Source organism: Bacillus sp. GW823-FHT06A11 (assembly GCF_058795355.1).
Genome location: NZ_JBXAHS010000003.1, coordinates 641,833 through 757,175, shown reverse-complemented (window position 1 = coordinate 757,175; position 115,343 = coordinate 641,833). Strand labels below are relative to the sequence as shown.

99 protein-coding genes, 5 pseudogenes and 1 riboswitch (2 of these 105 only partly in view) are annotated in these 115,343 nt (G+C 34.4%); of the genes and pseudogenes, 76 read left to right on the top strand and 28 right to left on the bottom strand.

Annotated features, from left to right (window positions below; all coding sequences use genetic code 11):
* On the bottom strand, positions 1 to 988 hold the 5' portion of the coding sequence (locus AC1Q8L_RS18030) for an MFS transporter (protein WP_016512572.1). Its footprint begins 272 nt before the window's first position; the window shows 988 of its 1,260 coding nt (coding positions 1-988); it begins with the start codon at positions 986 to 988; the stop codon falls past the left edge of the window.
* Between the two features lie 69 nt (positions 989 to 1,057).
* Positions 1,058 to 1,681: an ArsR/SmtB family transcription factor gene (locus AC1Q8L_RS18025; RefSeq protein ID WP_025118647.1), complete on the bottom strand. Its 624-nt coding sequence runs from the start codon at positions 1,679 to 1,681 to the stop codon at positions 1,058 to 1,060.
* Positions 1,682 to 1,866: 185 nt separating this feature from the next.
* Here AC1Q8L_RS18025 and AC1Q8L_RS18020 point away from each other — a divergent pair, with 185 nt between their 5' ends.
* Together AC1Q8L_RS18020 and AC1Q8L_RS18015 are read left to right on the top strand one after the other, a co-directional pair.
* A complete protein-coding gene (locus tag AC1Q8L_RS18020) occupies positions 1,867 to 2,931 on the top strand; it encodes an ABC transporter permease (protein WP_000477773.1) in 1,065 nt (354 codons plus the stop codon).
* Complete coding sequence (locus tag AC1Q8L_RS18015; RefSeq protein ID WP_000202606.1) at positions 2,931 to 3,602, top strand: ABC transporter ATP-binding protein; 672 nt, start codon at positions 2,931 to 2,933, stop codon at positions 3,600 to 3,602. The genes AC1Q8L_RS18020 and AC1Q8L_RS18015 overlap by 1 nt, the downstream gene beginning before the upstream one ends.
* A 49-nt stretch (positions 3,603 to 3,651) precedes the next feature.
* On the opposite strand, the gene AC1Q8L_RS18010 is transcribed toward AC1Q8L_RS18015, so the two are convergent.
* Entirely contained in the window at positions 3,652 to 4,764 is a 1,113-nt protein-coding gene (locus AC1Q8L_RS18010; protein ID WP_065229084.1) for an LPXTG cell wall anchor domain-containing protein, read from the bottom strand.
* Positions 4,765 to 4,914: 150 nt separating this feature from the next.
* The gene (locus AC1Q8L_RS18005; protein ID WP_000826974.1) at positions 4,915 to 5,496 is read right to left on the bottom strand and encodes an AAA family ATPase; all 582 of its coding nucleotides are present in this window, start codon (positions 5,494 to 5,496) and stop codon (positions 4,915 to 4,917) included.
* Between the two features lie 215 nt (positions 5,497 to 5,711).
* Between AC1Q8L_RS18005 and AC1Q8L_RS18000 the strand changes: the two genes are divergently transcribed.
* The 7 genes and pseudogenes from AC1Q8L_RS18000 to AC1Q8L_RS17970 all read left to right on the top strand — a co-directional run bounded on the left by AC1Q8L_RS18000 (position 5,712) and on the right by AC1Q8L_RS17970 (position 13,872).
* Positions 5,712 to 6,632, top strand: a complete 921-nt coding sequence (locus tag AC1Q8L_RS18000; protein ID WP_098311824.1) for a class I SAM-dependent methyltransferase — start codon at positions 5,712 to 5,714, stop codon at positions 6,630 to 6,632.
* A 143-nt stretch (positions 6,633 to 6,775) separates the two neighbouring features.
* Positions 6,776 to 6,991 (top strand): annotated as a pseudogene (locus tag AC1Q8L_RS17995) (RtcB family protein); the annotation flags it as partial.
* A gap of 285 nt (positions 6,992 to 7,276) precedes the next feature.
* Positions 7,277 to 8,236, top strand: a complete 960-nt coding sequence (locus AC1Q8L_RS17990) for an RtcB family protein (protein ID WP_000454386.1) — start codon at positions 7,277 to 7,279, stop codon at positions 8,234 to 8,236.
* Between the two features lie 327 nt (positions 8,237 to 8,563).
* Positions 8,564 to 9,796 (top strand): DUF4073 domain-containing protein, encoded by a 1,233-nt coding sequence (locus AC1Q8L_RS17985; RefSeq protein ID WP_000754285.1) that lies wholly within the window; start codon positions 8,564 to 8,566, stop codon positions 9,794 to 9,796.
* Between the two features lie 356 nt (positions 9,797 to 10,152).
* Positions 10,153 to 11,148, top strand: coding sequence for a D-cysteate sulfo-lyase (gene cuyA, locus AC1Q8L_RS17980; RefSeq protein ID WP_001046575.1), 996 nt, complete (start codon positions 10,153 to 10,155; stop codon positions 11,146 to 11,148).
* 220 nt (positions 11,149 to 11,368) lie between these two features.
* Entirely contained in the window at positions 11,369 to 11,791 is a 423-nt protein-coding gene (locus tag AC1Q8L_RS17975) for a YhfM domain-containing protein (protein ID WP_001178454.1), read from the top strand.
* A 290-nt stretch (positions 11,792 to 12,081) separates the two neighbouring features.
* Positions 12,082 to 13,872 carry a S9 family peptidase gene (locus AC1Q8L_RS17970; RefSeq protein ID WP_000614108.1) on the top strand — a complete coding sequence of 597 codons (1,791 nt, stop codon included), beginning with the start codon at positions 12,082 to 12,084 and terminating at the stop codon, positions 13,870 to 13,872.
* Between the two features lie 380 nt (positions 13,873 to 14,252).
* Here AC1Q8L_RS17970 and AC1Q8L_RS17965 read toward each other — a convergent pair whose 3' ends face one another.
* Positions 14,253 to 14,846: a hypothetical protein gene (locus AC1Q8L_RS17965; RefSeq protein ID WP_000554433.1), complete on the bottom strand. Its 594-nt coding sequence runs from the start codon at positions 14,844 to 14,846 to the stop codon at positions 14,253 to 14,255.
* 396 nt (positions 14,847 to 15,242) lie between these two features.
* On the opposite strand from AC1Q8L_RS17965, the gene AC1Q8L_RS17960 reads away from it, so the two are divergent.
* Positions 15,243 to 16,721 (top strand): DHA2 family efflux MFS transporter permease subunit, encoded by a 1,479-nt coding sequence (locus AC1Q8L_RS17960; protein WP_000005101.1) that lies wholly within the window; start codon positions 15,243 to 15,245, stop codon positions 16,719 to 16,721.
* Between the two features lie 733 nt (positions 16,722 to 17,454).
* Positions 17,455 to 20,652 carry a bifunctional P-450/NADPH--P450 reductase gene (cypD, locus tag AC1Q8L_RS17955; protein ID WP_000412761.1) on the top strand — a complete coding sequence of 1,066 codons (3,198 nt, stop codon included), beginning with the start codon at positions 17,455 to 17,457 and terminating at the stop codon, positions 20,650 to 20,652.
* Between the two features lie 211 nt (positions 20,653 to 20,863).
* On the opposite strand, the gene AC1Q8L_RS17950 is transcribed toward cypD, so the two are convergent.
* Positions 20,864 to 22,975, bottom strand: a complete 2,112-nt coding sequence (locus AC1Q8L_RS17950) for a TerD family protein (RefSeq protein ID WP_000798028.1) — start codon at positions 22,973 to 22,975, stop codon at positions 20,864 to 20,866.
* Positions 22,976 to 23,648: 673 nt separating this feature from the next.
* Between AC1Q8L_RS17950 and AC1Q8L_RS17945 the strand changes: the two are divergent.
* The 3 genes and pseudogenes from AC1Q8L_RS17945 to AC1Q8L_RS17935 all read left to right on the top strand — a co-directional run.
* A pseudogene (locus AC1Q8L_RS17945) lies at positions 23,649 to 24,076 on the top strand (DUF5412 domain-containing protein).
* Positions 24,077 to 24,382: 306 nt separating this feature from the next.
* Positions 24,383 to 25,333 carry a class A beta-lactamase gene (gene bla / locus AC1Q8L_RS17940; protein WP_098311825.1) on the top strand — a complete coding sequence of 317 codons (951 nt, stop codon included), beginning with the start codon at positions 24,383 to 24,385 and terminating at the stop codon, positions 25,331 to 25,333.
* 45 nt (positions 25,334 to 25,378) lie between these two features.
* A pseudogene (locus tag AC1Q8L_RS17935) lies at positions 25,379 to 25,768 on the top strand (ABC transporter permease); the annotation flags it as partial.
* A gap of 163 nt (positions 25,769 to 25,931) precedes the next feature.
* Here AC1Q8L_RS17935 and AC1Q8L_RS17930 read toward each other — a convergent pair.
* The 3 genes from AC1Q8L_RS17930 to AC1Q8L_RS17920 all read right to left on the bottom strand — a co-directional run bounded on the left by AC1Q8L_RS17930 (position 25,932) and on the right by AC1Q8L_RS17920 (position 29,952).
* Positions 25,932 to 27,719, bottom strand: a complete 1,788-nt coding sequence (locus tag AC1Q8L_RS17930; protein ID WP_000886414.1) for a helix-turn-helix transcriptional regulator — start codon at positions 27,717 to 27,719, stop codon at positions 25,932 to 25,934.
* A 114-nt stretch (positions 27,720 to 27,833) separates the two neighbouring features.
* A complete protein-coding gene (locus AC1Q8L_RS17925) occupies positions 27,834 to 28,412 on the bottom strand; it encodes a sensor domain-containing protein (RefSeq protein WP_000842195.1) in 579 nt (192 codons plus the stop codon).
* A 202-nt stretch (positions 28,413 to 28,614) separates the two neighbouring features.
* Entirely contained in the window at positions 28,615 to 29,952 is a 1,338-nt protein-coding gene (locus AC1Q8L_RS17920) for an erythromycin esterase family protein (protein ID WP_098311826.1), read from the bottom strand.
* Between the two features lie 359 nt (positions 29,953 to 30,311).
* On the opposite strand from AC1Q8L_RS17920, the gene AC1Q8L_RS17915 reads away from it, so the two are divergent.
* From AC1Q8L_RS17915 to AC1Q8L_RS17905, 3 genes are all read left to right on the top strand, one after another.
* The gene (locus AC1Q8L_RS17915) at positions 30,312 to 31,190 is read left to right on the top strand and encodes a CPBP family intramembrane glutamic endopeptidase (RefSeq protein WP_098311827.1); all 879 of its coding nucleotides are present in this window, start codon (positions 30,312 to 30,314) and stop codon (positions 31,188 to 31,190) included.
* Positions 31,191 to 31,826: 636 nt separating this feature from the next.
* The gene (locus AC1Q8L_RS17910; protein WP_141553542.1) at positions 31,827 to 33,272 is read left to right on the top strand and encodes a L,D-transpeptidase family protein; all 1,446 of its coding nucleotides are present in this window, start codon (positions 31,827 to 31,829) and stop codon (positions 33,270 to 33,272) included.
* Positions 33,273 to 33,618: 346 nt separating this feature from the next.
* Complete coding sequence (locus tag AC1Q8L_RS17905; RefSeq protein ID WP_001104104.1) at positions 33,619 to 33,834, top strand: hypothetical protein; 216 nt, start codon at positions 33,619 to 33,621, stop codon at positions 33,832 to 33,834.
* A gap of 191 nt (positions 33,835 to 34,025) precedes the next feature.
* Here the strand turns inward: AC1Q8L_RS17905 and AC1Q8L_RS17900 are convergent, their stop codons facing one another.
* Positions 34,026 to 35,399, bottom strand: coding sequence for a sensor histidine kinase (locus tag AC1Q8L_RS17900; protein WP_098311829.1), 1,374 nt, complete (start codon positions 35,397 to 35,399; stop codon positions 34,026 to 34,028).
* Positions 35,396 to 36,070, bottom strand: coding sequence for a response regulator transcription factor (locus AC1Q8L_RS17895; RefSeq protein ID WP_001264534.1), 675 nt, complete (start codon positions 36,068 to 36,070; stop codon positions 35,396 to 35,398). Before AC1Q8L_RS17895 ends, AC1Q8L_RS17900 begins: the two co-directional genes overlap by 4 nt.
* A gap of 267 nt (positions 36,071 to 36,337) precedes the next feature.
* On the opposite strand from AC1Q8L_RS17895, the gene AC1Q8L_RS17890 reads away from it, so the two are divergent.
* From AC1Q8L_RS17890 to AC1Q8L_RS17840, 11 genes are all read left to right on the top strand, one after another.
* Positions 36,338 to 36,808, top strand: coding sequence for a hypothetical protein (locus AC1Q8L_RS17890; protein ID WP_000521298.1), 471 nt, complete (start codon positions 36,338 to 36,340; stop codon positions 36,806 to 36,808).
* Between the two features lie 20 nt (positions 36,809 to 36,828).
* Positions 36,829 to 37,152, top strand: a complete 324-nt coding sequence (locus AC1Q8L_RS17885; protein ID WP_000912137.1) for a PepSY domain-containing protein — start codon at positions 36,829 to 36,831, stop codon at positions 37,150 to 37,152.
* Between the two features lie 241 nt (positions 37,153 to 37,393).
* Positions 37,394 to 37,555, top strand: coding sequence for a hypothetical protein (locus AC1Q8L_RS17880; protein ID WP_000441010.1), 162 nt, complete (start codon positions 37,394 to 37,396; stop codon positions 37,553 to 37,555).
* A 322-nt stretch (positions 37,556 to 37,877) separates the two neighbouring features.
* Positions 37,878 to 38,276: a DUF1259 domain-containing protein gene (locus AC1Q8L_RS17875; protein ID WP_000589730.1), complete on the top strand. Its 399-nt coding sequence runs from the start codon at positions 37,878 to 37,880 to the stop codon at positions 38,274 to 38,276.
* A gap of 475 nt (positions 38,277 to 38,751) precedes the next feature.
* Positions 38,752 to 39,171 carry a MarR family winged helix-turn-helix transcriptional regulator gene (locus AC1Q8L_RS17870; protein WP_001048563.1) on the top strand — a complete coding sequence of 140 codons (420 nt, stop codon included), beginning with the start codon at positions 38,752 to 38,754 and terminating at the stop codon, positions 39,169 to 39,171.
* Positions 39,172 to 39,498: 327 nt separating this feature from the next.
* Positions 39,499 to 39,849, top strand: a complete 351-nt coding sequence (locus AC1Q8L_RS17865) for a DoxX family protein (RefSeq protein WP_033657524.1) — start codon at positions 39,499 to 39,501, stop codon at positions 39,847 to 39,849.
* 196 nt (positions 39,850 to 40,045) lie between these two features.
* Positions 40,046 to 40,351: a monooxygenase gene (locus AC1Q8L_RS17860; RefSeq protein ID WP_000323776.1), complete on the top strand. Its 306-nt coding sequence runs from the start codon at positions 40,046 to 40,048 to the stop codon at positions 40,349 to 40,351.
* 375 nt (positions 40,352 to 40,726) lie between these two features.
* Positions 40,727 to 41,893 carry a serine hydrolase domain-containing protein gene (locus AC1Q8L_RS17855; RefSeq protein WP_025118565.1) on the top strand — a complete coding sequence of 389 codons (1,167 nt, stop codon included), beginning with the start codon at positions 40,727 to 40,729 and terminating at the stop codon, positions 41,891 to 41,893.
* 93 nt (positions 41,894 to 41,986) lie between these two features.
* The gene (locus AC1Q8L_RS17850) at positions 41,987 to 44,071 is read left to right on the top strand and encodes a serine hydrolase domain-containing protein (protein WP_016512596.1); all 2,085 of its coding nucleotides are present in this window, start codon (positions 41,987 to 41,989) and stop codon (positions 44,069 to 44,071) included.
* 551 nt (positions 44,072 to 44,622) lie between these two features.
* On the top strand, positions 44,623 to 45,057 hold the full coding sequence (locus AC1Q8L_RS17845; RefSeq protein WP_002094078.1) for a hypothetical protein: 435 nt from the start codon (positions 44,623 to 44,625) through the stop codon (positions 45,055 to 45,057).
* Between the two features lie 237 nt (positions 45,058 to 45,294).
* Positions 45,295 to 46,035: a YrrS family protein gene (locus tag AC1Q8L_RS17840; protein ID WP_025118563.1), complete on the top strand. Its 741-nt coding sequence runs from the start codon at positions 45,295 to 45,297 to the stop codon at positions 46,033 to 46,035.
* A gap of 1,207 nt (positions 46,036 to 47,242) precedes the next feature.
* Here AC1Q8L_RS17840 and AC1Q8L_RS17835 read toward each other — a convergent pair.
* The gene (locus AC1Q8L_RS17835) at positions 47,243 to 47,374 is read right to left on the bottom strand and encodes a hypothetical protein (RefSeq protein WP_000416932.1); all 132 of its coding nucleotides are present in this window, start codon (positions 47,372 to 47,374) and stop codon (positions 47,243 to 47,245) included.
* Between the two features lie 99 nt (positions 47,375 to 47,473).
* Here AC1Q8L_RS17835 and AC1Q8L_RS17830 point away from each other — a divergent pair.
* A pseudogene (locus AC1Q8L_RS17830) lies at positions 47,474 to 47,661 on the top strand (hypothetical protein).
* Positions 47,662 to 47,910: 249 nt separating this feature from the next.
* Here AC1Q8L_RS17830 and AC1Q8L_RS17825 read toward each other — a convergent pair.
* Positions 47,911 to 48,303: a VOC family protein gene (locus AC1Q8L_RS17825; RefSeq protein WP_001145271.1), complete on the bottom strand. Its 393-nt coding sequence runs from the start codon at positions 48,301 to 48,303 to the stop codon at positions 47,911 to 47,913.
* 111 nt (positions 48,304 to 48,414) lie between these two features.
* Here AC1Q8L_RS17825 and AC1Q8L_RS17820 point away from each other — a divergent pair, with 111 nt between their 5' ends.
* Positions 48,415 to 50,724: an AAA domain-containing protein gene (locus AC1Q8L_RS17820; RefSeq protein ID WP_002094077.1), complete on the top strand. Its 2,310-nt coding sequence runs from the start codon at positions 48,415 to 48,417 to the stop codon at positions 50,722 to 50,724.
* Positions 50,725 to 50,800: 76 nt separating this feature from the next.
* A riboswitch (SAM riboswitch) is annotated at positions 50,801 to 50,902 on the top strand.
* 88 nt (positions 50,903 to 50,990) lie between these two features.
* Positions 50,991 to 52,196 (top strand): M20 family metallopeptidase, encoded by a 1,206-nt coding sequence (locus AC1Q8L_RS17815; protein WP_000501366.1) that lies wholly within the window; start codon positions 50,991 to 50,993, stop codon positions 52,194 to 52,196.
* 166 nt (positions 52,197 to 52,362) lie between these two features.
* On the opposite strand, the gene AC1Q8L_RS17810 is transcribed toward AC1Q8L_RS17815, so the two are convergent.
* Complete coding sequence (locus AC1Q8L_RS17810; protein ID WP_001181724.1) at positions 52,363 to 52,803, bottom strand: Lrp/AsnC family transcriptional regulator; 441 nt, start codon at positions 52,801 to 52,803, stop codon at positions 52,363 to 52,365.
* 167 nt (positions 52,804 to 52,970) lie between these two features.
* Here AC1Q8L_RS17810 and AC1Q8L_RS17805 point away from each other — a divergent pair, with 167 nt between their 5' ends.
* From AC1Q8L_RS17805 to AC1Q8L_RS17795, 3 genes are all read left to right on the top strand, one after another.
* Positions 52,971 to 53,735 (top strand): SDR family oxidoreductase, encoded by a 765-nt coding sequence (locus tag AC1Q8L_RS17805; RefSeq protein ID WP_000792677.1) that lies wholly within the window; start codon positions 52,971 to 52,973, stop codon positions 53,733 to 53,735.
* A gap of 375 nt (positions 53,736 to 54,110) precedes the next feature.
* Positions 54,111 to 54,677, top strand: coding sequence for a TetR/AcrR family transcriptional regulator (locus AC1Q8L_RS17800; RefSeq protein WP_001072309.1), 567 nt, complete (start codon positions 54,111 to 54,113; stop codon positions 54,675 to 54,677).
* A gap of 58 nt (positions 54,678 to 54,735) precedes the next feature.
* On the top strand, positions 54,736 to 56,592 hold the full coding sequence (locus AC1Q8L_RS17795; RefSeq protein WP_001261168.1) for an alpha/beta fold hydrolase: 1,857 nt from the start codon (positions 54,736 to 54,738) through the stop codon (positions 56,590 to 56,592).
* A 337-nt stretch (positions 56,593 to 56,929) separates the two neighbouring features.
* Here AC1Q8L_RS17795 and AC1Q8L_RS17790 read toward each other — a convergent pair whose 3' ends face one another.
* Positions 56,930 to 57,316, bottom strand: coding sequence for a type 1 periplasmic-binding domain-containing protein (locus tag AC1Q8L_RS17790; protein ID WP_000135751.1), 387 nt, complete (start codon positions 57,314 to 57,316; stop codon positions 56,930 to 56,932).
* Between the two features lie 423 nt (positions 57,317 to 57,739).
* Between AC1Q8L_RS17790 and AC1Q8L_RS17785 the strand changes: the two genes are divergently transcribed.
* Positions 57,740 to 58,177, top strand: coding sequence for a YkvA family protein (locus AC1Q8L_RS17785; RefSeq protein WP_001075128.1), 438 nt, complete (start codon positions 57,740 to 57,742; stop codon positions 58,175 to 58,177).
* Positions 58,138 to 58,302 (top strand): annotated as a pseudogene (locus tag AC1Q8L_RS17780) (IS4 family transposase); the annotation flags it as partial. The gene AC1Q8L_RS17785 and the pseudogene AC1Q8L_RS17780, both read left to right, overlap by 40 nt.
* An 88-nt stretch (positions 58,303 to 58,390) precedes the next feature.
* Here the strand turns inward: AC1Q8L_RS17780 and AC1Q8L_RS17775 are convergent.
* Complete coding sequence (locus AC1Q8L_RS17775) at positions 58,391 to 58,936, bottom strand: dihydrofolate reductase family protein (RefSeq protein WP_097842523.1); 546 nt, start codon at positions 58,934 to 58,936, stop codon at positions 58,391 to 58,393.
* Positions 58,937 to 59,283: 347 nt separating this feature from the next.
* Here AC1Q8L_RS17775 and AC1Q8L_RS17770 point away from each other — a divergent pair, with 347 nt between their 5' ends.
* The 8 genes from AC1Q8L_RS17770 to menA all read left to right on the top strand — a co-directional run bounded on the left by AC1Q8L_RS17770 (position 59,284) and on the right by menA (position 65,482).
* On the top strand, positions 59,284 to 59,793 hold the full coding sequence (locus tag AC1Q8L_RS17770) for a DinB family protein (RefSeq protein ID WP_098311831.1): 510 nt from the start codon (positions 59,284 to 59,286) through the stop codon (positions 59,791 to 59,793).
* 532 nt (positions 59,794 to 60,325) lie between these two features.
* Entirely contained in the window at positions 60,326 to 60,631 is a 306-nt protein-coding gene (arsR, locus tag AC1Q8L_RS17765) for an arsenical resistance operon transcriptional regulator ArsR (RefSeq protein WP_002062841.1), read from the top strand.
* 60 nt (positions 60,632 to 60,691) lie between these two features.
* Positions 60,692 to 61,129, top strand: a complete 438-nt coding sequence (locus AC1Q8L_RS17760) for an ArsI/CadI family heavy metal resistance metalloenzyme (RefSeq protein WP_016111607.1) — start codon at positions 60,692 to 60,694, stop codon at positions 61,127 to 61,129.
* Between the two features lie 18 nt (positions 61,130 to 61,147).
* Entirely contained in the window at positions 61,148 to 62,188 is a 1,041-nt protein-coding gene (gene arsB, locus AC1Q8L_RS17755; RefSeq protein WP_098311832.1) for an ACR3 family arsenite efflux transporter, read from the top strand.
* Positions 62,189 to 62,214: 26 nt separating this feature from the next.
* Entirely contained in the window at positions 62,215 to 62,619 is a 405-nt protein-coding gene (arsC, locus tag AC1Q8L_RS17750) for an arsenate reductase (thioredoxin) (RefSeq protein ID WP_098311833.1), read from the top strand.
* Between the two features lie 171 nt (positions 62,620 to 62,790).
* Positions 62,791 to 63,621 (top strand): GNAT family N-acetyltransferase, encoded by an 831-nt coding sequence (locus AC1Q8L_RS17745; RefSeq protein ID WP_098311834.1) that lies wholly within the window; start codon positions 62,791 to 62,793, stop codon positions 63,619 to 63,621.
* 91 nt (positions 63,622 to 63,712) lie between these two features.
* Positions 63,713 to 64,312, top strand: a complete 600-nt coding sequence (locus AC1Q8L_RS17740; protein ID WP_098311835.1) for a DJ-1/PfpI family protein — start codon at positions 63,713 to 63,715, stop codon at positions 64,310 to 64,312.
* A 258-nt stretch (positions 64,313 to 64,570) separates the two neighbouring features.
* Complete coding sequence (menA, locus tag AC1Q8L_RS17735; RefSeq protein WP_000536367.1) at positions 64,571 to 65,482, top strand: 1,4-dihydroxy-2-naphthoate polyprenyltransferase; 912 nt, start codon at positions 64,571 to 64,573, stop codon at positions 65,480 to 65,482.
* Between the two features lie 79 nt (positions 65,483 to 65,561).
* Here menA and satA read toward each other — a convergent pair whose 3' ends face one another.
* Positions 65,562 to 66,119, bottom strand: a complete 558-nt coding sequence (gene satA, locus AC1Q8L_RS17730; RefSeq protein WP_001054993.1) for a streptothricin N-acetyltransferase SatA — start codon at positions 66,117 to 66,119, stop codon at positions 65,562 to 65,564.
* 395 nt (positions 66,120 to 66,514) lie between these two features.
* On the opposite strand from satA, the gene AC1Q8L_RS17725 reads away from it, so the two are divergent.
* The 3 genes from AC1Q8L_RS17725 (at position 66,515) to AC1Q8L_RS17715 (ending at position 69,392) form a co-directional block, all read left to right on the top strand.
* Positions 66,515 to 67,357: a polysaccharide deacetylase family protein gene (locus AC1Q8L_RS17725; protein ID WP_000665175.1), complete on the top strand. Its 843-nt coding sequence runs from the start codon at positions 66,515 to 66,517 to the stop codon at positions 67,355 to 67,357.
* Positions 67,358 to 67,551: 194 nt separating this feature from the next.
* Positions 67,552 to 68,136 (top strand): TetR/AcrR family transcriptional regulator, encoded by a 585-nt coding sequence (locus tag AC1Q8L_RS17720; RefSeq protein ID WP_001004644.1) that lies wholly within the window; start codon positions 67,552 to 67,554, stop codon positions 68,134 to 68,136.
* Between the two features lie 62 nt (positions 68,137 to 68,198).
* Positions 68,199 to 69,392, top strand: a complete 1,194-nt coding sequence (locus tag AC1Q8L_RS17715; protein WP_492339474.1) for a YhgE/Pip domain-containing protein — start codon at positions 68,199 to 68,201, stop codon at positions 69,390 to 69,392.
* Positions 69,393 to 69,559: 167 nt separating this feature from the next.
* Here the strand turns inward: AC1Q8L_RS17715 and AC1Q8L_RS17710 are convergent, their stop codons facing one another.
* Positions 69,560 to 70,108: a TetR/AcrR family transcriptional regulator gene (locus AC1Q8L_RS17710; RefSeq protein ID WP_000107858.1), complete on the bottom strand. Its 549-nt coding sequence runs from the start codon at positions 70,106 to 70,108 to the stop codon at positions 69,560 to 69,562.
* 173 nt (positions 70,109 to 70,281) lie between these two features.
* Between AC1Q8L_RS17710 and AC1Q8L_RS17705 the strand changes: the two genes are divergently transcribed.
* The 12 genes from AC1Q8L_RS17705 (at position 70,282) to AC1Q8L_RS17650 (ending at position 85,987) form a co-directional block, all read left to right on the top strand.
* On the top strand, positions 70,282 to 71,736 hold the full coding sequence (locus AC1Q8L_RS17705) for a DHA2 family efflux MFS transporter permease subunit (protein WP_000410730.1): 1,455 nt from the start codon (positions 70,282 to 70,284) through the stop codon (positions 71,734 to 71,736).
* A gap of 465 nt (positions 71,737 to 72,201) precedes the next feature.
* A complete protein-coding gene (locus AC1Q8L_RS17700) occupies positions 72,202 to 72,564 on the top strand; it encodes a Na-translocating system protein MpsC family protein (RefSeq protein ID WP_000842544.1) in 363 nt (120 codons plus the stop codon).
* Between the two features lie 627 nt (positions 72,565 to 73,191).
* Positions 73,192 to 74,724: an NADH dehydrogenase subunit 5 gene (locus AC1Q8L_RS17695; protein WP_000908944.1), complete on the top strand. Its 1,533-nt coding sequence runs from the start codon at positions 73,192 to 73,194 to the stop codon at positions 74,722 to 74,724.
* Positions 74,724 to 77,330: a DUF2309 domain-containing protein gene (locus AC1Q8L_RS17690; protein WP_000026961.1), complete on the top strand. Its 2,607-nt coding sequence runs from the start codon at positions 74,724 to 74,726 to the stop codon at positions 77,328 to 77,330. The genes AC1Q8L_RS17695 and AC1Q8L_RS17690 overlap by 1 nt, the downstream gene beginning before the upstream one ends.
* A 63-nt stretch (positions 77,331 to 77,393) precedes the next feature.
* Positions 77,394 to 77,915: a carbonic anhydrase gene (locus AC1Q8L_RS17685; RefSeq protein WP_001086247.1), complete on the top strand. Its 522-nt coding sequence runs from the start codon at positions 77,394 to 77,396 to the stop codon at positions 77,913 to 77,915.
* Between the two features lie 325 nt (positions 77,916 to 78,240).
* Positions 78,241 to 79,266: an alpha/beta hydrolase gene (locus tag AC1Q8L_RS17680; RefSeq protein ID WP_001220681.1), complete on the top strand. Its 1,026-nt coding sequence runs from the start codon at positions 78,241 to 78,243 to the stop codon at positions 79,264 to 79,266.
* Between the two features lie 174 nt (positions 79,267 to 79,440).
* Positions 79,441 to 80,658, top strand: coding sequence for an NAD(P)/FAD-dependent oxidoreductase (locus AC1Q8L_RS17675; protein ID WP_000365649.1), 1,218 nt, complete (start codon positions 79,441 to 79,443; stop codon positions 80,656 to 80,658).
* 225 nt (positions 80,659 to 80,883) lie between these two features.
* The gene (locus AC1Q8L_RS17670; protein WP_098311836.1) at positions 80,884 to 82,407 is read left to right on the top strand and encodes an MDR family MFS transporter; all 1,524 of its coding nucleotides are present in this window, start codon (positions 80,884 to 80,886) and stop codon (positions 82,405 to 82,407) included.
* A gap of 76 nt (positions 82,408 to 82,483) precedes the next feature.
* A complete protein-coding gene (locus AC1Q8L_RS17665) occupies positions 82,484 to 83,065 on the top strand; it encodes a PadR family transcriptional regulator (RefSeq protein ID WP_001093176.1) in 582 nt (193 codons plus the stop codon).
* Between the two features lie 110 nt (positions 83,066 to 83,175).
* Positions 83,176 to 84,606: a cryptochrome/photolyase family protein gene (locus tag AC1Q8L_RS17660; RefSeq protein WP_071714143.1), complete on the top strand. Its 1,431-nt coding sequence runs from the start codon at positions 83,176 to 83,178 to the stop codon at positions 84,604 to 84,606.
* Positions 84,607 to 84,717: 111 nt separating this feature from the next.
* Positions 84,718 to 85,173, top strand: a complete 456-nt coding sequence (locus tag AC1Q8L_RS17655) for a TspO/MBR family protein (protein WP_000749743.1) — start codon at positions 84,718 to 84,720, stop codon at positions 85,171 to 85,173.
* Between the two features lie 103 nt (positions 85,174 to 85,276).
* A complete protein-coding gene (locus AC1Q8L_RS17650) occupies positions 85,277 to 85,987 on the top strand; it encodes an alpha/beta hydrolase (RefSeq protein WP_000758821.1) in 711 nt (236 codons plus the stop codon).
* An 87-nt stretch (positions 85,988 to 86,074) separates the two neighbouring features.
* Here the strand turns inward: AC1Q8L_RS17650 and AC1Q8L_RS17645 are convergent, their stop codons facing one another.
* Complete coding sequence (locus AC1Q8L_RS17645; protein WP_098311837.1) at positions 86,075 to 86,440, bottom strand: YxeA family protein; 366 nt, start codon at positions 86,438 to 86,440, stop codon at positions 86,075 to 86,077.
* Positions 86,441 to 87,013: 573 nt separating this feature from the next.
* Between AC1Q8L_RS17645 and AC1Q8L_RS17640 the strand changes: the two genes are divergently transcribed.
* The 7 genes from AC1Q8L_RS17640 (at position 87,014) to AC1Q8L_RS17610 (ending at position 94,092) form a co-directional block, all read left to right on the top strand.
* A complete protein-coding gene (locus AC1Q8L_RS17640) occupies positions 87,014 to 88,552 on the top strand; it encodes an alpha/beta hydrolase (RefSeq protein WP_000516847.1) in 1,539 nt (512 codons plus the stop codon).
* 334 nt (positions 88,553 to 88,886) lie between these two features.
* Entirely contained in the window at positions 88,887 to 89,273 is a 387-nt protein-coding gene (locus AC1Q8L_RS17635; protein WP_000557322.1) for a YflT domain-containing protein, read from the top strand.
* Between the two features lie 85 nt (positions 89,274 to 89,358).
* Entirely contained in the window at positions 89,359 to 89,760 is a 402-nt protein-coding gene (locus tag AC1Q8L_RS17630) for a hypothetical protein (protein WP_000683216.1), read from the top strand.
* Positions 89,761 to 89,795: 35 nt separating this feature from the next.
* A complete protein-coding gene (locus AC1Q8L_RS17625) occupies positions 89,796 to 90,821 on the top strand; it encodes a ParM/StbA family protein (protein ID WP_098311838.1) in 1,026 nt (341 codons plus the stop codon).
* Positions 90,822 to 91,126: 305 nt separating this feature from the next.
* Positions 91,127 to 92,077, top strand: a complete 951-nt coding sequence (locus AC1Q8L_RS17620; protein ID WP_000388935.1) for a magnesium transporter CorA family protein — start codon at positions 91,127 to 91,129, stop codon at positions 92,075 to 92,077.
* Positions 92,078 to 92,550: 473 nt separating this feature from the next.
* Positions 92,551 to 92,994 (top strand): MarR family winged helix-turn-helix transcriptional regulator, encoded by a 444-nt coding sequence (locus AC1Q8L_RS17615; protein ID WP_000111430.1) that lies wholly within the window; start codon positions 92,551 to 92,553, stop codon positions 92,992 to 92,994.
* Positions 92,995 to 93,213: 219 nt separating this feature from the next.
* Complete coding sequence (locus AC1Q8L_RS17610) at positions 93,214 to 94,092, top strand: LysR family transcriptional regulator (RefSeq protein WP_061660758.1); 879 nt, start codon at positions 93,214 to 93,216, stop codon at positions 94,090 to 94,092.
* A 304-nt stretch (positions 94,093 to 94,396) separates the two neighbouring features.
* Here the strand turns inward: AC1Q8L_RS17610 and AC1Q8L_RS17605 are convergent, their stop codons facing one another.
* The 4 genes from AC1Q8L_RS17605 to ycaC form a co-directional block, all read right to left on the bottom strand.
* Positions 94,397 to 96,232 carry an amidohydrolase gene (locus AC1Q8L_RS17605; RefSeq protein ID WP_001052853.1) on the bottom strand — a complete coding sequence of 612 codons (1,836 nt, stop codon included), beginning with the start codon at positions 96,230 to 96,232 and terminating at the stop codon, positions 94,397 to 94,399.
* A 13-nt stretch (positions 96,233 to 96,245) separates the two neighbouring features.
* Entirely contained in the window at positions 96,246 to 96,839 is a 594-nt protein-coding gene (locus AC1Q8L_RS17600) for an antibiotic biosynthesis monooxygenase (protein WP_000806852.1), read from the bottom strand.
* The gene (locus AC1Q8L_RS17595; protein WP_086387781.1) at positions 96,836 to 97,480 is read right to left on the bottom strand and encodes a hydrolase; all 645 of its coding nucleotides are present in this window, start codon (positions 97,478 to 97,480) and stop codon (positions 96,836 to 96,838) included. Before AC1Q8L_RS17595 ends, AC1Q8L_RS17600 begins: the two co-directional genes overlap by 4 nt.
* A gap of 199 nt (positions 97,481 to 97,679) precedes the next feature.
* A complete protein-coding gene (gene ycaC, locus AC1Q8L_RS17590; protein ID WP_000131214.1) occupies positions 97,680 to 98,324 on the bottom strand; it encodes an isochorismate family cysteine hydrolase YcaC in 645 nt (214 codons plus the stop codon).
* Between the two features lie 502 nt (positions 98,325 to 98,826).
* On the opposite strand from ycaC, the gene AC1Q8L_RS17585 reads away from it, so the two are divergent.
* The 6 genes from AC1Q8L_RS17585 (at position 98,827) to AC1Q8L_RS17560 (ending at position 107,737) form a co-directional block, all read left to right on the top strand.
* Positions 98,827 to 99,663: a bromoperoxidase gene (locus tag AC1Q8L_RS17585; protein WP_001074328.1), complete on the top strand. Its 837-nt coding sequence runs from the start codon at positions 98,827 to 98,829 to the stop codon at positions 99,661 to 99,663.
* 607 nt (positions 99,664 to 100,270) lie between these two features.
* On the top strand, positions 100,271 to 101,860 hold the full coding sequence (locus tag AC1Q8L_RS17580) for a bifunctional metallophosphatase/5'-nucleotidase (protein WP_016512618.1): 1,590 nt from the start codon (positions 100,271 to 100,273) through the stop codon (positions 101,858 to 101,860).
* A 521-nt stretch (positions 101,861 to 102,381) separates the two neighbouring features.
* Entirely contained in the window at positions 102,382 to 103,713 is a 1,332-nt protein-coding gene (locus AC1Q8L_RS17575) for an erythromycin esterase family protein (RefSeq protein WP_025118610.1), read from the top strand.
* Positions 103,714 to 104,216: 503 nt separating this feature from the next.
* Entirely contained in the window at positions 104,217 to 105,374 is a 1,158-nt protein-coding gene (locus tag AC1Q8L_RS17570) for a serine hydrolase domain-containing protein (RefSeq protein ID WP_000857812.1), read from the top strand.
* A 759-nt stretch (positions 105,375 to 106,133) separates the two neighbouring features.
* On the top strand, positions 106,134 to 107,399 hold the full coding sequence (locus AC1Q8L_RS17565; RefSeq protein ID WP_000272621.1) for a Y-family DNA polymerase: 1,266 nt from the start codon (positions 106,134 to 106,136) through the stop codon (positions 107,397 to 107,399).
* A complete protein-coding gene (locus tag AC1Q8L_RS17560) occupies positions 107,396 to 107,737 on the top strand; it encodes a YolD-like family protein (protein WP_000786249.1) in 342 nt (113 codons plus the stop codon). Before AC1Q8L_RS17565 ends, AC1Q8L_RS17560 begins: the two co-directional genes overlap by 4 nt.
* A 78-nt stretch (positions 107,738 to 107,815) precedes the next feature.
* Here the strand turns inward: AC1Q8L_RS17560 and AC1Q8L_RS17555 are convergent, their stop codons facing one another.
* The gene (locus tag AC1Q8L_RS17555) at positions 107,816 to 108,949 is read right to left on the bottom strand and encodes a zinc-dependent alcohol dehydrogenase (protein WP_000649083.1); all 1,134 of its coding nucleotides are present in this window, start codon (positions 108,947 to 108,949) and stop codon (positions 107,816 to 107,818) included.
* 245 nt (positions 108,950 to 109,194) lie between these two features.
* Here AC1Q8L_RS17555 and sasP point away from each other — a divergent pair, with 245 nt between their 5' ends.
* Together sasP and AC1Q8L_RS17545 are read left to right on the top strand one after the other, a co-directional pair.
* A complete protein-coding gene (gene sasP / locus AC1Q8L_RS17550) occupies positions 109,195 to 109,407 on the top strand; it encodes a small acid-soluble spore protein, SasP family (RefSeq protein ID WP_000002841.1) in 213 nt (70 codons plus the stop codon).
* Between the two features lie 294 nt (positions 109,408 to 109,701).
* Positions 109,702 to 110,217, top strand: coding sequence for a DUF3231 family protein (locus AC1Q8L_RS17545; protein WP_000512135.1), 516 nt, complete (start codon positions 109,702 to 109,704; stop codon positions 110,215 to 110,217).
* A gap of 35 nt (positions 110,218 to 110,252) precedes the next feature.
* Here the strand turns inward: AC1Q8L_RS17545 and AC1Q8L_RS17540 are convergent, their stop codons facing one another.
* The 4 genes from AC1Q8L_RS17540 to AC1Q8L_RS17525 all read right to left on the bottom strand — a co-directional run bounded on the left by AC1Q8L_RS17540 (position 110,253) and on the right by AC1Q8L_RS17525 (position 113,877).
* The gene (locus tag AC1Q8L_RS17540) at positions 110,253 to 110,729 is read right to left on the bottom strand and encodes a YndM family protein (RefSeq protein ID WP_025118607.1); all 477 of its coding nucleotides are present in this window, start codon (positions 110,727 to 110,729) and stop codon (positions 110,253 to 110,255) included.
* 311 nt (positions 110,730 to 111,040) lie between these two features.
* Positions 111,041 to 111,898, bottom strand: coding sequence for an MBL fold metallo-hydrolase (locus AC1Q8L_RS17535; protein WP_098311840.1), 858 nt, complete (start codon positions 111,896 to 111,898; stop codon positions 111,041 to 111,043).
* 685 nt (positions 111,899 to 112,583) lie between these two features.
* Positions 112,584 to 113,333, bottom strand: coding sequence for a glucose 1-dehydrogenase (locus tag AC1Q8L_RS17530; RefSeq protein WP_025118605.1), 750 nt, complete (start codon positions 113,331 to 113,333; stop codon positions 112,584 to 112,586).
* 106 nt (positions 113,334 to 113,439) lie between these two features.
* Positions 113,440 to 113,877 carry an Lrp/AsnC family transcriptional regulator gene (locus AC1Q8L_RS17525; protein WP_000372089.1) on the bottom strand — a complete coding sequence of 146 codons (438 nt, stop codon included), beginning with the start codon at positions 113,875 to 113,877 and terminating at the stop codon, positions 113,440 to 113,442.
* Between the two features lie 142 nt (positions 113,878 to 114,019).
* Here AC1Q8L_RS17525 and AC1Q8L_RS17520 point away from each other — a divergent pair, with 142 nt between their 5' ends.
* Together AC1Q8L_RS17520 and AC1Q8L_RS17515 are read left to right on the top strand one after the other, a co-directional pair.
* Entirely contained in the window at positions 114,020 to 114,601 is a 582-nt protein-coding gene (locus AC1Q8L_RS17520; RefSeq protein ID WP_000722336.1) for a DJ-1/PfpI family protein, read from the top strand.
* A gap of 137 nt (positions 114,602 to 114,738) precedes the next feature.
* Positions 114,739 to 115,343, top strand: the 5' portion of a protein-coding gene (locus tag AC1Q8L_RS17515; protein WP_000587495.1) for a LysE family translocator. The gene runs 40 nt beyond the window's last position; 605 of the gene's 645 nt are visible here — the first part of the coding sequence; its start codon is at positions 114,739 to 114,741; the stop codon falls past the right edge of the window.

Sequence of the window (115,343 nt, the reverse complement as noted above, 5' to 3'; positions counted from 1 at the left end):
CAATTTGACCAATTGTCACAAATAATATGTTGGTCGCACCAATTGGTATCCAAGCTAAGCCGAATAAAAAAATGGATAACCATTGAAATGGTACAATCGTAGAGAGAAACCAAAAGAAAGCGCCAGTTGCGAAGCTAATAATGGAGACACGGCCAACATTATGTTTACCAACCCATGAACTGAATAGTGCTCCAATTAAACAACCGGCTGATATAGCGGCTAAAAAGAACCCATATAATCTCACACCACCTAAAGAATCAGCGAAAGAAGGGAGTATGGCCATCGTCATACCGATTGAAAAATTAGCGACAACGGAACCGATTAAGAAGACGCCCATTAAGGAACGAAAGACGATTGAAAACCCTTCTTTTAAATCAGTGAAATATTGCTTAGTTGAAAGTACTGTGTTTGCTTCGGTTTGTTTTGGCATTTTCAATGAAACGAACAAAAGGGCAGTAATCGCAAATGTAAAAGAGTCGATCACATATAAAGTAATTGCGCCAAATAGTGCTACTAATATTCCGGAAAGAGTCGTGCAAATTAAATCAATGCCTTGGTATGCAAATGAGAAAAGTGAATTTCCTTTTAATAATTGTGTTTTATGCAGTAGAAGTGGTAAAGCTTTTGACTGTGCGGGATAGGCGAATTGTTCGATAAAGGCTAAGATGGGCATGATGATGAGTAGTAGTTGGACTGTTAATAGGTCGAAGTAGTGTGTAATAGGAATGATTAAAATAAGAATGCATTGCAAAACTTGTGTGATGACGAGGGTGTTTTTAATGGACCATCTATCAACGAATGGACCAGTAAGAAATTGTAATGCAGAAGGTAATAACGTAAGGGAACCAGCCAATCCAGAATAAAAAGGATTACCACTTAATTTGTATACGAGCCACATCGCGGCTACATAATACAAACTATCTCCTATGTTGGTGAAAATTCTTCCTAAAAATAATAAGAGGAAATTCCGGTTTTTTAATATGTCCACTTTATCTACTCCTTTATAATAAATTTATTCAGTAAAATAAATTTGACCGTTTATGTAAAAAAAATCGTATTACGATTTTTCTTCTTTTTTAATAAATTGCTGCATTGTTCTCTCAGCGATTTGAAGTGCAGTAGTAGAAATATAATAAGGTTTACTATTCGGATCTTTATCTGCACCTTTTGTAATTTCGTTTAATTCAGCCATCAATTGATGAAACTTTTTCACCCACACTTGAAATTGTTCTGGCGTAGCATCAAATTCCCAGCAGGATGAAACGTAATTCCACTTAGCTGGATCTTCACTTGCATTTCGTAATGTAAAAGCTTCTTCTGGTGCAGCGAGAATTTGGCTTTTCGTTCTTTCTATCATTTGTAAAAAGATTTGGCGACCTGATTCGCTTAATATTTCTAAATGAGGTAATAGATCTGTAGCAGGGGTGAAGCCTTTAGCGACAGATTGATAAAACTTTTGAATAATCCCATTCTTTTCTTCTGTATAAACGATCTCTATAAGACCATTCTTTTCTAATTCTTTTAAATGATAATGAATTTTCGCCCTTGAAATGCCGAATTTCTCAGATAGTAATTGTCCAGTATAAGGACGTTCGCATAGACGTATCATCATTTCGGCACGTAGTGGATCGCTTAATGCTTTTAGTTGGCTATAAGTAGTTAGTGTTAATACGGACTTCAACATGATCAACTCCTTGAATTAAATTACTCGGTCAATATTATTTGACTGAATTGTATCAAGGATTCTATTTATTTTCAATACTTTCAGAAAAATTCTTTTTTTACTCTGTAATCTTCTGTTCATATTCCGTTCATATTTCTTTTTTATGATTAGTGCATAGAAAGAAAGAGGAAGGAGCGAGCGAAATGTTTTTAGCTCTGCGTGAATTGAAACAATCAAAATTAAGATACGGATTAATCGGACTCATTATGGTGTTACTATCATTTTTAGTCCTTGTTATTTCAGGATTAGCAAATGGATTATCATATGATAATGCTTCATCGATTCAAAATATGGAGGCAAATAAGTTCGTTTTAGCAGATGATGCGGAAAATAAATTACTTCGTTCACAAATTAAGAAAGACGATGTAGATAATGTAGTAAGTCAAGTAGGCGAGAAAGAGGCAGTTCCGTTTCGTGTGAAAGTTTCAACATATGAAAAGAAAGATAGTTCGAAAAAGGTTGATATCGCTATTTTTTCAAGTGAACGCGATTCATTTTTAGAACCGAACATTGTAAAAGGTGAGAAATTAGGTACAGCAAATAATGAAATGGTTGCTGATGAATCAATTAAAGAAAAAGGAATCGATATTGGGGATACAATTATCGATCCTGTTTCAAAGAAAGAATTTACAATCGTCGGATTTACGAAAGATCAAATGTTTAGCCATACACCAGTCGTTTATGTAAATGAAGACGTATGGGGATCTATTTCACAACCAAACCAAAAAGATTATAGTGCAATTGCACTTAACACAGATAAAGAAATTAAAAATGCTCACGTTATCGATAAAAAAGAAGTACTGCAAAGTATTCCAGGATTTAAAGAAGAGCAAGGAACTTTAACGATGATCATTGCGTTCTTACTTGTGATCGCTGCGTTATTAATCGGTGTATTCTTCTATGTTATTACACTACAAAAAACACAGCAATTAGGTGTATTAAAAGCAATTGGTACGAAGAACTCGTATTTAGCAAATAGTTTAGTCGTACAGGCGTTATTCTTATCAGTCGTTGCGATGGTAATTAGTATCGTTCTTGTACAAGGATTAGAACAAATTTTACCAGCGGGTATGCCGTTCTTATTAACAACACCGATGATTGCACAATACGCAGCAATCTTTATCGTAATTAGTATTTTAGGAACACTTATTTCGTTATACCAAGTATTAAAAGTTGATGCATTAGAAGCAATTGGAGGCGGGATGTAATGACTTCATTATTGAAATTAGACAAAGTAAGTAAAGTGTACGGAGAAGGGAATACGGAAGTAACAGCCCTTCATCCGATGTCGCTTGATGTGAAAGCTGGAGAGTTTATCGGAATCGTCGGTCCTTCTGGATCAGGGAAAAGTACATTATTATCAATCGCGGGTGCACTATTATCACCGTCAAAAGGGGATATTTACATTCGTGAGCAAAATATTACGAAGCTATCAGAAAAGGAAATGACAGACATTCGTTTGAAAAAAATCGGCTTCATTTTCCAGTTCGCAAATCTTGTTCCATATTTAAATGTGAAAGAACAATTGCTTTACATTGCAAAGCTAAAAAAAGAAAGTAAACAAGAATCAGAAAAGCGTGCGGATCATTTATTAGCGGCATTTGGATTAGGAGAAAGAAAAAATCATTATCCAAATCAACTATCTGGTGGGGAAAAACAAAGGGTAGCAATTGCTCGTGCGTTCATGAACAACCCAGATTTAATATTAGCGGATGAGCCAACGGCAAGCTTAGACTCAAAACGCGCACGTGAAGTTGTTGAAATGATGAAACGTGAAGTGAAAGAGAGCCAAAAAGCAGCAATTATGATTACACATGATGAAAGAATGCTTGATGTATGTGATCGTATATTGACGCTTCGAGATGGACAGTTAATATAAAAAAAGGAAAACCGTACCTGTATGTGCGGTTTTCCTTTTTTTAATGGATTTATTTAGAGAATAACGTTTTAATTTTATTACGAGTAAGTAATAAAATCCCGCCTAATACAGATAGCATTCCTAGAGCCATATTGTTTGATTGCTCGCTACCAGCGTTAGGAAGTTCTTTAGCGTTATTGTTTTTAGTACCATTATCTGTTTGCGTTTGTTTAGACTGTGATACTTCATTAATCTTGTTATCAACATTTTGCTTCGTTGTATGTAACTCAGCTAATTTGTCGTCAATTTTTTTCTCAGTATGCTTAAAGTCGTTGATTTTAATATCTAAGTCTTGTTTTTTCTTTGTTAAATCGTCTGAAACAGTTTGTTTCGATTGTTTAATTTCGTTAATTTTATTTAGTAAATCTTCTCTAGCCTTTTGTAATTCAGCTAGTTTGTTTTTTACATCTTGTTTAGCTAGTTCTAAGTTAGCGGAAAGACTGTCTAAATTGCCTTTAATTTTCTTAAGTTCCTCTAACGTGTTACCAGTATTCGGCTTGTTTTCTTTTAGTTCAGCGAGTTTGTCTTCAGCAGTTTGTTTCGCTTTCTTTAACTCAGCTAATTTTTCATCTACTTGTTTTTTAACTTCCTTAAGTTCATTAACCTTTTGATCAATGTTCTCTTTATGTTGCTTCATTTCATTCACTTTTTCATCGACAGTTTGTTTATGTTCTTTAATCTCATTAACTTTGTTATCGATATTTTGCTTATGCTCTTTTACTTCAGCAACTTTATCTTCTACTTGTTTTTTATGCTCTTTAATTTCAGCGATTTTATCTTCGGCGATTTGTTTGTCTTGCTGAAGTTTTGCATCTAACTCTTGTTTATGTTGTTTAATCTCGTTAATTTTTTCATCAGCAACTTGTTTACGTTCATGTAGTTCATTCACCTTAGTATCAACATTTTCCTTAACTTTGTTAAGTTCATTTAATGTTTGATCCACATTTTCTTTGTGTTGCTGTAATTTCGCATCTAACTCTTGTTTATGTTGCTTAATTTCAGCTAATCGATCTCCCGTACTTTGCTGAGGAGTAGCATCATTTACTTCTGCATGAGCAGAGTTTGCGCCAGCAATCATTGCTAAAGCTAGTGTAGACGCAGCGATTGTTTGTTTTGTTTTCATATTTTTGTACCTCTTTTCTTTCATATGCATGAGCTGTTTTGTGTAAAAATGAGCATATAGAAGTAGATTCTTCCATCATTATATACCATCTGCGCCGTCTAGAGGAAGTATTTGCATAATAATCTATGATTATGTAATTTTTATAGTCTCTTATTTTGGAGTAGGGGAGAACTCTTTAGCAAGATGGACAATTTTTAATATAGTAGAGTTTACATCCTTACTGTTACGAATAACAAACAAATAATCAGCTTCATTTTCTATAGGATCTACTACGTCTTCATGTAGTGATTTAACTTGTTGGCGGTGGAGGACTTCTTTGAAACTGGAATAGTTTCCCCTAAAAATATTTGTACTTCGTTTACTAAGGCCTACTCTTTCATAAAGTACATCATCTGGAATGGCAAAATGAACGAGTATGCGTATATATTCATTTTGTGGAAATACTTCGTTTAGTAAATAGAATCTTCCGTTTTTACTGCGATTGGAGTTACAAATAATAAGGTGTAAATTTGTATGTTCTTTCGCATAATCAACAATGAATTTTGAAAGACCGTGCTTTAGTATATTTGAACCTTCTGTCGGCTGTAATTTTTCATAATGTGTGTTAATAAATTCAGCTTGGTTGTCCTGGTCCATAATAAAAGAATTAGGTAACTCTTTTTCTAGCTCTTTTGCAAATGTAGTTTTTCCACTGTGTGTTTTCCCTACTGTAATGATGACTAATCTTTTCATGACGCCCTCCATTTGTGTTGTTATAAACTGGAATATTCGGTGTAGATCGAAGTCTTCCTGCTAGAGATTACACAAATTGTTGGAGCGTTAGTAGGTTGAAAACTTGACAAAAAAACTTATTTATGCTATAATTTACCAATATAAAAATAAGGTGTATAATAGGGTTCTCCTGGCCAGGGGAACCCTATTTTTGTTGTGAAAATGAAGGAGAGTGTATGTGCGTGAAACAAGGTGAAGCAAGTGTAACGTCGTTAGTATCAGCTTTCGGAAGGGCGTATCATAGTGAATTTGATAATCCTAAAATCTTTGATGATTATGTAGCTAAAGATTTCATTTCACAAAAAGAACGTAACAATATTGAAACGAACATGGTTCAAGGGATTCACTTTTTCAATAAAGACATTGCAGAGCAGTTTCAAGACAATCCAAAAGAAATATTAAAATGGATTACGCAAGTTCAGTTATCACCAACACCTTTAGCACGTGCTGCATATTGTGAAAGAGTATTACTACATGAAATTACATTAGGAGCGAAACAATACGTCATACTCGGTGCAGGCTTAGATACGTTCAGTTTTAGACACCGAGAATTAGAAAATAAAATAGAAATATTTGAAGTGGATCATCCTTCTACGCAGGCGTTTAAGAAGGAAAGAATAAAAGAAGTAGAAATTGAAGTTCCAAATAACCTTCATTTTGTTTCAATGGATTTTACGAAAGGATTTTCCTATGAACAGTTACGCAATGAAGGATTTGAAAATAAAAAGACTTTCTTTAGCCTTTTAGGTGTTACGTACTATTTAACGAAAGAGGAACTTGCTAGTTTATTAGAATGTTTATTCGAGATGGTTCCGGCAGGTAGTTCTATCGTTTTTGATTATCCCGATGAAAACTTATTTACGGAAAAGGGACTGTCCAATCGAGTTGAAAATATGGTGAAAATGGCTGAGGTAGGCGGAGAACCGATGAAATCATGTTATTCTTATACTGAAATGGAAGCACTGTTAGAGAAGGCGGGCTTACTCATTTATGAGCATTTATTACCAGAGGATATTGATGTATTATATTTTGAAGGACGAAACGATTATTTAGAAGCTTTTGAGACAGTACATTATGTACATGCGGTGAAAAGGTAGGAAATTAGTAGGCATGGGGAGGAATCTCTATGTCTTTTTTTATAAAAAAGGAAATGAGCTGTAGTGGTGGAAAATATAATTATAAATATATAATATCTATAAATTAATGTTTTGTAGAAACTAAAGGAAAGGGGAAATAGAAGATGTTGAAATTACAAGGGAAATACAATGAAGCAAAAGTGTTTACTACGAATGTAGAAAAAACTGCAGCAGGTCAAATTATTGATCTTTGTAACCAACAATTCGTAAAGGATAGCAAGATTCGTATTATGCCAGATACACATGCGGGCGCAGGTTGTACGATTGGGACAACAATGACGATTCAAGATAAAATTGTTCCTAATTTAGTCGGGGTTAACTAATCGGCTCAGACTTTAAACTACTCACTCAATTGACTGGGAACCCTAACGATAAAAGGCGAGGGCAATCAGCAGCCAGTGGTTATGGTGACATAATCGAATGGTTCAGAGACTTGTACGATGTTAGCAGACTAAGGTACAGAATTATTCCTCATCCATTTTGAATTGAAGAGGAATAATTAATACGGTGAGCCTACAGTAGAGACTGCATATCTCGATGACTGTAGAGAAGGTATAGTCCACTCTTTCAGGAAACTGAGAGGTAAGTACGATATTGGTTGTGGCATGGAAGTTGTTATGATTAATAAGAAAAAAGAGGAAATCAACTTCGATCACTTAGACGAAACGATACGTAAATTTGTCCCAAGTGGTTTTCGTATTCGAGATAAGGAACATAGATTTTCAAAAATGATAGATTTTGATAGTGTAAGAGCCCCGTTTACATTGCAACGTGCTCAAAAAAGTATTGGTACACTTGGCGGGGGCAATCATTTTGTCGAACTGAATGAGGATGATAAAGGGAATGTATACATTGTCATTCATAGTGGTTCGCGTAATTTAGGGAAACAGGTAGCAGAGTATTATCAAAACTTTGCTTACGAGCAACTTATAAATGTTAAATCTATTAAAGAAGAAATCATTGAACGTTTAACGAAAGAAGGTAGACAACAAGAAATACATGAAGCTTTACGTGAAATTAAGAAACCGGTGATTCGCAAAGAATTAGCTTATTTAGAAGGACAAGGATTTAAAGATTACATGAATGATATGAAAATTGCTCAAAAATATGCGGAGTTAAATCGTAAAGCAATGATTGATGAAATCGTCACTAAAATGGATTGGAATGTAACCGATCAATTCACTACAATTCATAACTACATCGATATGGAAAATATGATTCTACGAAAAGGTGCTATTTCAGCTCAGAAAGATGAACGAGTAATCATTCCAATTAATATGAGAGACGGTTCTATCATTGCATTTGGTAAAGGAAATCCAGATTGGAACTTTTCTGGCCCTCATGGAGCAGGACGTATTATGAGCCGTAAGAAGGCGAAAGAAGTACTTAACTTAGAGGATTTTCAAAATACAATGACAGAGGTTTGGACTACATCTGTTGCAGAAAGTACTTTAGATGAAGCACCAATGGTATATAAGCCAATGGATGAAATTATTAAGAATACAAAAGAAACAATTGATATTAAACATATTATTAAGCCGATTTATAATTTTAAAGCGAACTAGAAGGGGAGTAACGGTTATTAAATGAAGAGAACTTGAAAAGAGAGCGTATTTTGTGGCGGTTATATAACAAAGATTAAAAAGACAACATATCAAACGAAGAGATTCATCATATTCATTTACATTTATGTAATGTTAAAGACTAGAAAGCTAGATTGGCGCGAATTACTAATTGTGGAGTGTGAAAAAAAGACAAAATCTCTTAAAAAACACTTAATTTTTTATTCCATTAATCTTTACAATCGCCCCCTATAATGTGAATTGGACAAGCACCTAAGAGAAAGCAGAACATGTCAGTTTGTACATTCTATTATTAGGGGGAGAATTTGTATGAAAAAGACAGTTGCTTCGTTAGCAGTTATGGCGGCATTATTACCGACGTTTTCAGTGCATGCGGAAGGGAAAGAGCAAGCCCGAAAATCAGCTACAACTTTTAATGTTATTAGTGATATTCAAGGTGATTTAGGGGATTTTGATCATGTGCTAAAAGATATGAACAAAGTGACGCCACTTTCTAGAGCGCTTATTATGAATGGGGATATAACGCCGACTGGAAAACAGTCACAATATGATGATGTAAAGCGTGTGTTAAATAAAAATAAGCATCCAGAAAATGTATGGTCTACTGTTGGGAATCATGAGTTTTATGCTGGTAAATGGACAGCAGATGGGAAACTCTCTCAAAGTACATGGCCAAATGGTGTAAATGAGGAAACTTTATTTAACCGCTATCTGAAATTTAGTGGACAAGAAAAGGTATATCATAAAAAAGAATTAGATGGCTATCCACTTTTATTTTTAGGAACTGAAAAATATATGAAATACCACGATTCAAAAATGTGGGACGAAGTATATATGAGTGATGAGCAATTAGGTTGGTTAAAACAAAATTTAGAAGAGTATAGTCAAAAAGATAAAAATAAGCCAATCTTTATTTTCTCTCATCACGTTTTACCTGATACAGTATCTGGATCAAGACAATCACCATATTTACAAGATTATTTAAACATGGATAAATTGTACGATATATTAAAAGACTATCCGCAAGTTGTTTTCTTCACGAGTCATACACATTGGGATTTAAACTTATCTGACTGGGCTGGTAAAAAGAAAATTACAGGCGGAGATGAAAAAGGTTTTACTGTTGTAAATACGGGCGGGATTGAAACAGGCTGGATGTCAGCAGGACCAAATGGAGGAGAGAAAACTGCTCCAGATGGCTATTCATTTAAACAAGGGTTACAAGTGAAAGCATATGGTAACGATGTAATTGTGACAGCTTACGATTACAAACGTGATAAGGATATAAAGAAGTTATTAATTAGTGATTCAAAAATTGCGCAGATGGCACCAAATGTAACGGCAGATGATCGTAAAAATATAATTGTCGGTGCAAATGAATATATGGAGTATTCTATAGAAGGAACGAATGAGTGGCATACGTATAGTCAAGCAAATCCTCCGAAATTTGATGGAGATAAAACTGTATACGTACGTCATAAAGGTGAAATGAATTTAGAGCCGGGATTAACGCAGTTACTTCGTTTTTCGGTAAATAAGTGATTGGAGGGAGTCTGCATTTGAATGTGTGGGCTCTTTTTTTGTTGATGAGAAAGGGGTTGCCTGTCTGTCGTTTTTTGTCGATAGATCGATATATTAAGAAAATCGTTGATATACTGCAAGTTACGATCGATATATTTGAAAAATCGTTGATATATTGTAAGTAATGAACGATATATTAAAAAAATCGTTGATGTAAATTTCATGTACCGTAATTAAGTTAAAATCATTAATACGGTTTTACTTATCAAAATGAAATTCTAATACATTTTTAACCCAGAAAGGTGACTTCACCATTTTTACATGTAATAATAGTAACGTTACATATATTGTGAAAGAAGTACAAAAGGAGCGTTACAATGAATTTAGCTAAATTCCCGAGAAAAAAATATACAGAATCATATACACCAATTGAAAAGTTAAACAATTTTTCTGAAGCACTTGGTGGCCCGGCTATTTATTTTAAACGAGATGATTTACTTGGTTTAACAGCCGGTGGTAATAAGACGAGAAAGTTAGAATTTTTAGTTGCGGATGCACAGGAAAAGGGTGCAGATACGTTAATTACAGCTGGTGGTATTCAGTCAAATCATTGCCGCCTGACACTTGCTGCTGCAGTAAAAGAAAAAATGAAATGTATTCTTGTATTAGAGGAAGGGCTTGAGCCAGAAGAGAAGAGAGACTTTAACGGAAACTATTTCTTATATCACTTATTAGGTGCTGAAAACGTCATTGTTGTACCGAACGGAGCAGACCTGATGGAAGAGATGAATAAAGTAGCGAAAGAAGTAAGTGAAAAAGGTAGTACACCATATGTAATTCCAGTTGGTGGATCAAACCCTACGGGCGCAATGGGATACGTTGCTTGTGCGCAAGAAATTATGGCGCAATCATTTGAGCAAGGAATTGATTTCAGTTCAGTTGTTTGTGTAAGTGGTAGCGGCGGTATGCATGCTGGTTTAATTACTGGTTTTTCTGGAACACAAAGCCATATTCCTGTAATCGGGATTAATGTAAGTAGAGGAAAAGCTGAGCAAGAAGAGAAAGTAGCAAAACTTGTAGATGAAACTTCAGCACACGTTGGTATTCCAAACTTTATCCCGCGCGACGCTGTTATGTGCTTTGATGAATATGTAGGACCAGGCTATGCGTTACCAACGCCGGAAATGGTAGAGGCAGTTCAGTTACTTGCGAAAACAGAAGGTATTTTACTTGATCCAGTGTATACAGGTAAGGCAGTAGCGGGATTAATCGACTTAATTAGAAAAGGTAATTTTAATAAGGAAGACAATATTTTATTCGTACATTCAGGTGGTTCACCAGCTTTATATGCGAATACGTCTCTATTTGCGTAAGTGTAAAAAGCATTGGGTATCCAATGCTTTTTTGTTATATACTGGAATTATCGAGAGGTAGGAGGATGATATGAATTCAAATTTAAAATGGATTATATATACGGTACTCGGCATTTCTATTCTATTAATCTTATTTGTGGCTTATGGGGTGTATTCTTATTTTACATTTTAAAAGCGTAATGGAAGTGAACTATTATATACACTAAAGGCGGAGAGCGCTATGCAAATGAGAAATTTGTATTTAGTCTTCAGCGTGATTTGTTTATTTGTAGTAACCAGCTGTTCAAATAATATAGGAAATCATAATCAAACAATCGAAGTGCAAAAATATGCTGGTGATAATCATTATGAGGATTTGAAGGTAATTACAGACAAGAATAAAGTATTGCAAGTAAAGAAAATATTAAATGATACTAACTTTGAAAATAAAAAGGTGGAAATGTCTCGTTCAGCTGATTATCAGTTTGTTTTTCAGTTTAAAAATCCGAAAATAGAAGCGAAAGCTGTTTTATATCAAATGTGGATTAGTCCTAATAAGGATAAATTAGAAATAATGGCGGGGGATAATCAGTACGCTCAATTAGCAGAGAAAGACGCAGCTGCTTTTATGAAGATTGTTACTGGTGAGAAGTTAGCTGAATAAAAGTATATGGTAGATTTTGCTCTCTAATTCCCCACTTATTTTTCGCTTTGAGGGATAATTAGTGAGAAATATCGAATGAGAAGTAATCGTGAAATAGTAAAGGATATATTCACGGCTAAAAGAGGAGTTGTTTAAAAAACTCTCCGCATCGTTATGTAATGTTAATAAGAAGAAGTAGAAGGTAGAAGTAAATCTAAATAAAACCCAAAAGGGATAAATAGGAAAATGTAGAATCTTTATATATAAGATGTTCTGAATTTTTAGATATAAGGTAGAGTGGAGGAAGAAAGATGATTCAATTTCCTATGGAAGATGCTGAACAATTTTTTAGATCCTATAGTATTGGTAGGTTTACAGTTAGTGAAGATGAAGGGAAATTAATTTTTAGTACAAACTTAAATGGTCATTCTAATTTATGGGCGATGGATTTACCCAATTTATCCCCTTATCCATTAACATATTGTAATCAATCAAGCAATTTTATTAAAATGGATTCTTTAAATCGATTTATTTTAGCTGGATTTGATAAAGATGGGGATGAAAATTATCATATTTATGCATTAAAACCAGAGGGTGGTGGATTGCTTGAATTGATTCCAGCAGGAGAGACAGAAAAGGATTACTTTGTGCATTTAACAGAGGATGGGGAACGATTATACTATGTCACAAGTAAAGATAACCCAATGTTCTTAAACTCTCGTTGTTATAATATACGCACAAAAGAAGATACGCTGTTGTTAACTGGTGTGGAGACACCTACATATGTAGAGGCAGTAAGTCCGAATGAATCAAGTTACATTGTTTTAAAGTCATATAGTAATACATATAATGTAGGATATGTAAAAAAAGGAGAAGAACTTATTTGTTTAGTACCTTCCATTGAGAAAGAACATACTGTAGGCTCCATTTCTTATATTGATGAAAATACAGTGATTTTCGTTACAAATTATGAAGAAGAGTTTTCCTATGTAGCTTCTTTTGATTTAAATAAACAGGAATTCAAACCAATCTGTAAAATAGAGAAGGAAGATATTTCCGATATAAAATGGCATGCTGAAACAAAAAATGGCTACATTGTTTCGTCGAAAGGTGTTACAGATAGGTTATATAAATTTGTATGGGATAAAAAAGAGTTAATTCTATTGAATTCTCCGGTAGATACGATAAGTCAAATTGAAATTACAAAATCGGAAAATTTATATTTACTAGGTGAAAGTGCGACGAAAACAGCAAACATCTATTACAAGAAAAATAGAGATGCAGAATGGGCAGCATTAACAAAAAACTATGTTATTGGTCTATCTGAATCTTCTTTTGTTGAACCGGATGTTATAACATATGCCTCTTTTGATGGGTTAAACATAGAAGCATTATTATTCCGGGCGAAAGGAGAAGTACAAAACGGATATACAATATTTTGGCCTCATGGTGGTCCACAAAGTGCTGAGACGAAAGATTTCAGAGCATTATTTCAATATTTATTAAGGCAGGGATATAATATTTTTGCGCCAAACTTTAGAGGTAGTACAAGATATGGTTCAACGTTTACAAAAATGATTGAAGGTGATTGGGGGGAAGCACCGCGTTTAGATTGTGTAGCAGGGATCGAATGGTTATTTGAACAGGGGATATCAACTCCTGATAAGTTATTTGTTATGGGCGGTAGTTATGGAGGATATATGACCTTATTGCTTCACGGGCGTCATTCAGAGTATTTCCGTGCAGCCATTGACATTTTTGGACCTAGCAATTTATTTAGTTTTATCGAATCTATGCCTGAAAATTGGAAACCGCTCGCAGTTAATTTAATAGGTGATATTAATAATGATAAAGATAAGCTTATACAAGATTCACCAATTACTTACTTAAATCAAATGAATAAACCACTCCTTATCATCCAAGGGGCAAATGATCCACGAGTTGTAAAGGAAGAATCGGATCAAATTTTTCAAGCGTTGCAAAAACAAGGAGTAGATGTAGAATACCTAGTATTAGACGATGAAGGGCATGGATTTTCAAAAAAAGAAAATGAAATATATGTATATCGTCGCATAACAGAATTTTTAGCAAAGCATAAGTAAAAGAAATGGCATTTTACGGGTTATGATCATATCGCTATCAGGCTAAAAATGCAGAGAAATGACAATGAAATTATTGAATAAACAAGAATGAAACAACTTAATTGTTACGTAACAAAAACGCTATTCTTTCCCTAGAATCATAGGAAGAGATGGCGTTTTTGTTATGAACTTATCGATTTTTTATGAACTGGAATTGTTGTCTAAAGAGTTGCAACAGATTTTTTTATAAATTGAAAGACAAGGAGACGAACTTGGATGGAGTATTGGAAGCACACAATAAATATATTGAGGAGTACATGTTTGAAAACATTAAATCAATGGAAAATGAAATATTTTGTTGGAATGTCTGAGCTGCGGACCAATTCTATCACTTTAATTAACTAAAAGAAGAACTTCCCCATCCCGATTAGACTACTGATCATTCCTATTCCACTCATGGTGCCTTTTCCTGCTGTAAGTAAGTTTCCAAGCATTCCTGGCTGACCGTTACCTCCGTTATTTCCCCATCCCATTGGGGCCCACGGACTACCCCATCCTGGAGGGTTTCCAAAAACACCCGAGTTATTGGTATTGAAATGAAAAGGCTTAGTTGGCGGCGATAGTAAAGCGGCAAGATGCCCTTGTGCGAACATCCCTGTATGATTGAATGGTTGCGCCCAGGGGAAGGAAGGTTTTTGAAAATTAAAACCTTCATGACCTGGTAGTGGAGTCCAATTATCGGGATGTCCTTGGGGCATCATCCCTGCATAATTGATTGGCTGCCCCCAAGAGAAGGGAGGGGGTTGGGGACTGAACCCCGTATAATTGGCTGGTGAATCCCAACTAACTGGATAGACTCGGTAACTCCAATTCTCAGGAAGCTTCAAATCATTCATTACCTCAGATTTAGTTATTTCGGGCTGTGAATATAATGAAATTTGGTTAGTATATTGTTCCCCGTTTCCCTTTGAATTCAAATACCAATATTGGTGCATACGCTTATTCTCCTCACTTTAAAAATGTAATGTTAGACTTAGCCTATGTAATATTCCTTTTTATGGATGGTTACATAACTAGATCTACAAGCCTGTATTTAAAGGAATGGGTGTGTGGACTTGTTGATTTAAAGTTTCACTTTATTTTAGAAGGGTATTTTCAGTTGCTTCTTTTATATATTTCAGCCTAATTTAAATTTCGTTAACAAACATTTTTATAAAGGTTTAATCAACAAAAAGATTTTAAAATGTTATGTTGGGCAAGTGGAATTGCTAAAAAGAGAATATCCATTCGAAGAGTTTGGCAAAATACTGCAAGGGTAATGTTTTTTTGTGCAAATATGTAAACGATTTAAACGAATCAATGAAATTTATAATGAAGGGGCAATTAAATATATGAGTGAAACATTACATAAAAGAAAACCACCATATTTAATGCTTGTAATTCTTTTTATTGGGGCATTTGTTTCATTTCTAAATAACTCGCTTTTAAATGTAGCCTTGCCATCAATAATGAAAGATTTAGACATTCAAGATTATTCAACGATCCAGTGGCTTTCTACAGGGTATATGCTTGTAAGTGGTATATTAATTCCGGCATCAGCATTTTTAATAACGCGTTTCTCGAATAGAAGCCTATTTATTACCTCTATGGTGATTTTTATTCTTGGTACTGCCTTAGCGGCTGTAGCGCCGAATTTTGGTTTATTACTTACTGGTCGGATGGTTCAAGCGGCAGGCTCTTCAGTTATGGGGCCTTTGTTAATGAATATTATGCTAGTAAGCTTTCCGAGAGAAAAAAGGGGAACAGCAATGGGGATTTTTGGACTAGTTATGATTACAGCTCCAGCAATTGGACCGACACTATCAGGTTATATTGTAGAGTATTATGACTGGCGTTTGCTTTTTGAAATGATTTTACCGTTAGCAATCATTAGCTTACTGTTAGGGATTTGGAAATCTGAGAATGTCATGAAACAAAACAAAAATGCAAAACTTGATTATCTCTCATTACTATTATCTTCTGTCGGTTTTGGCGGTTTGTTATATGGATTCAGTTCTGCAAGCTCCGATGGTTGGACAAATAAAGTTGTCTTAACAACCTTAATCATAGGTGCTATTGCCCTAATTGCTTTCATTATTCGTCAATTAAAAATGGATGAGCCGTTATTGGATTTACGTGTTTACAAGTACCCAATGTTTGCACTTGCGTCTGTAATTGCAATTGTTAACGCGGTGGCCATGTTTTCGGGTATGATTTTAACACCAGCTTATGTACAAAACGTCCGTGGTATTTCGCCGCTGAGCTCTGGGCTGATGATGCTTCCAGGTGCGGTTATAATGGGGATTATGTCACCAATTACAGGTAAACTATTTGATAAATATGGTCCTCGGATTCTTGGCATAGTGGGGCTTTCCATTACAGCTGTTTCAACTTATATGCTAGCAAACCTGCAACTCGACTCTAGTCACACACATATTATTCTTATTTACACACTGCGGATGTTTGGGATGGCGATGGTGATGATGCCACTTATGACAAATGGTCTTAATCAATTACCAACTCGTTTAAATCCGCACGGTACAGCTGTTAATAATACAGCTCAACAAGTGTCCGGTTCGATTGGTACTGCTATTCTTGTTACGATTATGAATTCTGTAACAAAAACAAAAGCTGAAAGTCTAATGTTTGATATAGATCCAACAACCTTCACAGAAACTACGAAGGCAATAGTAACTCAGAAGGCTTTATTATCTGGAATTCAATATTCATTCTATGTAGCGCTTGGCATGAATGTTGTTGCACTACTATTAGTTTTTTTCGTTAAACGTGTAGATACAAGTGCGGAAGCTGTCGAGAAGTTAAATCGGTAGAGAAGAATAAAACGCTAGATAAAGATTCCTACAAGTTTTTTTGCTGCTAAGGCGCCGGTATTTAAAGCTAGAAAAAACTAAAAGAAGCAGGGAAATAATTATATAGTAAAAGAGGACCTGATGTTCATATCAGGTCCTCTTTCATTAATAACAAGGTATACTTGCTTATCGTATTGGTTTAACTAAACTACTGATTTTTCGAATACTACAATCTTAAGCTCGTCACCTTCTTTATTTTGGAGTGTTTTAGAAGAAAATGAATTAAAATGATTGTTTTATAAACAAATACAAGAGATGAGATCCGTTTGCAATTTCTCATAAACATTATAATTTTAGATTATCTTTTAACACCAACATTAAAAGGATCCAACTATATTTATTCGCTTCATTTTAATTTAGTATTTTTCTACAAGTTATAAATCTAATTGCCAAGCTTATACGTAATATCATAATCATGAATAGTTAGGGAAAAGATAAAATAAGGTAATCAATTACATATCTTTATCCCAGGCGATTAGTTGCTATTTCCTCTTTATTAAATGGGATATTTTATCCCGCATTAACGGGCAGTAAGACCCCCACCTCAAAATTTAGCGGAAGCAAAGAAGTTAGGTGGGGGATCAACTGCCCGTAAAAGCCCGATTGGTTCAACTAATAATCAGTGGGGGATGAACAAAACCCCCACTGATTAAAGTTTCACTTTATTTCATGCTTTTTTGAAAGGGTGTTTTAAATGGAAAAAAAAGTATCTGCCATTCCTCAGCCGAAAACATATGGACCGCTGGGTAATCTCCCATTAATCGATAAAGATAAACCGACGCTATCCTTTATCAAGATAGCGGAAGAGTATGGTCCCATTTTTCAAATTCAAACTTTAAGTGATACCATCATTGTCGTTTCTGGACATGAATTGGTAGCAGAAGTCTGTGACGAAACACGGTTCGATAAAAGTATAGATGGTGCTTTAGCAAAAGTTCGTGCCTTTGCTGGGGACGGATTATTTACTAGCGAGACTCACGAGCCTAACTGGAAAAAAGCTCATAATATTTTGATGCCTACATTTAGCCAACGGGCAATGAAAGATTACCATGCCATGATGGTCGATCTTGCTGTACAACTCGTTCAAAAATGGGCACGGCTTAATCCGAATGAAAACGTAGATGTTCCGGAGGATATGACTCGCCTTACGTTAGATACAATTGGTCTATGTGGTTTTAATTACCGATTTAATAGCTTTTATCGTGAGACCCCTCATCCTTTTATCACTAGCATGAGCCGTGCTCTAGATGAGGCGATGCACCAATTGCAGCGGCTAGATATAGAAGACAAACTTATGTGGAGAACGAAACGTCAATTTCAGCATGATATTCAATCCATGTTTTCTTTAGTAGATAATATTATTGCTGAACGTAAAAGTAGTGGAAATCAGGAAGAAAATGATTTACTTTCCCGTATGTTAAATGTACAAGATCCGGAAACTGGTGAAAAACTAGATGATGAAAACATTCGTTTCCAAATTATCACTTTTTTAATAGCTGGACATGAGACAACAAGTGGATTGTTATCTTTTGCAATTTACTTTTTATTAAAGAATCCGGATAAGTTGAAAAAAGCCTATGAAGAAGTAGACCGTGTTTTGACAGATCCTACTCCAACATACCAACAAGTTATGAAACTGAAGTATATACGGATGATTTTAAATGAATCACTGCGTCTATGGCCTACCGCTCCAGCATTCAGTCTCTATGCAAAAGAAAATACAGTGATTGGCGGGAAATACCCAATTAAGAAAGGAGAAGATCGTATTTCTGTTCTTATTCCACAGCTACATAGGGATAAAGATGCATGGGGAGACAATGTAGAAGAATTCCAACCTGAACGATTTGAAGAGCTGGATAAGGTTCCTCATCATGCTTATAAGCCATTTGGAAATGGCCAGAGAGCATGTATCGGTATGCAATTTGCACTTCATGAAGCCACTCTTGTAATGGGAATGCTTCTTCAACATTTTGAATTAATCGATTATCAAAACTATCAGCTGGACGTAAAACAAACATTAACGCTAAAGCCCGGTGATTTTAAGATTAGGATTCTACCCCGAAAACAAACTATTAGTCATCCTACTGTTCTTGCACCTACAGAGGACAAGCTGAAAAACGATGAAATTAAGCAGCACGTCCAGAAGACACCTTCTATTATTGGGGCCGATAATCTTTCACTTCTTGTTCTGTATGGCTCGGATACAGGTGTAGCAGAAGGTATTGCAAGAGAATTAGCAGATACAGCTAGTTTAGAAGGAGTTCAAACGGAAGTGGTAGCTCTTAACGATCGAATTGGAAGTTTGCCAAAAGAAGGAGCGGTACTTATTGTGACTTCTTCTTATAATGGAAAACCGCCAAGTAATGCAGGGCAGTTTGTGCAATGGTTGGAGGAACTAAAACCCGATGAGCTAAAAGGGGTTCAATACGCAGTTTTTGGTTGTGGAGATCATAATTGGGCTAGTACCTACCAACGGATTCCAAGATACATTGATGAGCAGATGGCTCAAAAAGGAGCAACAAGATTTTCTAAACGCGGAGAAGCAGATGCAAGTGGTGATTTCGAGGAACAGCTTGAGCAATGGAAACAAAACATGTGGTCTGATGCGATGAAGGCATTTGGATTGGAGCTCAACAAAAATATGGAAAAAGAGCGCAGTACTTTGAGTCTGCAATTTGTTAGTCGTCTTGGAGGATCTCCTCTTGCACGAACATATGAAGCAGTTTATGCATCTATACTAGAAAATCGTGAACTCCAATCACCCAGCAGTGATAGAAGTACACGACATATCGAGGTATCTTTGCCAGAAGGCGCTACATATAAAGAAGGAGACCACCTTGGAGTGTTGCCAGTTAATAGCGAGAAAAATATCAACCGAATTTTAAAACGTTTTGGATTAAATGGGAAGGATCAAGTTATACTGAGTGCAAGTGGACGAAGTATAAATCACATACCTTTAGACAGTCCTGTTAGTTTATTGGACCTTCTTAGTTATAGTGTTGAAGTTCAAGAAGCTGCCACTCGAGCACAAATACGAGAAATGGTAACATTCACAGCATGTCCTCCTCATAAAAAAGAATTGGAAGCATTATTAGAAGAAGGAGTTTACCATGAACAAATACTAAGGAAACGGATTTCAATGTTGGACCTTCTTGAAAAGTATGAGGCTTGTGAAATCCGATTTGAACGCTTTTTAGAACTTCTTCCTGCGCTCAAACCGCGTTACTATTCTATTTCAAGCTCTCCACTCGTTGCACACAATCGTCTGAGCATTACGGTCGGTGTTGTTAATGCGCCTGCATGGAGTGGAGAAGGGACATATGAAGGCGTCGCTTCTAATTACTTAGCTCAGCGTCATAGTAAAGATGAGATTATCTGTTTCATTCGAACGCCACAATCAAACTTTGAATTGCCTAAAGATCCAGAAACACCAATTATTATGGTTGGGCCAGGTACTGGAATTGCACCATTCCGTGGATTCTTGCAAGCGCGTCGTGTTCAAAAGCAAAAAGGTATTAACTTAGGACAAGCGCATCTATATTTTGGTTGTCGTCATCCTGAAAAAGATTATCTCTATCGTACAGAACTAGAAAATGATGAAAGAGATGGATTAATCTCTTTACACACAGCTTTTTCTCGTCTAGAGGGACATCCAAAAACATATGTACAGCATTTAATAAAACAAGATAGAATCAATTTAATTTCGTTATTAGATAATGGAGCTCATCTTTATATATGTGGTGATGGAAGTAAAATGGCTCCGGATGTAGAAGATACCCTTTGTCAAGCGTATCAAGAAATTCATGAAGTCAGTGAACAAGAAGCAAGAAATTGGTTGGATCGTGTGCAAGATGAAGGGCGATATGGAAAAGATGTTTGGGCTGGTATATGAATGTTTCTTAATTAGTTACGTATTAACTAATGAATTTTTTTCGAATAAATTTCACTTTATTAGTATAGTGTATTTAGATGAATAGTGATTAACCGGACTATTTAGTATCTACTAAATAAAAAACAGGACCTGATATTCATCTATCAGGTCCTGTTTCACATAGACATTATACATGGATATTTTCCACACATTATCAATGTTTGTAATGTAGTTAGTCTTGTGGGTCAGCAATAAAATCAGATATTATTTTTTCGATATCGAAAGGAGTAATCCCTTTATCCAAAGAAAAAATGCTTTCTGCTTCTTCGATTTCTTGAACGAGTTCACCTCTAGCTTCAATATGTAATCGGAACAAGTCATATAAATTCGGTTTAACTAAATTAGTTAAAGCCTTTCCAACTAGTATCATACCTTTTTGATTAGCCTCGATGGTATTATCATAAGTTAGATCTCTTGTAAGAGACAAATCTGTCCAAATCAATTTTCGTTCCTTTAAGTCTAAAATAACTGGAATAGAGATTTGGGTGTCGGCAGTAATATCCACTTTATCTTGAACAGTAGAAGGTTCAAATACTTCACCTGAACCAGGATATTGACGAACCATCCAACCAGTAAAGCATTCTGGTAAATCTTTATATGGTTGGTCTGTGTAAGAAAGCAAAGTCATAACTACATAGCGTCCACCATATTTCAGCACAGACGGAATATCGAAATCAATGAATTCAGATGCCCCCTTTGGTGCAGAAGTAATATCTCCGCTATGGTAGGCTTTGAAATTTTTTGAACGTAAGTTCGTGAAGGAGACATGTTCTTTGTATTGCCAATCTTCGTCGTACATTGCAGCAGATAAATCAATGTCAACGCGTCCTGTATGTTGTCCATTCACATAGCCTTCTTTCCACCATAGGAAAAACCGAATCGTATCTCCTTCTGGCAAATCTACTTTACTCCCTCGAGATAATGTACGAAGCGCTTTGCTGGCTGAACGTTGAGAGAAGGGAACTAAGTGATTTTTTAACTGTTCATCCAAAAATACTTTTCCGAGACTTGGAAGTTCTGCGAAGCGATTTTTTAAAGTATCTTCACACATTTTTACAATCATTAAACAAATATCCTCTGAGATAAATGGAAGTGTATTTTCAATACCTATAGCTTTTGCTACATTTCCCTTTGGAAAAAAGGTACGAAATTCATTTTTATCATTTCGATGCTTAAAATGAGCCGTGAGTTGAAGTAATACAGGAGTAGAAACGTTTCCTATTATACTTAGAAAATCTTCGAGAATATTGAAAACATCTGTTGACTTATTACTACATAAACGGATTAAATGATCCAAGCGTCTGGCAAATTCCCCCGGGCGAGTTTTTAAAAGATTTTTCGCTGTCATGATATCACGATTCAACAAAGCTGCTTCTATTTTTCCATTAAATGTTTCAACTTTAATGTTGTTGCGAAGCATCTCAAATGCTCGGTGGGTTTTTGGGAAACGAGTATGATATTCTGCTGGATGAAGAATTTCACCTAAACGAATCCAACGCTTTTTGTATCGAATCATATCTTCAGTAATGTTTCCGCATTGCTCTAACAATCCTAAAAGGAAGCGTCTTTCGGCTCGGTTAAACTTCTTGAATCGAACGGAGGATACTAAACTCACATCACCTTCAGATAAAGCAACTGCAAGGCGAAGAACATCAGTTGCTGTTTTAAAATACTTTTCAGCAGCATCGGCTGATATTTTTCTGTTTATTAATAAAACCCCAAGTATAAAAGACATATTTTCCTTATGAGGAATTACATTAGGTAGAAAACAGGAAACATCTTCAGTGTGTGTAATAGCCCATTCTACATCTGTCTTATCAGTTGAGGAAATAGAGCTGTTTGCACTAATCAATTGAGAAATCATTTGATTGAAATCTTCTTCACTTCCTAAGTCAATAACTTTCAAATCAACGCTATCTAAAAGAGGAAGTCGTTCTTCTACTTTTGATACAGGTAGGCACAACGTCACATAGTGAATAACGGCATTGATGTATAAATCAGCGTCACTTAAATCCATCATTTGTTGCGGAAAGTTGGGATACATAGGAGTAAACTGAATATGTGCACCAACCATTTCTTTTAAATGTTTTACCAACTCTTTGTAAAACGATGTGAATGCATCAACCGAAAGTGTTTGCAACTCTTCTATTAAAGGCTCGGAAAAAGTAAATCCTAAACTTTCCAAGTTTTTTAAAACAGTGGCTAAATAAATGTTCGGTAGTTTATTTTCTTCTCTTTTTATAATTACTTTCAAACTTCTTCTTATATAAATAGAATTTTTCATGAGAACGCCATCTATTCACGCCTTATAAAAGAGGGGAATAGTCTGACTGTCCTCCTTTCAGTGGTAGATTTTTATTTTTATATGTATAAACACAATAATTGTAGAAAAATGCACAGAGGGTACATAGCTATTTTTTAGTGAAAAATTAGGGGTATAACATTTAGTTGTTAAGTGGTAATTTGTTAATTAAGAAAAGAAAACCTCTACATCAATGGTTGATAAACTAAAGTTTATTCAATCCCAAAGAAGAAAGAGGTTTTATAGTCTAATTATTTTTCATAGGGAATTGACAACTCTAAAACAATTTGAAATTTCTACAAAGAAGGAAGAATTGTCATAGCCTATGTGTTTAGCAGGAAAGTAACATCCCTATTTCGCCAAAGAAGTTAGAAGGAAGGAACGTCATAGCCTGCTTTATTAGTATATTCTCTTGCGAAGAGCAATTCAAGTATACTGTCTGATTTTTTATATTTTTCTTAAAGGGGAATTTTCATGATTATCCCGCATTAACGGGCAGCCAGATTGGTGAGGGTGATTAAAGTTTCACTTTATAAATAGGGAGACCATCACATGCTCTTTTTATAATACTATTACGGGAGGATTTTTATTTTTGATATATTATACCATTTATTTAATGGTATAATATGGTATGTGTTCTGTGGAATGGAGTTGAATGAGTATTATAAATACAAAAGGTGAAATAAAAAAACAAAAAGAAAAGTATTACTAACTATACTTACTATGTTAGTAATTATAATTGGATTTGGATATTGGAAACTTTTTAGTTTGCAAGGTGTTCCAAAAGGGGAATTAATTCGAACAGTGAAATCTCCAGATGGAAAATATCTCATCAAGACTTATTTTCATAATGCAGGATCATTAAGTGCGGATGCTGTTAGGGGTGAATTAGTTAACCTTGATACAGATTCAGAGAAAAATATATATTGGAATTATCCAGATACCGATCCATATATTGAATGGGTAAATAAGAATATTGTTAGAATTGGAGATCAAACTTTAGATGTTTCGCAGAAAGAAACCTATGATTGGCGTGATGATGATAAGCACGTTAAAGAAATGCCTAAACAGTTTATTAGATAAAACAAGAAAATTTAAATGTATTTAATCTTATTTGTTTAACTATAGATAGTATTATATGAGTGAAAAAGTCCATTTAAATCTTCTAAATGGACTTTTTTAGGTTTCTAGATACGACTACTGATAAAAATGGAACAAACTTGTTATTTAGGTTGTCTATTAAGTATACGTATAAAACAGGTGTTCATGATAGTTCACTCATTTTATGAAAAGTGAGATGCAAGAGAGTGATATCCGATACACTCTTTAATTGTATCGATATGTATAACACCTAAAAAAACATATATTCTTGAAAGAGGTTGAAAATGTATGATAGTCTTAAACAAGTTTTTTAACATTTTACATTACAAAAAGATGGTACCTGTAGTATTCCTTTCATGTGCAACGCTTATAGGCTGTTCCGATGGCAATACTCAGTCTGAATTACCTAAACAAACGAAACAAACAAATCAAACCAAACAAGAAACTACCGGTAATGATTCTTTTGCTAAACTTGAAAAAGAATTTGATGCTAAACTCGGTATTTATGCATTGGACACTGATACGAATCAAACCGTTACTTATCAATCAGATGAACGGTTTGCATACGCATCTACCCACAAAGCTTTAGCTGTGGGAGTACTTTTACAAAAGAAATCAATAGAAGATCTAAATCAAAGAGTTTTGTATACCCGTGAAGATCTTGTTAATTATAATCCAATTACAGAAAAGTATGTTGATAGTGGTATGACCCTGAAAGAGCTTGCAGCTGCTTCTCTTCGATATAGTGATAATACTGCACAAAATCTTATTCTTAAACAATTAGGTGGACCTAGTGAATTCAAAAAATCACTAAGAGAAGTAGGAGACACCGTTACAAATCCTGAACGTTTTGAACCAGAATTAAACGAAGTACATCCAGGAGACGTACATGATACTAGTACCCCAAAGGCATTAGCTACTAGTCTTCAGGCTTTTGCGCTAGGAGATGTACTTTCAACTGAGAAACGGGATTTATTAATAGATTGGATGAAAAGGAATACTACGGGAGACAACTTAATTCGTGCTGGAGTTCCAGGAGGATGGGAAGTAGCTGATAAGACGGGCTCGGGATCTTATGGAACCAGAAATGATATCGCAATTATTTGGCCACCAAATAAAAAGCCAATTGTTCTTGCGATACTTTCTAATCATGATAAAGAGGATGCTAAATACGATGATAAGCTTATTGCAGAAGCAACCAAGATAGTGTTAGATGCTTTAAAAGTGACAAATAAATAATAATAGTAACTAGTTATTATTATTTTCCCGGTTTTTCGTCACAATATTGTGAGTCATGATTTTGCTAGTGGACTAATGTTTATGGGCTTTTTCGTTGGAGTTGCATTTTTAGCAATGATGGCAAGTTGCTTAATGTTTAAAGTTCTGTCGGGAGCATCAAAAGATGTAGCACGTTATCAAATGCTTCGTAAAATTGGTGTTCGCCGAGAATTATTAACAAAATCAATCTATAAAGAGTTATTCTTCATATTCTTATTCCCAGCAATTGTGGGGATTACTCACATATTAGTTGGTATGAACATGTTTGGATCGCTTTTAATCGATCCGTACTTTCGTATTTGGTTACCACTTGTTATTTTTGTAGTAATTTACTCGATTTATTACTTGATTACAGTTCAATTATATAAAGGGATTGTACTCCCTAAAAAAGATTAATGTAATGATGTTGTTTATCCCGCATTAACGGGCAGCACGATTGGTGAGGGCTGATAATCAGTGGGGGATGAACAAACCCCACTGATTAAAGTTTCACTTTATCTTTTACTGTACCTTGTAACTACATTTTGCCTTGCTGTAGAGAAACAAAAAAACATTTTTCTTATTCAATAATTCCAATTTCTAGAGCCTTTTGCACAGCTTCTTCTTTGTTGCGGACTCCTAGCTTTGTATAAGCTGTGGAAGCATAATTTCTGACCGTACCATTTGATAAATATAACCTTGATGCTATGGTAGTGTATCGAAGTCCCTTTGCTACTAGTTGCAATATTTCTATCTCCCTAGCTGTTAGCTCATAAGCGGTTGCTTTTGATTGTGGTGTCTCTTTTTGCTCATCAAATTTCTCAAATATTTTGTGAGACATTCCTTGATCAATCAGTGTCCCACCTTTGTGAATAAGTCGGATCGTATTAGCTAGCTCCAATGTTTCAATGGATTTGAGTAAAAAGCCATCCGCACCGTTGCGAAGCGATTCCAACGCCTGTTCGGTATCCTGAAAAGTTGTGAAAATCAATACGCGGATATGTGGCCATTGTTGCTTAATCTTTTTGGTTGCTTCAACTCCATCCATGTGCTGCATATCTAAATCCATAAGTATAACATGGGGTTGAAGACGTCCACACAAATCGATGGCTTGATTGCCATCCTCAGCTAAACCGACTACATTTAAATCTTCATATCTATCGAGTAGTGTCCTCAAACTTTCCCGAACAAATGGTTGATCGTCTACAATTAACAAACGAATAAGTCCATCTTTTATTTCAGTTTGTCGCGGTATGGTACATGTAACAAGCATTCCTTCCTCTGGCTTTGTATATACAGACAATTGCCCTTGTAAATTCATTGCTCGTTCTTTCATCGCATTCAGACCGAAGCCTTCCTGCCATTCTACATTTCCTTTTCCATTATCTTGAACTTCTAATCTCGTATATTGTTGTTCAAACTGCAATGAAACTATAATTTCAGTTCCCTGACCATGACGTACTGCATTCGTAAGGGACTCTTGTAAACAACGAATGAATGCGATCTTCGCTTGCCGAGACAGTGGGTATTCCTCTCCGAATGTCCTAAAACTTACATTTACCTGAGCGTGCTCCTGAAATTCGACTCCAAGATTTTGTAGAGATTGAATCAAGGAAGGCGATTGACACGGAGACTCCATTTGATGTAAGTAACCTCTCACATCCTCGATGCTTTTACGTCCCATTTCAAGCAGAGAATCTAGCCTCTGTATACCCATTTCAGTAGCAATTTCGGTACGCAACGTTTCCATCCCCATAATAATAGAAGTATAAGCGTGACCAACTGTATCATGAAGCTCACTCGACAGTCTGTTTCGTTCTTCCGCCAGTGTAATGCGTTCAATCTGAGACATATATTGCTCAAGTACCGCGTTTTGTTTACGAATCGCTTCATTTTGCTTATGATTGACGATTAATAAATGGAAAGCGAAGCCCATTACATAAGCAAGTCCATAGTAGGTAACTAAAATCCAATAGCTATTACTTGGCGCAACCGCATAGAGAATTCCAGTTGTTATAAAAACTGTTGTTGGAGCTGTCCAATAATAGGACAAATGCTTACTATTCGCAGCAATTAGAAAAGCCGATATCAGAAATGTAACGTTAGCTTCCGGAAATAAAGAGGTTAAATATATACACAGTCCACCATATAGCAGTATTTCTGTGAACAAGTAATATTTGTAATTGAACAGTAAGGCTACCCATGGAATCGAGAAGGCAACAACCTCCCAAAAAATAACAATCCAAAGTGGCAATGTTAAACTATCCTGAAAATCGAATGTGGTTATGGCGATAGAGACACTAACAAGTATACGGACTCCTAACATAATCCAATCGTACCAAAACCAATACTTAACCATATCTAACAAGTCATTTACCCCCTAAGTAGCCTACCTTTTTACTTCATATATTATAATTTAATCCTTCATGCCTATTATACTTTTAAATTTAAAACTGCGATACTACTCACAGATTGCAAACTTCTATCGATTTAGTTGCCGAATCATGCTACGTGTATAGCCACCGATTTTCTTTGTCAAACGATCTACTATTCTAATACTTATGGCGGTAAATACTATACCCATAAACATTACAAAGAGTGACTTAGTAAAGGTATCTATCTGTATGAATATAATATTCATTTCGATGTATTGATACAGTAGTGGTGCCAATAGCAACATAAGTGGCATTACATAAAAAATGATTGCGCTAATGAGACTGAAAATGCCAATCACTAATTTCTGCATTAACCAAAAGATAGCAGACCAAGTACGACGATCTGTAAGCACTAATTTCACCTGAGCCCAGTTTGATGTATCTATTGTTATACTTCTATCATAAGAGTCTGTTGAAATATCTGTATAAATTTTCGTCTGTATGCGCTCGAATTGGATAAAAGGTGTAGTAGTCTGTAGTACACGTATAACTAGTGGAATTCCAATTACCGTAAATGAAAGGGTGAAGCTGAATAGCAGAGCTATTAGATAAAAACAAAAATAAAAAAATCCTGTAACGAAAGTTAGCAATAAAAAATAACCATTCTGGATGAATCTTGATTTCATAAAGTTCTCGCTCCTATCTATGTAATAACCGAATTGTACTGCTTTTTTTGTCATTCTCACTAGTGTAAAAGTGTCATATGACATTTCTAAATGATGATAAAAAGGGGAGAGTAACCTACTTCTGGTTAAAAAAGATGCTTATATCAATCACCATAAAACAATCCCGTTCTTGCAGATGCAAGAACGGGATTGTTTTATACTTTTATTTAATATGAGATGGACTTGTTTTTCGAATATGAAACATAATATCAAATTGCTCAAGCAATGACGTATCAAAGTATGCCGATTCGTTCGGGAAGATTTGTCCCCCTATACTTAGTAATGGTCTTTTTGCTTTAACCCATTTTTCTGCTTGTCCTTTAAGGTGACGGTTATCCAATAAAAACATGTTATATGGTACTTTTCCGAGAGTATAATTGAAACTTTTTACATCTTGTGGAATAGTGTCGGTTGTAATCTTACCTCCAGTGGAAGGATCATATTCGCTGTATAAGGTAAAATTCCCCTCCGTAGTTGTACTACCAATTGTGACATAATTATTGTCTAAACGTTCCTTCAAAAATTGCCCCGCAACATAAGGGTATAATTTCTCATCGATAATTCCTTTAGCTATATGAATATTGTGTGCCCATACCATCGTTTTACCACCAAATGTTTCTTGTGCCCACATTGCATGATCGGCCAAGTATTGCTCATGTAGCTTTAACATACTTGGATAGTCGTTAGGAATTAGCATTGTGGTAAATTTCTCTATTGCACTTGCCGTTGCTTGCGCCCAGATGTACTCGGGTGAAGCTATTTCTATGTTGGCTTGCCCATTCTCATCTTTTAGTAATTGGGCTACTCTCTCAGCGTTTGCTTTGAACTTTTCTTTTATTTCAGGAGCAAGGTCCATATATTCCTTTGTACTTCCATTAAAAGCCGACAATTCTTTATAATTTCCTTCTACTTCTGCCAGCAAATCTGGTCGATGTAGTCTTACATAATCAATCACTTTATTAAAGCAACCTTGGTCCAACTCCTTTAAGTCGAGCCCAATGAATTGGATCTTTTTTTTATTGGATGGATCAGCATTATAATCTTTCATCCACTCAATCATGGCTATAATTTCATCAGTAGGATATAACAAGTTTAAAAATTCCCTAGGGTTTCCTTTTCCTGTTTGGATATATTCATTTAGTTTTAAGCCGTTTCCCCAATCTTCTTCCATTGTGAAATTTGTAAAACCCATCTCAGTAACCAAATATTTCACAAGGCGAAACTTCATAGTGAAAATTTCAGAGCTTCCATGAGTATTCTCTCCTAATCCTACATATTGTGCGCTCCCAATCATTTTCTTAAGTGGTTTTAAATCCTCAAATGATTTTGACGGCTCTATCGTTTTTAATGGGTAAGCCTGTGATTGTATGGATTTAACTATATTTTTTTGTATTGATTGACCTGAATTTTCGACTGCTACTGTTTGAGCCTTTCCTACTTCTACGCATCCTGTGACTAATAAAGCTGTACTAACCATTGCAATTATGCTTTTCTTATTCATTTTTTCCACCTCAATTGAATTATTTGTAAAGCAAGATTGATTCATTGTACTTGCACGAATCAATTGCCTTAATTCAATTGTTATCTATTCCATATCATATTTTCTAGTTACATATTGTCATAAGGTTAATTGACACAGGTCATAGACTAATCATTACACTTTTGTACTATCGGTTATGACAACTTATAAATAATAATTACATTGATGAGTCGTAAGTAAGACTAGACTATAAATTGGGGAGGGATTTTAAAGATGAATGAATCTGTATACAAAAACATTTTTATTCTAAGTTGTGTCTGTGGAAATGACAAGAAGTAAATTCGATAAACAAGTGAATGAAAGGGGAAGGGCGGATTAAAATGATATTACACGCAAAATCGTTCCACAATAAAGATAAAATCCAACGTGCTAAAATAGGACTTCAACTCTTTTTGAGTATCTTAATCATTACTTCTGTTATCCTAAATGTAGTAGTAATAATTACGAAAAGTATGCCGCTTATTGTGGTATATATGTTTACCCCAGCATTTTCTTCTATTTTGACTCGCATAATACTGAAAGAAGGGTTTAAAGATGTATCTTTTAGTCTCGGTAACTTAAAGATATGGAAGGGGATTGGGTTTGCTCTGTTAATACCTATGATTATTTGTGGAATTACTTATTCTATCGCCTGGTTGAGCGGAATTGCGGGGTTTCAGCATCCCGAAGGTGGTATGTTAGAACCGATCTACAATATACTTGGACTTCAGTATGTACCGGAACCATTCAGTTTTATTTATCTAGTAGTATTGAGCGGCGTTTTAGGAAGTTTGCTTAACTTAATCCCAGTTTTAGGAGAAGAAATGGGTTGGCGAGGTTATATGCTCACAAGGCTAGTCGATGCAGAGTTTTCACGGCCTATCCTTATTAGTGGATTGATTTGGGCAACGTGGCATGTTCCAATTGTTATTGCTGGTCTATATGTAGAGGGATCATCTGTCCTACTTTCAGTACTTGGCATCTATTTTTGTATTGTGCCCTTCAGTTATATTACAGCTTATTTACGACTTATCACAGGTAGCGTTTGGCCTTCGGTTATCATCCATACTACTTGGAATGCCATTATTCAAGGACCTTTCGCACGTGCAAGTACAGGATATCAAACTGAGATTTGGATTGGAGAATCTGGCTTGATAACCGCTATTATTATCTTGGTTACTGCAATAATTACGTCTCGAATCGTAAATTTTACTAAATAGCATACGGATGTGTTTTAAATTCAATTAGTGAAATATGACGAGGCGAAATAAGATGCACCTAAAAATATTAGAAAAAATCTAGTTGAATGGACTCTTACTTAATCTTAGGCTGCTGGATATATGGGAGGCATCAAGCTAAGGGTTTAATTTATAAAAATAAACTTGGTTGCCATAAAAAACATAATGTTTTCATTTAAAGGCTATGAGATAAAATCTCATCATCTTCATCAAGTTTGACCTTCAGGAAATAAAAAGTTAAACGATTATACAAATACTCTAACTGAAAAAACGATAGTCCTTTTATCAAAAATGTAGAAGGACTATCGTTTATTTTTTTGACAAAATTAGGGGTTGATGTTCATAAAAATGGATAATATAATTCGTATTTTACGTAAAGAGAAAAATTTTCCCCTAGAATATTAAGCTAAATCTCTTGGTGTGACGGTTAATTTAAGTTTCACTTTATGACTTGTAAAGGGCTGTTCAATGCATCGTACTATTAAAAAATCTAAAATAAATCATTAAATTGCGATAAAATGTGGTCAGAAATAATGAAATTTTAGGAAAAATAAGGTACACTAGTCTATGATTTTAGTTGAAAATCGTTTGACGTTAATGCATACGGGGGAAAGATTGATGAACAACAATACAACAAATGAATCAGTTGAAGAAATTGATCAAAAACGAGTAAGATCAAAAAAACGTTATACAAATTGGAAGTTTATCGCAGCGGGTATTGGTGTAATTGCACTTCTTATTGGGGGAATGAGTTATTATCAGGCAACTCACTTCAATTCGAATGTTACAATTAATGACACAAAAGTTGGTGGTCTGAGCGCTGATCAGGCAATACAGAAATTAAAGACATCTGGACTAGCAAACAAAGTCTATGTTGATCAACAACAAATTTTAGATGAAAAAGATACAAAAACGGAACTTACGGAAAAAGATTTGCCTCAAGTTAAGAAACTATTAAAAAGTCAGTGGACATTTTTCCCTTCCTCAAAGGGAGAAAATTATTCATTGCTACCAGAGAAGGCAGATCAGTATCGTAGTGAAACGATGAAGAAACTTGTAGAAGAAACGCTCATCTCTATGAATGAAAAATTAAAAGCGCCTCAAGATGCTATGGCGAAGCTAGAACAAGGGAAAATTGTTATCTCGAAAAGTGTTGAAGGAAAACAGTATGATGTTACTAGTCTACTGAAAGATTACGATAAGCAAAAATATAAAAGCGAAATTCATCTGAAGTCTGCATACATAAAACCTATTAAAGAAGACGATCCGATTGTCAAAAAAGAGGAGAAAGCACTACAGAATCTTCTTGGGCAGTCTGTTGAGTATAAAGTGCAGGATGAAGTTTATCCTTTAAAAGCGAAAGATTTAATTCAAAATGCCTCTATGTCAAAGGATATGAAAGTTACAATTGATGCGAGTGACATTAAGAAGAAAATTACTGAAATTAATAATGCCAAATCAACATTAAATAAAGATTTCTCATTTAAAACGCATTCCGGTTCAGTCATATCAGTAAAAGGGCAAGGATACGGCTGGGCACTAGATGTTGAAAAAGAAACTAAACAAGTTCAACAAGCCTTTGAGAAAGGCGAAAAGTCGCTTTCTGCTTCTAATATTCACGGAAATGGTTGGGAGAAGGAAGGTATCGGTTATAAAACAACAGCGAATAATGGCATCGGAGACACGTATGCGGAAGTTTCAATTGCAGAGCAACAAATTTGGATTTATAAAGATGGAAAATTAGTCGTTACAACAAATGTAGTAACGGGTAAACATAGCACGGATGAAGATACATCACCAGGTGTTTGGTACGTCCTATACAAACGAACACCATACACGCTAAGAGGTAGCGCAGTAGGGAAAGCTGATTATGCGGTTAAAGTAGATTACTGGGTTCCATTCACAAATAGCGGTCAAGGATTCCACGATGCCGGCTGGCGAAAAGACTGGGCAAATAATGCTTATTTAACAGGTGGATCAGGTGGGTGTGTGAACCTTCTTCCTAATGTTGCAAAAACTGTATATGATAGTTTGAACACGTATGATCCAGTTATCGTGTACTAGAAAATAGCTACGTATCAAGAAATAAACAAAGCAGGAAATCTTATCTGATGGTATATGAAAAAACACCTCTTGCATTCGCATACTAAGTGTGCAAATGCAATGGAGGTGTTTTTGTTTGAATACAAGAGTGTATTGCTTATAAGAAACAAAGTAGAAAGAGATTAAGAATAAGTATTCAAATAATCAATAAAATTGACAATGAATATCATTTTCACTTAATATAAAATCGTCGCATTTAATTAGACATGAATTTTTTGTTAATATAATAGATTTCTATTAAGTTGTCATATTTACGAACTATTATTAAATATTTTAAGAATTTAAACGTAGGAAAGGGTAATATAAAATGAACTGGAAAAAAGGCGGGTTATGGGTTATTATTTTTTTCGTTGTAAAAGGCACGATTTCTACACTTTTAATCGTTACAGGTGCTAAATATTTTGATTTATCATTTATGCAACTTATCTTATTAATTCTGACCTTATTAGTGATTTCTCTAATAAGTCGAAAGTTACTGTATAGACATAAACAAAACAAAAAGCAAAAAGAGCTAAATATATAATGAAGCCCCAGAGACCCTTGGATTTCTGGGGTTTTATTTTGATAGTTTTTTCGCATGTATATTAATTTAACAGAATAGGTTGTCCAAAATGATAAAATCGATGATGTTTAAAATGCGTCAGTTATTTTTACATAAGGATTGTAGAGAGCCTTTGAATCAATCTTTATTCTGAAGCGACAGACACGTATAAATTATGCTCTTTTTTCAATTGGTAGTTTAAATGTAAAAGTACTGCCTTCTCCTAATTTACTTTCAACCGTAATTTCTCCTCCATGTAGTTCGACAATCCATTTTACCATCGACAATCCTAAACCTGTGTTTCCGATGTTTGAAGATGTTCGTGCTGCGTCAACTCGATAGAAGCGGTCCCATATTTTTGTAATATGTTGCTCGCTGATGCCGATGCCATTATCGGAGACTTTACCTATTATGTTGGTTTCATCACGGAATAGTTGCATATGCACAGTTCCGCTCGCTTTACTATAAGCAATCGCATTCGTTAGTAAATTCATTAATAAACGCATCATCAATGTTTGATCTGCTTTAATAAATAGGTCTTCCTCTATATTAGTTGTTATATCAATCGAAGCTTCTTGAACCATTAATGAAAGCTCTTCTACAACGATTTCCGTTAATTCACTCATATTGATACATTCAAATTGGAAAGTATTATGGTTTCCTTGGTCAGCTCGTGCTAATAATAAGAGTTGTGAGATTAAAGCGGACATTTTACGTGATTGTTTTAAAATTACTTCTAACGATTCTTCCATTTCTTTCGGATTATTTCTCTGCGATAAAGCGTATTCGCATTGCGAAATAATAACAGATGTTGGTGTTCTTAATTCATGAGATGCGTCAGATGTAAATTGTTTTTCACTTTCGAATGATGTCTCCAATCGCTCAAACATTTTGTCAAAGGTTTGTGCTAAATGATACATTTCGTCTTTCGGTGAACCTTGTAAATTAATTCTCTTCGAAAGGTCTTTACCATCACCAATTTTACTGGCTGAATCACTCATTTGTTGCACAGGTCGAAACGCTCTTTGCGTAATAAAATATCCCCCGACTGCCGCAATGAGAATAAGTAATGGGAATGAGATGATTGTTACCACAATAAGCGTATTCATCGTTGAGGATAATTGGTTCATAGTCATTATTCCACGAACCCAGACTTGCTCATCGCCGCCTGTATTATGGAGAAAATCATATACTATCCATTCTTTATTACCGTCTTTAATAGTTTGTATTTCATCAGATTTAAGCGATATCTGTTTATTAAAGCTTGTTGGACTATTTCCTGCTAGCAGCTCACCTTGTTTACTATAAATACTAATATTTACTCCATCTTCTAAGGCTTCAAAATCATCGTCCATCTTTAATTGTCCATGCTTATATTCGATATCTTCCATGCTTTCTTTTACTGTGTTCTTCAATTGATCTTTCATATTAAAAAGCAAAACTTTATCTGAAGAAGTTAAAATAAAAGCTAACACGAGTACCATAATAATTACAATTAGCCCCGTATACCACAGAGTTACTCTCATTTTTATTGATAGTCTTTTCATGATTCTACTCGCAATACGTAACCAGTTCCTCGTACTGTATGAATTAACTTCGTTTCAAACTGGCTATCAATTTTTTTGCGAAGATAGCGGACGTAAACATCAATAATATTCGATCCGCCTTCATAGTCGTAATTCCACACATGTTGCTCAATTTTATCTCGTGTCAGCACAACTTCTTTATTACGAATCATATATTCTAAAATAGCAAATTCTTTACTGGAAAGAGTGATAGCTTGGTCTCCCCGTGTTACTTTATGCATATTGCAATCTACCACTAGATCAGCGATTTCAAATACATTAGATGTATTTCCTGTTTTTCTTCGCATTAACACTCGAATTCTTGCTAACAGTTCATCAAAAGCAAACGGCTTTACTAAATAATCATCTGCACCTAAGTCGAGTCCTGTTACACGATCATCAATTGTATCTTTAGCTGTAAGAAGCAAGACAGGAGTTGCATTATTGTCCGCGCGTAATCTTTGTAATACTTGTAAACCATTTATTCCTGGAATCATAATGTCAAGCACAATCAAATCGTAGGTAGCCATGTTTATATAATCCAAGGCATCTTCTCCATTCCCACATGCATCGACACTATAATGTTCTGCATTTAATCGTTTCACCAATATATTTTGTAAGTCTTGTTCATCTTCGACGATAAGAACTCGCATTAACATTCTCCTTTTCTTCTTATTGATATGTATCACTATAATTTCAAAACATTAAAGAAAGATTAGAAACTAGTTAATTATATCATTTTATCCCGCATTAACGGGCAGTACGACTACTCCCTCAAAATTCGGTGAATGCGAGGTAGGTAGGGATTAACTGCCTGTAAAAGCCTTCACTTTATTTTTTTGTACATTAATCTTCCTTTAATGTTTGTTCAGTAATATAAAGGCAAGGATAAGGTGCACCTGTAAAGGGAGGAAAACAGAATGGGAAAATGGATGCTGATTGGAGCAATGTCCTGTTTATTCTTAACAGCTTGTTCTACTCAAGCTGATAACAATACAGAAGTACAACAACTGAAAGTGGAAAATGATAAATTACAAAAAGAAGTTGCTCAACTACAACAAGAACCAAACAAAATAGGGCCTGCTACGAATGATACGAAGCAAACACAAGATTTCAAAAACGAAGTCACATCTATTGTAGAAAAAGCAAATAACACGAAACCAGTTGGAGCAAAAGAAGAAAACTTAAATACGTACTTAGCAGCAAAAAAAGAAATTGACCAATTGGATGACAAGATAGATCTATCTGATAATCAGCTAGAAGCAGATTATCACGCTGGAACGATAACTGTTGAACAATATCAAACGCAAGAAAAAGAACACGATATACTGGAAGATCAATTAGAGCAAGCAGAAAATGCACTTGAAGCAAGATTTGGAATAGAGGATTAATCATTAAGGAGTGGATGAAAATGTTAAAACATAAAAAGAAAATAATTATAAGTGTAATTACGATTTTAGTAAGTGGTATTGCTATTGTTGGTGGATATTATGGTATGGGTTACAATTATGCAAAAAAGAATGAAAACTACACAGAGAAACAAGTTCGTGAAATTTCTTTAGCTCATACAAATGGAGAAATTATTAATGTGAAAAAAGAATTTGAATTAGAAGATGACAACTTAGCACAATCAAAATTTGAATATGAAGTGGAAATCAAGACACCTGATAATCTGTTAAATATTTTAAAAGTTAGTGCTAGAACAGGTACAATAGAACTCAATAATGAAGATTAAATAAATATCGCTTATTTGAAAAAACTCCTAACAAAATTTGTTAGGAGTTTTTTCATGTTTATACTTTACTATTTTAAAATGTGGAAAATCTCCATACTTCTACAATCTATATAAATGACTCAAGCTTCGCATCTTTTGAATGCCCTGAAGTGCTAAACCTAAGTAAAATAATGAACTATCCTATGGAAGAAAGTTGAGGGAGCTAATCGCATATATTTTATTGAAAGGATGTGATTGAATTATGGAACGGCCGAATTGGGGAATTGGAGGATTAGTATTCGTTGGCTGTATGTTTCTTGGTGGAGGAGTGGGATCTATGTTAGGTAATGCCCAAACTGGATGGCTAATAGGAATGGGCATTGGATTTCTTGGGATGGCTTTAACGAGACTAATGAGAAAATAATGTAACTGAGATTCTTCTTCTGGTAAATAAGGAAATATGTAAGTAATTCATGGCATCAGAGCTCTATAAATTATAGTTAGAAGCTTCTCTTTTCTAAATTTCTCCATACATAGATATGATTCTCAAATCGGAGAATGGCACCTTAAGGTGTCTTTTTTATGCTCTTTAAAAATGTCTTAACATATATAGCCGAGTTAATTTAAATAATCAAGAATAATTGAGCTAATAGCTCTCGGTAGATTGCCATCATTTTTTTAATAGATTAGATTCATTACCGTTTCAGACCTATGTATTCATTCATAACTTAACAGTAAAAGGGGGGATGATTAAAGGTATGGCGTTTAATGATGAATTAATTTGTCAACAGTTTGCAAGAATTATCGGCGGGCAAGAAGGATTCGCCGGTGGGAAATGCGTGGCAACAATAAACAGGGATGAAATACGAGCAACAATCTTAGGAAAACGTTTTAGAGTAACAACTTCCTTTTCATTCGAATCACGAGACAATAAAACTGGACGGGCATTATGCCTAGGCCGAGTAGCACTCTTACAAAAAGAAGTCACTGAATTTGTGGCGACAATTATTAAACAAGGAATAATCGTTTCGTCTATACACAATGAGTGGTTATGTGATGATCCAAATTTGATTTACGTTAATATCGAAGACGTTGATGATCCACTAAATTTTGCAAGAAAAGTGAGAAGAGCGTTATGCACGTAATCAATTTCTTTAGTTAAACGAGTGATTATATTAAATTGAAAAGTTCAGCGTGTTGGATGGTTTTATAAAACGAAAGAAGGTGTTTCATATTTGGAATGCCTTTTCTTTATGTTTTCGTTACTAATGTGGGTGGTTAACGGATTATATGCTGTTTATCTTGCAACAGCAAAAACTGGACGAGGTATCTTTAAAAGTTTTTGACTGTCCGTATATACCATATTTTATCAAATGTTATTAGCATATCATAAAACGACAGGGGAGAAATCGCCAGAGAAATACGTCAAATTAGTCATTCCTTCTATAATCTAAGGGGACGTTTTTGTTTTCGAAAAATAATAGGTAAATCATTTGACAATTAAAATAATCTACTTTAATATATATGCTATAGCATATATATGGTGAAACAAATACATTCATTGTGAATGATTGACTGGTATGCTATATCCATTTATATCTTAATTTATAGAGGTGATATATGAACTTACATGATTTAATAGGCTATCTTGTTCATCGTACTGATGTGAAAATGACCAACTATTTTACGAAGAAATTAAAGCCTTATGGAGTTACGCCAGAGCAGTGGGGGATTATTAGTGTTCTTTGTAGCCAAAGGAGCACTACTCAAAAAGAGTTGGCGGAAGCTATTGATAAAGATCAAACTACTGTTGTTAGAATGATACAGTCAATGGAGAGAAAAGGGATTGTAAAGAAGGCTTTGAATGACCAAGATAGGCGTTCACATAACCTTTTTTTAACTGAAAAAGGTGACGAGTTAAAGAAAACAATCTTGCCTGTAGTGAAAGACGCTCACCATTTCGTTACGAGTAATTTGAGCGAGGAAGAAATTAAAGTATTACAATCGTTATTAAACAAATTGTATGATACACACTATTAATATTTGTTCCTTATTGATGCTACGCTATTCATAAGGAACAAACTTTGTTTTAGGTATTACATATGCTATAGCATATAATTTTTGTTTGGACGAATGGGAAGATAACTTTATTTTGTATGATATCTGATTCAGGGTCACTTTTTTGCCTAGTACCAGTCAAATTTTTGTATTATATATGCTATAGCATATAATTTTCGGCCCTTTAATATTGAGAAGGGTAATGTAAATTGAAGCGACTTCCATACGGGTAATCTCAGGAAATAGGGTAAAGGTAGTGACTACTACCTGAACAATACTGAGTTTTTATCAAATAATAACAAAGGTGTGATTACTATTTTAATTTTCATCAATATTGTAAAAGTAGTGTTGTTTCTGTTCTTTTTAATGACAGGAACGAAAATTATATCCGGGAAAATGGCAGATGAATTCAAACGATTTGGTTTACCTTCGTTTTTTAATTTCTTAACTGGAGCTTTTGAGATTGTAGGAGCGATTGGAATGTTGATAGGAATTTGGATTCCAACAGTAGCTTTATTAGCAGGATTGTTATTAGGCGGTACGATGCTTGCAGCCGCATTAACTCTAATTGTATTAGCGAGAGATCCCTTTAAGAAAGCAATACCTGCACTTGTTTTGTTTGTCCTTAGTTTAGGGATAAGTTTGTATCACATTTTTTAAACATAACTGAAAACTATTAAACTTTCACTTTATGCGTTCAAGTTACTATCGTTTTGTGATTATGTTACAAATAGGGGGATTCTCCAATTAGTGCTTGAATAATAATAGCAATACGAATTTAGACATTACGATCATTCGGATCATAATCAGTAAAAGAATGGCAAGAATTTTATATTAAAAATAGGAGTGAGTGAAAATGGCATATTTATTACAAGTTGATTTTCCGTTTGAAGGTCCTTTTGGTGAAGAAATGAAAAAAGGATTTTGGGATTTAGCAAATAGTATTAACGAAGAAGAAGGATTCCACTGGAAAATATGGACTGAGAATGAAGAAACAAAAGAAGCTGGAGGCATTTATATATTTGAAGAAAAACAAGATGCTGAAAAATACGCGGAAATGCACAAGAGCAGACTTGAAGCAGCTGGTGTTAAAGATATTAGAGTAAGAATTTTTAACATCAATGAAAAATTAACGGAACTGAATCGTGGGTATATTAAATAATTTCGACAGTTGGAGCAAGCGTAAAAAGGAGGGGGATAATCCCCTCTTTTTTTAATTCTTAAATTGATGGTAAGGGGGCTCACATAAAAAACAATCAATTATAAAAGTGATTTTGAACGTAAGGAATTTGTAAGGAAGAGGTAAGAAAAAAGAGATTTTCCTTGTGTAAGATGAAAATGGAAAGAAGAGTGAGAGGAGAAAAATACTATATATTTCTATAAAAAACAAATCAATTAATAAGACTTGTTTGGAGGAAAAGAGACATTACAGATTCAATGTCGTCCTTTTGCAGTGGGTTAAGAAGAAAGCTGTGTGATTAGTTCCAAACAGCAAATAACCATTTATACAATATGAATAGGGGAGAGGATTATTTTGATGAAAAAGCATCGTCAAATTACATGTACAGGTTTAGCCCTTTTAATAACTGGAGGTTCCCTGTTTTATACAACTCCAACCTCAAGTGTAAAAGCGGAGTCCATTCAAAATGTATCTAGTTCGTTACAAACAAGCAACCAAAGAAATCGAAATTCCGTCAAAGAGGCCATGCAGGATACATTGAAACTTGGATATCCAGGGATACTTGCTAAAACTTCTGAGGGTGGAAAAACATGGAGTTATGCGACTGGTGTAGCTGATCTGAGTAACAAGAAAGCAATGAAAACAGATTTTCGTTTTCGGATTGGCAGCGTGACAAAGACGTTCACTGCAACAGTTGTGCTTCAATTAGCAGGAGAAAACCGCCTAAATCTAGACGATTCTATTGAAAAATGGTTGCCTGGTGTCATTCAAGGGAATGGATATGATGATAAACAAATTACTATCCGGCAATTATTGAATCACACAAGTGGTATCGCTAATTACACAAGGTCAAAGGATTTTAATATGATGGATACAAAAAAATCCTATACTGCTGAAGGATTAGTAAAGATGGGAATATCCATGCCTCCAGATTTTGCTCCAGGAAAGAGCTGGTCGTATTCAAATACAGGATATGTATTACTAGGAATTCTTATTGAAAAAGTAACTGGGAACAGCTATGCGGAAGAGATTGAAAATCGAATTATTGAACCACTTGAATTAGCGAATACATTCTTACCTGGAAATTCAAGCGTCATTCCAGGAACCAAGCATGCCCGTGGATATATCCAATTAGACGGAGCAAGTGAGCCGAAAGATGTTACTTATTATAACCCAAGTATGGGGAGCTCGGCCGGAGATATGATTTCTACAGCTGATGATTTAAACAAATTCTTTTCTTATTTACTTGGAGGCAAATTACTGAAAGAACAGCAACTAAAGCAAATGCTTACAACAGTCCCTACAGGAGTAGATGAGCTTGGCGATTCCGGGCTTGGAATTTTCAAAATGAAGCTTTCAAACGGTGAATCGATATGGGGGCATGGAGGAACCATTCCTGGCTTTTTAACTTTTGCTGGGGGCACACTTGGAGGCAAGCATACATTGGCCGTCAATTTGAACAGCCTTATAGCTGATAGTCCTCCTCCTTTTAAAAATATTTTACTTGCTGAATTTAGCAAGTAGTCTAAAAGTAAAAACGGGTAAAATTTATCATAGTTTCATAGTTAAACAAATTAATGATGAAAACGATCAATTATTTAAGGAGGTAATTCCGTGATGAAAAATAAGCTAACTGGTGTGTTAGCTACTGCATTAGCGATAACTATGATTCTACCAACAGGAGCGAAAGCATTTTCTGAAAGTAAGACTACTGTTGTAACTGGTGAAGAAGTAGCTAGTCAGGAACTAAAGAAGATTGCAGCAGAGAAGGCGGAGCTACTTACAAAGTCTCATGAAGCGAATAGCGTGCAGTATGCACTAATTGATAATGGAAAACTTATTTTGTCGGGTCAGGCTGGCAAGAACGATATGGAAGGGGAAAAGCCGCTAACCAAAGATACTTTATACGGGATTGGTTCAGTTAGTAAAATGTATGCAACAGCGGCTGTAATGAAATTGGTCGATGAAGGAAAAGTCGATTTAGATGCTCCTGTTGTCCGCTATGTTCCTGATTTTAAGATGAAAGACGGTCGATATAAACGTATTACACCACGTATGTTATTGAACCACTCCTCTGGATTGCAAGGTTCTACGTTAGGTAATGCATTTTTATTTAACGATAATGATACCTATGCCCATGATACCTTGTTACAACAATTGTCAAATCAAAACTTGAAGGCGGACCCTGGTGCTTTCTCGGTATACTGTAACGATGGCTTTACGCTGGCCGAAATTTTGGTGGAAAGAGTTAGTGGTATGGGCTTTACCGAATATCTACATCAAAGCTTTACAGGACCCTTAAAGATGAATCATACGAAAACGCCGCAGGACAAATGGAGGGATGAAAATCGGGCTGGACTATATTTCCCGGCGTACCAAGGACAACTTCCAATTGAATCGGTGAATGTTATTGGTACGGGAGGCATATCTTCTACGGCAGAAGATATGGTGCGATTCTCACAACTATTTATGGGACAGGGAAAAGGAATCCTCTCTGATAAGGTAGTCAAGGCGATGGAGCAAGATGAATATAAAAAAGGAATGTGGCCGGGGGATGGTGATAATATTTTTAACTATGGTCTTGGCTGGGATAGTGTGAAACTATACCCATTCAGTGAATATGGGATCAAAGCTTTGACTAAGGGCGGCGATACGGCACTGCAACATGCTATATTAGTCGTGCTTCCGGAACAGAAAATAGCAGCGGCTGTATTGACATCTGGTGGACGGAGCTCTACAAATCAGCTAATGGCAACTGAATTGCTGCTCGCTACGCTTAAAGAAAAAGGTACTATTAAGGAAATCAAGCCGAACAAATCCTTTGGTAAGCCGGTCAAAGTCAAAATGCCTCAAGGCGTAGCAAAGAAAGCTGGATTTTATGGTAATAGCGAAACTCATTTCAAGATTGAAATTACGAAGAACGGTGAACTATTCTTACCATCTAATCCACAAGAAAAATATGTATATACTGCTGATGGAAGCTTTATTAATGAGGGGGGTACTTCCAAGCTCAACTTCGTAACCGAGAAGAATGGAAGAACTTATTTGAAGGAGAGCGCATATAAATCGCATCCAGGTTTAGGGCAAAGTGTGATGACCCACTATTTAGCTGAGAAACTAGAAGACAACGTGCTTTCGAAGAAAACCGCTGCTGCATGGGCAAAGAGGGAAGGTGTCAAGTTTTATCTTGTGAACGAGAAATTTAGTTCTATTCAATATCTCGTTCAACCGAAACTTCTTAGTACTCAAATTACTCGCAAGGAAGGCCCAGCAGGCTATTGGGATGGCAGAAAAATTACAGGTCCGAACACCGCGGTGCATCAGATCCAAGTACCCGTGATGAATGGTCGTGATACGACGGAAACGCATTTCTATACAGAAGGCGGCAATGAATATATGGAGATGGCTGGATTGTTATACGTAAGTGAATCTAATGTAAAACCAATTGATGTAGGCCAATCATCCAAAGTTACGTTGGATGCAAATGGACATGCGAAATGGTTTACAATTCCACAAGCGGCAACAGACAAAAGGATGACCGTAACGCTGCCATCAAATGGTTCATTTGCGGTGTATGATGAGAAGGGAGTTTGCGTCAACTTCACCATTGTGAGTGGCAATAACAAGGTGGAACTTCCGAAGAACGGAACAATCGTATTCGCTGGGGCACCGAAATCGGAATTTGCAATCTCGGTGAACTAGCTATAATTTAAGATGATCTTAAACAAAACCAGTACGGTACAGAAAAGATGTATTACTGGTTTTGTTTGTATTTATGCATTCTCAATGAAAAAACTTGAATAATATCACTCTCAAGCACTATAAAAACATCAAAACTAGAAAATTAGTATCTCTAGAAGATGTACAGTTTTTTGGGAGTTGAATAATTTTAACAGCGTAGAGAGATTAAATTTCTACTCTTTTTCTTCTTAATTGGGGTACGACCTCAATTAAGAAGGTTTCTTCAATTAATAGAAATGTATGTACATACACATTGTATTTTCATTCCATAACTTTTAAAATTTTGTTCACGATAGTTTGATATTGTAAAAAAAGAAAATATGTGGCACGACATCACTTTGTTTTTTATATAGCTTTGTAATTAAACTATAGTATTATATTTTTTCTTCATTATTGAAATTAGTAATAATAAAATGTATTATTGAAAAGCACAATTTATAATTCAAGTAATCAAGCATATGTACCTATAATAATTTGAACATTCAGAAATTATAATATTGTCTAAAAACGAGGTGAGATTCATAGAAACAGTACATATTAAGTGGTATGGCATGTATAGTATAAATGACTTTTATAATAGGGAAGAAGCTTCTAAGAAGGGGATATTTGCAATCTCTAGAGTATATGCTAAGAATGTAACATTGCTCTATATAGGACAAACCAAAAGAAGCTTTATACAAAAGATAAGAGAACTTAATAAAGAGTGGACTTTTGATGAGAGCGAATTAAAAATTACATTAGGAATAATAGAATTTCCTAGTGGTGAAATTTACTCTGAAAAGAAGGTAAAAGAGATAAAATCTCTTTTGATTTTACGACATACCCCATTAGAAAACGAAACATCTTTATTATACTATAGAGGGAAATTTAATTTAAAAATTATAAATAAGGGAAGAAGAGGCTTAATTGTTAAAAAGCTTTCTACAGGAGATCTAATGTGGACGTAATTGGAATCATCTTTGAATAAAATTGAAGGTTTCTTAAGTGCAGAAGCTTATCAATTTTTAATGTATTAAACTATTTTGAATAACATATGTCAGATACTTGAAAAAACACAAATTATATTATGATATGAAATCCTGTATGGAAAGTGTAGTTTATTTCTATTGTTTAATAAAAATATTAAGAATTTTAGGGATAATACATAAAGAGTAGAGGAGAAAGTAAAAACGGAGGTTTGAAGAATGGGACAAGTAAGCAGATTTCAAGAAAAACAACAGAATCGTCGTCAAAAGGCAATTTTTAATATTGCATTTACTTTGGTATTAGTGACAGTTGGTATAGTGACATACCAGTTGTTTACCCCTTCTAATACATCAAAGAAAGCAATTGCTCAAGAAAAGAAAGTAACAAAGATAGAAGAGAAGAAAACTGAAGATAAAGAAGCAACAAAGATAGAAGAGAAGAAAACCGAAGATAAAGAAACAGCAAAGATAGAAGAGAAGAAAACTGAAGATAAAGAAATGGCAAAGATAGAAGAGAAGAAAACTGAAGATAAAGAAACAGCAAAGATAGAAGAGAAGAAAACTGAAGATAAAGAAGCAGCACAGTTAGAAGGGAAACAAAAAGTAGAAAAATCGGTAAAAACGAGCGGAAATGAAAATAAAGAGGAAGAAAAAACGGTATCTCAAGAAAAGGATTCTCAAACTAATCCTTCATGGAAGCCAATTGGTACAGAGCAAGGAGCAAAACCTGAAATGAAATTTAAAGAAGGAACAGTAGATTGGAGTGAGATGAAAAAAGCAATCTCTTATGCTGTTAATGTTCCAGAGAGCCAATTGATTTTCGATTTTATTGGAAATAATGGTAATAATAAAGCCTACGGTAATGTACGAGATAAACAAAGTAATAAAAAATATAAGGTTAATATTGATTGGATAGAGAATCAAGGGTGGAAACCAGCATCTGTACAAGTGGTAAAATAAAGAATAGAAATGTAATTATATGTTTAAAAGTTTATACTTGTAAAAACTCATAAAAGAGTTTGTTTCAATCAGGACTCTTTTTGTTATGTTGACAGCATTAATTACTCAGGCTCAATTGTGAGATCCTGATGCAGACAAAGTTTGAAGTTTATTAAAATCTACCTGATTTAGTGCTTCGAAAGGTTCAAAATTGCATTTTTAAAGCACTAAATAATTTATGGTACCTTTTGAAATATTTTTGGTCTCATTTCATTAGAAACAATTTCGTCTATATAACTAAAAAATGTATTATAATATCTATTGAACAGATGAATAGGATAACAATTACCTGCTGTTAGCAAGTTGCAGTATATCTAATGAAAAGATCACTTGTTTCTAAGACAAGTGATCTTTTCATATACATTTCCTTTACTTTACTATTTTTGAAATTGAATAGATATTTCAATCTGTGTAATTACAATAGACTTGATTAAAATTAAAACTGCAACAAGGATAATACCGTCCATATTTGTAGTAAGAAATATATATATAATATCTTAATGCAAGGTTGGCCTATATTCTATGAAGATATTAAAAGATTATAGGAAACACTGAGAAACCGGAATTATTTTTATTACAATATTTATGCATATTTAGGTCTAAATAGCTGGGTATTAGCTAAGAAACTTGAGATATTAGACTCCTATTAAGTTAAAAATGGCCTTAAGTATATTTCCCATAAAGAAAATTATGTAAATAAGCTGTCCATATGGGCAGCTTATTGTATTTTTTGGCTTAGCTTGTTTTTTCCGAAGTGCTGGCGCTTCCTCTACAAGTATTCTTGCATTTAAATTATTTTTAATATATTATATTTATATGGTTATATAGAAATGGACGTATACAAAAAGACTCAAATCTATTAATAAGATTTAAGTCCTTTTCAAAGATAAAAAGATTGTACCGAAATGGAATAAAACTTATACTTTTCTTTTTAATATGTATCTAGTAAAAAGACATTTTTCATCAATAAAATTGTATTTTCAATATAAACGGAAGTTTATTTATTTTCAATGATAGGAAATAGTGGGTCTAGAACATAGAGGAACAAGGAAACATATAGAGAAATCTGAAGAACCTGAAAACTATTGTATGTAGTTTGTTCATCTCAAGTACAATAAAAGAGTCTTACCTCTGTAGGCAAGACTCCACTAGTGTAGCTGTATAATATTTACATATCAACTAAAAAACAGAAACCATATAACACCAAGTAGCAGAATCCTAATATTCCTCCTACAGCTAATACTTGTTTAAACCAACTCTTAAATTTTATATTACTGTAAATATCTTGAACTTTTTCCATATTTCCTCCTATTAAAGCGAACCCTTAAAGACTCTCACTTCGTTATGGTACCATTAAAGAATGGCTAATAGAGGTCAAATATTGTCAAAACGTATAAATATGCAATATTGCATACAGAAATGTATTGTTACAAATGTAAGCGTTTACTATAATAAGTGTATAAAGTTTAATCACATCCCAGTACTAACAAAAGAGGAGGAAATAATATGGAAATCGCAATGGCAGTTTTAAAATTTATAGGTGGAGCAATCCCATTAGTTCAAGAGCTTCTAAAAGCATTTATGTAAATTCACTATTTAGCAATTATTTATAAAAATTATCATTCGTATGAGTAAAGCCCCTTTAACAATATTAGGGGGCTTTTTAAATTTCTACATATTTAAGGTTACGTCACATCAATATCAAGTTAAAAGTAAATTTTAAGAATAAACCTATAGAGGATATTTTATAGTGAATCAAGATCCTTTTACAAAGTTGTAGGCATTAAACTCCTACGGCTTTTATTATACTTTATTGAAGTAAAAAGTCTCTTCAGATTATCTCTCCGTTTCAAAAAACTCAATCCACTCCCCATCAGGACCAGCGAAGAATATGTAACGTGTTCCATCTGGTAATGTTTCGATTTCTTCTCCTAGTAAAAAGGTTACTGCGTGTTTCTTTAGTCTCTCGATTTCATCTTCTAATGAATCTACCTTAAAGCAAATGTGATGTACTTTTCCTTCTGCTGGCAAGGAAGAATTGTAGCCTTCAATTAATTCGAGTATCGTTTCTTTCGATTCTTCCACACCTAAAAAAGCGAGTTTTAAGTCTGGATTCGGGTGCCCCATACGTTGAAGGAGCTGTAAGCCGACTACTTCTTCATAAAATGAGATAGATGCTTCTAAGTTTGCAACCATAAGTCCTACGTGTTCAATTCTTCTAACTGGCATGTAGATTCCTTCTTTCTGAAAATTATATACAATATATTATTGAAAATTAAGAAAATAAGCAAGATAAAAACCTTACAAATTTTAGCGTGTTGTATGGTATAGTGAGAAAGTATGTTTGGGGAGAAGGAAGGAGATTATACGATGAATACACCTACTCAAACTCCTTCATTATCAGAAACGATGAAAGAGTGGCATTATGCATTAGCATATGAAATTAAACATTGGAAAACGATAGGTGGTAGTAAAATTTCTATCATGAACGGTCGTTTTTTATATACAGATTATGAGAATACAGTGTATGTATTTCAGCTTATTTCGGAAGTAAGCTTACCTGAAGGTTCACCAATTCGAATTGAGTTCGATGGTGAGGAAGCGACAGGAGAAGTATTATCTGTACATGGATTAGAAATAGAACTGAAATTAAATGATTATATACAAGGTGAAATAAGAGAAGCGGTTTTATACAGTGAACCGTGGCAACTTTTAGAGCAACTGCAAGAGCGATTGAAAGAAGCACGTAAAGATAAGCTAAAACGTAATCGTATAAAGCGTCTCGTTGATGGGACGAGCAGTCCGAAACATATTGAGAAGATGAAAAATCCGAAAAATGAACTGGCATATCGCGCATTTTACAATCCGACAACGTACGTATGGGGACCACCTGGAACAGGGAAGTCTTACAATTTATCACGTATTATTTCGGCTCATTATCAAAAAGGAAAATCGGTACTTGTGTTAGCTCATAGTAACGCGGCAGTAGACGTATTAATGAGTGAAGTAACGAAGCAAATTGAAAAGAAAAAGAAATGGACGCCTGGCGAAATTGTTCGTTACGGTTATAGTCAGCATGAACATATACGAAATCATGAAACGTTACTTGCATCGAAATTAGTTGAAACGACGAACGGATCATGGGGTGAGGAAAGACTCTACTTAGAAGAGACACGCCAAGATCTTCGTGAAAAAATCTTATCGTATAAAGCAACATCTGCCGATAAGAAGCGTATACAAGAGATTGAAAGTGAGCTTCGAAAGCAAAAGGCGAAAATTAAAGAAGTAGAAAAAGAATATATTGAAAATGCGAAAGTAATTGGTGCAACTTTATCGAAATGTGCCATTGATTCACTTATTTATGAGCGTACATTCGATTTAGTTGTCGTAGATGAAGTGAGTATGGCGTTCGTTCCGCAAATCGCATTAGCTGCTTCACTTGGGAAACGTATCGTCGTTTGCGGTGACTTTTTACAGTTACCTCCAATTGCGATGGCGAACCATGAACTCGTTCGCAAATGGCTTGGGGAAGATATGTTTTACCATGCTGGGATTGTTGAGTCTGTTAATAAATCAGAAGCACACCCAAACCTATTTATGTTGCAGGAACAAAGACGTATGCATGCGGATATATCGAAGTTTACGAATTCGTTTATTTATAAAAATAGAGTATACGATCATCCGTCTGTTTCAGAGCGTAAAGAACTTGCGCAATTGCAGCCGTTCGCAAATGAAGCGAGTGTTTTATTTGATACGAGCCAAATGGGAGCTTTTTCGTTAAAAGATGCTGCTTCTGGTTCCCGTTTTAACATTATGTCTGGTTTAGTAGCGATGCAAATGATGTTAATCGGATTGTTAGACGGTGTTCAGTCGATTGGTGTTGTGACACCTTACAGGGCGCAGTCACGCTTTTTATCGACGTATATTAGAGAAATGTTGCAGAGAACGAAATATCAAAACATACCAGTTTTAGCGGCGACAGTTCATAAGTTTCAAGGTTCTGAAAGAGATATGATGATCTTTGATACGGTTGACAGTTATCCGCAAGAACGACCTGGCGTGTTATTCTTTGACCATAAAAATCATCGCCTCGTCAATGTAGCAGTGACAAGGGCGAGAGGGAAGTTCATTCAATTATCAGATTGCCATTATATGCGTAAAAATCTTTCTAGAAAACAAGCGTTATCACAATTAACAGCTCATATAGAACGTCACGGAGATGTGTATGATCGCACGACATCAAGACAATTGTGGGAACGGAAAATTTCGAAACGTTTACGCTGGTTTATGGAAATGAATCTTGAAGAGCCGAAAGGGCTATTAAAAGATATTTTAGCCGCAAAACGAAAAATTATTATTTCACTGCCAAGTACGAAACAAGTAGATAAACGAGTATGGCAAGCGTTAATGCGTACAAATGCACAAATAACAGTTTATAGTGATGGACCAGTTCCGCTGAAAAATGTAAAGTTACAAAGACAAAATAAAGCATTCCCATTCTTAGTAATTGATGATGAAATCTTCTGGGCAGGCGCACCGCTTACATCTCAAATGATATTTGAAGGTAGTACGGAATTTCCGTACGTATGTGCAAGACTGCAAGCACCTGAGACAATTGGTGTATTAAAAGGATTTTTAGATATTCGGTAAATTCGGATAGGAATTCCTTGACTTTTACTTGGAATGAACTTAGAATAAAAAATAATTTAATATAATTTTATGAAAATTCTTATCACGAGAGGTGGAGGGACTGGCCCTATGATACCTCGGCAGCGGATTCGTTATGAATACTGTGCCAATTCCAGCAAGGTAACTTGAAAGATAAGAAAGAAGCTCATTTTGACTGTATATACAGAAGCCTCTTTCTATCTTTTAGAAAGAGGCTTTTTTACGTGAAAATAAAAGGAGGAAGAACAATGGGAGCGACAGGAGTAACGTCACAAAGAAAAACAATTGAAGAGAGTATCGAAAGAAATAAGGAAAAGTACATAGAAACAAGTCATGATATTCATGCGAATCCAGAGATTGGTAACCAAGAGTTTTACGCATCTAGGACGTTAAGTTTATTGCTAGGCAGTGCAGGATTTCAGTTGCAGCACAATATAGCTGGACATGAAACGGGGTTTATTGCGCGAAAAAGTTCTGGAAAACAAGGACCGGCAATTGCATTTTTAGCGGAGTACGACGCTTTACCAGGATTAGGCCATGCGTGTGGTCACAATTTAATTGGCACAATTAGCGTTGCAGCAGCAATTGCATTATCAGAAACACTTGAAGAAATTGGCGGGGAAGTTGTCGTGTTTGGTACACCAGCAGAAGAAGGTGGGCCAAATGGTAGCGCGAAATCAAGTTATGTAAAGGCAGGTTTATTTAAAGACATTGATGCGGCGCTTATGATTCATCCGAGCGGAAAAACAGCGACAACGAGTCCTTCACTAGCAGTCGATCCACTTGATTTTCATTTTTACGGAAAAACAGCTCACGCTGCAGCTTCACCAGAAGAAGGGATTAATGCATTAGATGCGGTTATTCAGCTCTATAACGGTATAAACGCACTTCGCCAACAACTTCCGTCAGACGTGAGAATTCATGGCGTCATTACAGAAGGCGGAAAAGCACCTAACATTATTCCTGACTATGCCGCGGCTAGGTTCTTCATCCGTGCAGCAACGCGAAAGAGATGCGCGGAAGTAACAGAAAAAGTAAGAAACATTGCTGAGGGAGCAGCGTTAGCAACAGGTGCAAAAGTAAAAATCCATCAATTCCAAAATGAAATCGATGAATTACTCGTAACAAAAACATATAACGATATCGTAGCGGAAGAACTAGAACTATTAGGTGAAGATGTAAATCGTAAAGAAAGAGTAGGGATTGGTTCAACCGATGCAGGAAACGTCAGCCAAGTTGTGCCGACAATTCATCCGTACATTAAAATTGGTCCAGATGACTTAATTGCGCATACGAATGAATTTAGAGAAGCAGCACGTTCAGAACTAGGAGATAAAGCATTAATTACATCGGCAAAAGCATTAGCGAATACAGCGTATCGATTAATTACAGAAGAAGGGTTGTTAGAGAAGATGAAGGAGGAGTTTAGGGAGGCACAGAGGAATCAGGGGTAAGGGGATTAAGGCGCTCTTTTCGAAGAGCAATCTAATTAATAAGTAGAGATATAAAAAGAACATTGAAAAATCAATGTTCTTTTTTGTTTGCTAGTCATTGATTTTGTTGGTTTTTCTCAAGAAAGAGAAAATTTTACTGTTAGTGAGGATAATACGTATCCCTTTATTAGAATGACAATTTCTCCTCGAACTCACTCTTTAAAACAATTAAAGGAGATGATAATCCGAATTGCATTAACGAGTCTAAAAACGCAGCGAGGGAATCCATCGAATCGCTCATGACCTTCATCATATAATTAAATTCCCCGCTAATTCGATATAAATCAGTTACTTCAGGAGCGGCATTACAATATTGGATGAAATCAGAGCATTGGCTCGTTTTAAACATGATGAATGCTTGAATGCTTTTATTAATTTTGGAAGGCTCAAATTTCGTTCGGTAAGCCGCTATAACTCCTTGATCTTCAAGTTTATTCATACGCTCCTTTACAGCAGGTTGCGTCATGGATATAATCCGTCCTATTTCTGAAACAGAAATTCTCGCATTTTCATACAACAAGTTCATAATCTTATGATCGATTTCATCCAGTTTTACTGTGTTTTGCATTGTGTAGCCTCCTTATTTTATTTTCTAAAGTAAAACGTAAGTTATAACTATAATATCATAAGTGAACGAACTGAATTACTTATAAATCTATATTTAAAATTATCGGTGTTTGCATGAAAATATAAGTGTTGGATTTTTTAAACGGAAATTTAGAAAGGATGGAAAAAATGAAGAATCTTGATGGGAAAGTAGCGTTAGTAACAGGGGCGAGTCGCGGTATTGGTCGTGCGATTGCAATGAGATTGGCAAACGACGGTGCATTAGTTGTGATTCACTACGGACGAAATAAGGCAGCTGCAGATGAAACAATTAGTGAGATTGAATCTAATGGAGGAAAAGCATTCTTAATTGAAGCAGAACTCAATTCAATTGATGGTGTCAAGAAGCTAGTAGAACAATTGAAGAATGAATTACAAGTAAGGGTTGGTACATCAGAGATTGATATTTTAGTAAACAATGCAGGGATAGGTACACAAGGAACGATTGAAAATACGACAGAAGAAGTTTTTGATGAAATTATGTCTGTAAATATTAAGGCACCGTTCTTCTTAATTCAGCAAACATTGCCGTTACTACGAGCAGAGGGGCGTATTATTAACATTTCATCAGCTGAAGTACGACTTGGTTTTACAGGCTCAATTGCATACGGCTTAAGTAAAGGTGCATTAAATACGATGACACTTCCTCTAGCTAAACATCTCGGAGAAAGAGGTATAACAGTGAATACAATTATGCCTGGATATACGAAGACAGATATTAATGCAAAATTGCTAGATGATCCGGAAATACGAAGTTTTGCTACGAATTCATCTGTGTTCGAACGAATAGGGCAAGTTGAAGATATTGCAGATGCAGTAGCATTCCTTGCTTCTGCTGATAGCCGCTGGATAACAGGGCAGATTTTAGATGTTTCTGGAGGGTTTTGTTTATAGGGGCACTACTCCATACCCATCAAGCTAATCAAGTAAATTACTAGATATGAAACGATCCTTGTTTCATATCTGGTAATTTATAGAAAGATAGGCATGCTAAAGAAGTCTATTAAAACGTGATTTTTTGGCTAGGCAACTTGAATAAGGGGGCATTTCTTTTTCTTAAGTTGATGGGTATGTATGGTGACCTCTATTAGACGATAGTGAATTAACAATTTCGGGGTTCAGTTCAACTTTATTCAAAATAAGATTTTTTTTGCAGTAAAATCAATGTTAGTGGAACTTTTTTAAACAAACTTTTTTCTAAATTAACATAAATACTTGTAATATTTAAATTAGTACTATATAGTTCTAGTTATGACAAAGGTAAAATTAATGAATCAAAAACGTGTGATTGAAGTAGCTGCAACATTATTTTTAGAAAAAGGGTTTGCTTATACAAGTATGGATGAATTAGTACGTGTAAGCAAAGTTTCAAAGTCTAATGTGTATTATCACTTTTCTAATAAGGAAGTATTATTAGAAGCGGTCGTTGATTATTGGATTGAAATGTATCAATCTGCAATTGATGACGTACTTTCTCAGAACCAATTTTTAGTTGAAGATCGTATCCAACTGTTTTTAAAGCAATTATCACAAGGAGTTCAGTCGAGAGAGTATAAGGGGAGCTGTCCATTTATTACTCTTTATATTCAAAGTCCTAAACAGGCCACGCAAATAAAAGAAAAAATAGGTCTTTTTTTTACAGGATTACAAAAGAAAGTTTCTCTATTACTTAAACAAGGGGTAGAGAATGGAGAATTTAGAAATACGATTCATATTGATGAGGTTGCATCACTTTTTATTACAAATCTTGAAGGAGCGTTATTTATTTCAGAAACATTGAAGGATGCAACTGTAATCACGAAAACAGCAGATCATTTTTTAAAATTGCTTCGATAAAAGAAGCATTTTTTTTAAATCAAATTAGTACTGATTAGTACTAAAAGGGGGATTTTATATGAGAACAGTATTTTTAACTGGTGGAACAGGCTTTATTGGACAGCAATTAGTGAAAGAATTAGCCAAAGAGGATGTTAAAATTCTTCTTTTAGTAAGGTCGAAAAGTAAAGCAATACGCCTTTTTCAAGAAAGAGGAAACTTAAAAAAGGAAGTTATGCACTTTATTGAAGGTGATTTGACGAAAATAGATTTAGGTCTAAGTGCTGAAGATAAGGAGAGGGTATTGAAAACGGATGTGATTATTCACGCAGGAGGCCCCATGGATATTCAAGCGACAAGTAAAGAGGCAGCTTCCGTATTTTTACATGGTGCCAAACATATTAGTGACTTAGCTAAAAGTATTCATCAATTGAAGGGCTTGCAACAATTTATTCATGTTGTAGGTTATATGAGTCCCTTTGATGATAAAAATAGCAAGATTGCAATTGATGTGTTTCAAGAAGGAAATAATTATTTGAAAATAAAAAATCCATATGAGAGAACAAAATTTTTAGCAGATCTTTATATCCGTCAGCAGGCATCAGCAGTAGGTTATCCGCTTTCTGTAATTAATCCGCCAACTGTAGTCGGTAGTAGTAAAACAGGGAGTACAGAGCAGATAGCAGGATTAGGTTTGCTTGTGATGAGTATGCGAAGAGGGCTCATGCCAATGATTCCTGGAGGTAAGGGATATAGGTTACCACTTATTTCAAACGATGAGCTTGCGAAGTTTATTGTGCAGGTTTTCAGATTAGAGCAACCGACTATTCAAACATATACACTTGTTGAAGACAAACAGCACGATCAGAACATTGCTGAGTTATTAAGTATTATGTCAGAAAGTATGAATATGAGGGCACCAAAAATCTCTGTCCCAATGCCACTTATGAAAGCAATTATGAATAGTGGAGTAAGTAAAATAACAAAAATTCCTTCTGATGGACTGAATTTTATTACAAAACGAAAATTTTTAAATGTTTCAGCGAAAAAAATTATGGGAGGAGATTGGTTTAAGGAGACGAGTGTAATGAAATTTTTCCCTGCCGTAGTAGCTGATCTGGATTATCGAATGATGTATCAATATGGCCAGCATAATCATGTATTTAAACGAACATTATGCGATAACAATACCCTTTACCAATTACAAGGAGAGGGTAAACCGTTTATTTTATTACATGGTTTATTGAGTGATGGAGAGGATTTATTTCCTTTAGCACAAGAGCTTCATGAAAAAACTGGTCAACCTGTATGGATTTTGGATCTTCCAGGTTTGGGACGTTCTCCTTTTAAACAAGAGAAAAATCTTCTAGCTATCTATTTGAATGTAGTGAAAAAGTTATTGGAGAAAGCTACGAATGGTGCACATCTAATTGGCCATTCATTCGGTGCATTTATTCTTCTGGAAGCATTGGTACAAGAGTACATAGATAAGAAGTATTCAATTACGTTACTTCAGCCACCTGTTGCTAAAAAAAATGCTAAATTGCTAAATGTTCCCCAATTTATAAACAAATGGACATTAAAATTGGCAACTCCTAATTTGATAGGGCGTTATTTATTAAATAATGGTTTGTTTGAAAGTACGGAGAGCATCCCTGAACATTATATTGAAAAGATAAGTAAAAGTTTTACTTCTCCTAGAATTTTAAATACTACGGTTCAGCTTAACAGTTTACTACTGAAAAAAGATCAAGGTGATTTCAAGGAAGTAACAAAGTATAATCTTCACATTATTTGGGGGGATTATGACAGAGGTTATTCTGCTCCATCGCATCTTGGTAAGGTTGATTTTGTTCCATATGGCCATCATTTTCCTCTTAGCCATCCGAGTGAAACGGCAAGATTAGTAATGAAAAATAGTAATACTAGCAGATGAGAGTTTGGGATAAATAAAAAGTGTGTAGTAAGATCGTTGTCTTTGAAATAAAATCGTACTGTTTGGGGTCCCACCCCAAGCCTATCAAGCTAACATTTTAAAGTGCCCCCAAAACAAAAAATTGTACATTTTCACCTAGAGATGCTAATTTTATCGTTTTGGGGTATTTGCTTTTCTTAGGTTGCTCGAATTGGACTAGCAATCGTACCTGTCGAACCGCCAAAAACTGCTAATAATTAAAAAACTTTTTACATAACAATTTAACCCTTTGTAGAAAACTACGAGGGGTTAAATTGTTCAAAGAGTATTCCATTTGAGGTCTAATTAATTTAAGTTCTTAAATGAAAATTTGAGGAAAACATTCACGAACACCAGAATTTCTTAATGAATTAAATAATGCTGCACTGATTCTTAATAGGACGTTGTTATCAGTTCCATCTTCTAAATCGTATATTACAAAGTATGAATTATCGACTGTGAAAATACATTTTCGTTCTAATTTAAATTCAGGTGGTACAGTTGGAAGTGTATCAACTGGTTCAATTACAGGTGTATCTCCTTCATCTCTGATAAAATCGAAAGTTTGCTCGTCAATTTCATAGATATTAACTGGATCAATTTCTACACCTTTATCTGGAATTGTAATTTCATCTTCAACTAATAAGAAAAAGCGTTCGTTTCGAAAGTTAAAAAGAGATCTTGCTCCAATTTCAAATGATGCCATTTTATATTCGCCTCCTTTGCAACTTTTTATTGGTTTAAAGTTACATTTATATGGTATGTCAGATTAATAGATTTAGTTACAGCTTGTACTACACAAATTACTAAATTAGAAGTTTTCTCCTATGTCTATCAGGGTAAAATTAAAGAATACCCCAGAACGAAAATCTGGGGATCCCTCCCTCACATGCTTGTTCCCATTTAAAAACTGGATTAGATTAAACCTAGTTGATTTAAACGTGTTTCTTATCCCTTATCTTTCTAATTTATTGATTATTAAAATGTAGACTGATCATTAGGTTTTATATTATAAATAGTTTTTATTAAAATAAAGTATTAGACTCAATAGTAGCTACGCAATTATTATACAGTTAATAAGAACAATTCTGAGAAGATGTACGAAGTAATAAAATGGGAGAGGAATAATTTGAATCAAAATAAACCGATAGAAACAGAAGAAAAAATATCTATCATACAAAAAATGAAAAAATGGGCTAGAAACTTAAAAAAACAACTTCTTGTACTTTATTTGGCATATCGAGATGAAAGAGTCCCTTGGTATGCTAAATTATTTACAATGCTTGTTGTTGCGTATGCTTTTAGTCCTATAGATTTAATCCCAGACTTCATTCCAATCTTGGGGTATCTTGATGATTTGATTCTTGTACCATTAGGTGTATACTTGGCATTAAAACTTATTCCTAAAGAAGTGTTGGAGGATTGTAAAAGAAAGGTAGAGGAAAGACAGACAATAAGCAAACCAAAGAATTGGATAACAGGCATTATTATCATTACCCTCTGGATCCTTGTCTTTGTATGGGCTGTAAAAATTGCAAACCTGATTATTTTCAGGATGGAAGAATAAAGAAAGGTACAGAGTATATACAGCTAGATATGGAGGTATTAATGAGCTCTCTCCAAACAGGACAAACATATGGAATATCCGATGCCTATGTAGGTATGACTGATAAAGTACTAACCCGTGTAATTTTTATAAATTAATATATGTATTATCTTATAAAAAAACTCAGCAGGATTTATTCTGATGAGTTTTTTTGTTTATATAATTTATCAATAATTATTCTTTTTTCTCCGGCTGATAGGAAAGAATAACGACACCTGAACTGGTCGTTCTTGTTTCTATAAGTTTTAATGCTTTTGTATTGTTCTGGTCTTTAAAGAGACGCTTTCCGCTCCCTACGATAACGGGATTGACTATAAAGTGATATTCATCAATGAGGTCATGTTGCATTAATGTTTGTGTAAGGTCACTGCTGCCATAGATTAAAAGGTTCTGACCAGGCTGTTCCTTCAGTTTCGATATTTCTTCTACAATATTACCCTTGATAAGATTTGCATTCCATTCGGTTTTTTCCAAAGTTGTTGAAGCAACAAATTTAGGCATGCTGTTCATCTTATCAGCAAAACCTTCTTCATCAGTCATAGAGGGCCAAGCAGCTGCAAAACCTTGATAGGTTACTCGCCCTAGTAGAAGAGCTTCACTTTCAAACAGTAAATTGGATTGAAACTTTGCCACTTCTTCATTGAAGTATGGAGCAGTCCAAGCTGGTTCCTCCATGACACCATCTAGTGAGAGGTACATCGATACAATTATTTGTCCCATTTTGTTCTCCTTTAGTTTTAAATTGAGATTTTTACATATTGGTAACACAATTATTAATTCTTCAGCTAGAGAAATTCTCCCTTTTTAATAGTTTCGACAAAATATATTTATGTGTGTTTCGGAATAAACTAATATATATTAATAACTTTGAAATATTGTATAACTTCTAATTTTTATGCATTATTGATTAGAATTGCTTATTGCGCTAAGGAATCAGGATAGTGTGGCGACCGACTAAATAGTTGCTTAGCCTCAATTATTAGAAGGGAAGTTCTATCATTTCGCGAATTTATTAGACATAGACGAGTGCTATAATTTTCTATATATACATAAAGAGGTGACTACGCATGAATCAAAGACCGTCAGAAGAAGAATACGCTGGGAGCTCCGGCGAATATATCCGTTTGGTGCCGGACGGTAACATCATCAACATTCTGCTCGCCCAGGAAAAGCAAATGACTGAGCTCCTGGCATCGTTGACCGAAAGCCAGGCCGTATATCGGTATGCGGAAGGAAAATGGACGCTGAAAGAAGTCGTGGGCCACATTGCAGACGCGGAACGCGTCATGACCTACCGCCTGCTCCGGTTCGCAAGAGGGGACCAGACGCCTCTGACCGGTTTCGATCAGGAATTGTTCCTACCTCCTTTCGGAAGCTGGACAACCGCGCAATTGGCCGAAGACTACCGGGCCGTAAGGCAATCAACGATCACATTGCTGCGCGGGCTACCGGCTGAGGCATGGAATCGTAAGGGCACAGCCAACAACCTAAGCATTACGGCACGCGCCCTCGCGTACGGCATCGCAGGACACGAACTTCATCACATGGGAATCATCCGAAACCGGTACTTGAGTTAATCGTCGGCTGAGGCCTTTTGAATGGAACTAACACCTTTCATACAATCTTAGATACCGTTCTTATTGGGGCCCGCCCCCACAACCATCAACTTAAGGATTTAGACTATTTTTGAAATTGAAAGCACGTTACTATTCTCTTATGTTAATGAGAAAGGGGGACGTGCTTTTTATGATTATGCACTAAAAACAAGAGTTATCTTTATTTGCCGAAGAATTATATCGATTTTTCTCATTTTGGGGTATTTGTTTTTCTTAGCTTGATGGTAATGGGGCACTACTCTATAATGGTCAAATTAAAATTTAAAACAGTTATAGAGACTCCATTCCTCGGAAATATTGTAACTATTAAGTTGTAAAAAGAACCGTAGTTTTTCATTTTTGAAAAAGCTATGGTCTTTTTTAATTGTAACAAAGATATAATGGGAGGAAGTTTTTCTAAATCAAAAAAACTTGATTAATAAGTTGCGTAATAAACTCACTAGAGTATATACTATAAACATCAAAAAAAGTTGATGAAGGGAAGTGAACTACAGTGGCACAAAATTTTCAGTTATATGAGAAAAAGTTTAAAGCGTTGGCTGATCAAAAACGTTTAGAAATCATGTATGAGCTTTGCCAGCGGGGCCAGACGTGTGTATGTGATTTAACAGAAGTTTTTGAAATGACGCAATCTAAGTTGTCCTATCATTTAAAGGTTTTATTAGATGCGGGTTTAATTGTAAAAGAAACAAAAGGTACGTGGAGTTATTATGATTTAAATGATGCGGAAGTGAATAATTTATTATCAGAAGAATTGTGCTGTATCTTTAGAAAAACAGGGAAAGGTAGTTGCTGTTAAAATTTTGAGTTATTAATCAAAAAAAATTGATTAATAATGTATAAAGAGGAGGAATAAGGTATGAGATATGTTCACGTCGGTATAAACGTTACGAATTTAGAGAAGTCTATTGAATTTTACGAAAAGGTATTTGGTGTATCACCAGTTAAAGTGAAAACAGATTATGCAAAATTTTTATTAGAGACGCCAGGACTTAATTTCACGCTGAACGTACGAGATGAGGTGAATGGAAATCAAGTAAATCATTTTGGTTTCCAGGTGGATACAGCTGAAGAAATTACATTGCATAAAGAACGATTAGAAAAAGAAGGTTTCTTCGCGCGTGATGAGATGGATACGACTTGTTGCTATGCAGTACAAGATAAGTTTTGGGTAACGGATCCCGATGGTAATGAGTGGGAGTTCTTTTATACAAAAGCAGATAGTGATGTTCACAAAATAGAAGATCCATCTTGTTGTACGACTTCTAAAGTAGTAGAAAAAAATTCTTGTTGTTAATAGGAGCTGGAAAATAAAATGAAACGTTTATCTTTTCTAGACCGCTATTTAACACTATGGATCTTTCTAGCGATGGCTGTTGGGATTGGTTTAGGGTTTGTGTTTCCTAGTGTAGTAGACGGACTACATACATTACAAGTTGGAACGACGTCTATTCCACTTGCTGTTGGTTTAATTGTAATGATGTATCCACCATTAGCGAAAGTTCGCTATGAGGAAATGGGCCGAGTATTTAAAGATGTAAAAGTGTTAGTTCTATCTTTAGTACAAAACTGGATTATCGGTCCGGTACTTATGTTTGTGTTAGCAATTATTTTTCTTCCTGATAAACCAGAATACATGGTTGGTCTCATTATGATTGGATTAGCACGTTGCATTGCAATGGTAATTGTTTGGAACGATCTTGCTGATGGGGATAAAGAGTATGCGGCAGGTTTAGTTGCTTTTAATTCGGTATTCCAAATGCTTTTTTTCTCAGTTTATGCATACGTATTTGTAACTGTAATTCCAGAATGGTTAGGGATTGAAGGGGCTATTGTCGATATTACAATGATAGAAGTAGCAAAATCAGTATTTATCTATTTGGGAATTCCTTTTATAGCAGGTATGTTAACACGTTTTGTACTCGTTAAGTTAAAGGGAAGACAGTGGTATGAAAAGGTGTTTATACCTAAGGTTAGTCCACTTACATTAGTTGCATTATTATTTACAATCATCATTATGTTCTCTTTAAAAGGGGAAATGATTGTTAGTGTACCACTAGATGTAGTAAGAATAGCGATTCCATTACTCATTTATTTTATTGTGATGTTTTTTGTTTCTTTCTTTATGGGAAGAAAAATTGGTGCAAACTATCCGGTGACGACAACGTTAGCATTTACAGCAGGTAGTAATAACTTTGAGTTAGCAATTGCTGTAGCAGTTGGTGTGTTTGGTATTCATTCGGGCGCAGCATTTGCAGCTGTTATCGGACCGTTAGTGGAAGTGCCTGTAATGATTGCACTTGTAAACGTTGCTTTTTGGTTTAAACGTAAATATTTTAATGACCAACCAGTCTAAATTTAAAAATAAAGGCGGAAAACAACATGGAAAACAAAAAAACAATCTATTTCTTATGTACAGGAAATTCATGCCGAAGCCAAATGGCAGAAGCGTGGGGCAAACAATTTTTAGGAGATAAGTGGAATGTGTATTCGGCAGGAATCGAAGCACATGGAGTAAATCCAAATGCAATTAAAGCAATGAACGAAGTAAATATCGACATAACAAATCAAACATCAGATATAATTGATGCAAACATTTTAAATAGTGCTGATTTAGTCGTTACGCTTTGTAGTCATGCAGATGCTGTATGCCCTTCGACACCTCCGCACGTAAATCGTGTTCACTGGGGATTCGACGATCCAGCAGGAAAAGAGTGGTCTGAATTTCAACGTGTTCGCGATGAAATTGGTGAACGTATAAAGCGATTTTCTGAAACAGGGGAGTAAATAAAGGAAAGAGTCAATCTTCTATTGTGCTGGAGATTGGCTCTTTTTTATTATGTATTTCATTTACTTATCGCATCGCTTTAAAACCACTCTTAAAAATAATACAGAATATTATGTGGAAATGGTAAAGTTAGAATAGAACAGAACAGTTAAAAAAAGGGTGTGTAACGTATGATCTGTGAACTAAGCAAGAATGATTTTTATAGGTGTAATAGTTTAGTGAATGAACAAGGTCAATTAGAGGTACGTGCTGTAATTGCAGGAGTGAACCCTGGTCGTATATTTGTAGATAATAGTACTGCTCCTAATTCGGGACTTATTTGGTTAGGTAATAATGATGGATTCTTCTTTATTGGAAATCCTGCAAATGAAGCGTTTAATAAAGAAATGAATCATTTTATTAATAATGTAATAGTACCTGAGGCGAGGAAGGTAGGACTAGATTGCTTTGAAGGAATCGGTAATCATTCAAAATGGAACAAGACAATTGAAAGAATATTTCAGCACCGTAATTTAAAGAGTTGGAATCAAAGGGTGTATACGCTAAGAAAAGAGGATTATGACAATCATCATGAGCCTAAATTTGAACAGGGATATACTGTGCTGAAAATGAGTAAAGCTCTTTATGAAAATAATAACAATACATTTAAGAACATTGATTTTTTACAATCAAAAATTTTAGAGTTTTGGTCTTCACCGGATTGTTTTTTCAATGAGGGAATCGGTTATTGCATTGTTTATGATGATCTAATTGCAAGTGTATGTTTTTCAGGTTTTGTATTTGAAAATATACATTGTATAGATATTGAAACGATAAAAGGTCACCAAGGGAGAAAATTAGCTCAAAAGATAGCACATAGTTTTGTGAAAGATTGTTTGGAGAATGATATTATTCCATATTGGGACTGTATGGAATTGAACAAGCCTTCTGTTGCAGTTGTAGAAAATGTAGGGTTTACAAATGTATTTAACTATGTGGGATATTATTTTTTATTTGAATAATCTAGGTATACTTTACAATTTACACTTTGAGATTGCCCAATTATTATATATAACTACAATTTAAAAAAGAAAGCATATGAGGTGTCCGAAAATGAAAATACAAATAGTATTGTTTGATGGTTTCGGAGAACTTGTCTCATTCGCACCGTTTGAGGTACTGAAAAGAGCGATAGAAGCAGGGGCTCCATTTACAATTGAATTCGTTTCGAGTGAACAAAAACAAGAAGTTACGACTTCATTTGGAGTTACGGTTAAACTACATGATTTTTTACGAATGGATAATCGGCCAGATTTGTTAATTGTACCTGGTGGTGGTTGGAATCATAAAGCTGAACATGGGGCACGAAAACAGGCAGAGCTTGGATACTTGACCAAAATGATTAGCGAGATGCACAATGCAGGAACGATTGTTGCTGGAGTTTGTACAGGAGGTATGCTACTCGCTGCATCCGGTATATTGAATGATAAAAAGGCAACAATGCATCATTTGGCGCAGAGTGAAATGAGTAAGTATGGAGCAAAACTTCTTCCTTACAGAATTGTGGATCAAGGGGATGTTATCACTGCAAGAGGAGTCACTTCAGGAGTTGATTTGGGGCTTTGGATCACGGAAAGATTCGCAAGCCCTAAAATTGCGGCTGCCGTTGAATACAGAATGGAATATGAGAGGCGAGGTGTTGTTTGGAAGTAATTTGCTTTCTTTTTTATCCTATTTTAAATGGGAGGGGGGGCTGCCCATAAAAGCCCAATTCATATGTACTAATAATCAGTCGGGATGCCAAAACTCTTACTGATTAAAGTTTCATTTTATAATTTTTACTTTATTAAAAGTTGATTTGTTAGAAAGGATAATCATTTATTGATATAATGAATGGATGCGTGGCAGGGAATAGATAGAAAGATACTGCTAGTAATTTATACTTCAAATGTTGGGAGATTGGACAGAGTTATGGGGACAGAAAAAGAAATTAGTTCCGCTAAATTAATATGGAAGATGACGCGCCCGCATACATTAACGGCGACGTTTTCTCCTGTAATTTTAGGGACAGTGGCATCACTTTATGTTGCCAAAATTGATTGGCTTTTATTTATTGCGATGATGCTTGCATGTTTAGCGCTGCAAATAGCAACGAACTTATTTAATGAGTACTATGATTTCAAACGTGGATTAGATACCGCTGAATCCGTTGGCATCGGTGGCGGAATTGTCCGTCATGGATTGAAGCCAAAAAATGTGTTAACAGTTGCGCTTTTATTGTATGTCGTAGCAGCATTTATTGGCATTTATATTTGTATGAATAGCAGCTGGTGGTTAGTTGTCATTGGTTTAATTGGGATGGCAGTTGGCTATTTATATACAGGCGGTCCATTACCAATTGCGTACACTCCGTTTGGAGAATTAGTTTCTGGGTTGTTAATGGGGACATGTTTTGTAATCATTGCTTTCTTTATTCAAACGAATACTGTAACGATTGAAAGTGTATTGATTTCCATTCCAATTGGAATTTTAGTAGGTGCAATCAATATGTCAAATAACATCCGAGATATCGAAGAAGATATTAAAGGTGGAAGAAAGACATTAGTAATCCTCCTTGGGAGAGAAAAAGCTGTGGTAACACTAGCGGTAGCCTTTTTCATTGCGTATTTATGGATTGCCGTAATTGTATTAATGGGTTATATAAGCCCTTGGGCATTAGTTATGTTCCTAGGTTTGAGAAAGCCAATTTCTGCGATTCAAAGTTTCCAAAAAGGGGCAAAGGATCCTGGATATATGCGCATCGCAATGAAATCAACAGCGATGACAAATACGATTTTCGGCTTCTTGTTGTCAGCAGGATTATTAATTAGTTATTTGTTTTAAATAACTTAACCCCAATTTCTCGATTTTAGTATAGAGAAATTGGGGTTTTATTTTGAGTTTTTTACGTTATAAACTATTATCATTTGAAATGTATATACCAATAAATTGCAACTTCATCACTTGTCTTATCCAAACCTTTATAAACAAGAAAATCAAACCCACCAATTACAAATCCACATTTTTCATAAAATTTACATGCTGCGACATTATTATTTTGCGTTTCAAGCATGATACCTGGCATATTTCCTTTTTTTGCCCACTGCTTTGCTTGATCAACTAATCTTTTACCAACTCCGAGTGTACGATATTTTTTATCTACCGTTATATCTTCTATGTAAGCATAGTGGTTCCAATTCTTTTTCAATACCATTAATCCAATGATTTGGTTATGTAACAGTGCTATGTAAATGACTTGATTAGGTTTATTTATATATTCATTGTAAGCCAGTTCTTCATTATCATCTTGATTTTGTAAATAACTTTTTTCATAACTTGGAACGTCTTCTACTGTATATTCTATACGTTTATTTCCTTTGGAAAGAGAAAGAATTAACCGAGCATTCACTATAAAACTGTCATCAATCTCCGGGAGATTATCTAAATCATTTGTTTCTAACTCTCTAATTACAAGGTTCATCGGGGCACCTCCACATAATAATATTTCTTCTAGTTCTTCATTTGGTTCAAATGAATTCCAATTACAAAATTATAATAGAATTTCAATAGTACGGCTATCTTTGTATTTTATCTTTATACCAGTATGTTGTTATCTTGATATAAAAATATTGTTTAGAAAGAGTAGTATCTTTTATTTTGGATGTATATCCAGTTTTCAAATTTAACTGTAGTAGAGAAACAAATATTTTTTTAAAGAGTGGATGCCATACGTTATTCTTTAACTAAATTCGACATTATCTGCATTTTATCTTCACCTTCCTCTATTAATCTATTTATTGTAAACATCAGCTGGAGTTAATGCTCAGCTGTATAAATAATGAATATAAAAATTAATAGGGAAAGGATCGAAAAATAATGAAAGAATCACAAAGTAAGAAAAAAACAAGTCGACTAACTAAGGTAATAATATCTCTAGGAGTTGTTTTAGCAACGACCTTTTTCACCTTCTTTTTAATTGGAAAATGGAACTCTATCCCAGCGAAGGGAATAGCTAACGAAAGTAGTAATCAAGTTAACACGCAACAACAAGAAAAGAAAAAAGAAACACCACCGGCAAAACAGAAAAGACCTGATGGAAAACCGGTAGGAAAGGTTGTTTATTTAACATTCGATGACGGTCCTAGCGAATTAACTGGGAAGTTTTTAGATGTACTAAAAGAGCAAAATGTTGCGTCGACATTTTTTATGCAAGGTAGCAATTTACAAAATACAGGTTTTCAGGAAAACGTAAAACGAGCGGTAAAAGAAGGACATTATATTGGTGCTCATAGTATGACACATAATAGTGATAAGCTATACAAAAAAGGACAGTTTGTAACGGAGATGAAAGAAACGTTAGCTCTTATTCATAATATTACGGGTACAATTCCTAAACTAGTCCGTCCCCCATATGGATCTGCACCAGGATTAAAGGGCGAGGACATTCGTAACAAAATTGTAGAAGCAGGAATAAAAGTTTGGGATTGGACGATAGATTCAAATGATTGGAAATTAAAAGATAATCCCATTCAGATTATCGAAAATGTAAAGAAACAGACAACAGAAGAAGTTGAAGTTGTATTAATGCATGAAAAGGCGCAAACATTACAAGCTCTTCCTGAAATTATTAAATTTTATAAAGAGCAAGGGTATGAATTTGGGGTATATAATGACGAGGATCATTTTCGTCTAAACTTCCAAAAAGATCCACGTCTATAGTATAAACATAGTTATTTTAAAAAGGTGTTTTTATTACTAAATCAATAATTAAGCCAAAAGACGATTTCCTATACAATAAAGAAATCGTCTTTTTTTATAAAGTTGACTTTTGGATCAAAAAGGTTTATTCTACTTGTGCAAGTGAATACTTACATTCGGGTTTGGATAAAGATTATGTGAAAGTTGGATGAAACGTGAATGAAATGACAAATACATCAGAACGTATTATTGAGGCTTTTTTAGAATTATTCCGCACTCATGGCTATAAGGGAACGACGACACGCTCGATTTCGGAACTAGCGGGCGTAAACGAAGTAACGATCTTTCGGAATTTTGGAAGCAAAAAGAATATTATGGAAAAAGCTGTCGAATCTTTATCGCGTGATATGGAATTGAATAAATTAATGCCTGGAGAGATGACTTGGAATCTTGAAGATGACTTGCTATCTATTGCAGAAGGATATCTTGCATATATAGAAAAGTTAAAGGATTTAATTTTGATTAGTTTTCAGGAAGCTGAAATGTTCCCAGAGCTCAAAGAAAAAATTGCATTAATTCCTAAACAATTAAAAGATAATTTGGTTTCATATTTCATTGAGATGAGAGAAAAGGGAAAGCTTATTGAAACTGATATGGAAGCTCAGGCGATGAACTTTATTTGGATGAATTTCGGTTACTTTCTTTCTAACTTACGCTTTGGTGACAATTTATTTTCCAATTCAAAAGAGATTTTTTTAAAACATAGTGTCCAACTATTTTCTAGGGGGCTAACTCCCTAGGTCTTTTTTTGTACCTAATGCAAGTAAGTACTTGCTATAATAAAACAACAAGGAGTACGACAATGAAAACTTTAAAAAATTTCTTTAAATTCCCTCCAACATTCATTGGAATTGCAACAGCATTTGCCTTTCTGTTAATTTTCTTTTGTGTGTGGATGACTGCATACGATGGTGTTATGGATCGGGTAAACCAATTAAAAGTCGGATTAGTTAATGAAGATAATCAAATGGGAACCGATATTGAAAAAAGCTTGAAGGAAAATCTACCCTTTAAAGTTAAAAGCTATAGCTCGGTAACGCACGCCCAAAAAGATATGGATAACAGGAACTTAGATATGGTTATTCAAATTCCTGCAAATTTCTCAAGCCTATTGAAAGAAAATAATACTACAGAGATTAACTATTTCATCAATCAAGCAAACTCATCTTTGGCAAAACAGATTATGGAAGGCGCGGCAAAGGATATTACGCAAACAGTTAATAAAAATGTATATGCGTATAAACAAAAGCTTATTTCATCTAACCTATCTAACGAACTAAGTACAGTGATGCCGTCAGAAGAATTGGTCCAAAAGTTATCAGAAAACATTACGAAAGCTATGAGTTCATTAAACATTGATTCTGTGCAATCATCTGTCGAAAAAACAAACAATACAGATGGCTTTGCAGCAACCATGATTCCATTTTTAATTGTTCTTGCTTCATGGGTTGGAGCGATGCTTATGAGTTTAAATCTTAATATTGTTGCAACAATATTAAAAAACACGCACGGAAAATGGTCTATATTTTTATCAAGACAAGTTATTAACATTGTCGTATCTGTTATTTTAGCTATTATCACGTTATTATTAATGACCTTATTTAATGTTAAATTGAATACAAGCTTGTTTGAAACATGGATATTCCAAACTCTTGTCTTTTTCTCTTTTTTAAGCGTAACGCAAATGTTTATCGTTCTATTTGGTCCTGCTGGTATGATGTTTAATATCATATCGCTGTCAGTACAATTAGTTACTTGTGGAGTAATTGTTTCAAAAGTGTTTCTATCCAATTTTTACCAAATTGTCGGTTCTCTTTTCCCTGGAACTTATGTAGCTGACGGATATCAAACAATAATTTTTGGTGGGGGAAATCTATCACACGATATGAATATTCTTCTTTGCACTTCAATTATTACCATTCTTATAGCGGTGGGGAGAATTATGCTGCAAAGAGAGAGTAAAAGTGAATTGATCAAACAAACTGCCAACAGATAAAAAGCTTATATTACATGTGAAGTGCACCCTGATTGCTAAACAAAGTCTAACAATCGAGGGGCACTTTTTTTAGTCAAATTCTCTTAGCGTACGAAATTCGCGTTTTTCTCCGTAGCGAAATAGGGCTCATATGCTCTAACCTCATTCTATTAGTAAATAGCCTGCAATCATTGTCCTCTGTACATGAAATAAATTTGGTTTGTAATATAATCTGAACTAAAATGAAGTCCGTTTTTTATCCACCACATAATGATTCCTACCAATGAAGCGGTTTTAATCTCAATGGCAACATAATCTTCGGGTAGCTCTGTCTCACTATTATTTCTGCGCGTTTCTACTAATTTCTTTATTAATAGAAATAATTGTTCCTCAAAATGATTCATATTAAATAAAACAGATAAATAATTTCGATGAATATATAAATAATCAAGCAATTGTGTTAGCTGTTGTTTTTCTGATAAATTGCTTACGTGTATTAAAGCGGTAATTTTATTAGAAAGTTCGTTTAAAATTTCATCAGTGAGTTGCATGAGTAAATCCTGAATATCTTGATAGTGTAAGTAAAATGTTGTCCGATTTAATCCAGCTTCGTTTGCAATTTTCTGGACTGTTAAATTTGAAATAGTGGATTCCTCTTGTAAAAGGGAATAGACGGCATTTTTAAACATTTCTCTTGAACGAAGTGTACGAGGATCCTCTTTTTTAGATGTAGACATTTTGAAACTCCTTTATAGATTTTTCTTTGACTTTCTCGACATAGCATATTTTCAATGTCGATTAATGAACATTTTTAACAAAATTGTTCATGGTCAGGAATATGTATCTTTGTTACTATGAATTTTATCGACACTGTGTCGATAATGCAACTATAGAAAAAGGGAGTTTACAAATGGAGAAGGGAATAACAGAAAAAAATAAGAAAATTTTATTACTTGTACTAATTGCTGGATGTTTTTTATCAACATTAAACCAGACGTTACTTAATGTGGCAATGAGTAACTTAATGGAAGTATTTGATGTTACAGCTACAACTGTACAATGGTTAGCAACAGGTTTTATGCTCGTAAACGGTGTTTTAGTGCCAATTACGGCATTTTTAATGAAACGTTTTACAACGAGGCAATTATTTATTAGCTCAATGATTTTTTTATTAATCGGAACATTACTATGTGCCGGTGCCATCAATTTTGGCATGTTATTAACAGGAAGAATGATTCAAGCAATTGGGGCAGGAATTATTATGCCGCTCATGATGACAGTTATTTTATATTTATATCCTAGTGAAAAGCGCGGGAGTGTTATGGGAACTATCGGCTTTGCTATGATTTTTGCGCCAGCCATTGCTCCAACGTTATCTGGTTTTATCATTGAATATGTATCATGGAGATGGTTATTTATTGGATTAGCTCCATTTGTATTCATCGTCATTATTCTTGCGCTAAAATATTTAATGAACGTTGCAGATACGACAAAAGCAAGATTGGATATTGTAAGTGTCATTTTATCAACGATTGGCTTTGGTTGTGTTTTATTTGGATTCAGTAGTGCAGGAAGTAAGGGATGGGATCACCCGATTGTTATTACGACAATTATTACCGGGGTACTTGTTACAACGCTATTTTGCTTACGTCAAATAAAGTCTAACGATCCATTATTAAATTTATCCGTATTTAAGTATAAAATTTTTACTCTTACATCAGTGATCAATGTACTTATCACGATGATTATGTATGCTGATTTAATTCTTTTACCGATTTACTTACAAAACGGAAGAGGCTTTACCGCATTTGAATCAGGTTTACTTCTATTACCTGGAGCGGTCATTAATGCATTCTTATCACCAATTACAGGTAAAATGTATGATAAATACGGAGCAAAACCACTCTTTATTACAGGGTTAGTATTTATCATTATTTCGATGTGGGGGGTAATTGATTTAACTGAATCCACAACGTATATGTATGTAATGGTGCGTACTATTCTTTTACGGATTGGGTTAAGTTTCATTTCAATGCCTTTAAATACAGCAGGACTAAATGCTTTACCTAGAGAATTAGGTTCACATGGTTCAGCCGTAAATAATACGGTTCGTCAATTAGCCGGTGCTATTGGAACAGCTGTTGTTATTACTATATATACAACTCAAGCAACTTCACACGCTTCAGAGTTATCTTTAGAAAATGGAAACATTACAGCTATTCAACTAGCTAAATTATCCTCTATTTTCGGCTCAAGTGATGCGTATCTATTCATGTTATTTTTATCTTTCGTAGCATTAATCTTTGCATGTTTCATGCCTAAAAAAGTGGCAACTCAAAAACTTGAAAGTAAGGCAAGTAATTAGAATCGTTTATAGAGTAGTTTAGAAAGTATATGATGGAAGAAAAGCAAGGGATCTAATAATTAAGGTCATTTGCTTTTCTTTTTGTTTATGAACTTAACTGTATTTTGTAAAGATATTAAAGGAGACATGAAAAAATCCACCTACAACAATTAAAAGATTGATTGACCGAAACAATATAAAAAGGACTCGTAAATTTATCCCACTTTAATGGGCAGTAAGACCCCTACCTCAAAATTCAGCGAAAGCAAAGAAGTTAGGTAGGGGAGGATCAACTGCCCATAAAAGTCCGATTGGTGAGGGCTGATAATCAGTGGGGGATGAAGAAAACCTCCACTGATTAAAGTTTCACTTTATAAGAGTTCTTTTTTGCAATCCCAATAAATTCTTCTCAATAATTGAAAATAAAATCAATCCGGATTATTATATTGTTATTGTAAATTTATTTTATTGAAGGAGGATACATAGATGAAAAGCTCAAAAGGCTCTATTGAATCAGAGATAAGCAAAGCAATTACTCACTGGGAAAAGGACTATCTAGGACGCGGGTCTATATCCGTTAAGACAGATATATTACGGGATATGATTATCGTAAATTTACAAGGTATTTTAACGCCGGCTGAATATACGGTTTGCGAAACAAAAGACGGTATGCTAACGATAAAGAAAAATCGTTCGGAGCTAGTTGAATCTGGAATTGAAGATTTGAAAGAGATTATACTAGAATTAACTGGAGAAAAAGTGAAAAGCTTTCATACGGATATAAGCTCCCGTACTGGTGAACGAGTAATGATTTTTAAATTGTTTCATAATCTTGAGGGAGAATTTTAAAAATTAAAACCACCGTAGGGTTAGTGAGAGATAGGTAAGAAACCTAAAAGTTTTGCACTTTATTTAAATTTATTAACATGATAATAATTAAAAACTTGAAATTATTTACGTATAATGAATTTTGATTGGAATAACACTCAAAAAAAACGATAAATAAATTGACAAACTGCTTAATATAGTTTATCTTATAATTGTTTTAAAAAATTAATAGATGCTTATTTTAACTGTTTGCTATAATTAAGGCTTTAGCATTTTTTTAATATGTAATATTGACTAAATGAAAAAGTTTCTTAATTGAAAGATAGCGCATAACATAAATTGATATATTGATTGCATAATCTAGGAGATCAGAGATATACTGTTATTTTTAATAGGAGTAATACATACATTACTATCCTCTATAAAATGGGAGCTCTTCAAAAAACTTTATTGAAGTTAGTTGAAGTGAAACCGACAATCTCCATAATTCAATGATGATATAAAATCATTGAATTATGGAAGTTGTCGGTTTTTTTTATGGGAAAAAACGATGCACTAAAAAGAGTGAATGAAAATTGAAATTTAAAAAACTATCGTAATTAAAAGGAATTTTTATAGGCTATTTTCGCTTAGAAGGGAGTATTTAACATGTTAATTTCGCTGAGTTCATCAACACTGTTAACATTATTTTTTATGGCGCTTAGTGCTTCTTGGCTAAGTGGATTATTGTTTTTAAATGCAAGGATGCCTTTACGTTTTGTTCATATCCATATTGGTATCGCTGCCTTGCCTTCATTGATTTCTTTACTCGCACTTGTTAATAACAATGGAGATAGAGTTGTGGGGCCTTGGCATCTAGATACTTTAGCTTGGTTAATGGCTTTCTTTGTTCTTACAATTGGTTTAATCATTCAGCGTTTTTCTGTACGTTACTTAATGGGAGACCGCTCATATCGAAAATACTTTGCACTTTTTACATTTACTACAGGTGTATCTTCGGTTGCATGGTTAAGTGACGATCTTCGTTTCATGATCATTTGTTGGGGAGCAACGCTTATAGGATTGGTTCTACTCATAGGGCTAAATAAAGGGTGGAAAGTAGTTAGTGAAGCAACTAAAATCTCTGGCTATTTATTTACAATAAGTTGGATTGCGTTGCTATCAGCTATCATTTGGCTTTTTCAAGTAACTGGACAGTGGCAATTAACATCAGTTTTAACGAATGAAAATGTAGCGCTACATGGAACATTGGAGAGAACAGGAATTAACTTATTAATTATATTAGCGGTGATGATTCCAGCAGCACAATGGCCTTTTCAAAGATGGTTAATTGAGTCTGCTGTTGCTCCAACTCCTGTTTCAGCTATTATGCATGCGGGTTTAGTAAATGCTGGCGGTATCATGTTAACTAGATTTTCACCTCTTTTTCATGATGATATTGCACAAATCATTTTACTTATTTTCTCTAGTATTTCTGTCTTAATCGGAACAGGAATTAGTTTAGTCCAAGTTGATTATAAACGTCAGCTAGTAGGTTCAACTATTGCACAAATGGGATTTATGCTTATTCAATGTGCATTAGGCGCTTATTTAGCGGCTATTATTCATTTAATTTTACATGGTTTGTTTAAAGCTACACTGTTTTTACAAGCTGGTTCTTCAGTGCAACGTTTTGGGGTAGTGAATCAGTCTAATGAAAAGATGTCAAATTTATGGACTATAGTCGGGCGTGTTTTAGGATTATTTATAGCAATTACTTTCTGGTTTATGACTTCTGGAGAGGGATATCAGCTAGTTAGTGCGTTAATCTTAGGGTGGTCATTATACTTTTCATGGAAACAGCTTGTTGTTTTTGGAGAGGGAAGAATGGGACGAATTGCTGGCGTAATTGTTTTGATTGGATGTTCTCTCATTTACTTTACTGTTCATAATTCTCTTTATAAATGGTTGCATACTGACATTTATCAAAGTGTTCAACCTTCAGCTCCAGCCGTTATCTTTGTTATATGTATTTTACTATTTAGTAGTGCTATTAGTACTTTCGTTACTCGTAATCAATCTTCTACTTTATTCGCTGTACTTTATCTTTGGTTAGTTCGAGTAGGTGAGGCGAGAAGAAAGTCAGTAGAAAGTCATCCAAGCTATCTGAAACATTATGTATCAAAGGGAGGTAATTCGTGATGAGCATACCGTCAATATTAAAGAAAGATACAAACATTGATATACAAAAAAATAATATAAATGATTTAGTTGCATCTGCTAGCCGGGTTATTGCACCACTTTGGCCTATCTCTACGTTTGCAGCTCACCATCCTTGGATGGGACTTGAAAAGCAATCATTTGATCAAGTTGCAAATTGGTTAAAAGAAGCTCGTAATGTGGATATGTATCCTAGTACTTCCATGATTCATTCGGCAAAAGCGAAAGGTGAGATTGAGGAATCATTTTTACAAAGTAGTTTGTCTCGTTGGCTGGATTCACAATCTTTTCATATTCCGCGAGAGAAAGTAGAGCGATTTTGCCAAGCGGCTTTAAAGTTAGAAAAATTACCTTCTAGTCTATTATCATCGCCAGAATTAAATAAACTGGCAGACGAAATGAGTTATATAAATACAGGGAGTATGAAAGCCTTTGTTATGCAACCAATAAGTTCGCTTATAGAGAATCAAAATGGTGAAAACCTATCTGATATTCTTAATTATCATATTATTAAATGGTGTAAATTATATCTTGATGACTCCGGATCAAGTTGGACGATGCCAAATCGAGAGAAAGGTTTTTATCGTGCATGGCACCACCTTATTAAATTTGATCCAGCGCTCAGTAAAAATGAGCGTAAAGTTTTAAAAGATTGGCCACAAGATGCCGAAGTAGCTTTAGCGAGAGCATTATCTGAACTAGGAATTTCTGAATCTAACATACAATCTTACCTTGAAGGGCACTTGCTTTCTTTGCCTGGGTGGGCAGGAATGATACGATGGCGCTCACAACAATCAATTCAGGAACAGCAACTTCTCATAGAATATTTAGCAGTTCGAATTTCTATGGAGCTGGCTATTGCAAAACCTTATTTACCTTTAAAAAATCAAAAGGTTGAGAAAAAAGTTCCGATTGTCCCACTTATAGCTTCTTGGATCTATTGGGGGAATATTTCAACACGGGAATGGTTACAAATGCCTGCTGCTGAACAAAGTGAATTATTAGCATTCGCTTATCGTTTTGATGAAAATATTCGCAGGAAACTTTGGCTGGAAGCTTGGGAACAAACGCATGCAGAGCAATTAAGAGAGAAAATTGCTTCTAAACAACGTGTAACCAATGATAAAAAGCGTGTATTAGCTCAATTAGCATTTTGTATTGATGTACGTTCAGAACCGTTTCGTCGCCACCTTGAAAAATTAGGTCCGTTTGAAACATTTGGAATAGCTGGTTTCTTTGGATTACCAATTGCAACTAGTGAACTAGGTAGTAATAACAACCATCCTTCTTTGCCAGTTATACTCAAACCGAAACATCAAATAAAAGAGCTCACAAATGAAAATGAACTTAAATCTTATGAGCAGCGTAAGAGGGTAGGCAGTTCGGTACGTTATACATTTAAAACGATGAAACAGAACGTAATGACAAGTATGGCGCTACCTGAGTTAAGTGGTCCTTTACTTGGTCTACAGATGGTGACAAGAAGCTTTGTCCCAAGAGGAGTTGGTGGTTTCATTCGTAAACTTCGTAAAACTATGTTACAAAAACCTGATACAACATTCTCGCTTAATCATGTTCATGACACAAAAGGTGAGATACCTATCGGTTTTACGAAAGAAGAAAAAGTGAACTATGTGCGTCAAGCTTTAAAAATGGTGGGACTGACAGAAAAATTTGCTCCTTTAATTGTAATGTGCGGACATAGTAGTCAAAGTACGAACAACCCTTATGCTGCAGCACTTGAGTGTGGTGCTTGTGGCGGAGCAGCAGGAGGATTCAATGCAAGAGTTTTTGCTACTTTATGTAATCTTCCAGAAGTGAGAGAGGCGTTGTTTGCTGAAGGTATTAAAATTCCTGAGGATACCATTTTTGCAGCAGCTGAACATAAAACAACAGTGGACGAATTGGAATGGATTTACGTCCCAGAACTTTCGGAAACTGCGCAAGAAGCATTTGATTGTATCAAGTCGATTATGCCAAATGTGAGCCAACATGCAAATAGAGAGCGTTTAACGCAATTACCAAATTTAAAAACGAAAATAAAAAATGCGAGTAAAGAGGCACATCGATTTGCAGAAGATTGGAGTGAAATACGTCCAGAATGGGGATTAGCTCGTAATGCATCTTTTATTATCGGGCAACGGGAATTAACTCAAGATTGTGACTTAGAAGGTAGGGCTTTCCTCCATAATTATGATTGGAAACAGGATGAAAGTGGCGATATATTAGCTAACATTATTGCAGGACCAGGAACAGTAGCTCAGTGGATAAATCTACAATATTACGCTTCAACTGTAGCTCCTCATTATTATGGTAGTGGAAATAAAACAACCCAAACCGTAACGGCGGGTCTTGGTGTTATGCAGGGAAATGCAAGTGATTTGTTGCCAGGCTTACCTTGGCAATCCGTTATGCAGTCAGATAGTGAGACGTATCATTCACCACTTCGTTTACTAATTGTAATTCAAGCGCCTATTCAATATATAGAACGTTTACTAAATAATGATTTCACATTTCGAGAAAAAGTTCAAAATGGATGGGTTAGACTTGCAAGTGTTGATCCCGAGGGACGCTGGAAAAACTGGTAACAATTATTATTGTTACTAGCTTAAAAGTTTCATAAATACAATAATGAAGAAGGAGTGCTCCATATGAATTCAAAGAATAAAAAAGTTTTATTATTAACAGACATTGAACACGGAATAGAGCCTAGTATCCAACAAGTAACTAATATTCAACAAGAAAACATGTTGACTATACACAGCTATGATTCTGTAATTGTACATCCTTATGGAGATATAATGAGATCTATTATTATTGCTATTTATCAAGAAAATGTTAAAGAAATTTTTGTTGTCGGAATAGAGGATAAAGAAACTTCTTCAGTTAATCTACAAACTCAACGTGATTTCATAAAAGATAATATAGAATTAGACTATCTCTTTAAAAATTGCATGCCTGAATTTTTAAGTGGTAGCCTTGATGAATGGCTAAGTGGAAAAGAAAATGTTAGTGAAAATATTGAGAAGAGTATAGATATGATTTGTCATCATCCATTAGTGCCTTCTGATGTTAAAGTTCATGGTTTCATAATTGATAGAACGGGTGAAAAAGAAACGGTTGTTAAAATTTCTGCTAATAAAGTACTGAAACAAATGCATTTTTATGTGTAAGTTATCGATAGATAAGCAACTTTTATTTGGACTTGTGTCCTTTACAAAGAGCAAAAGAAATCTTCTATAAATGGGGATCTTTTGCTTTTTTGTTTGAATTTTTAATGTGTTTTATAGGAGATATCTAATATGTACATAATAAAAATATATAACCTTTTGCATGAAATTTTAAGGACGGATTAGCAGGTGATAATAAAGTTAATCGTAAAATAGAAGTGTATATTGTGATTTATCCCGCATTAACGGGTAGCCCTATTGGTGAGGGCTGATTAAATTTTCACTTTATTTTAAGATTATTGCTAAAAAGAATGGAGATTCTTTAATTATGAGAATAAAACAGTTAAAACCTAAAATGATATGGAAAAAAAGAATGTTGCTAACTCTTTTTATTGTTTTCGGATTGATTATTGCGGGGGGGATTTTCTGGAATGTTTCACCTATTCCGAAAGCGTTTCTCATAAAAAAAGCATTTGAAGGTGGAATGTTTGTTCAATCTAATAATTATAAAAACACTCTAAAAGAGACACGAATTGTTAAAGATATCAATTATAATTCTAAATTTCCTGATGGTACATTAGACATTATTTATCCCAAAAATTTTATAGGGAAAACACCTGTTATTTTTTGGGTGCACGGGGGTGGATTTGTAGGTGGAGATAAATCAGACATTACTGGTTATGCAGTAGAATTAGCTGCTCGTGGTTATACAGTGATTAATATAAATTATGCTCTTGCTCCTAAAAGAAGGTATCCTACACCAGTACTACAACTTGGTGAGGCTTATGAATATATAAAAGCAAATGCAAAGAAATATAATGTAAAACTAGATGACCTGTATTTTGCAGGAGATTCTGCGGGAGCGCAAATATCTGGACAATTTGTTACTATTCAAACATCTCCAGATTATGCGAAATTAACCGGAATTGACGCTATTGTTACTCCTTCTACAATTAAAGGTATACTGCTATTTTGCGGCCCGTATAATATGCCTGCATTAGCTAAAATGGAAACATCCAAAGAAGTGCAAGACTTTATGCGTACTACTGGCTGGGCTTACTTTGGGAAAAAGAAATTTGAAACATTACCTGAAATGGAAATCGCCTCTATTTATAAACACGTTACAAAAGATTACCCACCAACGTTCATCACAGATGGAAATACTGCATCATTTGAAGAGCAAGGTAAAGCATTAGCTTCTACTTTACAAAATAAAGGAGTACCTGTAGATACACTTTTCTTTGATAAAAATATCTCTGGCGAGTTAGCACATGAATTTCAATTTAAAATGAACACTCCAGCAGGTGAAGAAGCTTTTAACCAAGTTCTTAAATTTCTAAATGAAAATAAATAATATATATACTATTAACTTTTTATAAGCCTAGTTTAATACCATATATGGGTGAACAAAATATTGCATTAATAATCTAATGGTAGCAAAAATAAATTTGATAAGAAGTATATAGTAAGAATGATTTGGAGATACAGATGGGGATATAACTATTTTATTTAGGACGGTGCACTTTAAATGGATTTACAGAAAGGGAAATTATATTGGAACACAACTTTTTCTAATACATCTTCTTATCCTCGCTTGGAAGAAGATATTAAATGTGACGTACTAATAATAGGAGCAGGAAGTTCAGGTGCTCAATCAGCATACTATTTAAGTGAATCAGATTCAAATATTGTTGTCGTTGATAAAAGAAAGGTAGGACATGGAAGTAACCTTACAAATACAGCACTTATTCAATATTTAGGTGACAAGATGTTTTTTGAACTTGTAAATACATTTGGAGAAGGGTATGCAGTTAAGCATATGAAATTATGTGAACAAGCTATTAATGATATTGAATATGCTGATCAAAATTTACCTTATTGCTCTGACTTTAAACGACGTGACAGTTTATATTATGCAAGCTATGAAGAGGATATAAAGAAATTAGAAAAAGAACTGTATTATTTACATAAGCATGATTTTAAAGCGACTTGGCTATCAGAGGAACAAATTGGACAGAGATATCCATTTAAAAAACGTGCAGCTATTTATACGTATAATGATGGTGAAATAAATCCTTATAAATTTACACATAGTTTATTAGAACAAGCTTCTAATAAAGGAGTTCAAATTTATGAAGATACAGAGATTGTTGGCAAAAAGTTAGAGAAAGAATGTGCTATCTTTTATACAAAGGGGGGCAATTCTATTACTGCCAATAAAGTAATTGTGGCTGCAGGATATGAAGGATTGGAATTTAAAAAGGAAAAGAACGCTACACTGATTAGCTCATATGCAGTTGTTACTAATCCTGTAGAAGATTTATCTTCTTGGTATAAACGTACTCTCATTTGGGAAACTGCGAGACCATATATTTATATGAGAACTACTGCAGATAACAGGATTATTATAGGTGGGCTAGATGAAGATACAAACATTGCTCAAGAAAGAGATTCAAAATTAATCCATAAAAAAGAGAAATTAGTAAATGAATTTAATAAGCTCTTTCCCAATATAACAGTTGAACCTGAATTTTATTTAAGTGCTTTTTATGGTGGTACTCATGATGGTTTACCTATAATTGGAATGTATGAAGAGTTTCCAAATTGTCACTTTATCTATGCGTATGGAGATAATGGATTAGTATATAGTATGGTACTTTCTAAAATTGTTCGAGATATAATTATTAAAGGTTCAAGTCCGGATTTGAATTTATATTTACAAACTAGACCAAAACTAAATGAGTAAGTTGCATGTATGCAAAATCAAGGTAGTATAAAAAAGTAATAGTTTTTACGGTTTTAATTACTTTATATAGGAAGCAATTCTACAATTATAATCTCTCCAATATATTTGGGGGGATTTATTTTTTTTTTTATGATTTATTGAAAAATAGTCTAATTAGACTATAATGAATATATAGTTTAATTAGACTATGTATTTTATTGAGTGTGAAAAAAGGAGGAAAGAGGCATGGTTGCAAAAGAGAGCAACTTACGCTTAGTGATAGCTGGGTTAATGCTAGGCATTTTAATGGCTGCAATGGATAATACAATTGTTGCCACTTCAATTGGTACAATTGTCTCAGATTTGGGTGGATTGGATAAATTCATATGGGTTACTTCTGCTTATATGGTTGCAGTTATGGCGGGTATGCCTATTTTCGGGAAATTATCTGATATGTATGGTAGAAAGAGGTTTTATATTTTTGGTTTATTAATCTTCTTAATTGGTTCTGCATTATGTGGTACTGCGCAAAGTATTGTTCAGCTAAGTATTTATCGTGCAATTCAAGGTATAGGTGGGGGGGCACTGATGCCAATCGCCTTTACCATTGTATTTGATATTTTTCCTATTGAAAAAAGAGGGAAAATGACTGGATTATTAGGGGCCGTATTTGGTTCTTCAAGTGTATTAGGACCTTTATTAGGTGCGTATATAACAGAAAATATTAGTTGGCATTGGATTTTTTACGTCAATATTCCAATTGGTCTAATGTCATTAATTTTTATTTTAAAAGCTTATAAAGAAAATAATCCACCTACTAAGCAAAATATTGATTGGTGGGGGGCGATAACACTCGTCATAGCAGTAATTAGCTTAATGTTCGCTTTAGAATTGGGAGGAAAAGAATTTAAGTGGGATTCGATACAAATCATTGGGTTATTTGCATCGTTTATTGTATTTTTTGTTGGCTTCCTATTGGTAGAAAGAAAAGTGAAAGATCCGATAATATCATTTTGGATGTTTAAGCGTAAGGAGTTTGCAATATCACAAATTATTACGTTTTTCTATGGAGCAACATTTGTTATTTTAACAGTATTTATTCCTATTTTTGTTCAGGCTGTATATGGTGGAACAGCAACTAATGCTGGATTAATTTTAACCCCAATGATGTTAGGTTCTGTAGTAGGTAGTGCAATTGGTGGAATATTTCAAACGAAAATTAGTTACCGCAACTTGATGTTATTATCTATAATATCCTTTGGGATAGGTATGTATTTGTTAGGAACGATGGATCCGCAAACAAGCCGTGTACTTTTAACGATATACATGATTATAACGGGATTTGGAGTTGGATTTTCGTTCTCTTTGCTTCCCACAGTTTCTATTCATAATATGGAACCGAGATTCCGTGGTTCAGCTACTTCGACAAATTCATTCTTTCGTTCACTAGGTATGACAATTGGAGTAACGATTTTTGGCTCCATTCAAAATAGTACCTTTACAGCTAACTTAAAGGATGCTTTTAAGGGAATAGAACATGGTTCCAGCATGTTAAATAATCTAGGTGATCCAAGTGCAATATTTCGCTCAGATGTAAGATTCAGTATCCCTACGTTTATTCTTGAAAAAATTATAGCTGCTATGTCATCTTCAATTACTACTGTTTTTCTATTAGCTTTAATTCCAATTATCGTTTCGTTTATAGCAATATTATTTATGGGAAATTCCAAAGCTGGTACAAAGGATAATAAAGTGAATTTGAAGTCATAAATTTTATAAAACAAAAAGATTCTTTACTTATTTTTAGCTTATACTATTGGTATAGGTTATTAAGGAGTGGAGAGTTATGAATACAAAGCTTTTTATGCTGGGTCTTCTTATGGAGAAAAATAGGCATCCGTATGAAGTCCAGCAACTTTTAAAAAATAGTGAAATGAAATATTATATAAAAATTACTAAAGGCTCTTTATATTATACATTTGAGCAACTTGAAAAGAAGGGCTTTATAGAGGTTGTTGATATTATTCGTAATGAACAACGCCCTGAAAGGACTATTTACGGTATTACTAAAAGTGGTAAACAAGAATTTGAGCATTTATTATTAGAGCAAATGATAAAGAAAGAGGATATGCATCGTCCTATATATGAAGCGCTACTTTTTGCACAATATGGGGAGGAAGAATTAATTCTAGAACAGCTAAAAACTAAAATTTCTCAACTGACGTTATATCTTACTACCCTTCAAAAAGTATATGAAGAAAAGTGTGGAAAAGAGAGTGTAGCTAAGTTATATATATTATCTAGTGTCATTTTACATTTAAGAACAGAGTTAAAAGTTTTACAGAGTTTATATAACACCATAAAAAATGAAAAGATAGATAATATAGGAAATGATGTACTTAGAGAGATAGAAAATCAATGTTTATAGTGAAGAAGATTATAAAATAAAAAGGATGATTCTTATAGTATTTTAAAAATAACAGAAGTACTTGTTCTCATAAAGAATGAATTGTGCTTTAAGAATTAGAAGGGATAGCCATGCAAAATAAAATTATTGTTATGTTTCAAAAAGATTTTCGTTTATATGATAACCCAGCGCTATTTGAAGCTGTTCAGTCTGGTGAGGTTCTTCCGGTATATATACAAGATGAAACTTTTTCAATAGGAAGTGCGGCAAAGTGGTGGTTACACCATGCTGTAAAAGATGTAAAGAAGCAACTTGAGGCATTGGGCTCTACTTTAATAATTCGTAAAGGACGTACGGAGGAAGAAATACTTTCTCTCATAGAACAATTAGATATAACGGCTGTATATTGGAATATTTGTTATGATCCTGACAGATTACAATCTAATCAAAAAATGAAAATGATGTTAGAGGATAAAGGTATTATCTGTAAGGAATTTAATTCGCATTTATTATTAGAACCGTGGATTATAAAAAAGAAGGATAACACTGAATATAAGGTGTTTACGCCTTTTTACAATGCATTTCAAAAGCAGGTAATACCTAAACCTATTAGCAGAGTGCAGAGTATAAAGTGGGGAAACTCTTTACCAGCAAGCTTATCTGTTTCAGAATTACACTTGTTGCCGACTATACCGTGGACATCTCATATGGAAGCAATATGGGATCCGACAGAAGAAGGGGCATATAAAACATTCAAGAAATTTTTCTCTAGCAAATTAGCCTCTTATAGTGAAGGAAGAGATTTTCCAGATCAAAATGTCCATTCGATGTTGGCACCGTATCTTTCATTTGGTCAAATATCAGTAAAGCTAATGTTTCATTACTTAATAAATAAAAGTACCGAAAGACAATGTAGTCTTTTTGAAAAACAAGTTAATAGCTTTATACGTCAATTAATTTGGCGAGAGTTTTCTTATTATTTACTATATCATTATCCATTTACAGTATCTAAACCTCTTAATAAGAGCTTTGAAAATTTCCCGTGGGATAAGGAAGAGGAGTTATTAAGCGTATGGCAGAAGGGTGAAACTGGTTATCCGTTTATTGATGCGGGAATGCGGGAGCTTTGGCAAACAGGTTTTATGCATAATCGGGCAAGAATGGCTGTAGCCTCTTTTCTTGTAAAGCATTTGTTAATTCCATGGCAAGAAGGAGCAAAATGGTTTATGGATACACTACTAGATGCTGATATTGCAAATAATACAATGGGATGGCAATGGGTTGCTGGAAGTGGGGCAGATGCATCACCGTACTTTCGTATTTTTAACCCCATCACACAAGGAGAAAAGTTTGATAAAAATGGAGAGTATATAAGAAGATGGGTACCAGAATTAAGCGATATACCGAATAAATATATACATAAACCATGGGAAGCGCCTGTGCATATTTTACAAAAGGCCAATATAAAGCTTGGGGATACATATCCTTATCCGATTGTTGATCATAAGGCAGCACGAGAGAGAGCCCTTTGTGCATATAAAAGTATGAAAGAATTTGTATAAAATGGGTTAAACAATATGTATTTGGAATTTAAATATTAGAATTTTATCCATTACAAGGGCATACTAATCATATAAAGTTTCTATAATCTTCTAGTAAAAAGGAGAATGTTTATGAAAAAATCTAGTATTATAGTATTTTTACTAACATATGGTTTGTTTTATGTTTCTAGTGTTTTATTCCCTATTGATCGTACTTGGTATGATGCGTTAGAAAAGCCGTCTTGGACACCTCCTGGTATGACAATCGGAATGATATGGGCTGTATTATTTGGACTTATTGCATTATCAGTTGCAATTATTTACAACAACTATGGATTCAAGCCAAAAACATTTTGGTTTTTATTCCTTTTAAATTATATATTCAATCAAGCGTTCAGCTATTTTCAATTTAGCCAAAAGAATTTGTTTTTAGCAACAGTAGATTGTTTACTTGTCGCTATTACTACGTTACTTCTCATAGCGGTTTCTTCCAAATTATCTAAAGTATCGACATGGTTGCTAATACCATATTTTTTATGGTCTGCATTTGCTACATATTTATCTTGGACAATTTATAGTATAAATTAAAGACGGAACTAAAAACTTGAGCACAATAAAAATGCTCGAGTTTTTATGTGTGTTAATGATAATCCGAAATATGGAATATATACATCTTATGGAGGTCATCTTTGTGAAGAAATGGATAAAAATTACGCTGTACTCTTTACTAGCTATTTTAATTATAGGAAGTTTTACTTTTTTGACTTGGTCTCAGTTTACTTATAAACCGACGAAAGAGGCTTTGTCGTTAGTAGATGATAAAAAAGATGAAGATAATATCGTTTTTGGAGCGAAAGATGCGAAAGTAGGGGTTATTTTTTATCAAGGAGCTAAAGTAGAAGCTGAGGCTTATAGTTACTTAGGAGAAGCGCTTGCAAAAGATGGGCACTTTGTAGTAATGCCTAAGTTACCATTAAATTTAGCGATACTTGGAATAAATGAGGTAGACAGTGTAATTGAAAAGTATCCGGAAGTTCAAAAATGGTATGTTGCAGGGCATTCAATGGGAGGAGCTATGATTTCTAAGTATGCCTTCCAACATGAAGACAAGGTAGACGGGATTATTTTCTTAGGTTCGTATCCTGCAGATGACTTTTCTACAAAATCGATTCCGATGTTATCAATTTATGGGGAAGTAGATGCTTTAGCAACTGTAGAAAAAATAGAGAACAATAAAAAGTTCATGTCAAAGAATACAACTATGCACATGATAAAAGGGGGAAATCATGCTCATTTTGGCATGTATGGTGAGCAAAAAGGTGATAATGCGAGTTTAATTACGGCAAAAGCACAACGAGATGAAACAGTAAAAGTAATTGAACAATGGTTATTGGAACAATGATAACGAATTTAATAAATCTACCGAAAGAATTATCCAAACGGTAGATGGGAGAGAGAATAAAGAGCCAAATCGTATGAATTGGCTCTTTTATTTATTTGCTATCTCCAATTGTCGCCTTATTTTCTCCGGAATATCCTCTTTAGAAATAATATCGTAAGAATACACATATTTTCCTTTCACATGAATTTTTAAGTAAGTTTTTCTTATAAAATCATTAGGCGTGTTCGTTCCAACTGTATATTCTTTTTCATTACTTAATTCGTCAACAGCTTTTAGTGAGTACATAGCTTTTCCTTTATGATGATAATCTGGAACACCATATCCTTTCGCAACGGCATATACATTTTTTTCTTCAGCAATCGGATTAAATCTGTCTAAATCTCCACGTAATATGAAAGGTAGTAAGTATATAGGGAGGCCTATTCCTAGTATGCAAATTACAAATTTCTTCATGATTGTTTCTCCTTTTGTCTATTTACATTTTTGAGTATAGAAAAAAGTTCTTATGAATATAGAGGGAAATTCTTTAAGTTTTTCTTAATAAAGTTTAACTTTGTGAAAAAAACTAATTTGAGCATTAAGTTTACGAAATGAATAGCCAAATAACCTGTTTTCTTTATTTTTTGATGGTAGGTTATTAGGCTTTATATTGGTATGAGTGAATTAAGAAATAAGTGAGATTTAGGAAATAGAATGAATTTATCTTACAGTAATAAGAGAATTACCTAAATAAATGATAGTGAGAACAATTAAAGAAAGCATCTAGTGGGGTGCTTTTTTCTTTTGAAACAGAGAATCTCATGGGTAGGTTACATGTAATTTCGTGCTGTGCTTCTAGGTCATTGGAAAATCCAACAATAAAAAAAGAGGGGGAAGGCGTTTTTTATTGAAGTTTGTTAATGATAGATTTTTAACTTGAGAGGGGGATCGTAAAATAGATTATTAATCTCTTTGGTAATTTTTATTTTCCTTATAGTTGGCATATTGTATTAGAAATTTTAAATTTTGAAGGGAGAATCAATAGGTATGGGTAAGAAAAGAAGAATAAGTAATAAGTTATTACTTATCAGTGCAATTTTTACAATAGCAATTCCCTCAGTCTCATATGCGGAGGAAGTAATTTCACCTGAAAAGTTTACGAGTTCTTCAAGTTTGTATGAGGGACGGAATACGGAAATTTTGAAAACAAATTTATATCCTAATACATATAATAATCCATTTAACCACCAATTTATTTCAAAATTAAAGGAAGTAAACACAAATATAAAAAAAATAGACAATAGTGATGATGAAAATCCTATTATATCTACTACTCTTTCATTTATTCGCCATATGAATAGTGAAGATTATAAATCTGCATTTGATTTAACCTCAAGGTCATTACAGAAAATAATATCCGAAGAATGGCTGAAGAGCTATTGGGAGGGACTCCCAGTTCAATTACAAGCAGGTTCTTTTATAGAAATTGGAGAGGTTACACAAAAAGAGACAAATCCTGTTCATACAAATGTGGAGATTCAATTAGTTTTTGAAAAAATGACTGTACCTTTACTAATTAAACTAGATCCATCTGGAAAAATAGACGATTTTCAACTCAGCATGTCGTTTAGTCCTGTTGCTGAGCGTCCGTCATATAGTAAGCCTGAATCATTTGTTGATAAAGAAGTAGTAGTTGGAAGTGGTGCATTTCCATTACCAGGAACATTGTCGGTTCCAAAAGGAAATGGTCCTTTTCCAGCGGTTATTCTTGTTCAAGGATCAGGAGCAACTGATCAGGATGAAACAGCGTTTGCTTTAAAACCGTTTCGCGATTTAGCTGAAGGTCTTGCATCGAAGGGAATTGCTGTCCTTCGCTATAATAAAAGAACTTATGAACATGGGTTGAAAACACAATTTAGTCCCTTTTATACAGTTGATAAAGAGACAACAGATGATGCTCTTCTTGTAACTCAATTTCTTAAAAATGAGCCTCTAATAAATAAAAATCAAATTTATATTTTGGGTCATAGTCAAGGTGGAATGATGCTTCCGAAAATGATTGAAAAAGACCAAAATAAAAATATTGCTGGAGCAATTGTAATGGGAGGGCCAGCTCGTACGATCCAAGACGTTGTTTTAGATCAATTTGAGTACCTTTTCTCTATTGGAGCAATGAACCAGGAGCAATATAAATTCTACAAATCGCAATTTGAATTATTAAATGATCCAAATTTCTCTGGTCAGAATCCTCCAAAAGATTTTTACTTAGGATCAGCAGTATTTTGGGATTCTATTCGGAAAATTAAAGCAGCAGAAATGTCAAAAGAACAAAAGACACCACTTCTTATTATTCAAGGAGAAAGAGACTATCAAGTTCAATCAAAAATCGAAATTCCTCTTTGGAAAGAACAATTAAAAGAACGAAATAACGTTGATTATCGACTATATCCAAAGTTAAATCATTTCTTTACAGAGGGCGATGGGGAAATAAGTAAGCCGGATGAATATTATAGTCCTGCTAATATACCTGAGTATGTTATAAATGATATTGCTGCTTGGGTGCAAGGCAGATCGCAATTAAATTAGCAACCATATGTTTTAATAAAGACTTTCTTTCTGTAATCAAAATAGAAATATTTTTATTAGGTTATATGTTTTTTTTAGCACTCTTTGAAAAGGAGTGCTTTTTTATTTTTCTATGATTTCTATAAAACAATGTGCTTACCTTCCAAACAAATCGTTATTTGGAGCGCTTTTATCAAAGCAAAGTTCTTGTGACATTTCTTTGATATTAAAAACATGAATAACCTATTGTGTAAAATTTTTCGAAAATTTAGGTTTAACATCTTTAAAATAGGTGTATTACATATTACATAACAACTAAATAAAAAAATAAAAAATCTAAAGGAGGAAAGATACCATGCATACGAATGAAAGAAAAACGGTAGTTTATGAATATCAAAATGAACAGGAAGTAGTTATGAAAGTAAAAGAGCTAGAATTGCAAGGGGTTCGCCACGATGACATTTATGTTTTAGCACATGAAAAACATATAACAAAAAGGATTGCGGATGATACAAACACAAATACGATTGGAGTAAAAGAACAAGGATTGGGCACAAGTATTATCAACTTTTTCTCCAAAAAAGGGGACGAGCTCCGAAATCAAATGGAGGAAATGGGGTTGTCGAAGGAGGAAGCTAACTTATATGAAGAAAAACTAGATCAAGGGAGAATTTTACTCCTAGTAACAGATGAAACACTAACGGCGAGTGATAGGCAGCCGCAAAACTATCATTCTCTCTAATAGATTGCAACATCTGATAAATAGGTAAGGTAATTATTTTAGGTTGTAGCATTGAAGAAAATAAAAATAGAAAAGGATGAGAAAAATGAAACATACAATATTTAAATATGCTGTGATTGGAATTACGACCGGAGTCATAGTCTCCCTATTAAAAAAAGAAAATCGGAAAGCTATACAAACAAAAGGAAAAAGCGTAAAAGAAAAACTACAAGAAGGAAACATAAAGGAAACATTGGAGAAGGTAACTGAGACAAGTAAACAATTTTCTGTAACTGCAGCTAATGTTGCAAAACAAACATTACCACAACTGCTTACAGCCACACCAGTTGTCATTTCTACCATTAAAGACTTAACAGAAAACGAAAATAATAAAAAGAAAACAGGTGAAAAGGATTACGAAATAAATGAAAATAGTAAGAACTTAGACGGGGAAAAAACGAAAAATGAAAAGAAATATGTGAAAGAAGGGAAAGAAGAGAGTGCCTAGATTTAACTCTAAAAATAGAAAGTGAGGAAAAAAGTATGAAATCTCTGTATGCAATTGATGTAGGAATTGGCTTTACCAAAAGGGCATATCGACAGGATGTAGATTCTGAGATGACGGTCAAGAGTGAAGCTTCCACACTAGCCCCTGTACCTAATCATGCTGAAAGTGAAGATTTAACAAAGGTAAGTTTTATAGACTTAGACTTTGCATACTACATGGGAAATGAAGCACATCAATCTGACGCTTCATTTCTTCCTCCATTTGACGATGAAATAGAAAATTATTATGAAAGCGAAGAGTTTAAACAACAAATATTTGGTTGCATTGCAAAGGATTATAAAGAAAATGTCGTGTTACCTCTAGTTGTTACCGGGCTTCCCATCACTTGTTTTGGTAGTCAGCATGAGCAATTACAACGTGCACTAAAAAAAGAAACTTCCGTGCAAATTGATGGGAAATTTATTAATATTACGGTGGAAAATGCTTTGATTCTTCAGCAACCGGTCGCTTTACATGCCTATCTCTTAAAAGAGGGAATCATTCAGGAACGAGATCGCATCTTAATTATTGATGGTGGATTTCGTACATTAGAAATGACAGATATGAAACAGAATCTCATTTTAAATCATTATGAGACGGAACTAGGATGTAGCAAGCCTTTGAAAAATATTAAGAATATCGTGCAGAATCATGAGGGTGAAAGTAATCAATTGCATATTAACGACATGCCAAACATATTAGAAAAAGGATATAAATGTCGAGAAGAAAATCATGAGACAAGTCAGGTTCATACTTTGATTCAAAAAGAGTTGGATGCACACTTCCAAGACGTCATACGTGTATTACAAGAACAATTTACGTTAGAACAGTATGATACTATCATTTGGACAGGAGGAATAGTAGATCTCCACAAAAAACGAATTGAAAAAATGCAAAGTGAAATTTCTTCTTTCCGTATGGTAGACGCTTCGAAAGAGGCTGCACTTCATGGATACTACATTATTGGGAGTCAAGTATTTGACGACATCACCAATCAATCTGCATATGAATCCAAATTATAATAACGACTGAAATGGAGTTCGTTGAATAGACGTGCCAAATTATGTAGCTTCATTTCCACATATAATAAATTCTTTATAAGAAAAGATAAAAAGTGCTTGTATAGAGGAAATGTTTAAAATTGAAAATAAAAATAACTAATATATAGGGGGTCTTCCTTTTAAAAGAATAAGACCTCCTATGTCATTTATTTTATAATTTAGATGATCTAAAAACTTTTCCTTCAAGACATGAATACCTACATACAAATTTCGTATTACGGATATGATTCGATCAAACATAAAACTATTTAGAAAGGAAGAATAGTATGGAATGCATAAAAATGACGAAATGGAGTTGGTATCATGTGAAAACTAGTGAGCTTGAAAAACTTTCTTCTATAATCCCTCGTGATGTAACATCTTATTTCTCTCAATTTGTAAAGAAAATAAGTTCTCCTTGTGAAAATGGATTATATGTTTATACGTTATCACCAAGTCAAACTTGTGTATATGGTTCGTTTTTATATGATCAAGATAAAAAGGACGCCAAAATTCAAAAATTTCTTCATTATTTCGTAGCTCATGGAATACTGATAACAGTTCAGGAAAAGGAGGAAGAGGATTTCCAAAAATTAATACATAATATCCCTATGGGTACAAAAAATTGTAATAGTTCTGCTGAAGGATTATGTGCTATCTTATCAATGTTTATATCTCATTATTTGCGAAAGGTTGACTATTTTGAAAACAATTTCAGAAATGTATTATGGGATTTTTATCATCATAATAACATAGCAGTTTTAGAAAGGATTTATCATATTCGTCATGAATTATTTATGAACACACATGTGTTTCGCTTAATACAAGAAGTGTTACAAGGCCTAAAAGAAGCTTGGTTAGAAAAACTAACAAACACCCTTTGTTATAAACAAACACACGTAAAATTAGAGCGTGGATTACAACTTGTTAAAGAGTACCAAGAAGAATTAGACACGATGATTCATTTGCAAGAAGTTGTTTCTTCTCATCGTGGGAATGAAATTATGAAAGCTCTTACTGTATTAACTGCTGTGAGTACGCCTTTGACAGCCTTAGGAGCATTATGGGGTATGAATTTTAAATACATGCCTGAACTGGAATGGAAATATAGCTATTTAATCGCTCTCTTATTTATTATTTTCACAACAGGGGGGATGTATATGTATATGCGATTCAAAGGATGGACAGGTGACTTATTACGAGTAAAGAAAAAGAAATCTTTTTTTAAATCTAATTAATCCTGTTTATAAAAAATATGATAGATATGAACCATAGATATATGGTTAGTAATATTTATTAATAGAGGTAGTGCCATATCCCCATCAAGTTAAAGTTTTGATGTCCCCGCAATGATAAAAATGGTGAATATTTATATGAAAGATTAGAGCCCTCCTTCTTGTAGGAGGGCTCTAATCTTTGTTTAAAAACTATATCATATACATGGGGGCAGACTCATCATCTGAAATTTGTCCGGATTCAATTTAGAATATAAAAAAAGAGAACTTGCGTTAGAATACAAGCTCTCTTTAAAAGAAATAACGTAATTGAGATACTTATATAGTAACAATTTTTTTCTTCTAATTCCATATGTCATATGTTGAGAAATAAATTATAAATGGATTGATAAAGCTAAAATGAATGATTGACATAATATTTAGACGATAATATAATAAATCTCGAATTCAAGATAACTTGTAAAGGATTGGTAATTATGAGTGTGATTAATGATGAGAGCTTATCTTTAAAGTTATTTGTTACATTATCAAGGGCAGCACAGGCAATTACTAAGCGTATTGAAGAGGATATAAAAAGTTATGGACTTAATCCAACTGAATTTGCAGTGCTTGAGCTACTATATAGTAAAGGCGATCAGCCTATACAAAAAATTGGAGATAAAATATTACTTGCAAGTAGTAGTATCACGTATGTAGTGGATAAGTTGGAAAAGAAGAGGTTCTTAATACGAAAACCATGTCCTAGAGACCGCCGTGTCACGTATGCGTCAATTACTTCAGAAGGTATTGAACTAATGGATATTATTTTTCCTCAGCATAAAGAGGCGATTCGGCAAATATTTGGCGGTTTGGACTATATTGAGAAAAAAATGATAATCGAAAAGTTGAAAAAATTAGGGTATTATGCACTAGAACTATAAAAGTTTAGAAATATATCTCGGATTAGTAATGTCCTAATTAAATATAAATTAAATAAATAGGAGGAAAAATTAATAAATGGTAGTAAATTTATTATAATACAAAATGAATAAAGCGTGTAATTTCAATCGGTATAATATGAAATGAAGTTGTTATGTTAACGTATACATATCGTCCTTTAAATTATAAATCTTTCATAAAGCGGAGAGTGGGTATCAAGAATGGAATTACGTCATTTAGAGTATTTTATTCAAGTTTGTAATAATAATAGTTTTACTAAAGCTGCGGAAGTTCTAGGTATTTCACAGCCGACTTTAAGTCAACAAATCCGTGTTTTAGAAGGTGAACTTGATACACCTTTGTTTCATCGAGTTGGAAGAGGTATCAAAATGACAGAAGCGGGTAAGCTGCTATTTGATAAAGGAAAATTTATCATGCAACAATTTGATGACGTTTATAATGAAATTTTTGAATTAAAGGGTGTAAAAAGAGGTGTGATTACTATAGGAGGTTTATTAGAGGATCTCACTTATTTAACACCTTATATTATGAAGTTTCAACAACATTATCCCAACATCGTAGTAAAAATTATAGAATCTGAAGTTGCTGTAAATCAAATCGTTGACAAAAATATTGATTTCGGGATTACACGTAGTGCTCAAATTCCAGACACATTAACAAGCACCCTTTTGTATAGTGAAGAGCTCGTCCTTGTAATTCCAAAAAATCATCCTTTGAATGAAAAATCATTTGTTTCTTTTAGAGAATTAGTAGGGCTGAGTAGAATAATGGTTTCATGTAGTTGTCGTGAATCTATTAAGATATATTGTGAGAGTTTAGGGTTATCTTTATCTGAAGCAAATATAGAAACAAAATCTTCTATTTCTCTATTGAGCCTTGTATACAATGGACATGGGGTTGCCATAATACCTCTTTCACTGGTTAACTTTGTTAATAATGATACTTTGAGCATAGTTCGTATTACTGACCCAACACCAAGCCAAGATATTAATCTTATTCACTTTGATGATAAATTTTTAAGTTTTGCAGCACGTATCTTTATGCAGAAGTTAAATGATTCGCAAAAAGTATCAGTGTAATAGAAATAATAATGATTCTAGTGTAACAATTGAAAAATTAAGATCTATATTAAAGTCAAAGGGCAGTGGATTTATATGTGTGGTGTAGTCGATCAAGAGGGGGATACCATTGACTTTTAATTAAGGAAAAAAGGACAGACTTTGCAAGGAGAGAAGGCTATCAAAAACAAGTTAAGTTAATCAATCAATTCTTCGGTCTTATCGCATAGTAACAGGTTCCATGTAGGGATATACAATGTTATTTCGAATCTACATACCCTTATTGTAGAAAGAAAACCACCGGCATTATACCGGTGGTTTTGATTTAGAAAGCAAAGCAAGTACAACCAATCCCCCATTTAGTTCCATCTTTTCCTATTACGGTATGAGTGTGTTGATGGAGAGGGTTACTACAACTATGTAACTTGTTATCATGGGAATCGTGGGAAAGTATAGTGTTGGCTAGGTTAGCACCACCATAACCGTAAATGCCCGTCGGTGACCAATCAGGTGATGCTGGCGGCAATTCAGGTGATAAATTTTTAAATTCATCATTTCCATAAACAACCTGTCCACCCATAATGGTGAGTAATGATTCAAGGTTTTTGATTTCTTCTTCTGGCACAGTAAAGTAGTCAGCAGACAATACAGCAATATCAGCAAACTGACCTACTGCCAGGGTTCCTTTTTTACCTTCATCACCAGAGAACCACGCACTTCCTTTTGAATATAATTCCAGGGCTACTTTTCTATCAAGTTTATTTTTTTCATCGTATATCGAAAGACCACCAATGGTTTTTCCAGCAACCATCCAGTAAAGAGCAACCCAAGGGTTATAGCTGGAAACCCTAGTTGCATCACTACCGGCGCCAACAGGTATACCAAGTTCTAACATACGATAAATCGGAGGTGTATGCTTTGCAGCTTCCTTTCCGTATAAATCAACAAAGTATTCACCTTGAAAAGCCATGCGGTCTTGGATGGCAATACCGCCATTTAAAGCCTTAACACGTTCCATACTACGATCTGAGATTGTTTCTGCATGATCAAACCACCAGCGTAGACCATTAAAAGGAATTTCTCTGTTAACTTCCTCAAATACATTTAAGAAACGTGTGATTGACTCATCATAAGTTGCATGTAAACGGAAGGGCCAACGGTTTTCCACCAATAGAGAAATTACTTTCTTTAAGTCAGCTTCCATCATCGTAGCTAGTTCAGGCCGTGGCATTTGAAATTTTTCAAAATCGGCTGCTGAGAATACTAACATCTCTCCGGCACCATTCATTTTATACTTATCAGTTCCTTGACCTGGAGAAACAATTTTTGCCCATGAAGCAAAGTCTTCATATTCATGATTTGGATTTTGCGTAAATAGATTATACGCAATACGCAAAGTTAATTGATCTTTCTCAGCTAAATGTTCAACAACTTTATAATCATCCGGATAATTTTGGAATCCACCACCTGCGTCGATGGCACTTGTAATACCTAATCTATTTAATTCACGCATAAAATGGCGAGTTGAGTTAATCTGGTCGTCAAGATTAAGTACTGGAGCTTTACCCAAACTTGAATAAAGAATAGAAGCGTTAGGGTTAGCAATTAAAAGGCCCGTTGGATTACCTCTTTTATCCCGCTGAATTAAACAGCCTGGAGGGTCTGGGGTATCTTTCGTGTATCCCAGTGCACGTAGCCCTGCACGATTTACAAGTGCTCTATCGTAAAGATGTAGCACAAAGACAGGAGTGTCTTCAGAAACGGCATTAATTTCTTCCAAAGTTGGCAACCGTCTCTCTTTAAATTGAAATTCAGACCAACCTCCAACTACTCTTACCCACTGAGGAGCAGGTGTACGCCTTGCCTGTTCTTTGAGCATTTCTAGAGCAATAAAAAGTGATGGCACGCCTTCCCAACGTAATTCCATATTATAATGCAGACCACCACGAATAACGTGTATATGGGAGTCATTCAGGCCTGGAATAGCTCTCTTTCTTTTAAGGTCTATTTTTTTTGTTTTTTCCGTGGCACTATTAAGAAGCTCATCTCCACCTACTGCAGTGACTAAACCATCAGTTATGGCGATAGCAGATACCTCAGGCTGAGATGGGTCAAGGGTAGTAATTTTTCCGTTATATAAGATCATATCCGGTAAATTCATGTTCACACCTCGTCTACTTTCTATTATTTTGTAACCATGGATGAAATAATTTACCGAAAATCGGCATGACTACCCATGATAGCAAGGACACTATACATACAGAAACGAAAAAAGCGGACATAATAGGATTCATATGTTTTATAATAGGTCCTATCACTTTAGGAACTAACATGCTAAGAGGCCATACACCCAGAAGGGTAACGATAGACATTTTCCATTTTGGCGGTGGAACTGGCGTTTTCGGAGTAACAAACCAATAAGCCAAACTACTTTCAGTTTTGTAACTTGGATTAGTAGCTTGAAATTGTTCTGCCGTTTTTAACAAATCCCGGCGAATGTCTGATTCTTGCCAAGCACGTAGATGCTCATACGTATCAAATCGAAAAATAACAGTATACTCTCTCGATTCGTTACTTGGAACTATTAGATTTACACCTAAATGCCCTGGGAATTTAGTAGCGGCAGCTTCGATTTCATGTCTCCATGTTTCAAACTGTTTTTCTTTACCTTGTTGAATTTCCCATGTAACAATCGTTGTTACTGGATCAGCAGCATCCATCGTGTTCCCTGTATAAGTCTCTTCGACAGCTACTCCTTCTTGTTTCATATTTTCCTGCTTGGAAGCGCGCCGTGCACCATAGTATATGCGTATTCTACTCCTTGACCATAAGCGCCAGTGTGCTCCTTTACAATTTCCATTACAGCATCATAAGTGTCTTTGTGTGCCCAGTCACGTTGGTATTCAAGTAAAACTTGAATTGCTGTCACTGGAATTGCACCAGCTTGTTCTACACGACGCATAGCAGCGTTATGTGCTGTCAGACTAGTACCACCTGAAGCATCATCAACTGCATACACTTCATAGCCAGCTTTAATTGCTTCAAGCACAGGGAATGCAAGGCAAACTTCAGTCCAAAGTGCTGCAAATATTAATTTCTTTCTACCTGTTACTTTAACTGCTTCAACAAATTTTGGATCTTCCCAAGAGTTCATTGAACTGCGTTCTATAATTTCATGGTTTGGGAATATGTCAAGAATTTGTGGCCAAAAATAACCAGAAAAGCTGCGTGTCTCAACTGTAGTAAGAATAGTAGGTACGTTAAAAGTTTTTGCTGATTTAGCAAGTAGCATAACGTTATTAATCAATGTTTGTCTATCAATACTTGCAACTCCAAAAGTCATTTGAGGTTGAAAATCAATCAAAATTAATGCACTGTTCTCCGGATTTAACAATTCTAAATTACTCATAATAAAACGCTCCTTTTTTAATTGTTTAAAATAGATATTATTGAAAATAATATATTTTCTGTTAATTTAAAATTGTAATCGTAAAAATAAAATTTTTGCTATACCTTTTAAATTAAAAGAGAGTGCTGATTTAATCAGCACTAAATGTATACTATCCATTTTTTTGAAAGTGATTTAAAGCTATTTCTTTGAAATACATTTATGCATTTTGTTTACTAAGATCTCGCTGAGCTCCCCTATAGCTTCCAATTATATTTTGATAGCCTGGAAGATTGCTAGCAAGCAAATTGCCAAAACCTTCGACATCGTTGCGCCAATCGCGTTGTAATTCGCAAGCTACGCTAAACCAGTTCATAAGTTGTACACCACTATGTGCCATACGAGTATTGGCAGCATCTGCAACTTGTTTACTGAAAGTTCCTGAAGCATCCGTAACAGCAAATACTTCATATCCAGCTTTTATAGCGGAAAGTGCCGGGAAAGCAACACAAACGTCCGTAACTACGCCTGCGATGATAAGTTGTTTTTTTCCAGTTTCTTCGATTGCTTTTACAAAATCATCATTATCCCATGCGTTAATTTGTCCAGGTCGAGCTATTTTTGGTGCATGAGGAAAGAGATCAACCAATTCTTGCATTAAAGGTCCATTAGGCCCGTTTTCGAAACTTGTTGTTAAAATAACTGGTAAATCAAAAAACTTAGCAGTATGAGCAAGAGCTAAAACATTGTTCTTGAATTCATCAACACCATAGTCACGTACTAGTCCGGACATAAGACCAGTTTGATGATCTACTAAAAGCACGACAGCATCATCTTTGTTAATACGAGAATAGAGATCAGTCATTATGTATTCCTCCTAAAAATTAAGTAATCGAAGAAAGTTTAAATAGTCGAATACTATCATAAGTTTCGTCGTTTATAACTAAGCTGACCAATAATATTGGTTATAGCAGCATTCACAGAACATGAAGTGCTATACAAATTTATAGTATTTGAAAACTGATTCGTTAATCAATTCTAAATTATCTATAATTTGTATAGGTTGTAACTATAGTTGTTTTCACTATAAAATAGATTGGTTTTACCTATACATCCTATAGATAGAATGATATTGATAGTCACCTATTTTTGTTATTACAATTGAATAGGAGTAATGTTCAGTAATTATTTTATGATGAAAAAGGTATTAGAGGGGGGATTGTTCCAAAAGGAGAAAATGAATGCATTGGAACAATAGAGTTTCATACTTAGAGTTCACAATATAAACGTGCATGAATAGGTTATGACATTCATCCGGATTATTGAAAAAAAGGATACATATTAGAATATTTTTGGGAGGTAGAAGCATGGCTAAAATTACTGTAGGAACCGAAAATCAAGAACCAATTGAGATATATTATGAGGATCATGGCACAGGAAAACCAGTTGTACTCATTCATGGTTGGCCGTTAAGTGGTCGATCTTGGGAATACCAAGTTCCCGCTCTTGTTGAGGCTGGATACAGAGTTATAACATATGATCGTCGAGGATTTGGACAATCATCTCAGCCGTGGGAAGGGTATGAATATGATACCTTTACTTCTGATTTACATCAACTATTAGAACATTTAGAGCTTCAAAATGTCACACTTGTTGGTTTTTCTATGGGGGGAGGCGAAGTAGCCCGGTATATTAGTACGTATGGAACAGATCGTATTGAAAAGGCTGTTTTTGCTGGGGCAGTTCCTCCATATTTATACAAATCAGAGGATCATCCTGAAGGGGCCTTAGATGATGCAACAATTGAAGCATTCAAAAGTGGTGTGATAAATGACCGCCTTGCATTTCTTGATGAATTTACTAAGGGATTTTTCGCGGCTGGTAATCGAACAGATTTAGTTAGTGAGCCATTCCGTTTATATAATTGGGATATTGCAGCCAGTGCATCACCTAAAGGAACACTTGATTGTATTACCGCCTTTAGTAAGACAGATTTTAGAAAAGACTTGGAGAAGTTTAATATACCTACTCTTATTATTCACGGTGATTCTGATGCAACTGTACCATATGAATATAGTGGGAAATTAACACATGAAGCAATTCCTAATTCTAAAGTAGCCTTAATAAAGGGTGGTCCACATGGGCTAAATGCAACGCATGCTAAAGAATTTAATGAAGCACTCCTATTATTTTTAAAGGACTGATTACAACTATATAATTGTTAATTGATAAATTATAAACAAGTAAAAATAAATCTAAAAAAAGATGCTCTTGGATAAAGCCAGGAGCATCTTTTTTTAATGCGGAGTAGTGCACCACCGTAATCAATTCAAAGGATAGAAATCTTTCATAACGAAATTTCTATTCTTTTTTTAATGGTGGTAATGATATGTTAGGTTGATAAATATTCATTAGTTTCGAATTGAATATTCTTCTTAACAGCAAAAATTTATTGATTAGAGTTTTTTTAGGTCTTTTAGATGTATTGCTATATTACGATCAAGATAATATTTTGAATAATCCTCCAAACAAAGAAACGCACATTTTCTTGTTTTGGGTAGTGAAGTTTCTTAAGTTGAGTGGGGCCCTTTACATCCTAATAAAAAGTGTAGGCTTAAGCTTACAAATATTCATCCTCCACTTAAAATTGACGTTTTACACCTTCACATTTTTGAGGAAGGAGTTATTTGTCAGAAAAAAATAAAATCTTATTAATTTTTATAATTAGTAGAATTTTTGTAGAAATAATTCTCTTAATATATTAAAATAACATCGTATTATGTCAGATTTTAATTAGGGGAGAGAAATTTTATGTTGAAAAAAATCATTCCAGTTGCTTTAGCATTAAGTACAGTTACTTTTACTAGTGTATTTGCTGCGCCTTCAATCCAAGCAAGTACAGAACAAAACCGCTACATAGATGTACAAATGCTCGGTATTAACGATTTTCATGGGCAACTAGACACTGTAAAAAAAATTAACAATAAAGATGCAGGGGGAATTGAGTACTTAGGGGCTTATTTACGTGATCGTGAAAAACAAAATCCAAATACATTAAAGGTACATGCCGGCGATGTTGTTGGAGCAAGTACTCCTGTTTCAGCATTATTACAAGACGAACCTACAATTGAATTTCTAAATGATTTGAAATTCGATGTTGGAACGATAGGAAATCATGAATTTGATGAAGGTGTTGAAGAAATGAACCGCCTTATTTATGGTGGATACCATGAGAAAACAGGGAATTTTAAAGGAGCAAAATTCCCATATGTTGCTGCAAATTTCTATAATAAATCCACCGGTCGTTTATTTTTACCACCATTCACTATAAAAAAGGTACAAGGAGTTCCTGTTGGATTTATCGGAGTCGTAACAACGGATGTTCCTAATCTTGTTATGCCTACTATGCTAAAGAATGTAGAAATTACAGATGAAGTTGAAGCTATTAACAAATCCGTAAAGCAATTAAAAAAACTAGGCGTTAAATCTATCGTTGTTCTTGCACATAACGGAGGTATAACAGATGGGAACGGCGTAACAAATGGTGATATCGTCCGATTAGCAAATGAGACTGATCCAGAAGTCGATGTTATTTTTGGTGGGCATAGCCACACCTATGTAAATGGAACTGTTAATAATAAACTTGTCGTACAAGCAAATTCATATGGTATGGCTTTTGCTGATGTTGATGTAAAGATTGATCGTAAAACACAAGATATTGTTGAGAAAAAAGCAGAAATTGTTACAACTTACCATGAAGGCATAGAGCCTGATAAAAAAATCAAGAAGAAGATGGAGAAATATCAAGCAAAAATCGCACCTCTTGTTAATGAAGTTGTAGGTAAGTCTATTGCGCCACTAGATCGCAAACTCAATACGGCTGGTGAATCTACTCTTGGAAATTTAGTTGCTGATGCCCAGCGTACAACAATGCAATCTCAAATTGCACTTATGAATCCTGGTGGTATTCGTAATGACTTAGATGCTGGTGATATTACATGGGGAGAGATATATGGTATTCAACCATTCGGAAATCAATTAATAAAAGTAAATTTAACAGGTCAAGACATTCGTGATATTTTAAATCAACAATGGCAAAAAGACATAACAAGAATGCTTCAAATTTCAGGAATCCAATACACTTGGGATGCGAACAAGCCTAATGGAGAAAAAGTAACAAGTATTCGCTTAACAAATGGAGAAGAAATCATTCCTTCTAAAACTTACAGCGTCGTTGCGAACGCATTTCTAGCTTCAGGTGGAGATGGATTTGTATCCTTTAAAAACGGTAAAGATGCTGAAACAGGACCAACTGATTTTGAAGCATTAGTAGATTATATAAAAAAATCAAAAGAACCAATTCAGTCTATTATTGATGGAAGAATTCAAAAAATAAATTAGTTTTTTATTAATCTCAAAAACAACTAGATTACCTGTGCACTATACTTTTTAGTGTGCAGGTAATCTATTTTTTTGATTTGAAATAGTCTAACTGTGGCCAATGGGTATACTGTCTAGATGCAGAGTGCCGAAAAAAATGAAGTGAACAAAAAATAACCCCTAAATTAACTCTATGATAAAGAGACTACAAACAATCAAAATTTGGAACTTCATATTAACCATATATTAACTACGTTAATAATACATACTGAAATTGAATACTTTAGATAACATCATTTATAACAAATATCTGTACATTATAATGTTATGCAATGAGGAATTTACAATACAATGAATTGAAGCTTATTTAGTTTTATATTCGTATAAGTGAATTAAGAATTTCTTAAGAACCTATTAAGAAATAAGTGAGTTTTAGGAACTAGAATAAATGTATCTTAACAGTAATAAGAAAATGAATGTTTTAAACGGAAGTTGGCAGAGTATGTCAAAAAGCTATAAGTAAATATTTCAGGAGGTTTTTTATGAAAAAGAAAATAATTATTGCAATTGTTGCTTCTGCTATAACAATGACTCATTTTGTAGGAAATACTTATGCAGATTCGAAAACAGAGGTTTCTGTTACAGCTCCCTATAATACAAATCAAATAGCGAAATGGTTAGAAGCACATGCAAAGCCTTTAAAAACAACTAATCCAACTGCATCTCTTAATGATTTGAAACCACTTAAGGATATGGTAGGTTCAGCTTCAATTGTAGGTTTAGGTGAAGCTACGCATGGGGCTCATGAAGTTTTTACGATGAAACACCGCATTGTTAAGTATTTAGTATCTGAAAAGGGCTTTACCAATCTAGTTTTAGAAGAGGGATGGGACAGGGCCTTGGAACTTGATCGATATGTTCTTACTGGTAAGGGAAACCCAAGCCAACATCTAACACCTGTATTTAAGACGAAAGAAATGCTAGATTTACTTGATTGGATTCGGCAATATAATGCTAATCCAAAACATAAATCTAAAGTACGTATCATCGGGATGGACATTCAATCAGTAAACGAGAATGTTTATAATAATATAACAGAATATATTAAAGCGAACAATTCAAAACTATTGCCTAGAGTAGAAGAGCAGATAAAAGGTCTTATTCCTGTAACAAAGGATATGAATACTTTTGAAAGTCTTACGAAAGAAGAAAAAGAAAAGTATGTTTTAGATGCTAAACAAATTAGTGCTTTATTAGAGGAAAATAAAAGCTATTTAAATGGAAAATCTAAAGAGTTTGCATGGATAAAGCAAAATGCTCGTATTATTGAACAGTTTACTACAATGTTAGCGACACCTCCTGATAAACCAGCGGATTTTTATTTGAAACATGATATTGCAATGTATGAAAATGCGAAGTGGACTGAAGAACATTTAGGAAAAACCATTGTATGGGGACATAATGGACACATTTCGAAAACAAATATGCTTCCTTTTATATATCCTAAAGTAGCTGGGCAGCATTTAGCAGAATATTACGGAAAACGGTACGTATCTATTGGAACGTCAGTTTATGAAGGACAATACAATGTCAAGAATAGCAATGGTGAATTCGGCCCATATGGAACATTAAAATTAGATGATCTAAACAGTTATAACTACATTTTTGGACAGGTGAAAAAAGATCAATTTTTTATTGATTTACGTAAGGCGAACGGCGTGACAAAAACTTGGTTAAACGAACAACATCCAATTTTCGCTGGAATAACCACCGAAGGGCCTGATATACCAAAAACTGTTGATATATCATTAGGTAAAGCGTTTGATATACTTGTTCAAATTCAAAAAGTGAGTCCATCTCAACTACATCAATAAATTTAGAATAATGTGCCTTAATGACAAATTTCATAGTGTTTCATATAACACTATGAAATTTGTTTTATATAGCAAGAAGAATAATCGCATTAGAAAAAATCAGCAATTTAAGCTGTTAAGAGTAAAACGAATCTTCAATATGTAAAGCGCAAAAAACACTGAAGCGAAAAGCATCGGTGTTTTTTGCGCTTTCGGGCACAGATGCTACTTCAACCCTATTGTACAAGTGATTTTGTATGTAATGAATTTGTAAGGAATAGGTAAGAAAAAAGAGATTTTCATTGTGTAGGATAAAAATATAAGGAGGCGTGAAGGGGGGAACAATTACGGCCTACATATAAAACAAACAATCAGTAACAAGAGTGTTTTGTGAAAATAATGAGTACAATGATTGCAAATGCATTGTTGCCTTTTCATCATTTGGAGAATGGATAGCTGTGTGGTTCGTATATGACACTTCTATCAACTATCTATACAATTTTAATAGAAGAGAGGAATTTTTTATGAAAACACGCAGTAAAATTACATGTGCAAGTCTAGCACTTTTAATAGGTGGAAGTTCCCTGTTATACATAACAACAACATCAGTTGTAAAAGCAGAACCTACGCAAAATGTATCTAGTTCGTTACAAACAAGTACGCAAAGCGATCGTAATTCCGTTAAGAAAGCAATACGAGATGAACTGCAACTTGGATACCCGGGAATACTCGCTCAAATTTCTAAGGGTGGTAAAACTTGGAGTTATACCGCTGGGATAGCGGATCTGAGAACTAAGAAACCAATGAAAGCAGATTTTCGCTTTCGCATTGGTAGTGTGACGAAAACGTTCATTGCAACAGTTCTACTTCAATTATCTGGAGAGAACCGTTTGAATCTAGACGACTCCATTGAAAAATGGTTACCTGGCGTTATTCAAGGAAACGGATATGATGGTAACCAGATTACTATCCGTCAAATATTGAATCATACAAGTGGTATTGCTGATTATATAAATTCAAAAGACTTCGATATTATGGATACAAAAAAATCGTATACGGCTGAAGAATTCGTCAAAATGGGGATTTCTCTTTCCCCAGATTTTGCACCAGGAAAGGGTTGGTCTTATTCAAACACAGGTTACGTATTACTGGGGATTCTTATTGAAAAAGTAACTGGCAACAGTTATGCGGAAGAGGTTGAAAACCGAATTATTGAACCGCTTGATTTGTCAAATACATTTCTACCTGGTAATTCAAGCGTGATTCCAGGCACCAAGCATGCCCGTGGCTATTTGCAACTAGACGGAGCGAGTGAGCTAAAAGACGTTACTTATATTAACCCAGGTAGCTCGGATGGAGATATGATTTCTACTGCTGACGATTTAAACAAATTCTTCTCTTACTTACTAGGTGGTAAATTACTGAAGGAACAGCAGTTAAAACAAATGCTTACTACAGTTCCTACAAATAGGGAGGGAACCGGATATGGTCTTGGAATCCTTGAAATTAAGCTTCCGAATGGTGTCTCGGTATGGGGACACAGAGGTGGCGTTCTAGGGTTTTCCACTTTTGCTGGTGGAACACTTGGAGGCAAACATACATTGGCCGTCAATTCGAACAGTTTTAAGATTAATAATCCAGAGTCTTTTAAAAACGTTTTAATTGCTGAATTTAGCAAGTAGGCAAAAAGGAAAACTGGATACATTTATCATTTGTAATTTTAATCGGAATAGATTACCGATTAAAATTAGTATAGAGGGAATTAAGTATCTAGAAACAATCAATCCGATAATGAGAGGTGGCTAAGTAAAAGGATTGGTTTATATATTGTATTCTCTCCAGCCGATTAAAGAAGTAACAGATATAATGAGTGATTATTATGTATATATTATTGTAGTTGTGTTTGTATCGTCACTGATTATAAATTTGTATAAGGTGCGAAGTCTAATTTAGGACTTCGCACCTTTGCTGTTTAACAGCTTTTATTACTAAGCTATTAATAATAGCAAAAAGGAGAATGTAACTAGTTATGCAGATGAATCTTGGCACAGGTGCTATGTAGGAGATTTTGCTGAAAATAAATTTAGAAGAATATATGAATTAGAGACATGAAAGCTGAAATGAATTTTAGTAGTTTTTATGTTCATCAGTTACTTGAAATTCTAGCTGTTTTGTATACAGAGTTTTTCCCACCGTGATTGATAGCGCGTAAATATCATTCTTAATTATATGTAGTATGCATTGAGTGAGATTTTTTAGAACTAAATACAGTGTCATCTCCTAATGGTGAAAACAGTATTTGAATATTGTAGGGCTCTTAAGTGTTTTTAGATTTTTAAAGCCCGGTCATTTTAACCAAAATTTTCATAGAAACACCTTTAAAAAGAACATGAGTTCGTATATAATAAGAACGAATGTTCTTTTTGTTAGGAGTGATAACCTTGTATGATTATTCTCTTTTACCGAATCGTATTATTCTTTGTGTAGACCTTCGTAGCTTTTATGCAAGCGTATCATGTATTAAAAAAGGACTTGATCCAAGATATACAAAATTGGCTGTCGTAGGGGATGTGAATCAGAGCGGATCAATTGTATTAGCAGCAACACCGCCATTAAAAGCGTTAGGAATAAAGAAGATGGCTCGTTTGTACGAAATACCGAAGCGACCAGATATTATTATTGTGAATCCAATTATGCATACGTATATGAAGTGTTCAACTTTCATAACGGGTTTGGCTTTGCAGTATGTCGCACCGGAAGATTTTCATCAATATAGTATCGATGAATTTTTTATGGATATGACCGCAAGTATTCATTTGTTTGCCAGTAATCCGCGCGATTTTGCATTAAAGTTCAAGCGAGAAATATATGAACGTACAAGGATTGAAAGTACGATTGGTATTGGGCCTAATTTATTATTAAGTAAAGTAGCGATGGATGTGGAAGCGAAAAAGAATAGGGATGGAATAGCGCAGTGGACGTATGACGATATACCCGAGAAGTTATGGAGTATTAGACCACTCAGTAAATTTTGGGGTATATCGTATAAAACAGAAATGAAATTGAATCGAAAAGGTATACATACCATTGGAGAGTTAGCTCAGTATCCTTTGAAATATTTAAAGCAATCATTTGGTGTAATAGGAGAAGAATTACATCTACATAGTAACGGAATTGATTTTAGTAGAATAGCAGAAAAATACGTTCCAGTGACAACATCTATAGCGAAAAGCCAAATATTATTGCGTGATTATTCGGTAGAAGAGTTCATAGTTATTTTATTAGAGCATATAGAAGAGGTTTGTTATAGATTGAGACGAGAAAAGAAATGCGCGCAAACAATTCATTTTTCAGTTGGATATAGCAGGGAATACGGTGGGGGAATAAAAAAGGCACATACGTTAAATAGAGCAACAAATTTAACGATGGATATTTATAATGTTTGTACATATTTTTTATATGAGCGCCATACAGGAGAGCCGATTCGATCAGTAAGTGTTTCATTAACAAACCTTATTAATGAAGGGGAAGAGCAAATTTCGCTTTTCGATAACATTGTACAAAGAGAAAAAGAAATGAGATTAACGAAAGTTATGGACGAAATTCGAACACGATTTGGTAAGAACAGTATTTTACGAGGTATTTCCTACACAAGCGTCGCAACAGCAAGATATAGAAACACATTATTAGGAGGGCACAAATCGTGAAGAATGCTAATATGCCAAAAGGAAGAGGTATGGTAAAGTGGCAACCGTTTGCCAGTATGCCGGAGCAGTTCGTAGTTATTAAAGAAATGATAAAGGAGCAAACGAAAGCCTCGCGTCCAATTGTAACGCAAGATGAAAAAGAAATGATTGAAAATAAGCTATTAACTTCATTTTTAGGTGAGGAAGAGGTTTTACTTACATATTATAAAGATGGTTATTTATATAAAAATTACATAACAGTAGTGGAGATTAATCCATTAATAGAGACGATTACTTGTACGGATGCTTTTTGTAATAAGCGTACTTTTAAGTTTTTTGATGTAATTGAGATTGATTAGAATAATTTTCTATGCAGTAGGTTTATTTTTAGCAGTCTACTGCATAGAAAAATAAAAGGTTCAGTCACATAACAATTTTCAAGGTTTTAAAATAACTTTAATACAATCATCTTCACGATTATTAAAAATTTGATAACCGTAGCTTGCTTCTTCAAGGGGGATTTTGTGTGTAATAATCTCTTTTGGATCAAATTCTTTATTTGTTATTTTTTCAAATAGTTCCGGCATAAAATGAATAACAGGTGCTTGTCCCATTTTAAGATTAATATTTCTAACCCAAAATGCTCCGAGTGGAAATGCATTATAATTGCCACCATAAACGCCAGTCATTTGAACCGTTCCATATTTTCTTACGGCTTTCGTAGCGATTTGAATAGGACCGAGAGTTCCGCCTTGTAATTTTAACTTTTGTTCTAGAAATTCTAGTGGCGATTTTTTTCCATCCATGCCCACGCAATCAATGACTACATCGGCACCGCCATGTGTGATTTCCTTTAAATGTTCTCCCATATCGGGGAATTTTGTAAACTCAAATACCTCAACATTGTTAATCTTTTTTGCATAATTTATACGATAATCTAAGTAATCGACTGCGATTACGCGCTTAGCACCTTGCATCCAAGCAAATTTTTGTGTCATTAATCCAACAGGTCCACAACCTAGGACGATAACAGTATCACCTGGCTTAACACCTGCGTTTATTACACTCCAATAGGCTGTTGGCAAAACATCGGATAAAAACAGTAAAGATTCATCTTCAAGTTCGCATGATTCCGGTATAACAAATGGAGTGAAATTTCCAAAAGGAACTTTTAAATATTCTGCTTGTCCGCCTGGATGGTTACCAAATTTCTCTGTATAACCAAAGTATCCACCAGAATCATAATGAGGATTGGAGTTATCACATTGGCTTTCCATTTCATGTTGGCAATAGAAACAATGTCCACAAGAAACGTTGAAGGGGATGACAACACGATCTCCTTTTTTCACTTTAGTAACATCTGGACCAACTTCTTCAACAATGCCCATTGGTTCATGACCAATAATGTACCCTTGCGGTAAAGGCATGTTCCCTTGATATAAATGTAAATCAGAACCGCAAATAGCGGTTGAAGTAATTTTTACAATAATATCGTCTTTTTTCTCTAACTTCGCATCATCAACTTGTTTAACTTGTACTTGGTTTGGTCCTTGATAGGTTACAGCTTTCATCTCATATCTCCTTATAAATTATTTTTCATAATTTATATGTATCTCTTGGCAAAACAGAAATCTTTAGTAAAGAGAAATTTATACATATTGTTGTTATGAAAGTACGTTATAGTAGCTCTTCTTTCTTATGTCTTTGCCCTATTTTAAGAAGAAACTCAATATTTATACATAATTTAATTCCCATAAAAAGGATAATTATTATTTCATAATTTGTAGCATATTAAAAACATTGGAGGTGAAACGATATGGCAAATAATAATAGTGGAAGTCGTAATGAATTATTAGTTCGAGGCGCTGAACAAGCTCTTGATCAAATGAAATATGAAATTGCACAAGAGTTTGGTGTACAACTTGGTGCAGATACAACAGCTCGTTCAAACGGATCTGTTGGTGGTGAAATTACAAAGCGTTTAGTAGCAATGGCAGAACAACAACTTGGTGGTAGAGCTAACCGCTAAGTAAATTGGCATAAAATATAGCAAATATGTAAATCAATTTCTTTTGTGTATTCATAAAAATAAAAAACCTTATATTAAACAGATTCTCACTCAAAGATTATTGATAATCTTCTTTCATAATCTTTGAGTATTTTATTTGTAAACGACTTTCCTAAACAATAAACACGCAGTGTTGGAAAGGTGTTTTCCATGCATAGTAGAAAATCTTTTGCAGGAAAAAGCATACTTAAAAATTTGATTTCAATATTGAAATCAATATTTATTATGATATTTTCGAAAGGGAGGAATTTAAAAGTGGGTATTTTAAGTGGAAATCCTCAAAATGAACCGTTACATTACGGAGAAGTATTTGATATTTGGAGTTATCTTTTAGCAGCACAAGGTGCAATTGCAAGCCATCAAGTATTTATGAACCACACAGGTGACGAAGATTTGAAGAAGTTTTTAGAAAGCTTAATTGAAAATGATATGAATTCAGAAGTAGAAGAGTTAAAAACTCTTTTAAAGATTAATGGGGTAGCTTTACCGCCTGCTCCTCCAGAACGACCAGTTGCATCTATCGAAGACATTCCCCCAGGGGCACGTATTAATGATGTTGAAATTGCTGCTGCTGTATCTGCAGGGCTAGCAGCTGGACTTGTGACATGTAGTCAAGTGATGGGGAAATGTCTTCGAGAGGATGTAGGGATGCTATTTGGACAATTTCATATGAAAAAAGCGCAAGCAGGTGTAACGTTGCTGCGTTTAAGTAAGAAAAAAGGGTGGGTAGTTCCACCTCCATTACATGTAAGAAATTCTGATCAAGCTTAATAAACAAAAATAAAAAAGTGGCATTGGCCACTTTTTTATTTTTTAGATGTATCCTCAACTTTAGATTTATTTATTGTAGAAGAATCCATATATTCATCTGACATTTCCATAGCATATTTATCATGATGAATATGGTTGTGATTTCTTAATTCATCATCGTTACGCAGTACTAGTCTCTTCATATAAATGTGGAAGAAAACCTCTATTCCGCCAATAATTAATGCGGCTAAGAATGAAGAAAGTCCAATGTTACGAGTAGCATCTAAATTAGTAAACAAGGATGTTAGTAACCAAGTTCCGAAAAAGCTTAAGCCGAAATCTGCCATTGTAGCAATCATATTTCCGTATTTAGGTAAAATCAAGAGGTCTCCGATTAAATAGGCAGCTCCCGTAAGAAAAAGAGAAATTAGTAATACTCTAGGAATTGAAATGCCTTGAAAGATACTGAGCATGATTAGCAATACTGCAGTTATCGCTGTGTATTTAATTAATAAGGCAACAATATGTTTCATCATTTTCCTCCATTGTTTAAACGTATATGGAATACAATATTTCATTAAAAACGGATTATGCTTTTATATAGCGTAACCCGTTTTAATCACCCTTTAATGGTAAGAAGTACAACCTAGGTAAGAAGCAGGCTTATACTATAGATAGTATTTGCGGAATATCGTGCTTTATTCACAAAGGGTAGTTCCATTCTTATAATAGTGATGTTGCCTAAGTGCAATGTTTTTTATATTAAACTTAATATTTTTTGGTGTTTTGATTTTGCATTATATTTTGATTCGTTAATATAAAAACAAACAAAGTATTTCCGCATTTAATGCATCTTTTTATCTACATATTTTCCGTAATCAGGTACAGCAATTTTATCAAATTCTTGAACAAGTGTTTTGAGGCTTGTTGATAGCAAGTCACCTGACATCGGTATCCCATGTCCAGTAACAGCGGTTAGAGGCTTTAACTTCTCTAGCTTAATAACTGACCCTTTAGCAGCTTTCCAGTCTGTTGTTAAATAACGAGGCGGACCGCCTATTTCCTGTTCTTGAGTTATTACTTTATACAGATACTCCTGTTTCACTGTAACAAAAGCGTCCCCAGCAATTAAAGTTCGGTCTTTCTCTCGGAATAATGAAATATGCCCAGGAGTATGCCCTGGTGTATGAATCCATCTAAACTCTGGCATATGGGGAACAGTTCCATCGATAGGTAGTGCTTTTACGCTATATCCTAAATCAATCGGTTCATTAGGGAACAGGGGAGACATTTTCGCTACCATACCACCTTCAACTGTTGGATCTGGTTCAGGATAGCTTTGTTGTCCAGTCAAAAACGGTATCTCCATTTGATGGGCATAGACTGGAACATCCCAATATTTAATGAGTTCAATTATTCCTCCAACATGATCAAAATGCCCATGAGTTAAAATAATTGCTTTTGGACGGCTATTTGTACCAAATCGCTCCTGAGCAACAGAGATAATTTCATTTGCACATTTAGGCATTCCAGCGTCAACTAAAACAAAATCATCGGTATGCGGATTCCCAACAAAACATATGTTGACGATTTGAATCGTGTAGCAAAATAAATCAGGTAATACTTCGATGCCGTGACCACTTTCAATTGAAGTTGCTGGAATAAATTTGTAATCACTTCCATAATTCATTTCCTTGTTCACCTTTTGTCCCCCTTAATATGTTTCAATACGACATTATAGTTCCCTAATTTCTCAAATCCATTTTGGGGGATTTGAGAAAAGAATTAGTGGGGATTACAAAAAACAAAAATTAAGGTGGAGACATATCGATTTATATAAAGTGCAAACAGAAAATATTGATTTCACAAGTGTAGTTTTTACTATTTTTTGAGGAGGGGTTATGAATTAATAAAAGATTCATCTGAATATTTTAATATATTTTTATAAAAAATACAGAACGGCAGCTAATAGAAATCTATTAAATGAGGCGATTACTTGTACCGATGCTTTTTATAATCAAAGGATATTTAAGTTTTGTGATGTAATTGAGATTGATTAAATTATGCTTTTCAATAGCTATTAACAGCCCTTTCAGTGATACTAATATCTCTTACTAGCTATATGATATATTCTATTTTTTATCTAACTAACGCTCTTAGTGTAGTTGGTGTCCTTGCATTGAGTACTTCATGGTTTTTATTCACTTTCAAATGTTTCATCCGAAAGAAAAACAGAAACCCCTTCTTTATTAGAGATAGGAAATTCCAGTTCATCTTTTTTATAGACAGTTCAATTGTATTTCAAATTCACATGATGATTCGGTAAATCACCTTGGATAAAGTAGGCTTTATTGATAGCGAATCTGTATTTCTTGATTGATTACCGCCTATTCCTCATACATCATTTTCCTCGTCATTCCACCGTCTACGACAAGGTTTATACCTGTAACAAAATCATTTTCACTGGCTGTTAAATACAGACAGGCTCGTGCAATATCATCTGGTGTTCCTACACGCTTTGATAGGTGCTGTTCATGATCAATTTTACTTAATTTTGAATAATCTCCTGTTTCAATCCAACCTGGGGAAATAGCATTCACTGTAATCCTATCTTCGCTAAATGAGGCTGCGAGCGCATGTGTAATAGCAACGATCCCACCTTTTGTGGCAGCATAAGATTCTGAATTTGGCTCAGACATAATCGCCCTTGTAGAGGCGATATTCACAATAGATCCACCTTCTTTGTTATGACGCATATACTTTGCTGCTTCACGCGAACCCAAGAAAACACTTCTTAAGTTTGTATTGATCACATCGTCCCATTCTTCTAACGAAATATCGTAAGGGGACTTGAATAACTCTTTTCCGGCATTATTGATTAAAATATCTATCTGACCGTATGTTTGATTAGCTACTTCCATTAATCGAATAATATTTGTTTCGAGCCTTATATCTGTTTGTACGAAAAGTGCTTCTTTACCCTGTTCTTTTATCTTAGTAACTATTTTTGCACCTGCTTTTTCGTCTATATCTGCTAAAATAACATTGGCCCCTTTTTCTGCATAATGTAAAGCAATTTCTCTCCCGATTCCATTTCCAGCCCCTGTTATGATCACTGATTTATTAGAAAAATTCATTGTAATTACACTCCTTTTAAAAAAATATAACGTCTTTATTTTTTTATATAACATACAAAAATTATCCTTCTGCATAAGCAATAGTTAATTAATTATGCTAGTATTTTTACTCTTCACTAATAAAAGGAGTAATTATCTTTTTTTCATAAGAAGATAACACAATATTCGTTGATGGAGTACCATATTGCATTGAATCATCAATAAATTGTTCTAAACTTTCTACAGAATGTGTTGCTATTTTGACAATATAGCTAATTTCTCCTGCTACTCTATAACACTCGAGTACATCTGGATGATTATAGCAAAAGTTAGATAATGATTTACAATTTGTTGATTTAAACAGTATAAGTGCAGAAATTGGACGATTTATTTTTTTTAGAGAAACATGTGCATGGTAACCTTCAATAATTTGTTGTTCCTCTAACTTTCGTACTCGCTCAGTTACTGACGGGGAAGATAAGTGAACCGCTTCCGCTAAATCCTTCATTGAAATTTTTGCATTTGACTGTAATAGTCCCACGATTTTTTTATCAATTTGATCCATAAATTACCCAGCCTTTTTTTATAAAATAGAATAACCTAAATTCTTTATAAAATAAAGCCGAACAATCAAATATCCTTATTGAACTTATTTATCAGCCTTCTATACTTGTATAAAATAAGGGTAGAAGGAGGCGGTTTACGATATGAAAAAGATTTTATTATTATTAGCTGACGGGTTTGAAGCAGTAGAAGCTAGTGTATTTACAGATGTACTAGGCTGGAATAAATGGGAGGGAGATGGATCAACCGAGGTCGTAACAGTTGGTCTTCGGAATAAATTAACTTGTACTTGGAATTTTACTGTCATACCGGAAAAAACGGTTGATGATATTCAATTAGATGAATTTGATGCACTAGCTATTCCAGGAGGATTTGAAGAGGCGGGTTTTTATCGGGATGCATACAGTAGAGAATTCTTACATGTTATTCAACATTTTTATGCCAAGCAGAAGCCTATTGCCAGTATTTGTGTTGCATCATTAACGCTTGGCAAAAGTGGAATTCTTGTAGGTAAAAAAGCTACCACATACAGTCATCCAACGAGTAAACGAAAAGAGCAGTTAAAGAATTTTGGTGCAATAGTACAAAATGATTTAATAGTACAAGATGGAAATATTATTACATCATCAAATCCAGGCACAGCTTTTGATGTTGCGTTTTTATTACTTGAAAAATTAACATCTAAAAAGAATGCTGAACATGTAAAGGACCTTATGGGATTTTAGGCATGTATTCTTTTTGTGGGTTTTTTGTGCTTGCTAGAAGTAATGTGAAAAGTCGCCGTGCTCTGGCTCTATTTGCTGAACCCGAGGAAAAAGAAAAAGGGTTTGATTATTACAATACTTATAATAGGAGAATTTTTATGATTATAACACTTTTCACATATATATTGTTAGGTTTATCTTTAGCGATACCTGCAGGTGCTATGACAGTCCAAATGACTAAACAAGGAATGAGAAATGGTTTCGTACATGGTTGGTTTGTAGGTATAGGAGGAATGACTGTAGATTTATCTTTAATAGTTCTGATTTATCTAGGGTTCTCTAGTGTATTAACCAACCCATGGGTAGAAACAGTTATGTGGCTACTAGGTTTTGTATTTTTAATGTTTATTGGAATAGAAAGTATTAAAGAGGCAAAGTCAGAAGTTAACATGGAGGGAGAAGATCCTAATAAATCTTTATTATCAGCTTATTTATCTGGTTTTATGATTGCTATATCACCGGCTAATATTGTATTTTGGATAGGGGTTTTTGGTCCGGTTCTAGTTTCTTCATTAGGTAATGCAAGCACATCTACATTTATATTAATAGCTGTAGGTATTTTATTAGGTATCTTAATGCATGATATGATCTTATTAAGCTTTGTTCATTTTACTAGACGTTTTCTAAATCCAACCTTTATTAAAAGGGTATCTATATTTGCCGCAATAGTCCTATTCGGATTTAGTGGTTATTTTGGTTACGA

Bases quoted from the DNA above. Each gene is read 5' to 3' on its own strand.
- AC1Q8L_RS18020 (WP_000477773.1), top strand. From the start codon at position 1,867: ATGTTTTTAGCTCTGCGTGAATTGAAACAATCAAAATTAAGATACGGA.
- AC1Q8L_RS18015 (WP_000202606.1), top strand. From the start codon at position 2,931: ATGACTTCATTATTGAAATTAGACAAAGTAAGTAAAGTGTACGGAGAA.
- AC1Q8L_RS18010 (WP_065229084.1), bottom strand. From the start codon at position 4,764: ATGAAAACAAAACAAACAATCGCTGCGTCTACACTAGCTTTAGCAATG.
- AC1Q8L_RS18005 (WP_000826974.1), bottom strand. From the start codon at position 5,496: ATGAAAAGATTAGTCATCATTACAGTAGGGAAAACACACAGTGGAAAA.
- AC1Q8L_RS18000 (WP_098311824.1), top strand. From the start codon at position 5,712: ATGTGCGTGAAACAAGGTGAAGCAAGTGTAACGTCGTTAGTATCAGCT.
- AC1Q8L_RS17990 (WP_000454386.1), top strand. From the start codon at position 7,277: ATGGAAGTTGTTATGATTAATAAGAAAAAAGAGGAAATCAACTTCGAT.
- AC1Q8L_RS17985 (WP_000754285.1), top strand. From the start codon at position 8,564: ATGAAAAAGACAGTTGCTTCGTTAGCAGTTATGGCGGCATTATTACCG.
- cuyA (WP_001046575.1), top strand. From the start codon at position 10,153: ATGAATTTAGCTAAATTCCCGAGAAAAAAATATACAGAATCATATACA.
- AC1Q8L_RS17975 (WP_001178454.1), top strand. From the start codon at position 11,369: ATGCAAATGAGAAATTTGTATTTAGTCTTCAGCGTGATTTGTTTATTT.
- AC1Q8L_RS17970 (WP_000614108.1), top strand. From the start codon at position 12,082: ATGATTCAATTTCCTATGGAAGATGCTGAACAATTTTTTAGATCCTAT.
- AC1Q8L_RS17965 (WP_000554433.1), bottom strand. From the start codon at position 14,846: ATGCACCAATATTGGTATTTGAATTCAAAGGGAAACGGGGAACAATAT.
- AC1Q8L_RS17960 (WP_000005101.1), top strand. From the start codon at position 15,243: ATGAGTGAAACATTACATAAAAGAAAACCACCATATTTAATGCTTGTA.
- cypD (WP_000412761.1), top strand. From the start codon at position 17,455: ATGGAAAAAAAAGTATCTGCCATTCCTCAGCCGAAAACATATGGACCG.
- AC1Q8L_RS17950 (WP_000798028.1), bottom strand. From the start codon at position 22,975: ATGAAAAATTCTATTTATATAAGAAGAAGTTTGAAAGTAATTATAAAA.
- bla (WP_098311825.1), top strand. From the start codon at position 24,383: ATGATAGTCTTAAACAAGTTTTTTAACATTTTACATTACAAAAAGATG.
- AC1Q8L_RS17925 (WP_000842195.1), bottom strand. From the start codon at position 28,412: ATGAAATCAAGATTCATCCAGAATGGTTATTTTTTATTGCTAACTTTC.
- AC1Q8L_RS17920 (WP_098311826.1), bottom strand. From the start codon at position 29,952: ATGAATAAGAAAAGCATAATTGCAATGGTTAGTACAGCTTTATTAGTC.
- AC1Q8L_RS17915 (WP_098311827.1), top strand. From the start codon at position 30,312: ATGATATTACACGCAAAATCGTTCCACAATAAAGATAAAATCCAACGT.
- AC1Q8L_RS17910 (WP_141553542.1), top strand. From the start codon at position 31,827: ATGAACAACAATACAACAAATGAATCAGTTGAAGAAATTGATCAAAAA.
- AC1Q8L_RS17905 (WP_001104104.1), top strand. From the start codon at position 33,619: ATGAACTGGAAAAAAGGCGGGTTATGGGTTATTATTTTTTTCGTTGTA.
- AC1Q8L_RS17900 (WP_098311829.1), bottom strand. From the start codon at position 35,399: ATGAAAAGACTATCAATAAAAATGAGAGTAACTCTGTGGTATACGGGG.
- AC1Q8L_RS17895 (WP_001264534.1), bottom strand. From the start codon at position 36,070: ATGCGAGTTCTTATCGTCGAAGATGAACAAGACTTACAAAATATATTG.
- AC1Q8L_RS17890 (WP_000521298.1), top strand. From the start codon at position 36,338: ATGGGAAAATGGATGCTGATTGGAGCAATGTCCTGTTTATTCTTAACA.
- AC1Q8L_RS17885 (WP_000912137.1), top strand. From the start codon at position 36,829: ATGTTAAAACATAAAAAGAAAATAATTATAAGTGTAATTACGATTTTA.
- AC1Q8L_RS17880 (WP_000441010.1), top strand. From the start codon at position 37,394: ATGGAACGGCCGAATTGGGGAATTGGAGGATTAGTATTCGTTGGCTGT.
- AC1Q8L_RS17875 (WP_000589730.1), top strand. From the start codon at position 37,878: ATGATTAAAGGTATGGCGTTTAATGATGAATTAATTTGTCAACAGTTT.
- AC1Q8L_RS17870 (WP_001048563.1), top strand. From the start codon at position 38,752: ATGAACTTACATGATTTAATAGGCTATCTTGTTCATCGTACTGATGTG.
- AC1Q8L_RS17860 (WP_000323776.1), top strand. From the start codon at position 40,046: ATGGCATATTTATTACAAGTTGATTTTCCGTTTGAAGGTCCTTTTGGT.
- AC1Q8L_RS17855 (WP_025118565.1), top strand. From the start codon at position 40,727: ATGAAAAAGCATCGTCAAATTACATGTACAGGTTTAGCCCTTTTAATA.
- AC1Q8L_RS17850 (WP_016512596.1), top strand. From the start codon at position 41,987: ATGAAAAATAAGCTAACTGGTGTGTTAGCTACTGCATTAGCGATAACT.
- AC1Q8L_RS17840 (WP_025118563.1), top strand. From the start codon at position 45,295: ATGGGACAAGTAAGCAGATTTCAAGAAAAACAACAGAATCGTCGTCAA.
- AC1Q8L_RS17835 (WP_000416932.1), bottom strand. From the start codon at position 47,374: ATGGAAAAAGTTCAAGATATTTACAGTAATATAAAATTTAAGAGTTGG.
- AC1Q8L_RS17825 (WP_001145271.1), bottom strand. From the start codon at position 48,303: ATGCCAGTTAGAAGAATTGAACACGTAGGACTTATGGTTGCAAACTTA.
- AC1Q8L_RS17820 (WP_002094077.1), top strand. From the start codon at position 48,415: ATGTTTGGGGAGAAGGAAGGAGATTATACGATGAATACACCTACTCAA.
- AC1Q8L_RS17815 (WP_000501366.1), top strand. From the start codon at position 50,991: ATGGGAGCGACAGGAGTAACGTCACAAAGAAAAACAATTGAAGAGAGT.
- AC1Q8L_RS17810 (WP_001181724.1), bottom strand. From the start codon at position 52,803: ATGCAAAACACAGTAAAACTGGATGAAATCGATCATAAGATTATGAAC.
- AC1Q8L_RS17805 (WP_000792677.1), top strand. From the start codon at position 52,971: ATGAAGAATCTTGATGGGAAAGTAGCGTTAGTAACAGGGGCGAGTCGC.
- AC1Q8L_RS17800 (WP_001072309.1), top strand. From the start codon at position 54,111: ATGAATCAAAAACGTGTGATTGAAGTAGCTGCAACATTATTTTTAGAA.
- AC1Q8L_RS17795 (WP_001261168.1), top strand. From the start codon at position 54,736: ATGAGAACAGTATTTTTAACTGGTGGAACAGGCTTTATTGGACAGCAA.
- AC1Q8L_RS17790 (WP_000135751.1), bottom strand. From the start codon at position 57,316: ATGGCATCATTTGAAATTGGAGCAAGATCTCTTTTTAACTTTCGAAAC.
- AC1Q8L_RS17775 (WP_097842523.1), bottom strand. From the start codon at position 58,936: ATGGGACAAATAATTGTATCGATGTACCTCTCACTAGATGGTGTCATG.
- AC1Q8L_RS17770 (WP_098311831.1), top strand. From the start codon at position 59,284: ATGAATCAAAGACCGTCAGAAGAAGAATACGCTGGGAGCTCCGGCGAA.
- AC1Q8L_RS17760 (WP_016111607.1), top strand. From the start codon at position 60,692: ATGAGATATGTTCACGTCGGTATAAACGTTACGAATTTAGAGAAGTCT.
- arsB (WP_098311832.1), top strand. From the start codon at position 61,148: ATGAAACGTTTATCTTTTCTAGACCGCTATTTAACACTATGGATCTTT.
- arsC (WP_098311833.1), top strand. From the start codon at position 62,215: ATGGAAAACAAAAAAACAATCTATTTCTTATGTACAGGAAATTCATGC.
- AC1Q8L_RS17745 (WP_098311834.1), top strand. From the start codon at position 62,791: ATGATCTGTGAACTAAGCAAGAATGATTTTTATAGGTGTAATAGTTTA.
- AC1Q8L_RS17740 (WP_098311835.1), top strand. From the start codon at position 63,713: ATGAAAATACAAATAGTATTGTTTGATGGTTTCGGAGAACTTGTCTCA.
- menA (WP_000536367.1), top strand. From the start codon at position 64,571: ATGGGGACAGAAAAAGAAATTAGTTCCGCTAAATTAATATGGAAGATG.
- satA (WP_001054993.1), bottom strand. From the start codon at position 66,119: ATGAACCTTGTAATTAGAGAGTTAGAAACAAATGATTTAGATAATCTC.
- AC1Q8L_RS17725 (WP_000665175.1), top strand. From the start codon at position 66,515: ATGAAAGAATCACAAAGTAAGAAAAAAACAAGTCGACTAACTAAGGTA.
- AC1Q8L_RS17715 (WP_492339474.1), top strand. From the start codon at position 68,199: ATGAAAACTTTAAAAAATTTCTTTAAATTCCCTCCAACATTCATTGGA.
- AC1Q8L_RS17710 (WP_000107858.1), bottom strand. From the start codon at position 70,108: ATGTCTACATCTAAAAAAGAGGATCCTCGTACACTTCGTTCAAGAGAA.
- AC1Q8L_RS17705 (WP_000410730.1), top strand. From the start codon at position 70,282: ATGGAGAAGGGAATAACAGAAAAAAATAAGAAAATTTTATTACTTGTA.
- AC1Q8L_RS17700 (WP_000842544.1), top strand. From the start codon at position 72,202: ATGAAAAGCTCAAAAGGCTCTATTGAATCAGAGATAAGCAAAGCAATT.
- AC1Q8L_RS17695 (WP_000908944.1), top strand. From the start codon at position 73,192: ATGTTAATTTCGCTGAGTTCATCAACACTGTTAACATTATTTTTTATG.
- AC1Q8L_RS17690 (WP_000026961.1), top strand. From the start codon at position 74,724: ATGAGCATACCGTCAATATTAAAGAAAGATACAAACATTGATATACAA.
- AC1Q8L_RS17685 (WP_001086247.1), top strand. From the start codon at position 77,394: ATGAATTCAAAGAATAAAAAAGTTTTATTATTAACAGACATTGAACAC.
- AC1Q8L_RS17680 (WP_001220681.1), top strand. From the start codon at position 78,241: ATGAGAATAAAACAGTTAAAACCTAAAATGATATGGAAAAAAAGAATG.
- AC1Q8L_RS17675 (WP_000365649.1), top strand. From the start codon at position 79,441: ATGGATTTACAGAAAGGGAAATTATATTGGAACACAACTTTTTCTAAT.
- AC1Q8L_RS17670 (WP_098311836.1), top strand. From the start codon at position 80,884: ATGGTTGCAAAAGAGAGCAACTTACGCTTAGTGATAGCTGGGTTAATG.
- AC1Q8L_RS17665 (WP_001093176.1), top strand. From the start codon at position 82,484: ATGAATACAAAGCTTTTTATGCTGGGTCTTCTTATGGAGAAAAATAGG.
- AC1Q8L_RS17660 (WP_071714143.1), top strand. From the start codon at position 83,176: ATGCAAAATAAAATTATTGTTATGTTTCAAAAAGATTTTCGTTTATAT.
- AC1Q8L_RS17655 (WP_000749743.1), top strand. From the start codon at position 84,718: ATGAAAAAATCTAGTATTATAGTATTTTTACTAACATATGGTTTGTTT.
- AC1Q8L_RS17645 (WP_098311837.1), bottom strand. From the start codon at position 86,440: ATGAAGAAATTTGTAATTTGCATACTAGGAATAGGCCTCCCTATATAC.
- AC1Q8L_RS17640 (WP_000516847.1), top strand. From the start codon at position 87,014: ATGGGTAAGAAAAGAAGAATAAGTAATAAGTTATTACTTATCAGTGCA.
- AC1Q8L_RS17635 (WP_000557322.1), top strand. From the start codon at position 88,887: ATGCATACGAATGAAAGAAAAACGGTAGTTTATGAATATCAAAATGAA.
- AC1Q8L_RS17630 (WP_000683216.1), top strand. From the start codon at position 89,359: ATGAAACATACAATATTTAAATATGCTGTGATTGGAATTACGACCGGA.
- AC1Q8L_RS17625 (WP_098311838.1), top strand. From the start codon at position 89,796: ATGAAATCTCTGTATGCAATTGATGTAGGAATTGGCTTTACCAAAAGG.
- AC1Q8L_RS17620 (WP_000388935.1), top strand. From the start codon at position 91,127: ATGGAATGCATAAAAATGACGAAATGGAGTTGGTATCATGTGAAAACT.
- AC1Q8L_RS17615 (WP_000111430.1), top strand. From the start codon at position 92,551: ATGAGTGTGATTAATGATGAGAGCTTATCTTTAAAGTTATTTGTTACA.
- AC1Q8L_RS17610 (WP_061660758.1), top strand. From the start codon at position 93,214: ATGGAATTACGTCATTTAGAGTATTTTATTCAAGTTTGTAATAATAAT.
- AC1Q8L_RS17605 (WP_001052853.1), bottom strand. From the start codon at position 96,232: ATGAATTTACCGGATATGATCTTATATAACGGAAAAATTACTACCCTT.
- AC1Q8L_RS17600 (WP_000806852.1), bottom strand. From the start codon at position 96,839: ATGAAACAAGAAGGAGTAGCTGTCGAAGAGACTTATACAGGGAACACG.
- AC1Q8L_RS17595 (WP_086387781.1), bottom strand. From the start codon at position 97,480: ATGAGTAATTTAGAATTGTTAAATCCGGAGAACAGTGCATTAATTTTG.
- ycaC (WP_000131214.1), bottom strand. From the start codon at position 98,324: ATGACTGATCTCTATTCTCGTATTAACAAAGATGATGCTGTCGTGCTT.
- AC1Q8L_RS17585 (WP_001074328.1), top strand. From the start codon at position 98,827: ATGGCTAAAATTACTGTAGGAACCGAAAATCAAGAACCAATTGAGATA.
- AC1Q8L_RS17580 (WP_016512618.1), top strand. From the start codon at position 100,271: ATGTTGAAAAAAATCATTCCAGTTGCTTTAGCATTAAGTACAGTTACT.
- AC1Q8L_RS17575 (WP_025118610.1), top strand. From the start codon at position 102,382: ATGAAAAAGAAAATAATTATTGCAATTGTTGCTTCTGCTATAACAATG.
- AC1Q8L_RS17570 (WP_000857812.1), top strand. From the start codon at position 104,217: ATGAAAACACGCAGTAAAATTACATGTGCAAGTCTAGCACTTTTAATA.
- AC1Q8L_RS17555 (WP_000649083.1), bottom strand. From the start codon at position 108,949: ATGAAAGCTGTAACCTATCAAGGACCAAACCAAGTACAAGTTAAACAA.
- sasP (WP_000002841.1), top strand. From the start codon at position 109,195: ATGGCAAATAATAATAGTGGAAGTCGTAATGAATTATTAGTTCGAGGC.
- AC1Q8L_RS17540 (WP_025118607.1), bottom strand. From the start codon at position 110,729: ATGAAACATATTGTTGCCTTATTAATTAAATACACAGCGATAACTGCA.
- AC1Q8L_RS17530 (WP_025118605.1), bottom strand. From the start codon at position 113,333: ATGAATTTTTCTAATAAATCAGTGATCATAACAGGGGCTGGAAATGGA.
- AC1Q8L_RS17525 (WP_000372089.1), bottom strand. From the start codon at position 113,877: ATGGATCAAATTGATAAAAAAATCGTGGGACTATTACAGTCAAATGCA.
- AC1Q8L_RS17520 (WP_000722336.1), top strand. From the start codon at position 114,020: ATGAAAAAGATTTTATTATTATTAGCTGACGGGTTTGAAGCAGTAGAA.